This window comes from Streptomyces sp. NPDC003023 (assembly GCF_042888225.1).
GTDB lineage: Bacteria > Actinomycetota > Actinomycetes > Streptomycetales > Streptomycetaceae > Streptomyces.
The window spans coordinates 183,253-298,595 of sequence record NZ_JBIAPL010000001.1 but is presented as its reverse complement, the minus strand read 5'-3'; the positions used below and the strand labels follow the sequence as shown (position 1 = coordinate 298,595).

The window sequence follows — 115,343 nt, the reverse complement described above, 5'->3', positions numbered from 1 at the left end:
GGGCCTGATGTCCCATCTCGGCGCCCGTCTCGCTCACATCGGCCCTGGCCGGGTACACATCGTGCTCCCGGCCCGCCCCGAGGTGACGTCCGAGCCGACGGCGCCCGCAAGCTCGTCGCGAATGGCCAGCAGACCCTGATCCGTGTGAGCACGACCGCCGCATAGTCCTTGAACGGCTGCGGGCCCGCTGCCCCGGCCTCACCGTGACCACGACCGCCGCTGACGGGGCCTCGACCAACTCGGCGTCACCGAGCAGACGGGCGTCCATCAGACCGTAATCACCCGCACCCGCACCCACGGCTCCGCGGTGACGCGCATCGCGTCCCCCGGGCGTGGGCGCGCGAGGGGCGGCAGTCCTGCGGGTGGGCACGAGGGCGGAAGCAGCGAGGCCGGCCGTCGCAGGTCGGCTTTCGAGGTGCGGCGGTTGGATCGCGTCGCCGGTTCCCCGTGGTGCCGGATCCGACTACGTGCCCTCGAGCGTCACTGGGGGTCTGCTGTCGTCGACCGGGTGCGCGGACAGGTCATGAGACAGCCGTGGGGGACAGCATCACGCACGTGGTGGCGCTTGGGCGTCAGGGCTGCGTATGGGAGTGCGGCGCTCGCATAAGGAGGGCGTTTGGATGGCTATCGTCGTCCAGTGCGAATGATCGAACTGTGGTCCGGCGCCGGTATGGAGTTGCGGTGGTGAGTGGGCGCTGGCCGCGTCTGCGGCATCCGGCGCAGGTCGTGGTGGCCGGGTTTGCAGTGGCAGTCGTGGTCGGCACCGTGCTGCTGATGCTTCCGGTCGCCAGACGGGGGCCTGGCGGGGCGAGTTTGCTGGAAGCCCTGTTCACGTCGGTTTCCGCGGTGTGCGTGACCGGGCTGATCGTGGTCGACACCCCCGTCTACTGGACCGGGTTCGGACAGGTCGTGATTCTGTGCCTGATCCAGATCGGCGGCCTGGGAATCATGACGTTCGCCTCCCTGCTGGTGGTGCTCGTCTCTCGCCGGATCGGGCTGAGGGCCCGGCTGACCGCTGCGACCGAGACCAAGACTCTGAGACTGGGCGACGTTCGGTCGGTCGTCTTCGGCGTGGTCAAAGTCAGCCTGCTGCTGGAAGCGATCACTGCGCTGACGCTGATGCTGCGTTTCGCCATCGGCTACGACAACTCGTGGCCGCGCGCACTGTGGCTGGGTGTCTTCCACGCCGTTTCCGCGTTCAACAACGCCGGCTTCGCCCTCTACTCGGACAGTCTGATGGGCTTCGTCACCGATACCTGGATCTGCCTGCCGATCGCCTGCGCGGTCATCGCCGGCGGTTTGGGGTTCCCCGTCCTGTTCGAGCTACGGCGCCGCTGGCGCAAGCCGTGGTCGTGGTCGCTGCACACCAAGATCGTGGTGTGGGCGAGCGCAATCTTCCTGGTCGGCGGCAGCGCGTTCATCACCGCGATCGAATGGACCAACCCCGCGACACTCGGGCCGCTCGACACACCCGGCAAGCTCCTGGCCGGCTTCTTCCAGGGCGTGATGCCCCGTACCGCAGGTTTCAACAGCATCGATACCGCACAGATGAACCCGGCCAGCTGGCTGGGAATGGACGTCCTGATGTTCGTCGGGGGAGCGAGCGCCGGCACCGCCGGCGGCATCAAGATCACCACGTTCGCCGTGCTGTTCTTCGTCCTGTACGCCGAAGTGCGCGGCGAGAGCGCGGTCAACATCTTCCACCGCCGCCTGCACGGTGACACCCAGCGCCAGGCACTGACCGTCGTCCTGCTGTCGGTGGCCGCCGTCGTCGGCTCCACGGTGGTGTTCATGGTCTTCACCGACATCAACCTCGACCAGTCACTGTTCGAGGTCATTTCCGCCTTCGCCACCGTCGGCCTGTCCACCGGCATCACTGCGGACCTGCCCACTGCGCAGCAGGTCCTGCTGATCGCACTGATGTTCATCGGCCGCCTCGGACCCATCACCGTCGCCTCCGCGCTCGCCCTGCGCCAGCGCGTCCGCCTGTACGACCTGCCCGAGGAGCGACCCGTCATTGGCTAGGAACCGCAGCCACCGAACCCGCCGCATCGCCCGGAACGACTCCGTCGTGGTCATCGGACTGGGCCGCTTCGGACGCGCGCTGGCGCTCGAACTCGTCGACGAGGACACCGAGGTCCTCGGCATCGACGAGAACCCGGAACTCGTGCAGCAGTTGTCCGGCTCCCTCACTCACGTGGTCCGGGCCGACTCCACCAAGGAGGACGTGCTCCGTCAACTGGCCGTTCACGAGTTCAACCGTGCCGTCGTCGCCATCGGAACCGACCTCGAGGCCAGCATTCTGACAGCCTCCCTGCTGGTTTCCTTCGGTATTCGGGACGTGTGGGCCAAGGCGATCAGTGAGGCCCACGGGCGCATCCTCACCCAACTGGGCGTCCACCACGTCGTTTACCCGGAGCACGACATGGGCCAGCGTGTCGCGCACCTGGTGCGCGGCCGGATGCTCGACTACATCGAGTTCGAGGATGACTTCGCCATGGCCAAGACCAACCCGCCCGCCGATGTCGTCGGCAAACGCCTCGGCGACAGCGCGATCCGCACCCGCTACGGGCTGACCGTGGTCGCCATCAAACGCCCAGGCGAGGGTTTCACGTACGCGACCGCCGACACGCTGGTCCGTGCCGACGACACCATCATCGTTGCGGGCCGCACCCGCGAGACCGAACGCTTCAGCGAACTGCAGTAGGCCGCCCGGGCATGCCGCCCCGAAGGATCACGGATCGCGCGGGATGAGTCCCCCTTTCGGTCAGGGCCGTATCCCGTATCAGAAGGGCTTGGGCGTCGAGGTCGTCTTGGCTGTCCGGTCCTCGGAGCGTCCGGCCCGAGCGACCTGCCTCCACGACCGAGAAGAGCGGACGAACACACCCGAACGCGCCGTCTACCGCGCTGCTGAGCGCCGAACGGACCGTGCATCGCCGCCGTCACCAGCCACAAACGCAGTGGTGCACGCGGCGACCGCTCACCATCCGTCGCGCCGGCCGGTTCGGCGGGCTGCCGCATCGGAATCAGAAAGCGCTTGCACGAAGGGTTGACGTCCCGCCACGCTGAGTGTTGGATTCCGGATAGCTGATCGAGGGCTCACGGAAGAGCCCCCTCTGCGCGGGCGCGAAGAGAGCAACGAGGCACAAGCACTGCCGTGCCGAGGCGACTCGGGAGAGCAGTGGGACGTCCCTCCGGCTCAGCGAGTGGGAAGCCGGCAGTGGAGCCGGCGAAGATCTCAGGTTGACGGACAGAGCGGGGACGGGCGGCGCCCGAAGCGCCGGCTGGTCAGACGGGTCACCACAACGCCGCCGGTACACGGACTCGAAGGCATCGCTTCGGCAGCCGCCGATCACGCGGTCCTGCGCGGTTCCCTCGTCCCGCAGCGCGGCACGTAGTGGTCCTCTTGTCACTTCAGTGAGGGGAGTTGTCACGTGTGTGAGACCGACCACATAGAATCCTCCGGCTTCAGCCGCCGGGACATGATGGGGCTGCTCGCTGCCGCCGGCGCCGGACTGGCGGCCGGCCCAGGCCTGCTGGCGGATCCGGCGGCGGCAGCGGCGTCCGACCTGGCGCTCGATCCCAAGACCGTGCCGTCCAACACGGCGGACTACGAGGCGCCGACCCGCCTGGCCGCCGACTCGAAGGCCAAAGACGTGGCGCTGTCCTGGATCGACCGCCGCTCCGAGCAGATCCTCGGTCTGAACGACCGCATCTGGGAGTTCGCCGAGCCGTCGCTGGCGGAGTGGAACTCCTCGTGGGCCGAGGCGCAGTTCCTGGCGGCCAACGGCTTTACGATCGAGTGGGGTTCGGGCGGGATGCCCACGGCCTTCGTCGCGACGTTCAGCAACGGCAGCGGCTCCCCGGTCATCGGGTTCAGCGGCGAGTACGACGCGCTGCCCGGCCTCTCACAGGAGAAGGGAAAAGCGGAGCACTCGCCGCTGACGTACAACCACGACCCGTACTCCCCGACGTACGGCTACGGGCACGGTTGCGGCCACAACTCCCTCGGTGCCGCCGCTGCCGGGGCCGCGGCCGCGGTGGCCGACGCGATGAAGCGCCGGAACCTCGACGGCACCCTCAAGTTCTTCGGCTCCACCGCCGAGGAGCAGCTCGTCGGGAAATCCGTCGCGGTGCGGGCCGGTGTCTACAAGGGGCTGGACGCCTTCGTGGACTGGCACCCGGGCAGCAGCAACAGCACCGGCTGGGGTTCGAGCAACGCCCTGTACAGCACGGTCTTCCACTTCCTGGGCACCGACGGCCACGGCGGGTCCCCGCTGGGCGCCAGGTCCACGCAGGACGCGGTGGAGGCGATGGCCATGCTGACGGAATTCATCCGCGAGAGCGGCATGGCCCACACCGGCCGGCTGCACCACGCGGTCCGGCAGACGGGTCAGGCCCCGAACGTCTATCCGACCCTGTCGACCATCTGGTTCTTCGCGCGCGAAGGCAGCCCGGAGCGCGCGAGGATCCTGATGGACAGGGTCACCAAGTGCGCCGAGGCGGCTGCCCTCGCCACCGGCACCCGCATGGAGCGCCGCACCGTCGCGGGCGTGTGGAACAAGCTCGGCAACAAGCGCGGCGCGGAGCTGATGCACGCCAATATGACGCAGATCGGGGCACCGAAGTTCTCGGAGGCCGATCACCGGTTCGGCAAGGCGCTGCAGCGCGCGAACGGCGCGGAGGAGAAAGGATTCTCCGAGACGATCAGTGACCTGCGGCCCCCGGCCCCGGTCTTCATGGGCGGCGGATCCACCGACGTCGCGGACATCAGCTGGCAGGTGCCGACGATCTCGATGAGCACCGGGCACGAGCCGTCGGGGACGTTCAACCACTCGTGGCACCGCACGGCGTGCGGCGCCTTCAGCCCCGGGCACCTCGCGACCCTGGCCGCCGCCAGGTACCTGGCCGGCACCACGATCGACCTGCTCACTCAGCCGACCGTCGTGGCGGAGATGAAGGACGAGTTCGAACGCCGCACGAAGAAGGTCAAGTGGAACAGCATGCTGCCCAAGGACTACCAGCTGCCGCTGTACGAGCCGCCGCAGTGGTTCCTTGAGCGGACGGGCCAGGCGTGGCCGCCCAAGGGCGTCCAGTGGCCACCGCCCCGGGTGGTCTCCACGGAGCCGCGTGCCGACCTCGGACCGTCGCTCCCGCCGGAGAACCTGCCTCCGCTGGAATAGCGGCAACGGGCCCGGACCGCACGGTCAGCCGTCTTCCCGGAGCCCGGCCGCTGAGCCCGTGGCGTGTCCGTTCAGAGCCAGTGCCGCGGCCTCGCCCCGTGAACCGACCTCGAGCTTCCTCAGCACTCCGGTGACGTGGAACTTGACCGTGCTCTCGGTGACTTTGAGGGCCTCCGCGATGGCCTTGTTCCGCTTGCCCTGTGCGAGAAGCTGAAGGACCGCACGTTCCCGGGGGTTGAGGCTCGACAGTCTGTTCACACCGGTGCGCGAGGCCGGCGGGTCGAGCGGAAGGGAGATGCTCGCACGGCTCCCCCAGTCCGCCACGGCATCGAGGTCCACCGTTGCCCCGAGCGCGCGTGCCCGGCCCTCGAGCTGGCACGCGAGCGTGTGCGTGTCCACGTTCCCGGATTCGTGTTCCCGCACGTCGATCGTCAGCGACGTACCGTCACAGGTCCACGCGATGCGCAGGCGCGAGGGGCACGGTTGCGCGGTGAAGGCAAGCACCTGCCTGCCGACGTGGCCGGTCCAGAATGCTGCCGTGGCCGAGCAGAGCGGCATAAAACCGCGTTCATTCCTGACATGCGTGACAGAGCCGGCCCAGCTGCTGGGCATCGAAGACGTCGGTATGGAGCCGGAGGACCGGCATGCCCGCCACCTTGCCCATGCGGTGCGTAAGCCCCTGCTCGAACGTGCGAGTCTGCCCGACGAGTGGTTCGTCCCGCTGATGGCGGCAGCCGTATACGACCCGGACCCCAGCTTCTGCTTCACGAACTACTTGAAAGCACACTCGCATCCGCCCAGGTCCATCCCGACCCAACCCGGCAGGTCCGGGCCGGGATCCGCCCGTGAGTCCGCCAGCCTGCGGCCGGTGGGGGGCCGCCCTGTCCGGCTGTCCGTCTGGTCGGGTTAGGGTGCGGCAATGCTCCTCGCCGCCCCCGATCTCGCCGACTGCTCCGGCCTGCGCGACCTGCCGCTGCTGTCCCGCCAGGAGGGCGAAGGCACCTGGCCGATGCTGCTGTGGAGACCGGCCGAGGGCCGGCGGATGGTCTCCAGCGCCCTGCTGGGCGGCGGCATCGGTGAACGGGACTGGGTCCTCAACGCACAGGTCCCGCCCGGCTACCGGCGCCTCGACCCCGCCGCACACCTGGCCGAACTCGCGGCCTCTGCCGGGGTGTCGGGCCACGGCGTCGGCCTGATGACGGCCGCACACGTACGGGACAGGTGCCACGCCTCTGACGAGGGCGTGGAGGCCCTGGTGACGGCGGGCATCGGTGTACGCGGCTGGGCTGCCGTGCCCGCGCCCGGGCGGCCCGGCCCGCCCGCGGCCGGAACCGTCAACATCGTGGTGTCCGTGCCCGTCGCACTGTCCGACGCGGCCCTGGTCAACGCGGTGGCCACCGCGACGGAGGCCAAGGTCCAGGCCCTGCGCGACCTCGGCGTGGACGCGTCGGGCACGCCGACGGACGCGGTGTGCGTGGCGGCGCTGCGGCCGGGCGGTCCGGGGAGCGTCGAGTCCTTCGCGGGACCGCGGTCGGTGTGGGGCGCGCGGATCGCCCGCGCGGTGCACCGTGCGGCGTACGAGGCGTGCGGGCGGGCGGAGCAGGGCTGACGGGACCGCTGCGCGGGCCGGCCGTCCCGTCCGCCCTCGTCCAGCGCTCCGACGCACCGCCGCGCCCTTGTCATCCCCTCCGCAGCAGCGACGTCAGCGCCGTGAGCAGCGTCGTCTCCGGATCCGGGTCCAGTGCCGCCGCACGCCAGGCGACGAACCCGTCGGGGCGGACCAGGACCGCGCCCTCCGAGGTCGTGCCATGGGTCTCGGCCCAGTCCGCGCCCGCCTCCGGGACCAGGTCCGCCTCCGGGCCTTCGCCGACCCGGTACGCGTCCAGACCGACCGACAGCCTGCTCGCCACGATCTCCGCGGCGGTGACCCAGTCCTTGCCTCCCGGCCCGGTCAGCAGGACGAACGAGGTCTCGTAGAGGTCCAGCGTGGACAGCCTGCGGGCCGGGGTGCCGGGGCGGTGCAGCCACATGTGCGGGGCCCGGGTGCCCGGCGCGCCCGAGAGGTCCATCCGGTCCGGCACGGTGGGGAGTTCGGGATCGGTGCCGAGGACCGCGCCGCGTGTGTACCGGTAGCCCAGTACGACCGGCAGCAGCCCTCCGCGCGGACCCGCGGCCGCCGCGGCGGCGGGGGCCGGCTCGTATCCGGGGTGGCTGTGCTCGACGGAGCGCGCGGAGGCGCGGGCGCTGGTGGCCTGCGCCACGGGCCGGCGCTCCGCCTCGTACGTGTCGAGCAGCCCCGGCCCGGCCGCCCCGTCGAGTACGGCGGCGAGCTTCCAGGCGAGGTTGTGCGCGTCCTGGATCCCGGTGTTGGAGCCGAACGCCCCGGTCGGCGACATCTCGTGCGCGGAGTCGCCGGCGAGGAAGACCCTGCCCCGGCCGTAACGCTCGGCGACACGTTCCGCGGCGTGCCAGGGCGCCTTCCCGGTGATCTCGACGTCCAGATCGGGGGCGCCGACCGCGGCACGGATGATGTCGACGCAGCGCTCGTCCGTGAAGTCCTCGAGCGTCTCGCCCCGGTCGTACTGCCACGGTGCGTGGAAGACCCAGATCTCCTCGTTGTCCACCGGCAGCAGCGCGCCCTCCGCATCGGGGCCGGTCAGGTAGCAGACCACGAAGCGGCGGTCGCCGACCAGGCGGGCTAGGCCGCGGGAGTGGAAGGTGATGCTGACGTTGTGGAACAGGTCGCCGGGGCCGGTCTGCCCGATGCCGAGCCTCTCGCGCACCGGACTGCGCGGCCCGTCGGCCGCGATCAGGTAGTCGGCGCGCACGGTGCTGTCCCGGCCGGTCACACGGTCGCGGACGACGGCGGTGACGCCCTCGCCGTCCTGCTCGAAGGAGCGCAGTTCGGTGGAGAAGCGCAGATCACCGCCTTGTTCGACGGCGGCTTCCACCAGCACGGGCTCCAGGTCGTTCTGGCTGCACACGCACCACGCGGACGGACTGAGCGGGCGGCCCGGCCGGCCCCTGCCTCCCGGTGCCGCGCCGGCCCTCCCGCCGGCCGGGTCACCGGGCCCCGCTCCGGGCTTCGCTCCGGCCGTGCCACCGGGCCCCGCTCCGGGCTTCGCTCCGGCCGTGCCACCCGGTTTCCCGCCGGGCCCGTCGTCGGCCCTCTCATCGATCCGTGCGACCAGCCACTCACCGGCGTCGGCCACGGCGAGTGCCGGCGTCTGCAGGATGCCGTGGTTGTCCGCCAGGACGGAGGCCGCCTCGCGGATCCGTTCCTCCATCCCTGCCGAGCGGAACACCTCCATCGTGCGCAGGTTGTTGCCGCGGCCACGGGGGTGGACAGAGGTGCCCGCGTGCTTCTCGACGAGCACGTGTCCGATGCCGAGGCGCCCCAGGAACAGGGAAGCGGACAGGCCCACCAGGGAGCCGCCCACGATCAGGACCGGTACGCGATGTTGTTCGGCGTTCTCTTCCATGACTACTCCAGCTCCAGACGCCGGTAGGGATTTGGCGTTCTCCATGCCCGCGTTTCCTGCCCGCGCGACACGGCTTCGGCTCGCCGCTTCACCCGCGTGGTGCACACATCTCGCGCCACCCGTGTTACCGACACAGGATCGAAGCCGGACCACCACATCGCGTCAAAGGGTGGATTGCCGTCCGCATACGCCGGAACTTCTCGCTCGGATCTCCCGAGGGCCGACGTCGTGCCGCAGGCGGCCTCACTGACAAGGAGATGCGTGGAACATGACAATGCTGTCCGAACGTGTGTCTCAGTCCGCATTCGACGGCTCACGGCTCCGGGTCGTACTGCTGCTTGATCTCCAGGACGGCGCCCAGCAGCGCTTTCTCACGGCGTACGAGCACATGCGCAATCAGGTGGCCGCCGTCCCCGGTCACCTCAGCGACCAGCTGTGCCAGTCGATCGAGAATCCGTCGCAGTGGCTCATCACCAGCGAGTGGGAGAGCGCACCGCCCTTCCTGGCATGGGTGAACAGCGAGGAGCACGTCGACACCGTGCGGCCGCTGCACGACTGTGTGCGCGACACACGGTCGCTGCGCTTCAGCGTCCTGCGCGAGACGTCCGGCGTGAACGCCGCCCAGAGCGTCACGCACAGCGCCGGTGGCCTGCAGCCGTCGCCGAGGGTCGGTGACGGCGTCGTCCGTCACGCCCTCACCTTCACCGTCAAGCCCGGCAGCGAGCGGACGGTGGCCGAGATCCTCTCCGGCTACACCTCGCCCAGCGCCCAGGTCGACGACACCACGCGGCTGCGCCGCACCACGCTGTTCATGCACGGCAACCGTGTGGTGCGCACTGTCGAGGTGCAGGGCGACCTGCTGGCGGCGCTCCGGCACGTGGCCAGGCAGCCCGAGATCCGGGCGGTCGAAGAAGCCATCAACCCCTATCTGGAGCAGGACCGGAACCTCGACGACCCGCAGTCGGCACGGCTGTTCTTCACCCGCGCCGCCCTGCCCGCGGTCCACCACCTGGCTCCGCCCGGAGAACAGCACGCCGAGCGGGAGCGGCACGCGCTCCTCTACCCGGCAAAGCCCGGCTGCGGGATGGCTCTCGCCCGGCTGCTGGCCACGCAGGGCGAGGCCGCCGCGGACAGTCCCGGCTCCCACATCGACAGCAGCACCGTTTTCCAGCGCGACGACATCGTCGTACGCCTCGTCGACGTCCGGGGCCCCCTCGACGCCGACCCGTCGACCGTGATGGGCACCAACGGCCTGCGCAAGGCCGGTGTCCTGGCACGGCTGCTGGACACGGAAGCACTCGGCATCGACGACTCGTTCTCGGACGAGAAGGCGATGATCCGCCTGCTCGAGAGCTCCCGGATGCGTCTCATCACCGACCGCCGTGCCCGCTGAACCGCACAGCCGGCCACCCGCTGCCGTGCGACACCCCGAAGTCCGCGCGCCGCAAGGCCTGGAGGAACCAGTCATGACCACGACCCATCGCATCGTCGACCTGAGCGAGACACAGCCCAACCGCCGGCGCGGAGGCGACCTGCGCGCCATGCTCACCCCCACCGCCGTGGGCGCCACCAGCGGCTTCATGGGCCTGGCGCTCGTCGAGCCCGGCGACCGCATCGGCGAGCACTACCACCCGTACTCCGAGGAGTTCGTGTACGTCGTCGCCGGCGAGCTCGAAGTCGACCTGGACGGCGAACCGTTCGCCCTCCGCCCCGACCAGGGCCTGCTCATCCCCCCGTACGTGCGGCACCGTTTCCGCAACGTGGGCAGCACGCAGGCACGCATGGTCTTCCACCTGGGCCCGCTGGCGCCCCGGCCGGAACTCGGCCACGTCGACACGGAGGAGACCTCCGTGGAAGAGGGCGCCGGTGCGCACCTGCCGCCGGAACGAACGGGGTCGGTGTCGTGACCCGGCGTGTGGCGGTGACCGGCGTCGGCATCGTCGCACCAGGAGGTGTGGGCGCCCCGGCGTTCTGGGACCTGCTCTCGAGCGGCCGGACCGCGACCCGAGGGATCACGCTGTTCGATCCGACCGGGTTCCGCTCGCGCATAGCCGCGGAGGTCGACTTCGATCCGGCCGCTCACGGCCTCGGCGCCGCGGACGCCCAACGCGCCGACCGGTACGTGCAGTTCGCGCTCGTCGCCGTACGCGAGGCCATGGCCGACGCCGGGCTCGACGCGGCGACGCTCGATCCGTGGCGGACCGCCGTGTCGATGGGCACCGCGGTCGGCGGCACCACCCGCCTGGAGCGCGACTACGTGAAGGTCAGCAGTTCGGGCAGGCGCTGGGACGTGGACCACAGCGAGGCCGCTCCCCATCTGCACCGCGCCTTCTCCCCCAGCGCACTCGCCTCAGAAGTGGCCGAACTCGTGGGCGTGCAGGGCCCGGTGCAGACCGTCTCGACGGGCTGCACCTCCGGTCTCGACGCGATCGGCTACGCCTTCCACGCCATCGAGGAGGGCCGGGCCGACGTCTGCGTCGCCGGCGCGTCGGACTCCCCGATCTCACCGATCACGGTGGCCTGCTTCGACGCCATCAAGGCGACCTCGCCCAACAACGACGACCCCGCCCACGCGTCCCGGCCCTTCGACGCGAACCGGGACGGGTTCGTGATGGGCGAGGGCGGGGCGGTGCTCATCCTCGAGGAGCTGGAACACGCCCGGGCCCGCGGCGCGAACGTCTACTGCGAGATAGGCGGCTACGCCACCTTCGGCAACGCCCACCACATGACGGGGCTCACCCGTGAGGGCATGGAGATGGCGAGGGCGATCGACGACGCGATGGACCACGCCCGGCTCGACCGGACGGACATCGACTACGTCAACGCACACGGTTCCGGCACCCAGCAGAACGACCGCCACGAGACGGCCGCCGTCAAGAGGTCCCTCAAGGAGCACGCGTACGACGTGCCGATGAGTTCGATCAAATCCATGGTCGGTCATTCGCTGGGCGCGATCGGCGCGATAGAACTCGTCGCCTGCGTGCTGGCCCTGGCCAAGCAGGTCGTGCCTCCCACGGCCAACTACGAGACCCCCGACCCCGAGTGCGACCTGGACTACGTCCCGCGCACCGCACGCCCTCTGAGGCTGCGCAGCGTGCTGTCGGTCGGAAGCGGCTTCGGCGGCTTCCAGTCCGCGGTCGTCCTCACCCGACCGGGCGGGAGCGCACGATGAGCCCTGGCAACCACCGGCACGCACCGCGCACCCCCGTCGTCACCGGCATCGGTGTCGTCGCCCCCAACGGCGTGGGCGTCGAACCGTTCTGGAAGTCCACCGTCGAGGGCATCAGCGTCCTCGACCAGGTCAGCCGTGAGGGCTGCGGGCACCTGCCGTTGCGGGTCGCCGGCGAGGTGCGCGGCTTCGACCCCGAGTCGATGGTCGAGCAGCGTTTCCTCGTCCAGACCGACCGGTTCTCCCACTACGCCATGGCGGCGGCCGATCTCGCCCTCGCCGACGCAGGCATCGCCGAAGGCGCGTACGACGAATCGCCCTACTCCGTCGGGGTGGTCACGGCCGCCGGGTCCGGCGGCGGCGAGTTCGGCCAGCGCGAGCTGCAGCGACTGTGGGGACAGGGACCGAGCCATGTCGGTCCGTACCAGTCCATCGCCTGGTTCTACGCGGCGAGCACCGGGCAGATCTCCATCCGCGGCGGCTTCAAGGGCCCCTGCGGCGTCGTCGCCAGCGACGAGGCGGGCGGCCTCGACGCCGTCGCCCACGCCGCCGGCGCCGTCCGCCGCGGCACCGCGACCGTCGTCGTCGGCGCGGCGGAGGCCCCGCTGGCCCCGTACTCGATCGTCTGCCAGCTGGGCTACCGGGAACTGAGCACCTGCGACGACCCGGGCCGCGCCTACCGGCCCTTCACGCCCCAGGCATGCGGCTTCGTGCCCGGTGAGGGTGGCGCCATGCTCGTCGTGGAGGACGAGGAGGCGGCCCGCGGACGGGGCGTCAGGGTCCGCGCGACGGTCGCCGGCCACGCCTCGACCTTCACCGGGGCCTCCCAGTGGGAGAAGTCACGCGAAGGGCTGGCGCGGGCGATCGGCGGAGCCCTGGACGCCGCGGGCTGCTCGCCCGAGGAGGTCGACGTGATCTTCGCGGACGCGCTGGGACTGCCCGACGCCGACCGGGCCGAGGCGCTGGCGATCACCGACGCGCTCGGCGCGCACGGCTCACGGGTACCGGTGACCGCCCCCAAGACCGGAACCGGCCGGGCGTACTGCGGGGCACCGCTGCTCGACACCGCCGCCGCGGTGCTGGCCCTGGAGCACGGCCTCGTGCCACCCACCCCTCATGTCTTCGACGTGTGCCACGACCTGGCGCTGGTGACCGGCACGGCCCGCCCGGCGGAGCTGCGCACGGCACTGGTGCTGAGCCGAGGACTGATGGGTTCGAACTCGGCGCTCGTGCTGAGGCGCGGCGCCGACACGCCCTCGTGAGAAGGAGAACGTCACCATGACGGATCGACTGAACATCCCCGACCTGACCGCCCTGATGAAGAAGGGCGCCGGCATCACCGTCGACCCCGACGAGATGGAACAGCGGCCCGACACGCCGTTCGAGGTCTACGGCCTCGACTCGCTCGGCCTGCTCGGCATCGTGGGCGAGCTGGAGAACCGGTACGGCCGTCCCCTGCCGCCCGAGGCCGACCGCTGCAAGACGCCGCGAGAGTTCCTGGACCTCGTCAACAACTCACTCATGGCAGGAGCCTGACATGCCTGGACACACCGAGAACGAAGTCACCGTGGACGCCCCCCTCGACCTCGTGTGGGACATGACCAACGACCTCGACCACTGGCCGCAGCTGTTCAGCGAGTACGCGTCCGTCGAGGTCATGGAACGCGAGGGCAACCGCACCGTGTTCCGTCTGACGATGTACCCGGACGAGAACGGCCGGGTCTGGAGCTGGGTCTCCGAGCGCGTCGCGGACCGCTCGGCGCTCACCGTCACCGCCCGGCGCGTCGAGACGGGTCCCTTCCAGTACATGAACATCCGCTGGGAGTACGAGCAGACGCCGCGCGGCGTGCGGATGCGGTGGACGCAGGACTTCGCGATGAAGCCGGACGCGCCCGTCGACGACGAGTGGATGACGGCCAACATCAACCGCAACTCCCCCATCCAGATGGACCTCATCCGCAACAAGATCGAGCAGCGCGCCCGGATCAGCCAGGCGTCGAAGGACACCACCGCGCCCGCCGGCGCCGTGTGACGTCCCTCCCCGCCGACGGTACCCGAAGGGACCGCACCGATGCATCACGCCCTGATCGTCGCCCGGATGGCTCCGGGCTCCGCACCCGACATCGCCGAGGTGTTCGCGGCCTCCGACAGCGGTGAACTGCCGCACCTCGTCGGGGTGAAGCGGCGCAGCCTGTTCCAGTTCGGCGACGTCTATCTGCATCTGATCGAGTCGGACCGGCCGCCGGGTCCGGCGATCGCCGAGCTGACGGAGCACCCGGAGTTCCGGGGCGTCAGCGACCGGCTCGCCGCGTTCGTCAGTCCGTACGATCCGCAGACCTGGCGCAGCCCCAAGGACGCCATGGCGCAGCAGTTCTACACCTGGCAGCCCGACTGACCGGAACCGGAGCCGGAGCTCGTGCTCCGGACCGGCAGCGGACGGGCGGGGGGGGCCCCCCCCGCCCCCCCCCGCCCCCCCCCCCGGGCCGCCCCCCCCCGGGGGGGGCCCGGGGGGGGGGGGCCGGGGGGGGGCCGCGGGGGCCCCCCCGGCCCGTCCGTCGTGCGCCCTCAGCCGGGCACCACGCTCTCGAAGAGATGCAGATGCGCGTTGACGGGGCGGACGTCCCCGACGACCAGTCCGGCGTCCGTCATCCGGCTGATCATGCTCTTCTTCGTGTGCTTGGCGCCGCCCACGTTGAGGAGCAGCAGCAGGTCCATCGAGGTGGTGAACTTCATCGACGGGGTGTCGTCGACGAGGTTCTCGATGACGACCACCCTGGCCCCCGGCCGGGCCGCCGCCACGACGTTGCGCAGCGTCCGGCGGGTGCTGTCGTCGTCCCACTCCAGGATGTTCTTGATGATGTAGAGGTCGGCGGCGACCGGCATGGCCTGACGGCAGTCGCCGGGGACGATGTCGGCACGGGCGGCGAGTGAGCCGCCCTCGAGCAGCCGGGGGTCCGCGGCCGCGACGACGCGGGGCAGGTCCAGCAGGGTGCCGCGGATGTCCTCGTACTTCTCGAGCAGCCCGGCCAGTACGTGCCCCTGGCCGCCGCCGATGTCGGCGACGGTCTTCGCGCCGCCGAGGTCGAGGACCTCCGCGACGTCCCGCGCCGACTGCCTGCTCGAGGTGGTCATCGCCCGGTTGAACACATGGGCCGACTCCGGCGCGTCGGCGTGGAGGTAGTCGAAGAACTCCTTGCCGTACAGGCCGTCGAAGACGCTGGTGCCGGTCCTGACCGCCTCGTCGAGGAGAGGCCAGGCGTCCCAGGTCCACGGCTCCGTGCACCACAGCGAGATGTACCGCAGGCTGTGCGGGTCGTCCTCGCGCAGGAGCCTGGACATCTCCGTGTGGACGAACGCGCCGTCCGCGTTCTCCTCGAAGATGCCGTAGCAGGTCAGGGCGCGCAGCAGCCGCCGCAGTTGACTCGGCTGCGCCTTCACCTCCGCCGCGAGCTCCTCGGCGGTCGCGGGTGCCTCTCCGAGCGCGTCGGCGACGCCCAGCCTGGCCGCCGCACGCAGCGCCGCGGCGCAGGCCGCACCGAAGACGAGCTCTCTCATCCGCATGGCGGGCGAAGTGGTTGCGCTTTCAGTAATTGCGCTTCCAGTGGTTGCGCTTTCAATAGTTGCGCTTCCAGTGGTTGCGACGCTTTCAGTGGTCATGCCGCATCGGTCCTTCGTGAGTGGCCGGGGCCGGTCGGCACCGTCCGGGCGGTCAGCACAGGCCTGCGGGCTCGGACGACTGGCACATGTTCCCGGCGAGGAGGTTGCCGGTGCCCTTCGTGTCGCGGTTGGCCAGGTCGGCGGCCCCGTTGCCGAGAATCACGTTGTTCCTGATGACGTTGTCGCTTCCGGCGGCGCCCACGATGCTCTTGAAGAGCACGATCCCGCCGGACATGGGGGCGGTGCCCACGTTGCCGCGGACGACGTTCCACTCGACCAGGGTGTCCTCGGTGCCGGTGAGGACGATGCCGGTGCCCTGGATCTCGGGCAGCCGCGCGGTCTTGTCGCAGTGCTTGTTGTTCTCGTACACGCGGTTGAAACGGACCGTCAGCGCCCCGGCCCGTGGGGTGGTCTCGTCGCCGACGAGAAACGCGCCGGCGCAGTTCTGCGTGATGTCGTTGGACTGGAGTGTCAGGTTGCGCACACGCCGGACGGTGGTCCCGATGCGGTTGCCGACCATCCGGTTGTCGGCGACGACCGTCCCCCGGGTGTCGAGGGCACCGGCCTCCTGGCTGACGGTGTTGGCCACGAAGATGCCGGCGTCGCCGTTGCCCTGGACGAGGTTGCTCCGCAGGGCCGAGCGGGTGGAGCGCTGCTGGGCGATGCCCCAGGTCCCGTTGTTCTCCGACGTGACGGACCGGACGGTCAGCCGGTCGGTCCACTCGGCCCAGAGGCCGTTCCGGTCGAAGCCGCTGAGCCTCAGGGAGAGGACCTGTACGCCTTCGACGGGCTGCTTCTCGGTGCCGAGCACACAGATTCCGTTGCCTGCCGCGGCGCAGGAACCCGCTTCGGCGGCGGACGTGGACGGCTTGAGCACCGTCCGGCTGCCCTCGCCGCGCAGGGTCAGGCCGGACGTGGTGATCCGGACGCTCTCGGTGTAGGTGCCGGCGGCGATCTCGATCGTGTCGCCGGGCCGTGCGGCGTCCACGGCCGCCTGGATCGACTCGCCCGGCTGTACCTGGTGGGTGACGGCGGCGTGGGCGGGGGCCGCCGCGCCGAGGCCGGACACGACGAGCAGCGCCGCGCATCCGAGCATGGTCGTTTGTCGCTTTGTCATAAACCGAAGCTATGCGCAATAACGACCAAATCGGCATAAACCACGCCTGGGCGGGCTTGTGTCGCGCCCACCCAGGCGTGGTCCCTACGGCCGTCGGGAGGACCGTCAGCCCTCGTCGAAGTACGCGTCGAGCACCGCGTCCAGCTCAGCCGTCCACTCCTTCAACTGACTCCTGGCCGGAGCCTCGACGTCGGCGTTGAACCAGCGGTTGGCCGCCATGTGGACCGTGACGGTGAACCGGCGCCCGAAGCGGGCCGGCTTCACCTCGACCGCTCCGATCTCGTCCCAGCCGAACTCCGCCTCCTGGTCGTCCAGGGTGAAGCGGACACCGGAGGGGCCCGCGGCGATCGACCCGCGGCGGTCGCTCACCCGGAAGACGGGCCCGTCGGACCCGGCCGCGGCATCCGCCGCCGTGTCGTCGCCGGTAGCGCCATCGGTGTCGTCGTCGCTGTCGTCGCTGTCGTCGTCGGAGTTCTCCTCGGCGCTCTCGCCGGCCGGCTCCTCGGCGCCTTCCTCGGCGTCTTCGTCCGCGCCGTCTCCCGCACCGTCCTCCGCACCGTCGTTCGACGCCGCAGGCGTCTCGTCCGCCGGCTCGACCTCCGTCCCGTCCTCCTCCTTCCGGTCCTTCACGGCAGGTGAGGGCCCTGTGAGACCGGGGATGAACGCCGGATCCGTCCCCACGCCGATTTCGATCTTCGTCTTCGGATCTATCTGCTGCTCCACGGCGGGCAGTATGGAGGATGAACCTGTACGAGACCAATGCGGTCAGCCGATCGGTGTCCGGGTTTCCTCACGCACCTGCAGCACTTTCCGGGCCGTCGCCTCGAGATCGACCGAATCCGGGTCCTCCGCGGCGTCCGCGGGCGTCAGAAACGCGACGTAGGCAGCCGTGTTGCCGTCGCCCCAGGCGCAGACGGGGACCGTCGAGGTTCCGTCCGTGTCCTTCGACAGCATGACGGCGCACCGCAGATCGACGTCGGAGCCCGCGGGTCTGACGGTCTCAGGCGTACGCGCCTCGGACATGCCGTCCGCCTTGCCCATGCCGTCCAGCAGGCTGTCCCGCACCTGAGCCGGGTCCCTGAACCGCCCGTGCAGCCCGGTCAGGACCAGCCCGCGCCGCGCGTCCGTCGCCGTGCCGTTGTAGGACCCGAGGCTCGCCCTCGGATCACGCAGGTCCGGATCGCGGCTGTAGGCGGCGTCCTTCTGCAGATCGGCGTCGGCGTCCGCGGAGCCGTCCTTGATGAGCGCGTACTCGCCGTCCAGCAGTTCCTTCGGCACGGTGAGCCGGTACTCGGCGGGAGGGAAGACGGCATCCGGTGCACTGCCCCTGTCGCTGCCGAGGTTGCCGATGAACGACAGCAGCCCCACCGCGGCGACCGCCCCCAGGGTGAGGCCGACGATCAGCCACGGCCGATCCTTCTTGGGCGGCGGCCCGACGGGGGCCTGCCCCCATCCGTGCGGCCCGGGCCCGGGGAACTGCTGCTGCGGATAGGGCGGATAAGCCTGATGCGGCGTCTGGGGCGGGAAGCGGGGCTGCTGCTGGGGCTGTCCGTGGGCGTACGGACCCGGCTGCTGAGGAGGTCCGTACGGACCGGGGTACTGGTGGGGTGGCGTGGTCATGACTTGACCCTACGTGACCTTCGCGTCACGCTTCCCGCGCCCGGATGCCCCTCCGATCGGGCTCCGTCGGGCCCGTCCCACGCATGCGCGAGGGGGTCTCGCCCTACCGTTGGGCAACGCTCGGAAAGGAGCAGATCATGGGGAGCGCGGGCACGGTGGAAGTGGCCAGGGAGCAGGTGCTGGCGTATCGGGTGGCGGTGCAGGGGCTGGACCGGGTCGTGGCCGCGCCCGAGGTGCTCGCCCTGGGTGTGCAGGACACGCCCAGCGGTTCCGCTCGCGCCGCGCTCGCCGCGCGGGGCGCGTCCGGTGAGGGGCTGGAGCTCGTGTGGTCGTTCCGGGGAGCGCCGCATCTGCATCGGGCCGGAGACCTGGAGGGCCTCGCGGACGCGCTGTGGCCGGTCGACGACGCCGACGCGACGGCACGGATCAGCTCAGCCGTGATCAAGGAGGGGGCGAAGCTCGGCCTCGATGCCTTCCGGGTCACGGCGGCGGCGTTCCGGGACACGGTGACCGGGCCGATGGCCAAGGGCGAGGTCAGCTCCGCCGTGAGCGCGGCCGTACCGAAGTCGCTGACCTTCTGGTGCGAAACGTGCGGTGCGCGGCACGTTTCCGGGCTGCTGTTCCAGCAGGCCGGGCTGTTCGGATCGGTCCGGGTGGCGGTGGAAGGGGGCAGATCGGTGCTGTCGCCGCTCGAACGCCGGTTCCGGGTGCCCGAGGCGTCGTCGGGGGCAGAGCGGCTGGTCCGCAACTACCTGCGCTTCCTGGGGCCCGCCACGCCCGCCGAGGTCGCCAAGTACCTCGGCACCAAGCCGGCCGTCGTCAGGAAGGTGTGGCCGGGCGACCTGGTCGAAGTGGCCGTGGAGGGGAGCAAGGCGTGGATCCCGGCCGATGGCGTCGATGCGCTGATCGCCGCCGAAGACCAGGGTCTCGTACGGCTGTTGCCGCCGGGGGACCCGTTCCTGCAGGCGCGGGACCGGGGACTGGTCGTGCCCGACAAGAGCCGGGCGAGGGAGATCTGGCGGGCGATCGGAGGGCCGGGCGCCCTGCTGGTGGGCACGGAGATCGCCGGCACCTGGCGTGCGAGGACGGCCGGCCCGAAGGTCGACGTGACCGTCACGCCGTTCGACGGCCCGCTGCCGGCCGGCGTGCGCGGACGAGTGGAGGCCGAGGCCGCCGTCGTGGCCACGGCGCGGGGCGCGGCCGAGGCCAGGCTGCACTTCGCGTAGCCGTCGTCACCGTACGACGGAAGTGTGCCGCCCGGTCCGCACACGGACGGCGGCTCCTGCCGCGCGGCAGCGGCCCAGGGCGTTCCTGCCGCAGCCGCGCAAGTGGGCCCGGCTGACGCGGGCGCGGTGGCCGCCGCTGGTGATCATCGCGTTCACCGGTGTCATCGGGTCCGCGGCCGCCGCCTTGGCCAGCAGGACCCCGGCCACCAGCGGGAGCAGGGTCACGGCCAGGGCGGTTCCGGCGGTGGTGGCGGTGCGCACGCGGGGGTGGCGAAGGGCTTCGGGGAGCATGCTCCGATTCGACCAGCGCTGGGGGGCGCGGCGGATCCGGCCCCGTACTCAGGACGTACGTTCCCCGTACTCATTCCGCGGCGGGACGTGGGAGCGGGGCACTTCGGCGGCGGTGGGCAGGGTGCATTCGGCCCAGACGGTCTTGCCCGGGCCGAGGCGGTGGTCGACGCCCCAGCGGGTGGCGAGCGCGGCGACGAGGAGCAGGCCCCGGCCGTGGTCCGCGTCGGGCCCGGGGAGGGATCGGGCCGGCTGCGCGAGGTGCGTGTCGGACACCTCGATCCGGATGACGCCCCGGGCGATGTCGTCGGCCAGGCGAAGCGCGAAGTCCCGTCCGGGTACGCGGCCGTGGAGCACGGCGTTCGCGGCGAGTTCGGCGACGACGAGCGTCACCGTGTCGTGGAGGCCCGTGCCGTGCGGGTGCCCCCACGCCGCGAGCTGGTGCGCGGCGAGCAGGCGGGCGAGACGGGCGCCGCGACGGGTGGCGGAGAAGCGCTGCGCGAACGTCCGTACGGGGGTGGGTGCGTGGCCGGGTTCGGGCCTTGGGGTGGCAGTGGGGGCGGGGGCCGGGATGCGAGGAGCGGCTGGCATGGAACCAGCGTGCGGGGAGGCCAGGGGGTGTCGGCAGGTCCGCCGCCGATACAGATCCCGCTGTACTGGTTGACGCACTGGACCGGGTCGGTCGCCGTACGTGACCATTGATCAGTCGGGCGCGGGGCGCAGCGCGTTGTGACGCACGGTACGGCACGGGTACGGGCGAGCGGGAGCGGCCCGGCACAGCGGAAGGCGGCTGCGATGGCGACGGACAACGGCGGCGGGGCGGGCGGGGGCGGGGCCGGAGGGGGTGGCGGGGGCGTTTACGGCGGGGGCTGTGAACCGGAGCCGTCGGACAGCCTCAAGACCTTCGGCGCGGTGCTCAAGGCGCTGCGGGAGGAAGCGCGCTTCACGCAGGAGCAGTTCGCGCCGCTGGTGCGGTACTCGACGGCGTACATCGCCAAGATCGAGCAGGGCAAGCGGTTCCCGCCGAGGGAGCTGCTGGACCGGTGCGAGGAGGTACTGGGGGCAGCTGCGGCGAGGGTACTGGTGGCGGCGGCACGGAGCCTGACTCGGAAGGCGGGGCTGGCGTCGTGGTTCCGGCAGTGGGCGGGGATCGAGGAGGAAGCGATCTCGCTCTACGCGTACGAGTGCCGGGCGATTCCGGGGATGCTGCAGCCCGAGCTGTACATCCGGGGCCTCTTCGACCGCAGGTTGCCGCCGGTCACGGAAGAGCAGATCGAGCGCGAAGTTGCCGCACGGCTCGAACGGCAGCAACTCCTCATGCAGCGGCCGAACACAGCGTTCAGCTTCATCATCGAGCAAGCCGTTCTCGAGCGGAGCACGGGTGGTGACCACGTGACGAAGACCGTGATCGATCACCTGTTGACGATCGGCCGCCTGCGCAATGTCGAAATCCAGATCATGCCCCTGCGCCAAGAGGACCACTGTGGTGTCGACGGGCAAATGTATCTCGCTGAAACAGCTGACCACAGATGGATCGGTTACACCGAAGGTCAGCGGTCCAGCAACCTCATCACAGCGCCCAACGATGTGAGCGTGCTGCTCCAGCGCTATGGCAAGCTGCGTTCGCAGGCTCATGCTTGCAGGGCCACAGTGAGTTTGCTGGAGCAGATGCGAGGAGCGCTATGAGCACCATTGACCAGGCCTGGTTCAAGAGCAGCTACAGCGGCAGCGAAGGCGACAACTGTGTTGAGGTCGCCGTACGCATGGAAGCGGTTCTTGTCCGCGACTCGAAGGACACCGAGCTGCGCCCGCTGACCGCGTCGCCCGTTGCTTGGGCTGCGTTCATCACGCTTGCGGCCGACGCTCGCGCCTGAACTGCCGATGGGCGGCGGTTGACCGCTGCCCATCGACGTATGACGGGCAGCGGATCCGGGTTGAGGTCGATGCCCCGACCAGGGACACTCGCGCGATGAGTCACAGGACAGCGTCTGAACCGGTCGAGCGAGGGACCGACGATGCCCTCGGGAGTCGGTACTTCTGGGTCTCGGACGGCCTGCTCGCCCAGATCCACCCGTCACTGGAGCGAGTGCTGGGGCCGCGGTTGCAGCATCCGGCCGTCCTCACGCTGCTGGAACGGTTCGGATCACCAGCCCAGATCCGCAAGGCCGGACGGCGGCGCCTGGTCACTTTGATGCGGCCGAAGGCGCCGCGGATGGCCGAGCAGCTGGCCTCGCCCGACGCCGCCGCAGCCGGCGGCGCAGTCACCTGACCTGCGGGTCTGCGAGGAGAACGACTCGATCAGCCTCGACGTCGAAGCCGAGCACCGGATGGCCATAGTCGCCCTCTGTGTCCATCAGCACCGGCTTACCCAGCCGCCGCCCGATCTCCCGAAGGAAGTCGCAAAACACATCAAGTCGTTCCTGGCCCTGCAACTCCCGCACGTCGATGTCGAAGTCGACTTCATCGTCGGCATGGAATCGGAAGATCGCCAACACATCGACGGTCGGCCAGACCCGCAGGTCCGGGCACTCGGCATCCGCCGGGCGGGACAGCACGTCCTCCGCTCGTGGCACCGGAAGCACCGCCTCGCCTTCGGAGTACTGGTACTTCCAGCCCTCCTCCGCGACAAGATCGAGGACCGCCTGCCAGTCCTCCACCGAGGTGTTCGGGACACGCACGTCCGGCAGCGACCCCACCAAGTCTGGGTCGAAGAAACAGCTCACGTCATCCCACAGCAGATCGGCCACCGCGCCATGCTGCCCGGCTCCCTGGCCCAACGCACCCCGTTTCCCTTGACCAAAGACATAGGGGCCCCCGGCACAAGGCGGTTCAGGGTCACGAAGAGGCCGCCCGACACCCATCGGCGAGGTCGATCACGGCGTATCGACCACCATGTCCGCTCTCAACGATCCCTACGGAATGATCGTAGCTGGAAAATACTCACCCATAAGATACGCAAGATGTTCGCGCGCCGAAACGTCGAGCCGCTCGATCGACAAGCCGCGAAGCGGCGCGAGTTGAAGCGCTTCAACAAACCCGGTTTCCACTAGCTCAGCGATGGCATGGAGTTCACTTTCTAGGCAATCTACATCATCCTCCACGATCACCACGGAGGAGAGCAGTGAACTCACGAGAGCCACTTCCCGCCGGTCAAGGGAATGAAGCCAGTCACAAACTCTCTCGCAGGTCCCCTCCCTGACTCGCGAACTTTCGGAGACAAGCCCCCTGGTGATTTCGATCAGGTTCTCATTCCCTACCATGACACCCCTTCACCCGAGCTCAGAATGAATGCAAGTGAAGTTCGGCGGCTCACCCGGCCCGTAGAGGTTCCGATCCGGGGCGGACGGGCAACGGACGCCGGCAGCAACGGAGCAAGCCGACCTCAGAGTTCATCAGGAGCAGACGCTTCGATGGGGCAGCATCCACGACCGGCTTCATGCCGCACGAACATCAAGTCACATGTGACAACCTCGCTGCGCACTCGTCTGCCAGTGACGCCTGCGCTCACTCCGAAAGGCGCCGGGTGGCGGTGCATGCCGCTTCCTGGGCGGCCATGACCTCGTTGCCGTGCTCGAAGGCCCACGCTCCGACTGCGTCGATGGGCGCCAGCAAAGTCCTGCCCAGAGTGGTGAGTTGGTATTCAACACGCGGTGGCGCTCCAGGGTGCGCCCGCCGGTCGACCAGTCCGTTGGACTGCAGGCGCCGCAGCGTCTCGGTGAGGACCTTGGAGCTGATTCCCCCGATCTGCTCGCGTAGTTCGACCGGACGTCTGGGACCGTCGCGCAGCGCCCAGAGCACCACGGCGTTCCAGGTGTTGGACAGGAGGTCGAAGGCCAGGCGAGCACGGCAGTCGGCGAGGAAGGCGTTGGTCGTCACGTACCAAATGGTGCCCGACAGGTTCTCTAACGTCGTTGCGAACGGTCCAGACAGGGCCTGGGAGGGAATGCGTGATGAGAATCGGTGTACTGGGCACAGGCAACATGGCGGACGCGCTCGCCACCCACTGGGTCCGCGCCGGGCACGACGTGGCCGTCGGAGGGCGGGACATGCACAAGGCGGAGCGGCTCGCGGCGCGTCTCGGGGGCGGTGCGAAGGCCGGCGGTCTGCGTGCGGCGGCCGAGTTCGGTCAGGTGGTGCTGGTTGCTCTGCCCCTCGGTGCGGGGGAGAGCGTGGTGCGGACACTGCGGGTGGCCCTGGACGGCAAGGTGCTGATCGACTGTTCCAATCCGGTCGGTCCGGGCTTCCGGCTTCTGACACGGAGTGGCCTCCCGGCCGCACAGCAACTGGCCGCGGCCGCACTGGGAACCCACGTGGTCAAGGCGTTCAATCTCTGCCACGAGGACGTGTGGCGCATGTCGCCACCCGTTTTCGACGGGCGGCGGCTGGCCGTTCCGGTCTGCGGAGACGACGCAACGGCTCTCACACTTGTACACGAGTTGGTGCGGCATGTCGGCTGCGAGCCCGTTGCCGGCGGCTCTCTCGAACGAGCGGGACTCCTGGAGGCGACCGCGGCACTCTTCATCGGGCTATGGGTCGGCGAGGGCGCCGATGCCCAGGCCATCGCACCACCGCTGGCCTATGCAACCGGACCGCGAGACGAGGAACCGCAAACGGCCGAAGAAGCTGTTCGTCAGGGGCTCTGAGCCTGGCCGATCCGCCAGCATGCTTGATCTTCGCGCAGTGGGCTGCGCGGGTTCGGCCGTCGATCCTCCGACGGCCGCGGGCAGGCGATCCGGCCCGTCTCGTGGAAGTTCCCGGGGACGACTCGGGCCGGTGTCCGGGGCGCCGTCGGGGGCGACCCGGGCACCGGCCCGGTGAGTTGCGACGGCGAGGCCGTCGCGAGGTCCCGTCAGTAGGGACCGTTCACGTTGTCGATCGAGCCGTACCGGTCGGCGGCGTAGTTGCACGCGGCGGTGATGTTGGCGACCGGGTCGAACAGGTCGTAGGACGTGCCGGGGACGTGGTAGGCGTCGAAGGTCGGCTGGATGACCTGCAGCAGGCCCTTCGAAGGCGTGCCGTTGATGGCGTTGATGTCCCAGTTGTTCATGGCCAGCGGGTTGCCGGAGGACTCACGCATGATGTTGCGGTGGATTCCGTCGTAGGACCCCGGAATTCCGTGCTGAGCCATGATGTCCAGCGATTCCTTGATCCAGCCGTCGAGGTTGTTCGCGTACGCGGCCGGCTTCGCGGCGGGCGCGGCCTTCTTCGTGGTCGTCGCGGCGGTCTCGGCGGCCGGCGCGCTCTTGCGCTCGGAGCGGTCCGCGCGGTCGGTCTCGGCGGTCCGGTCGGCCTTCTTGGGCGCGTCCTTTTCCTTCGCCGCAGCCTTGGCTCCGACGGTGAGCTCGAGGCCCGGGTGGATCAGATCCGGGTCCTCGCCGACAGCCTTGCGGTTGTCCTTGTAGAGCTGCTTCCAGCCGCCGTCGAGGGAATGCTGATCGGCGATCTTGGAAAGGGAGTCGCCCACGACCACGGAATAGGTCACGGAGCCGGTCTTCTTCGCCGCGACCTGTGCGGCGGAGGCGACGGCGGCGGGAGCCACGGCCTTCTCCGCGGCGACGGGCTGCGCCGCGGGAGCCGCCTGGGCGGTCGCCGCGCCCATGATCGGGAGGGCGAGAGCCGCGCCACCCGTGCTCGCGGCGATGAACCCGCGGGTGAGTGAACGGGACTTGGGACGACGGTGCTTACCCTTTGCGGGCATGGCCAATTCCTCTCCGTCGCCTGCGAGGTGAGCTGTCGGGTTCGGGCTGGAGATGCCCGGCCGCACAGAATGCGGCTTCACCCCGAGCCGTACCGGATTCGGTTCGCAATCCGGTACGGCGGCTTACCTGGTTCCCCCGCTCCTGCCGTACGTGAGTGGGTGCGGTCTGGTTTCCGGACGGTGGCAGGATTCGGCGGTCCACCCGGATTGACGGTGACCGTAAGCGAGAGCATCCGGGCGAAACAAGTGGCGAATTGTCGATCACAATACGAAAGGCGGTTTCGCGCGGTTCATTTCAATTGTCATAACCGTGTCAAGAAACCCAAATTCCGCTCCGCCAAAGGGGAGTGGCGGGCGCGGTCACCTGTCCGTCGCAGACGGCCAGGTGACCGACATCACTGGCCCCGAGCGCAACCACGGTCACCGCCAAGGGCTCCACATCCTTGCCAACTCGCAGCAATCGCACTGAAATTTACCTTCCTTGGCAAAGGTGGCGATTCACTCGATATTGGACATTCTTGGGGTCAATGGGGCGTCTCGGACCGCGCACCTCGTCGACGCATGGCACCCCATTACACAGATAACGCACTGAAAGCGACATTTCCTCTTCGGGTGGTCGGCCGGCACCACGCCGAGGGACTGCCGTGCCTCGGCGCCGGGAGGACTGCCGTCAGGGGTGAAAGGTCGTCATCAGGGCGACGTACGGCCTGGCGCTCCCACGGCTCCTGCAGCATGCGGGGAGGGCGGGTGGGACGGCCCGCGAGAAGGTTCCGGTTCGGATGCGCGGATGCCGCGCCGGGCCTTGCCTTGTGGCTGCAGCCGGCCGGAACGCCCCTCGTTCAGTCGACGGGCCAGGTGTGGGCGGGAGCGTTCAGATGCATGTACTCGATGTACTGCCGGGTCATCAGCCGAAGCGCCTCGTGGTGGTCGACCCGGTTCCTCGCGTCGATGTGGTGGTACGTCTCGGCCTGCCACAGGGCTCCGTTGCGGCCGGTGACACATCGCTGCTCGATGATGCCGAGCAGCGGCTCCCGCCACGCCGAGTCCATGCCGGAGAGCTCGAGCCCGCGGTGGGCCATCGGCAGCAGACGTCTCAGTACGAGCTCGGCCACCGGGACCTCGCCCATGCCCGGCCAGTAGAGCCGGGCGTCGATGCCGTGCCGCGCCGCCGCGTGCAGGTTGTCCTCCGCCGCCTGGAACGACATCCGGGACCAGACCGGCCTCTCCTCGTCCACGAGGGCGCGGGTCACCCCGTAGTAGAAGGCGCCGTTGGCGAGGGTGTCGGCGACGGTGGGCCCTGCCGGGAGGACCCGGTTCTCGACGCGCAGGTGCGGCTTGCCGTAGGCGACGGCGTACACCGGGCGGTTCCAGCGGTAGATGGTGCCGTTGTGCAGCGTCAGCTCGGCCAGTTCGGGGATGTCGCCGCCGTCGAGCGTCTCGTGCGGGTCCTCGTCGTCGCACAGGGGCAGCAGGGCGGGGAAGTAGCGCACGTTCTCCTCGAAGAGGTCGAAGACACTGTTGATCCACCGCTCGCCGAACCACACCCTCGGCCGCACCCCCTGGATCTTGATCTCCTCCGGCCGGGTGTCGGTCGCCTGCTCGAAGAGCGGGATCCGGGTCTCGCGCCACAGCTCCTTGCCGAACAGGAAAGGGGAGTTCGCCGCCAGCGCGACCTGCACCCCTGCGATCGCCTGTGCCGCGTTCCAGTAACCGGCGAACTCCCCCGGCGAGACCTGCAGATGGAACTGCGTGCTGGTGCACGCGGCCTCCGGCGTGATGGTGTCCGCGTACGTACGGAGCCGGTCCACCCCGTCCACGGCGATCCGCAGATCCTCACCGCGTGCCGCGAACACCTGCTCGTTGAGCAGCCGGTAGCGCGGGTTCTCCGACAGCGCCGCCTCCCCGACGTCCCGCTGCCGCAGCGTCGGCAGGATGCCGATCATGGCCAGATGCGCCCCGACCCCGGAGGCCCGCTGTTCCGCGTGGTTGAGGGCGTCGCGGATCTCCTGCTCCCAGGCGTCCGGGCCGCCCGCCGTCAGGGTCCGCGGCGGAATGTTGATCTCCAGGTTGAACCGGCCGAGCTCGGTGTCCCAGGCCGGGTCCGCGATCGCCTCGAGCACGTCGGTGTTCCGCATCGCGGGCTCTCCGGCCCCGTCCACCAGATTCAGCTCGATCTCGAGCCCCACCTGCGGCCGCTCGGACTCGAAACGCGCCTCGCGCAGCATCTGGGCGAACGTGTCGAGGCAGGTCTGCATCTTCTCCCGGTAGCGGCGGCGGTCCTCACGGGTGAAGACGAGCGCCGGGACGTCTCGCCCCATGAACCCTCCCGAGTCTCGCGAGTCTCGTCGGGCAGACGGCTTCCCCTTCAGCGTCCCACTGCCGGGCGAGCCCGACCAGCGGTGGGACCCGCCGCCGCGGACCGCCGGCCCCCGGTGTGTCGCGGCCCGTGCCCGGCCTCCACGGGCGGGTACGGCTCGATCACCACTCCGCAGCAGCCGCCTCACTCCGACGGCCGAGCACAGGTCCCTCCCGCCTCACCCCCGCGCCCGGTGTGCCCGAAGACAAGTGCGTGACCAGTCGACGTACGACACGACGGAAGACGACCACGCACGACTCGACGAAAGGGAGCAGACCCATGCGCGGGAAGGGAAGAAGCGGCACCGGCGGCGGAGCGCGGTACCGTCCGGCGGCGGGCGCGGTGTCGCTGCTGGCACTGCTGGCGCTCACCGGGCCGGTTCTGGGCGCCGGAGCCGCATCGGCGGAGCCGCCCCCGGCAGCGGCAGCAGAAGAGGAGGCGGCGGTTGCGGGGGCGGCCGCCGCGCGCACCGTCGTCAGCTGGGACGTGGACCTGGCCGGCGTCGCGGACGACGACGCCAACGTCCGGCACACCGGCGACGCGCTGCGCATCCGGGACACCGGCCTCCCCGCCGCCTCCGCGGGCACCGGGCGCGCGGAGGGCTCCGCCGTGCTGCCGGTGCACCGACTGGCGCACGGCGTCAACCGGGTCGCCGCCGAGGTGGTGGCCGACGTGCCGCCGGGGACGCGGATGCACGTCGACGTCCGCGGCCGCGACCGTGACCGGCCCTGGACCGAATGGCGCGAGGCCTCCCCCGGCTCACCGGCGGAGCTGCCGCGCACGGTGACGGACGTCCAGGCACGGCTGACCCTCCAGGGCGGTCCCGGCGGTGACGGTCCCGTCGTCCGGCGCCTGCGGCTCACCGCGGACGACGCGGCCGTCACCACCCCCCGCCCGGCGGCGGCCGAGGCCTTCACCGCCCGGGTCTTCGCCACCCGCGAGGGCCTGGTCGGCGGCACCACGGCCAACGGCCATGTGATCCGGCCGAACGACCACTTCGTCGCGCTGCCCTCCCGGCGCGGCCTGTCCCCCAAGGGCAGCGGCGAGTACTCGGTACGCGTGTGCGGGCCCGCCCGCTGCGAGACGGCCCCGGTGTGGGACGTCGGTCCGTGGAACACACGCGACGACCACTGGAACCCGTCCTCGGTCCGCGAGACGTTCAAGGATCTGCCGCAGGGCCTGCCCGAGGCCCAGGCGGCGTACGAGAGCGGCTACAACGGCGGCCTCGACGGCTTCGGCCGCCGTGTCCTCAACCCGGCCGGCATCGACCTGGCCGACGGCACCTTCTACAACGTCGGGCTGAACGACAACGGCTGGGTGACCGTCACCTACCTGTGGACCGGCGACGGCAGCACCGCCAAATCGCTCCGGGCGTGGGACACCGGAGTGGACGTCCGCCGGTCGGCGGCCACCGCGTCCGACCGCCTCGCGTCACTGACCGGGCCGACGGCGGTGCCGGCCCGGTGCCGGGTGCGGGACCGGGCCGTGCAGGCGGACGGCTCCAGCAACGACGGCCGGTCGCTGCCGCCCGACCACGGCGCCCACGTCCCCGACATCCACATCGGCGTCGCCCGGTCCTGGCTGCCGGAGGTCCCCGCCTGCTGAGACGGCACGCGGGAGGGGCGGGCGGTGCCGCGCCCCGGCGGGCACCGTCCGCCCCGGGGCCCGGGCTCGGCCGGTACGTGGGCGTACGGCGCAGGACCGACGAGGCGGAGCGGGGCGGTGCCTGCCACTCCGTCGTGTCCGTCCTGGCCTGCGCGGATGCCGCGGAGGCGACGGTCGGGCTCCGTGACCCCGACCGGGCCGGCTGGACCTGTCGTGAGCCGCCCGATCAGGGCGGGGCGGAGCGGCGCGCTGAGGTCAGCACCCCATCGGTGTGCCGTCGAAACCGGACTCCGCGCTGACGAAGAACGAGCCGGGGGCCTCGAAGTGGATACGCACGAGCACCGGGCCGTCGCCCACCACCTTGGCGAAGCACAGGTCGGCCAGTGGGTCGTGGTGTCCGGGTGCGACGTCCTCGGGGTGTTCGAGGGTCCAGCCGTCGCGCCCGGCCACCGAGCGGTAGTGGTCGTGGACCGCCTGCCGGCCCTTCTCGGAGTCGTACCGCCGCGTGACGGCCAGCCATGCCTCGCCGCTGTCGTCCAGGCACTCGGGCTCCGCGTGCTCCCATCCCGGCGAGGGGCGGGCGTCCGGCGGAGGCAGATCCAGGAGGCGTGAGGAGGCGACCTGCTTCGACCTCGCCGCGCTGTCCTCACAGGGACTGGGCCCGAACGCCCACGCGGTCAGGGCGAACAGCCCCGCCAACGTCGACGTCACGATGGCCAGGGTCAGTCCGACGGCCGACCACACCGTACGAACTCTCGCCGACATCCGATCACCTCGAAGCACGCGGGGCCGGCCGGTTCCGGCGCTCGGCACATTCTGCGTCACCGTCACACCTGCTCGCGGCTCGGCTCATCACCGGCGACCGGTGATACCGAGAGGCAGTCAGACTCCTTTCGTGGCACAGGCGTTGGCGACGCGGGTGCGAGGAAGACGCCGGGGTCTTCCCCACACCCTCGAGTTCGGCTCAGACCGGGTCCGTCAGCTCGATCCGGCTGGGCCTCGGCCACTCCTCGCCGAGGGCGAAGTGGTCGTGCCACAGCCCGACTGCGCCGAACCGTCCGCCTTCGGAACGCGCCACGTAGACCCCGCCCTCGGTACCACGGCTGTACGCGATCACGTCGGCCCGCCCGTCGCCGTCGAAGTCGCCGACGCCCGCGATCTGCGTGCCGGCGAGGAAGTCGTCGTGCCACTTCCACGCCCGCTGCACGAAGCGCCGCCCGTCGGACAGCGACACGTGGACGTCGCGGGCGTCACCGCCGGTGAAGGCGACGATGTCGTCGCGTCCGTCGCCGTCGAAGTCGCCGACCGCCGGGATCTCGCCGCCGACCGCGAAGTCGTCGTGCCAGCGCCAGCCGTCCTGGCGGAAGACGCTGCCGCTGGACAGCGCCACGTACACCTCGGCCGACTCGCCGCGGGTGAAGGTGGCGATGTCGTCGCGACCGTCGCCGTCGAAGTCGCCGACCGCCGGGATCTCGCCGCCCTGCGCGAACCGGTCGTGCCACTTGCGGGACGCCGCGAAGCCCGACCCGGTCGACAGCGCCACGTACACGTCCGCGTCGGTGCCCCGGGTGAAGGTGGCGATGTCGTCACGCCCGTCGCCGTCGAAGTCGCCGACCGCCGGGATCTCGCCGCCGACCGCGAAGTGCTCGTGCCAGCGGGCGCCCGTCGTGGTGAAGGCGCCGCCGTCGGACAGGGCCACGTAGACGTCCGCCGCGTCGCCCCGGGTGAAGGTCACGGCGTCCTCCCTGTCGTCGCCGTCGAAGTCGCCGGTCAGCGGGAACTCCGTGCCGGTGGCGAAGTAGTCGTGCCAGCGCCAGCCGTTCTGCACGAAGCGGCCGCCGTCGGAAAGGGAGACGAAGACGTCCGCCGCGTCGCCCCGGGTGAAGGCCACCGCGTCGTCCCGGTCGTCGCCGTTCACGTCGCTGCGGGTCGGCCTGCCCGTACGGCCCGTCGCCTCGGGCGCCGTACCGGAGGTCCGTCCCGCCATGTCGACGGCCACGACGCGGTAGTTCCAGTCCTGCCCCGCCGGCAGCGGACCGTGGGTGAAGGCGGGGACCCGTGTCGTACCGAGGAGGTTCTCCGCGGCGACCGGCACCGGACGGGAGGTCGATCCGTACACCCGGTACTCGCGCACCCCGGTGTCGTCGGCCGGCTCCCGCCAGCTGAGGTGGTGGGCGTGGTCGTCGCCTCCGACAAGTGCCGCGCCGTGCTGCGCGGACGGTCCGGCCGTGTCCTGGTGGCCGCCGGGCACGATGCTGTCGGCGGTGTAACGGGCGGCGGTCCAGCGCGGTGTGCCGGCGAACGGTGTCAGTTCGACGCGCACCGCGGCCTTGCCCGCGGTGGTGGCGGCGGGCAGGGAGAAGGTGTCGGAGAGCCAGCGCTGGGTCTCGTTGGCGAGCGGTTGCCGCCAGACGCCGGCGTACACGCCGTCGACGGTCACCCGCGCCGCCTGACCGCCTTGGCGCTGGTCGGCGGTGCGGCGCAGCAGGACACCCGAGTTGCCGGGGTCGACGGGCACGCTGAAGGAGACCGGGCCCGAGGTGGCGCGTACGGTGCCGCGCACCAACTCCTCGTCCTGGTCGCCCTCGTAGTGCGCCAGCAGCTCGGACTGCTCGGCGGCGGCGCCCTCGCGGTAGTCGTGTGCGGCGCGGCTCTCCGCGTCGCCGGTGTCGAGGCCGGCGGTGCGGTGCAGGCCGAGGTCCGGCCTGGCGTAGAGGTACGCGGTCGAGCCGTAGCGTGCGGGAGCGTCGTTCTGGAAGCCGTGCTCGATGCCGAAGCGCAGGGCTGTCGAGTAGTCGACGGCGTCGGACAGCATCAGCCGGTACGCGGCGTCGCACTCGTCGGCGCAGCCGCCGCTCTCCAGCTCGTGAGCGGTGTTGCCGTTCATCGGGTTGCTGAACGTGCCGCGGTTGAAGTACCAGCCGGCCTCGTAGAAGTCCTCGGCGCCGCTGCCGTGGATGTCGGGGGTGGGGGCGCCGTCGACGTGGACCCGCTCGTCGCCCTCCAGGTACTGACGGCGGTTGCCGCCCGCGATGTGGCCCTCCATCGTGTGCGTGACTCCGGCGAACTTGCCGCGCCCGGTGCGGTCGGCGAACAGCCAGTCGTCGTCGGGCACGGTCTCGCCGCGGTGCGACTCGGTGGCGAACCAGGCCGCGGCGCCGCTGCCGAGCGCCTCGATCCACCGGGTGTCCGGTGCCGCGGTGATCTCGGCCTCCACGCCGGTCACCGCCCGTCCGGTGGCGTTGACGAGGCTCACGGTCGCCCCGTCCGCGTACGGCATGGGCCACCAGCTCGTGTACCAGCCGCCCGCCGCGGTGTCCATCGCGAACATCAGTGACCGTACGGGGCTCTCCCCGAGGCCCGAGCCGAAGAACTCGCCGACCGGCGCGTCGACGGTCTGCCGCCCGTCGAACGACATGCGCAGCCGCAGTCCGGCCAGATCGGCGTCGGTGTCGTACGCGTCCGGGAGCCGCAGGCGCACCGCGGATATGGCGCCCGGGCCGGTGAGCGCGGCGAGTTCGGCGCTCTGCCCGGCGGCCGGAGCGACCGTCTTGCGGACGGTGGTGGCGCCCGGCCGGGCGGGCTTGGGGTCGCGGGTGCCGGACGCCCTCAGCAGGTCGACGACGTCGGTGGCGCGGTCGGCGGGGTCGAAGGTGCGCACGCCCTCGGCGTCGGCGAAGTGGCGGTAGGTGACGTGGTGGAAGAACGGGTTGTGATCCACATGGATCCTCATGGACTCCCGGTAGGGCATGGGGACCTTGATGTACACGCCGCCGGAGGTCTGGTTCGCGTCGGCGACCAGCGGATACACGAAGGGGGCGCCCTTCGCGCCCTCCACCAGTCGCTGGAGCGGCATGTCGACGACGACCAGGCCGTCGAGCTCGATGCGGATGTTCCCGGTGGCGGAGACATCGCCCTCGTCGCGGGTGAACCAGATCGAGGCGACCTCGCCGGGCCCGGAGTCCTCGGCCAGCAGGCATCCGTGGGTGTCGGTGCGCAGGCAGGAGTAGCGGCCGGTGAAGCCGTCGTCGGTGTTGCCGCCCGCCCGGTCGAAGCTGGAGAACTGCCGGGTGCGGGTGCCGGGGTTCAGATAGGGCAGCCGGTCGAGCTGCCGGAAGGTGTCCCAGCCGACGGGCCCTTTGCCGGCGGATTCCGCGGTTTCCGCGGTTTCCGTGGTTTCCGTGGTTTCCGCGGTTTCCGCCGCCGGTGCCGCGGCGGCGTGTGGCGCGACGCCGGTGATGCCGCTGAGCAGACCCAGCAGCAGGACGGTGACCAGCGCGACGGTGAGCGCCGGGGCGGGGCGGGGTGGACTCATGGTTCTGCCTTTCGTGTGATGTGCGGGTGCCGGGTGGCGTGAAAGGGCCCGGCCGCCGCGGTCCGTCCGTAGGGGAACGGGGCCGCGGGCGACCGGGCCGGTCGGGGAGAAGGGGCGGGCGGCGCGAGTGGCTCTGCCGTCAGAGGCTGGTCTCGCCGGCCAGGCCGAAGTACTCGTGCCACTTGCGGCCGTCGACGAAGCCGGAGGTGCCGTCGGAGACCGCGACGTACACATCCGCCTCGGTGTTGTGGGTGAAGGTGACGATGTCCGCCTTGTCGTCGCCGTTGTAGTCGCCCACGTACGGGAACTCGCCGTCCGGAGCGAAGAAGTCGTTCCACTTCTGTCCGCCGCCGAAGACGGCGCCGTCGGACAGCGCCACGTAGACGTCCGACGCCTCACCACCGGTGAAGGTGACGATGTCGTCCTTTCGGTCGCCGTCCACGTCCCCGACGCGCGGGCGCTCGCCCTCGGGGGCGAAGTGGTCGTGCACCTTGCGCGGGGCGCCGAACCGGCCGCCCTCGTTGAAGGCCACGTACACATCGGCCTCGGTGCCCTGGGTGAAGGAGATCAGATCGTCCCTGCCGTCGCCGTCGACGTCGCCGACCGCCGGGAAGCTGCCCCAGGACGCGAAGTCGTCGTGCCACTTCTGCCCGGCGCCGAACGAGCCGCCGTCCGACAGCGCGACGTACACGTCCGCCGCGTCGTCGTGCGTGAAGGTCACGATGTCGTCCTTGTCGTCACCGTCGAAGTCGCCGACGGCGGGTACCTCGCGGCCCGGTGCGAAGTGGTCGTGCCATCGCCGCCCGGTGCCGAAGGTGTTGCCGTCGGACGGCGAGACGTACACGTCCGCCTGGGTTCCGTGGGTGAAGGTGACGATGTCGTCCCGGCCGTCGCCGGTGAAGTCGCCGGTCAGCGGGGTCTCCCCGGCGGGCGCGAAGTGGTCGTTCCACTTCACCGACCGGCCGGAGAAGCCGTCGCCGGTGGACTTGGCGGCGTAGACGTCGGCCGAGTCGTCCTGGGTGAACGTGACGATGTCGTCCCGGCCGTCGGCGTCGAAGTCGGCAGGGGAGCCGCCGAGGACGCCGCCGCCGGTGAGCCGGACCCGCATCAGATAGACGTTGTACGGATCCCACTGCGACATCGTGAAGTAGAGGTACGGGCTGTTGGAGTCGGCCGACCAGGGGTGGATGAACGCCCCGTACAGTTTGGGGAAGTCCGCTCCGGCGGCCACCACCTGCTTGCCGCTCCACGGACCTGTGGGCGTGGGCGATGTGCGCATCACGACGGACGCCATGGGCTCGTCCAGGTACATCATCACGAACTTGCCGAGGTACCTGCTGTACTGCACCGACACCTCGCTGACCGGTGCCCCGGCGACGACGGCCGCGGCGTTCTGGTCGGTGCCCCAGGAGGTGCCGTTCCAGTAGCGGTACTCACCGGGCTCCAGCAGCCGGCCCTCGGGTACGCGAGCGAGACGCACATCGCCGAACCGGCCGTTGGGCGTGCCGTACATGTACACATGGCCGCCGTGCCGGACCATGGCCGCCATCTGGAACTTGTTGTCCCAGGCGGGCGTGTTCTGCCAGCGGGCGTCGGCGTCCCTGACCCAGTTCTCTCCGTTGTCGTCGGACCAGGCGATCCCTGAGTAGTTGGTGAACCACTCGCCGGGCCGGCCCCAGTGGTTCACGGACATGTAGTGCATGTACTGCCGACCGCCCACGGATATCCCGGCCGTGGGGATCGTGGTCAGCTCGTCGAAGTTGACGCGCTTGCAGGGCAGCAGCTGCTTCGCGTGATTCGCGCGGTCGCTCGGCATGCTGGACAGGCTCATGCCGTCGGCGAGGTTGCGGTCGCCGCTGCGGCCGAGCACGTTGCAGCGCCAGTCGATGGTGGCCTGGTCGCCGACCGCGGCGCCCGGGCCGGTCCAGCCGTTGCCGTACGTGTCGCCGAACGCCGTCAGGATCTCGCCGGAGCCGTTGTCCCACATGATGCCGAGATCGGTGGCCTTGACCTGCCAGCGGGTGTCGGTGGCGCTGGTGGATCCGGGGCCGGTGACCTTGGCGACCCGCTCGGCACGCGACAGCACGCCGGCCGCCGCGGCAGCCTCGGCCGTCGCGGCGTTCGCCCCGGTGGCGGCCGCTGTGTGCGGCGTCTTGCCGTGAGCGGGGTCGTGGTCGGGGCGCGCCACGGCGGTGGCGGTGCCGGCGAACAGGGAGGCGACGACGAGCGAGACCAGGGACAGAGCGGCCGGGAGCAGCTTCCGGGAACTTCGTTTCACCGCGTACTCCTTTCCTCTTGCGTGATTCGATGGATTCCGGAGATGTCAGAGGGTGGTTTCGCCGGGCAGGCCGAAGAAGTCATGCCATTTGCCGCCCCGGGTGAAGCCGCTCATCCCGTCGGACAGCGCGACATAGACATCGGCTTCCGCGGTACGGGTGAAGGTCACGATGTCGTCGATGCCGTCGCCGTCGTAGTCACCCACGTACGGGAACTCACCCGCCGGCGAGAAGAACTCGTTCCACTTCTGACCCGTCCCGAACCGGGCACCGTCCGACAGCGCCACGAACACATCCGCCTCGGCACCCTGGGTGAACGCCACGATGTCGTCCTTCTCGTCACCGTTCACATCACCCACCCGCGGCTGCTCCCCACCCGGAGCGAAATGCTCGTGCACCAACTGCCCCGGGCCGAAACCATCCACCCGGTCCGAGAACGCCACATACACATCCGCACTCGAACCCTGCGTGAACGTGATCAGATCATCCGCCCCGTCACCGTCCACATCACCCAACGCCGGGAACTCCCCCGCCGGAGCGAAGAAATCGTGCCAGACCTCCGCCGCGCCGAAACCGTCCACACCATTCGACAGTGCGACATAGACGTCCGCCTCGGCATTCTGAGTGAACGTCACGATGTCGTCGAAACCGTCACCGTTCACATCCCCGACCGCCGGAGTCTCACCACCCGGCGCGAAATGCGAATGCCACACCGAAGCAGCACCGAAACCGTCCACACCGTTCGACAGCGCGACATATACGTCCGCCTCCGGATCACCGGTGAACGTCACGACATCGTCCTTGCCGTCACCGTTGAAATCACCACTGAGCGGCGTCTCACCACCCGGCGCGAAGAAGTCGTGCCACACACCCGCACCACCGAACCCGCCACCCGTCGAGGCGGCCACATACACATCCGCCTCAGAACCATGGGTGAACGCGACGACATCGTCCTTACCGTCACCCGTGAAGTCCGTCGGAGAACCACCCAGCTTCTTGGCACTGCCGCTGGTGACCAGCTGCATGTAGTAGTCCCAGTTCCAGTGGGGCCCCGGGTCGGTGTGGTCGTTTCCGGCCAGCTCGTTGTGGCCGAGGATGTTCGCCCGGGTCTTGGGGATGCCGTGCCGGTCGCAGAGGTGGCGGGTGAGTGCCGCGGACGAGCGGTACATGGCGTCGGTGAACCAGGACGGGTCGGTGACCCATCCCTCGTGCTCGATGCCGATCGACGAGGCGTTCGCGCTCCGTGCGTGGTAGGCGGTGTCGACGTCGCGCACCATCTGGGTGACGTCGCCGTCGGACGACCTGATCACATAGTGCGAACTGGCCTCGGACGTCCCGTTCTGGAACCAGCTGATGGCGCCCGCGTACGAGCCCTGCGTGACGTGGACGACGACCTTGTCGATCCGCGCCGCCCGGCCGGGCTCGTAGTTGTTCGGGTGCGCGGGAACCCAGTGCGCGGGCCCGTAGTCCGTGCTCTGGATGCCGGCCTCCGCGTCGGCCCCGTCACCGGTCGATGCCCCGAGCGGTCGTACGTCCTCGTACGCGCCGCGTTCCGGGTCGACCTGGCGCGGCTTCACGGTGATCCGTTCGCCGCCCGGGACCTGCCGGCCGATGCCCTGGGCGAGGAAGCCGTAGACGGTGTCGGTGTAGAGCCGGGCCGTGGGCGCCTGGCCGGAGCCGCCGTATTCGGCGACGGCCGGGTACCACTCGTCGATGTCGTCCCGCTCGGCGGCGTCGAGACCGAGACCGTCGGCGTAGGCGCGCAGGACGGCGGCACCGCCGCGGATGTTGGCCGCCGTGCCGCGTTTGAGCTCGGCGGCGGACAGACCGGTCAGTTCGGCCGCCTGCTCCAGCGTCCGGTGCTCGGGGTTGCTGACCAGGTGCATCACTCCGTAGCCGCCTGCGAAGCTGGGCTTGCCGGCATGGCCGTCGAGGTGGGTCTCGCCGTAGCCGACGGCGACGAGGAGATCGCGCGGGACGTCGAACTCCTCGGCAGCCGCGGCGAAGGCGGAATGCATGGCGGATCCGCCGTTCGGCGACTGCCGGCCGGCTTGTTCGGTGTCGGCGGCACGGGCCTGGCCGGTCAGCGCGAGCGCGGAGGCCACGAGTGCGGCCGCCAGTACGGCCGACCGTGCCCTGTGGCGTCTGCGTGTGTGTCCGTACGGAGACATGACTTCTCCCTGGATTCGAAACGGTGTGGGTGGTCGGCGGTTCAGAGAGTTACTTCGCCGGGCAGGCCGAAGTGGTCGTGCCATTTGCCGCCCCGGGTGAAGCCGCTCATCCCGTCGGACAGCGCGACATAGACATCGGCTTCCGCGGTGCGGGTGAAGGTCACGATGTCGTCGATGCCGTCACCGTCGTAGTCACCCACGTACGGGAACTCACCCGCCGGCGAGAAGAACTCGTTCCACTTCTGACCCGTCCCGAACCGGGCACCGTCCGACAGCGCCACGAACACATCCGCCTCGGCACCCTGGGTGAACGCCACGATGTCGTCCTTCTCGTCACCGTTCACATCACCCACCCGCGGCTGCTCCGCACCGGGAGCGAAGTGCTCGTGCACCAACTGCCCCGGGCCGAAACCATCCACCCGGTCCGAGAACGCCACATACACATCCGCGCTCGAACCCTGCGTGAACGTGATCAGGTCATCCGCCCCGTCACCGTCCACATCACCCAACGCCGGGAACTCCCCCGCCGGAGCGAAATGCTCATTCCACTTCTGACCGGCACCGAAGCCGTCCATACCATTCGACAAGGCGACATACACATCTGCCTCCGCGTCATGCGTGAACGTCACGATGTCGTCGAAACCGTCACCGTTCACATCCCCGACCGCCGGAGTCTCGTGGCGGGGTGAGAAGAAGTCGTGCCAGACGGTCGCGGGGCCGAAGCCGGAGCCGTTGGAGAGCGCGACGTACACGTCCGCCTCGGGGCCGTGGGCGAAGGTGACGATGTCGTCCTTGGTGTCACCGTTGAAATCACCGCTCAGCGGTGTCTCACCACCGGGAGCGAAGAAGTCGTGCCAGACTCCCGCCCCGCCGAAGCCGGCGCCCGTCGAGGGGGCGACATAGGTGTCGGCCTCACGGGTGCGGGTGAAGGTGACGATGTCGTCCTTGCTGTCCCCGGTGAAGTCGGTGGGGCCGCCGCCGGAGAGCACCGACATGCGCTCCGCCTCGGCGAGCAGCGCACGGGCCTTGGGCTCCTCGACGTCGTAGCGTTCGGGGTACCCGGACCGCTGGACGCTCTGGGCGAGTTGGCCCGCCGTGTAGCCGGGGTTCGCGCGATCGCTTTCGATGGCGCGGGTGACGAACTGCGTCGCCGCGTACCAGGGGTCCATGATCTGCTCGACGGTGCCCCAGCCGTAGCTGGGCCGCTGCTGGAAGACTCCGATGGAGTCCTTGTCACCGCAGGGAAGGTTGTTCATGTGGGACTCGACCCAGCCGGCCTCGAAGGCGGCGAGCATCACCTTGGCGTTGGCGTGATGGGCGCGCGCGACGCGGTGGACGACCACGGTGACGTTCGGGTCGTGGGTGGCCGGCACATCGCAGTCCGTGTTGAGTATTTCGGCGTTGGCCTGATGCTTCTGGGGCCGGGGCGGTGGATCGGCCGCGTGCGCGGGGGCCGCACCGGCGGCTGTGAGCAGCGCGGCTGCCGTCAGGCCGGTGAGGCGGCGGGCCAGAGCGGAACGGAGGCGTCTGGATCTGGACATGGCTGTGCCCTTTCAGTGTCGTTCTTGCCGTGAATCTCTGAGTGGGTGTCAGAGGGTGGTTTCGCCGGGCAGGCCGAAGAAGTCGTGCCATTTGCCGCCCCGGGTGAAGCCGCTCATCCCGTCGGACAGCGCGACATAGACATCGGCCTCCGCGGTACGGGTGAAGGTCACGATGTCGTCGATACCGTCACCGTCGTAGTCACCCACGTACGGGAACTCACCCGCCGGCGAGAAGAACTCGTTCCACTTCTGACCCGTCCCGAACCGGGCACCGTCCGACAGCGCCACGAACACATCCGCCTCGGCACCCTGCGTGAACGCCACGATGTCGTCCTTCTCGTCACCGTTCACATCACCCACCCGCGGCTGCTCCCCACCAGGAGCGAAATGCTCGTGCACCAACTGCCCCGGGCCGAAACCATCCACCCGGTCCGAGAACGCCACATACACATCCGCACTCGAACCCTGCGTGAACGTGATCAGATCATCCGCCCCGTCACCGTCCACATCACCCAACGCCGGGAACTCCCCCGCCGGAGCGAAGAAATCGTGCCAGACCTCCGCCGCACCGAAACCGTCCACACCATTCGACAGCGCGACATAGACGTCCGCCTCGGCATTCTGAGTGAACGTCACGATGTCGTCGAAACCGTCACCGTTCACATCCCCGACCGCCGGAGTCTCACCACCCGGCGCGAAATGCGAATGCCACACCGAAGCAGCACCGAAACCGTCCACACCATTCGACAGCGCGACATACACGTCCGCCTCCGGATCACCGGTGAACGTCACGACATCGTCCTTGCCGTCACCGTTGAAATCACCACTGAGCGGCGTCTCACCACCCGGCGCGAAGAAGTCGTGCCACACACCCGCACCACCGAACCCGCCACCCGTCGAGGCGGCCACATACACATCCGCCTCAGAACCATGGGTGAACGCGACGACATCGTCCTTCCCGTCACCCGTGAAATCCGTCGGAGAACCACCCAGCATCGGTGCGGCGCCTCCGCAGTTGCCGCTGGTGTGGCGGGCGGCCGTGGTGCTGTAGCGGAGGGCCACACCGTCGATGACGATCGGCTTGTTGGCCCCGTCCGCCTCCTGTTCGTAGTGGAGATGCGGTCCCGAGGACACGCCGGTGGATCCGACCTTGCCCAACTCGTCGCCCGCGCGCACGTACTGGCCCCTCGCGACGGTGATGCGGTCGAGGTGCGCCACGAGGCTGGTCCAGCCACCGCCGTGGTCGACGCGCACGTAGTTGCCGTATCCGGAGCTGTTGGGCATGGGGACCACGTCGACGACGGTGCCCGACGCCGAGGCGAGGGCCGGCGTGCCGAGGTCGCCGGAGCCCGGGATGTTGAAGTCCAGGGCGTTCGTGGCCTCGGTGGAGTGGTGGTAGTAGTCCCGGGTCTGTCCGCACGGCCAGGGTGCGCGGAAGTCGGGGCGGGGGCCCGCTGCCGAGGCCGCCGGCGCGGGGAGCAGTACGGCACCTGCTGTCACTACGGCACCGATTAAGCCCATGTACGTGCGGTACGTGTGTCGTCTTCGCATTTCTCGGTCTCCTCCTTGTGCGGACTTCTCGGAAACGGCGGGCGGGGAGGACTTTCAGGGCGCGGCGGTCCGGGGTGCGCACCTCGTCGCGGTGCGCACCCGGGATGCCGCTTCGGGGTCAGACGGTGGTCTCGCCGGGCAGGCCGAAGAAGTCGTTCCACTTCTGCCGGAGGCCGAAGGCCGTACCGGTGGAGAGCGCCACGTGCACATCGGCGCCCGGCGTGTGGGAGAAGGAGACGACGTCGTCCAGGCCGTCGCCGTCGTAGTCCCCGATGTACGGGTACTCGCCGGCGCCGGAGATCGCGCCGTGCCACACCCCCTTGTCGGCGAAGGTGGCTCCGTCGGAGAGGGCGACACGCACGTCACCGGCCGCGTCGGCGGTGAAACTCGCGATGTCGTCCAGGCCGTCGCCGTCGAAGTCGCCCACGCGCGGCAGTTGCGCGCCGGGCGCGAAGCCGCTGAGGACCTTGCGGCCCTCCGCGAAGCCGTCGCCGGTGGAGAGGGCTACGTAGACGGCGGCTTCGGCGCCCTTGGTGAAGGTGATGATGTCGTCCAGGCCGTCGCCGTCGAAGTCGCCGACGGCGGGGAACTCCCCGGCCGGCGCGAAGTGGTCGTGCCACTTCAGGCCCGGGCCGAAGCCGGTGCGCGAGGACAGTGCGACGTAGACGTCCGCCGTGGCGTCCTGGGTGAAGGTGACGATGTCGTCCAGGCCGTCACCGTCGAAGTCGCCGACGGCGGGCACCTCCTGGCCGGGTGCGAAGTTGTCGTGCCACTTCTGCCCGGCGCCGAAGGTGGTGCCGGTGGAGGGCGCGACGTAGACATCGGCGGCGGCGCCGTGGGTGAAGGTGACGGCGTCGGCCTTGTCGTCACCGTTGAAGTCGCCGGTCAGCGGGGTCTCACCGGTGAGCGCGAAGTTGTCGTGCCACTTGCCGCCGCCGGAGAAGGCGCCGCCGGTCGAGGAGGCCGCGTACACGTCGGCGGCGGCGCCGTGGGTGAAGGTGACGATGTCGTCCAGGCCGTCGCCGGTCACATCGGTCGGGGAACCGCCGAGCATCATGCCACCGGCGTCGCCGTAGTAGACCTCCAGCTCCGCGACGGAGGTGAACGTCTTGGCACCGCCGGGCCGGCCGATGAGGCGTACGCCGTCGCCGGCCGTGGGATCGAACGAGAAGGTGTACGTGCGGTGGGTGCCGGCGCTGCTGTCGTACGGATAGGCGGGGCCGGTCCGCTGACCGGAGACGTCGACCCACTGGTTGTCCCGCCGGACCTGCACCCGCAGGTCACCGGCGAACCAGCCACCGTCGGCGAACATCTCGCCGGTCGTGTAGACGACCTTGTTCACCATGTACTGGCGCGGCCAGGTGTATCCCCACCAGCTGGCGCTCTTGCGCTCGTCGTTCCAGTCGTCCTCGTTCTGAACCTTGTTCCCGTCGCTGTAGTACGCGTCCTTGCCGAAGTGCGTGGCCCGCTGGACGGGGACGGTTCCCGGCTCGCGGCCGAGGTTGCGTGCGGGGTCGGCGGTGTTGGCGGGCGTGGTGTCCTGACGCGGTTCGAGCCGCAGCTGACGGAGCGAGAAGGTGTACGCCCAGTGGTCGCCGTGCGGGTAACCGCCGCCGCAGGGGCAGACGTTGGACTGCATCCACATCGATTTGCCGTCGGCGCTGATGTACTTCGACGGGATGGTGGTCGCGTAGCCGCCGTGCTTGGTGTGCGTCCACGGGTAGCCGCCGAAGTCCTTGGTGGCGAAGTGCTTCCAGGGACCCCAGGGGCTGGGCGCCTCGTAGAACTCGAAGGTGTACTCGGTCCACGAGGTGTAGACGTAGCGGTTCAGTGGTTTGTTGTAGACGATGCCGCCCTGGCCGAGGACGGTGGTGTCGCGCACCCGGTTCGCGGTGAAGACGTCCTGGTAGACGCGGCGGTCGTCGTGGAGGACGGGCCGGCGCCTGCTGATGTCCGACGACCAGACCGGGTTCCCGGAGACGTCGAGGCCGGCGGCGTACTGCCAGGCGTTCTCGTCCATCACGGAGTTCTTGTGGACGCGCGCGAGATGGAGGTCGACGGGGTCGGGCACGGTGCCGTCGAAGGAGTCCCGCCAGTTGTGGTCGAGGCCGTACGCGTAGACGTAGTCGTCGGGGGCGTTGGCGTAGTCCTTGCCGTAGTCCAGGAACATCACCGTGGTGAAGACCCCGCCGCCGAACATCGGCCGGGTGCGGTCCCAGGTCCAGGTGCGGCCCTTGTCCGTGGACTTGGCGATGGTCGCGGCGGGCGCGTCGTTGAAATCGGTCGCCAGGTCCTGGACGGCGAGGTAGAGGGCCCCGTCGACACAGGCCATGCCGGTGGGCTTGCGGTTGTGGTCGGCGGTCCAGACCTGGCTGACGTCCGTGGCGAGCTGGGTGCCGCTGAGTCCGCCCGGCATACCGGAGATCTTCGCGACGCCGATGTCGCTGCCGTCGCTGCCGAATCCGACGCCGTCACCGTAGGCGGTGTAGACGTTGTCGTCGTCGGCCCAGCAGTTGGGCCAGAGGTCGCCGTGGTTCTTGTTGTCGCCGATCGCCGGGGCGCCCACGGAGGCGGCGGGTGCCACGTCGACCGTGGCGAAGAAGTCGCTCGGGGGCGGGGAGCCGGCGGCCGCGGCGGCGGCTGACGCGGCCGGCGCGGTGGCGGCCCCTGTGGCGGCCGTGCTCTGCGGCACGGCGGTCAGCGCGGTGCACATGACCAGGAACGCGGTGGCCATGGCACGGCCTGCGGTGCTCAGCGGTCTGGGTGGTCGGGCGGCTCTGTGCAAGGCGTCTCTGCGCATGGCGGCTCCCCGGTGGGTCGATCCAACGTCCGGAAATCGATTTCAGGCGGGACGCTACAAGTGCGGCAGGGTCACGTCAACCGTTACAGCAAAGCGGCCGAATCCAGCCTGGATCAGGCGCATATCACCACCAATTGAAGCCTGAAGCACCACCCAGCCAAGCCTTCGAAAAGATTCATGACGAGAAAACGATTGCGAACAGCCCAGGCCACACGCATGGACGCACACCCGAGCCGGCACGGCGGACCAGGGCCGGGGCACTGCAGTTTGATAATGGGATCCATTTTCATGTAACGTCCCGGCCATCCACCCCACGCACGGAAGAGACGCTCCATGGCCGTTCCCAAGCGGAAGATGTCCCGCAGCAACACCCGCCACCGCCGCGCCCAGTGGAAGGCGAGCACGCCCCAACTGGTGCCCGTCACCGTCGACGGTGTCGCGTATCTCGTGCCGCAGCGGCTGGCCAAGGCGTACGAGCGCGGGCTGCTGCGCCCCGAGGGCTGAGGGCCGAGGACTGAGTGCCATGACCGACACCCGGCTCCCGGTGACCGTTCTGTCCGGATTCCTCGGAGCAGGCAAGACCACTCTCCTCAACCATGTCCTCGGCAATCGCGAGGGCCTGCGAGTGGCCGTGATCGTCAACGACATGAGCGAGGTCAATATCGACGCGGCGCTCGTGCGTGGCGGCGAGGCGGCCCTGTCGCGGACCGAGGAACGGCTGGTCGAGATGACCAACGGGTGCATCTGCTGCACCCTGCGGGACGACCTGCTCGAGGAGGTCGACCGGCTGGCCCGCGAAGGCCGCTTCGACCACCTCCTGATCGAGTCCAGCGGGATCTCCGAACCCATGCCCGTCGCGGCGACGTTCGCGTTCCCCCGCGACGACGGCGCCACCCTCGGCGACCTGGCGCGGCTCGACACCATGGTCACGGTCGTCGACGCCGCGAACTTCCTGCCCGAGCTCACCGCCGGCGACGGTCTCGCGGATCGGGGGCTCGACCAGTACGAGGAGGACGAGCGCACGGTCAGCGATCTGCTGATGGACCAGATCGAGTTCGCGGACGTCATCGTGCTCAACAAGCTCGACCTGGTGGATCCGCCGTCCGCCGACCGCCTTCGCGCCGCTCTGGCCCGTCTCAACCCGGCCGCCCGAATCGTCCCGGCCACACTGGGACGCGTCGAACTCGGCGAGGTGCTCGGCACCGGGCTGTTCGACCTGGAGCGGGCCCAGCAGGCACCCGGCTGGGTGATGGAGCTGAACGGAGACCACGTACCGGAGACCGAGGAGTACGGAATCTCCAGCACGGTCTTCCGCTCCGAGCGTCCCTTCCATCCGGGTCGGTTGTGGGACTTCGTCACCCAGGACCTGGACAGCGGCCGCTTCGGGCAGGTACTCCGCTCCAAGGGCTTCTTCTGGCTCGCCACCCGACCGCTCGTGACCGGCCTGTGGTCACAGGCCGGCTCCGTCGCGCGGTTCGAACCCTCCGGTGCCCGCGGCAAGGACACCACCCAGGGGCAGGAACTGGTCTTCATCGGCACCGGACTGCGCGCCACCGCGCTCCAGGAGGCACTGGGGCGCTGCGTCATGACGGACGAGGAAGGCGTGCCCGCCGTCGATCCGTTCCCGGCGTGGGACACCTACGGCATCGACGACGCCTGCGAGCACGAAGTCGGACACGGACACGAACACGCGGAAGCAGTGGCGGCCGTGGCGCGGCACTGAGAACTCCGGGTCGGGCGGTGGTCGCAGCCACGGCACCTCCCGACCCGGTACGCCGTCCCGCGACGACCGCATCGCCTTCGCCGGGGAGCCGGTGCGCGGAACGAGCACGGAGACAGGTCCCGCTCCCCACACGGCCCTGTCCGGGCGGCCCGGGTACGCCGGCCTTCCGGTGCGGATCGGCGCATCGGCTGAGGACGCGGCCGGGAGACGGTGAGCAGAGCACGTTCCGGAGGTCCTGCCGGGAACTTCCCGGCAGGACCCCGTCGGGCCGGCGCCTACGACGACAGCACACCGCCGGTCACCGACGCCGGGGCCGTCGCGTACCCGGCGGGCCGGGTGGTGAAGGTGCCCCGGCCCTGGGTGCGGCTGCGCAGACGCGACGCGTAACCGAACAGTTCGGCCAGCGGTACGGTCGCCGTGACCAGCGCCGTACCGGTGCGCGCGGCCTGGTCGGTGACCCGGCCGCGCCGTGCCGCGAGGTCGCCGAGCACCACGCCCACGGCGTCGTCGGGCACGGTGACCGTCACCTCGACCACCGGTTCCAGCAACGCCATCGCCCCGGCGCGCAGTGCCTCACGCAGGCCGAGCCGGCCCGCCGTCCGGAACGCCATCTCCGAGGAGTCCTTGGAGTGCGTGGCCCCGTCGGTCAGCGTCACCCGCAGACCGGTCACCGCATGGCCACCGAGCGGGCCCTCGGCCAGGGCGTCCCGGCAGCCGGCCTCCACCGCACGGACGTACTCCTGCGGCACCCGCCCACCGGTCACGGTGGACGAGAACTCGAAGCCCTCCGTACGCCCCAGCGGCTCCACGTCGAGGACGACGTGCGCGAACTGGCCCGCGCCACCGTCCTGTTTGACGTGCCGGTACACGAATCCGGACACGCCGCGGGCGACGGTCTCGCGGTACGAGACCTGCGGGCGTCCGACGCCGACCTCCAGCCCGTGGGCGCGGCGGATCTTCTCCACCGCGACCTCCAGGTGCAGTTCGCCCATGCCGGACAGCACCGTCTGCCCGGTCTCGGGGTCCGTTCGGACCGCGAGCGACGGGTCCTCCTCGACCAGCCGTGCCAGCGCCGTCGCCAGCCGGTCGGTGTCGGGCCGGCTGCGCGCCTCGACCGCCACGGTGACGACCGGGGCGGCCGCGGTGGGTGGTTCGAGGAGCAGCGGCGCGGCCGGCGCCGACAGGGTGGCACCGGAACGGGCGGCCTTCAGCCCCACCACGGCGACGATGTCCCCGGCCACGGCCAGGTCCGTCTCCGCGTGGCGGTCGGCCTGTACGCGCAGGATCCGGCCGATGCGCTCCGTTCGCTGTGCGCCCACGTCGAGCACGGCGTCCCCCTTCCGGATCGTTCCCGAATACACACGCAGATACGTCAGCCGCCCGGTGGCGGTGGAGTTCACCTTGAACACCAGGCCGGCGAACGGTGCGGCCGGGTCGGCCGCCCTCTCCTGTTCGGCCCCGTCGCGGGTACCGCGTACCGGCGGCACGTCGAGCGGTGAGGGCAGGTACGCCACGGCGGCCTCGAGCAGCGGCTCGACACCGCAGTCGCGGTACGCGGAGCCGCACAGCACCACCACGCCCTCACCGCTGCGGGTGAGGTCCCGCAGCGCGTCGGACAGGGTCCGCGCGGAGAGCGCCGAGTGCTCGCAGAACTCCTCCAGCGCGGCCGGGTGGAGTTCGGCCACCGTCTCCTCGAGCAGGCGACGGCGTCGAGCGGCCTCCTCGCGCAGTCCGTCAGGAACCGGGCCCTCCTCGTACGTGTCGTGCCCGGCCCGCCAGACCAGGGACCGCATACGGATCAGGTCCACCACACCGGTGAACCCGTCCTCCTGCCCGATGGGCAGTTGGACGACCAGCGGCACCGTGCTCAGGCGTTCCCTGATCGAGTGGACCGCGGTGTCGAGATCCGCTCCGTCACGGTCCAGCTTGTTGACGAACGCGATCCGGGGCACAGCGTGCCGGTCGGCCTGCCGCCACACCGCCTCGCTCTGCGGTTCGACTCCCGCGACGGCGTCGAACACCGCGATCGCGCCGTCGAGCACGCGCAGCGAACGCTCCACCTCGTCGGAGAAGTCGACGTGGCCGGGTGTGTCGATCAGGTTGATCCGGTGGTCTTCCCAGACACAGCTCACCGCCGCGGCGAAGATGGTGATGCCACGATCGCGCTCCTGCGGGTCGAAGTCGGTGACGGTAGTGCCGTCATGGACCTCACCGCGCTTGTGGGTGGTACCGGTGAGGTACAGGAACCGCTCGGTGACGGTGGTCTTGCCGGCGTCTACGTGGGCGAGGATGCCCAGGTTGCGGACGCGGGTGAGCGGACTGGTGGAACGGAGTCGGACGTCGTTGGTGCGCACGGCCCGGAGCCTTTCAAGGGTGTGGTGAAGCGGGGCAGCGCAATTCCCGGAAGAACGGCCTGTGTTCGTGACCTGTCCGGCCCCCGACGCGGCATGGTCACGTCGGGACGGCACCGGCCGGCGACGCGTCGGTCACCCGGCAGGCGACTCGTCGGTCACCCGGCAGGCGGGCAGGCGAACAGGCAGGTGAGGATCAGGTGTTCGTCACGGGCTTCCGATGACGGCCGCGCAGCCGGCACCGGGTGGACGAAGACACCGGAATCACGTCGTAGCGTGACCGGGGAGCATCGACGACAGTGCGCAAACGCATGGCCGGGCTCCCCTCGCTGATCGGAACGTGCTGCGGTGCCGTTCGCACCGCGCGAGCCGAGTGTAGAAGGATGCGCCGCGCCTTTGACACCGGTTTTCCCGGCCGGAGCGCCTGGCGCCGTGCATGTGCCAGGCACGGGCACGGGCCGCGTCCCCGGCGGGTGGAGTGCCCGCCCGTACGGCGATCGCCGCCCGGTCGTACGGAGGGCAGGGCCGGGCGCGCACGTCCCGGAACGTGCGAAGCGCCCGTCCACCGCCCCGCGCCCTCGTAGGATCCGGTTGCGAGGAAGCCGGCGACGGCGGGAACGGGAAGGCGGGGGGCAGTTGGCCGGTGAGCATCTGATCGAGGCATTCTGCGCACGGCTCAAGGAGATGGTCGGCGGAAGCCCGCTCACGCAGGCGGAGCTGGCCGGCCGGTTGGGCCTGGCTCCGGCATCGCTGTCCGCACTGCTGAACGGGCATCGCAAGAGCCCGCCGGACTGGGACACCGTCCGAGCGGTCGTCACCGCCTGCCACGAGGCGGTGCCCCGGCCGGTCCGCGGACCGGCCGGGCGGCAGCAGCCGGCCGAGGACCTGGCGTACTGGCGGCGCAGGCACTCCGAGCTGGAGCAGGACTTCGACCGCGAGATCTCGCGCGCCCCCGCCGAACAGCGCGTGACCGCTGCCGACTTACCCGAGCCGGACCCGCCGGACCCGCCGAAACCGCCGGAACCGGCTCGTTGCCGGGTCTGCGGCGACGCCTACGCGAGCGAGTTCTTCTCGCACGGTGAAGCGGAGTACGGGAACGAACTCGGCTGGGAAGCCGCCACGGACATCCTCGCCGGAGCGCGCCGGCATCTGAGATCCGAGGCGCAGTCGCTCCTGGAGTGGACCGTCCGCTCCGAGGCCGAGCTGACGGCCCTCAGGGACGAGGCGGCGGAGGCCACCGGTGCCCTGCTCGAGGGGCTGGGCGACCAGGTGCGCCAGGCGTGCCACGGTCACCGGGTGCAGCTGCTGCGCGCCGCACATGTGGTCCTGCTGGCCCAGGGCATCCTGCTGAGCGAAGCCCTGGACACCATGCTGCGAATGAGTGCCGTGGACATGGGGCTCCTCATGCACGACCTGCTCGACGACGAACGCGTGGCGTCCGCCCCGATGCCGGTCGCCGATGTCCCGTACCAGGACCACCGTGACCGGGTCACCGCCCACTACTGCAAGGTGCTCGGGGGCGAGCCCCACCTCGGGAACACGACCAGCGCCGCCGCCGAGGCGGCCACGTCGCTGTACGAGGCCCGTCTCGCGGCACTGGCAGCCGCGTGCCCCGAGGTGTTCATCTGGGTGAGCATGCAGGACGGGCCGGACGCGGCGCGGCTGCTGGCAGCGGTTCCGGACGGCGCCGCCCGCGCACGGCTGGAGGAGTTCTACCGCGAACTGCGTGAGCAGCGGCACGGCCTGGACGGCCTGGAGACCCTGCTGCGGGCTCTCGCCCGCCCTTCGGCCCCGGGCTCGTGGCCCCGGCGTCTCTCCACGCTGTACCGGCGCGAACTCGCGCGGCCGATCTCCCCCATCGGCGACGACACGGGCCACGCCGGGCCCGGACCGTACCTGCCCCGGCTCTCCAAGGGGTACGTCAACCCTGCGTTCCGCACCGCCGTCCACGGGGCGGGCGCGAAGCCCCACATGGTGTCCTGGTGGCGGAGCAGGCCGCTGCGGGAAGACATCCAGAGCTTTCTGGCCGGCCACATCACCGGATCTCCGCTCGTCCACCGGCCGCTGCTCATCCTGGGCGACCCCGGTGGCGGCAAGTCCCTGCTGACGCGCCTGCTGGCGGCCCGTCTGCCGCCGTCGGACTACCTTCCGATCCGGATCGAGCTGCGCAACGTGCAGGCCGACGAGGACGTGCTCGGCCAGATCGACCAGGCCCTGCGGCTCACCACCCTCACCCAGACGAACTGGGCGACCGTGACGCAGTCGACGGACGTGCTGCCTGTCCTGATCTTCGACGGATTCGACGAACTGCTCCAGGCCGGCGGCCGCAACCACGGGAACTACCTGCACGACATCGCCGCGTTCCAGCGGATGTCGGCGGACAACGGCAGGCCGGTCGCCGCGATCGTCACCAGCCGGACCGTGGTCGCGGACCAGGCCCAGATCCCGGTCTCCAGTGTCGTCATCCGGTTGGAGCCCTTCGACTCCGAACGCATCGACCGGTGGACGGACGCCTGGAACGACACCAACAGCGGCCATTTCGCCGCTCAGGGAATCTCCCCTCTCGACAGGGACGTCACCGACGCGCACCCGGAGCTCACCGCTCAGCCCCTGCTGCTGCTGATGGTGGCGATGTACCACGCGGTCGACCTGGCGGGGCGGGGCAGCGGGGACGACGAGCCGGTGACAGGGCGGCGGACGCCCATGAGCCGGGCCGAACTGTACGAGCGGCTGCTGGGGTTGTTCGTCCGCCGCGAGGTCGAGAAGCAGGGTGCGGGGCAGCCTCCCGCCATCCTGGAGGAACGAGTCGAGAACGAGCTCGACCTGCTGTCGGTGGTCGCCTTCGCCATCTTCAACCGCGGCCGCCAAGGCGTCGCCGCCGAGGAGGCCGATCACGACCTCGCCCGTCTCCGGGCTCCGGGCGCCGACACCGAGACTCCGCAGGCGCGTCTGCTGTTCGGCCGGTTCTTCTTCATCCACGAGGCCAAGGCCACCTTCGGTGACTCGGACCGGAGGTGGTACGAGTTCCTGCACGCCACCTTCGGCGAGTATCTGATCGCCCGGAAGACGGCCCGGACGGTTGCCCACTGCCCGGACCACGGCCAGTGGGACGCACTGCTGTTCGCACTGCTGTCGTTCGCGCCGCTCAGCGACCGTGCGCAGATCCTGGACGATCTGCGCGAGCTGCTGCCGTCGTCAGCGGTCGTGGACCGGCTGTTCCGCGAGTCCCTGCGGGAACGCCTTCCGGAACACCGGCTCGACTGCACCGTCGGACTCGACCCGGTTCCCGTCACCCGCCGCCATGCGTACTACAGCGCCAATCTGCTGCTGCTCGCCCTGGCCATGGAGAAGGGCGAAAGCGTCCCCTTCTCCCGGCTGGTGGGCGAGTCCGCGGACCCCGTGGAGAGCTGGCGCACGCATGCGACGCTGTGGCAGTCGCAGTTCACGTCATCCGCGTGGGACGCCTTCACCCTGGCGGTCTCCGCCCGCCCCATGGAGGTCCCGGGCCCCGACCGGCGCGACATCGCCCTGCGGCTCGGGCAGCACGAGGGACCGGCGACGACACCCGCCCTGAACTGGACGCTGAACAGCCCGAAAATCGGTCCCGCCGCGGTGTACAAGGACGACCGGCCGGCGCTCGCGGCCCTGCGGCGCGCCAGGCTGATGCACGACACCGACACCGAACTGGCCCTGGAACCGGCGCTGCCCGTCTTCGCGGAGCTCGCCGCGCTGGTCGACGTCGTCCTCGTCACGGCCGACGGTGTCTCGGCCGCGCACGCCCTCGTGTCCCTGCTGATCGCCGAGCCACGGCCGCTCGCGGCCGCGGCCCCGGTGCTGCATGCCCGGTACGACAGCTGTCTCAACGTGCTCAGGGCAGTCCCCGCCGGGGTCCGTGAGCGTTTCGTCGCCCTGCTGGCGGGGCGGCTCTCGCAGGACAGCGAGCACCTTCCGGCCGAGATGGTGACCGGCGTTCTGGAGAAACTGAGGACCGCATGGGGCGGTGACGCCGACGAGTTCGAGGAAGCCACCCGGATCACGCTCGCCGCCTGTGCCCTGCGCCTGGTCGATCGCGCGGGCGCGGATGTGGCCCGCGCCGCGGTCGATTCGGCCATGTTCTTCGCGGGGGTGGGGTTGCACTACTCCCATGACGTGGCGCCGCAGAGGGCTGGGGGGCCGGCCGGGGTCTCCCCGGAGGCGGGTCCGCCGCGTCCGGCGGAGGAGACGTGGTTCCGGATGCTCGACCTCTTCCTGACCGGCTCCTGGACCGACCCGCCGCAACCCGGGCCGCGGGCGACGGCCCTGCGGGCCCTGCGTGTCGCGCTGGCGGCCGGGCTGCGTGACTGGTGCACCCGGTACGCCGGCGGGATACTCGACGCCGTGTCCGGCGAGGATCTGGCCGTGCTGACGCCGGGAGAGCGTGACCATCTGTACAGCCTGGTACCGCGCCCCGAGCTCGAGGCGCGTCTCGGGCAGGTCCCCGCCGGGCGGCGCGCTGTCGCGCCGCCCGGCGAAGCGGACGCCGACGTCAGCTCTGCTCCTGATCGTCGGCGATGACCCGGTCCAACTTCTCGGCGCACCACAGGACGGCGGCCCCGGTGACGAGCGGCCCGATACCGGGCAGCGGCTGACCGATGAGCTCGGCGCCCGCTTCGGCGACGGGGCCCGCGACCGATCCGGCTGCGGTGGACACCGCCATGATGACCGCGGCGCGCAGTGTGATCTTCCTGGCCAAGGCGTACCTCCCTGATGTGTGGGTGGTCTCAGCCTGTCGGCGTGCTCCGGCGGCCCGGCGCGCCACCGAAGGTCACCGAACCGGCTTGTGGATCCGCAGGTCACAGCGGTGGCGCGGCATGTTTCGCCGAATCTCGCCGAACGCTTCCGTGACGCCGTGCGCCGTGCGCCGTGCGCCGTGGAAGCGGTGCGGGCTCGAACACAGCTCCCACCACCGGGTGTCCCCGACCTCCGACGACTGCGACCGCTGGGCATCGTGACCGCACAGCCGCTCCGCTGAGCGGGCGTCACTTCCTCCTGACCCACCGGACGGCGACCGACCGGTGGCCCTTCCCTGCCCGTGACGTGGGCCACATGGATCGCGGCCACCTGGACACGCCACCCCAAGAAAGTAAGGTTAGCCTTACCTCAATTCGAAGCCAGTGACTGGAGTCCCGTTGAGCACCGATGCCGACCGCACCCTGCGCGAGCCGACCCCGGCGGAGCGCGTCCGCTCCGCACTGGCCCGCGCCGTCTCGATGTCCCTCACGACCGACGGACAGGGCTACGACCTGATCGGGCTGCACTCGGTCGGCCGGCGGGGCGAGATCACGCTCCACCCGGACACCGACAGTCCGCTCGCGGCACAGATGGCCTGCGCGCCGCACGCAAGCCTCGCCGCCCTGCTGGAGTTCACGGACATCGCGCCGACCGCCGTCCGCGATCGCGTACGCGCCCGCGTGACGGTCTCCGGCCGGCTGACCCCGACCGCCGAGGGCGACTCCCTGCGGCTCGACACCGGGCGCGTGACGCTGACGACGGCGGCAGGCACGGAGGACCTCGACCTCGACGACGTCGCCCTGGCCGAACCCGACCCGCTCGCCGTCGAGGAGGCGGCCATGCTGACCCATCTCGCGGACGCCCATGGGGACTTGGTCACGGACCTGGTCGGGCTCGCGGGCCGCCGACTGCCCCGGGGCGTGATCCGGGTCCTCCCGGTCGCCCTGGACCAGCACGGCATCACCCTTCGCTGCGAGTACCGGAGGGGCCACTGCGACCTCCGGCTGCTGTTCCCGGCGGCGGCACGGAACGCCACCGAAGCGGGCGAGAGCGTGCGACACCTCCTCACCGCGAGCGCCTACAGCTCATGAGCGGAGGGGGAACGAGGACGGGGAATCCCGTCGAGGAGCCTCCCGTGGCCGCCGCCGACCTGACCGCCGGAGGCCTGCCCGCCGGGGACCTGACCGCCGGGGACCTGACCGCCGGGGACCTGCCATGGCTGGAGGAGCTCCAGGGCCGTACGGTCGTCGTCAAGTTCGGCGGCAACGCCATGGTGGACGACGCGCTGCTGCGGACGTTCGCGCAGGACGTCGTGGAACTGTGGCACGCCGGTCTGCACCCGGTCGTCGTACACGGCGGCGGCCCCCAGATCAGCGCGATGCTCGACCGCCTCGCCCTGGAGGTCCGCTTCGAGGCGGGCATGCGCGTCACCACGCCGGAGACCATGGACGTGGTCCGCATGGTGCTGACGGGACAGGTCCAGCGCGAACTGGTCGGCGCCATCAACGCCCACGGCCCCTTCGCCGTGGGGATGTCGGGCGAGGACGCGCACACCATGACCGCCGTACGGCGCCCGGCCTGGGCGGACGGACGGCCCGTGGACATCGGTCTGGTCGGCGACATCGTCGCCGTGGACCCGGGGACGGTACGGGGGCTGCTGGACCAGGGCCGGATCCCCGTGGTCTCGCCTGTCGCACGCGGCACGGACGGAGAGGTCTACAACGTCAACGCCGACCTCGCGGCGTCGGCGCTGGCGGTCGCCCTCGGCGCCGACCGGCTGGTGGTGCTGACCGACGTCGAGGGGCTGTACGCGGACTGGCCGCACAGCACAGAGGTCGTTTCGCGTCTGACGGCCAGTGAGCTGGGCGCCCTGCTGCCGGGTCTCGCGAGCGGGATGCTGCCCAAGATGGAGGGCTGTCTGCGGGCCGTACGGTCAGGAGTCGGCCGCGCCCATGTCCTCGACGGGCGGGTGCCCCACGCGGTGCTCCGCGGCGTCCTCACCGACCGGAGCCCCGGCACCACGGTCCTCCCCGACCACGCACGGGACGACGCACCGGAAGACCGGGTGGCCGGCGTATGACGATCTACGGATCCACGTCGCTCACCGACCGCTGAGGAGCGGTGGTGACGGACACGTACGGCACTCCCCCGCACGGTCCGGGACGAATCAGGGCGCGCCTGCACGGACTTCACCGGCGGGATCGCGGTCAGCGCCCTCGGGCACGCCCGTCTCGCCGTGCTGGGTGCCGTCACGGCCCAGCTGTCCAGCCTCGGCCACGTCTCGAACGGCCGCTGACCGGCGCGCGAACGGACGCGGAAGGGCGGGTCCCCAAGCCGTCGAGGCTCCGGGACCCGCCCTTCCTTCTGCCGGCAGGCCGCGCGCGCCCTGGTCACGGAACGCGGGCGAGGACGCGGGCGTTGCGTGACGGGTCCAGGGACCGCGCCCAGGCCCTGGGAGCCGTGGTGGCGGAGACCGGCGCGAAGCCGTGGCGGAGGAACAGCCGGCCGCTGCCGGTCGTCGCGGTGAAGAGCGCGCCGATCGACTGCGCCCGCGCCCTGGCCAGCGCGGCGTCGAGGAGCCGCGACCCGGTGCCGGTGCCCTGCCTGTCCAGGGCGACGCAGAAGTTGTAGAGGACGCCGGCCGTGGGACCGCCGGGCGACGTCGCGGGGTGCACACCGAGTGCGAGGCAGCCGTCGAGCGCGCCGTCGGGCGACTGGGCCACGAGGAAGTCGGCCCAGCGGGAGGTGTAGACGTGAACAGGCCGGTCGCGCAGCGCGCCCGAGCGGACGAACGGCTCGGAGAGGGCGGCGAGAGCGGCGGCGTCCCCGGGCCGGGCCGCCCGCACGGTGAACGGTGCCGACCGCCGGGGCGGGCAGAGTGACCGGGCTGCGCATGGCAGCGGGGAGGCAGGGCGCGGCAGGGCCGTGGTCAAGGCTTTCCTTCCTCGGTTCGACCGTCGCGGAGGACGACTCGGGCGTCGCGTGACCCGGCGAACCAACAAAGCTAAGGTTAGCCTTACCTAAGTGAATGACCAAGTCACTGCCGCGTCCGCACGGCGCAGGCCGCCATGTGGCCGGGGAAGACGGGAACATCGGTGAGGGACCATCCGGGGACGGCGGCGGGTTCGGGCCCGGCCCCCACGCGGGTGACCGACGGGTCCTCGCCGAGGCCGATGCCGACACCCTTGAGGTACGCCTCCTTCCGCGCCCAGCAGCGTCCGACGGCCGCCGGACGCTCCGACGCCGGCAGGGCCGCGATCTCCGCCTCCTCGGTCGGGTGAAGCATCCGCGCCACCTCGGCCGCCGCGTCGGGAGCGGGCTCGGGCTCGATGTCGACACCCACCGGGGTGTCCGCGAAACCCAGAAGGACCGCGTCACCGGCGTGCGCGAGGGAGAAGTGGATCGGGGCGCCCGCCACGGCGGGACGGCCGTGCGTCTCACCGCACCCGGGACACGGCTCACGTATCAGGTGCACGGCCGCGGGATCCTGGTCCAGGTACGCGCCGAGCAGTCGCCGCAGCGCCACATGCGCGACGCGGTACCGGTCTCGGTCGCCGCTTCGTACGAAGGTCCGGCAGCGGGCCAGTTCGTCGGCGTCCAGCACCGACTCCCAGGCCGCGGCCCGCTCCGCGTACGCGCTCACCCGCACCGCCCACAGCCTGGGCCGGGAGGCCGGCTCCCACGGCGCGGGCATCGGATCCGCACCCAGCCGCGCGGCAGCCTGCGGTGTCCGCACGCTCACGGCGGTGTCAACCGGCCGCGGGAGGGCGGCGCACCGCAGAGCGACGCCTTCCCCTCGCGCTCGCGCACCGGAGGGGGAGAGTTCCGGGCTCACAGCTTCCCGTCCTGCGTCGCGCGGCCGTCCACGAACGTCTCCACGACCTCGATGTCACCGATCCGCGGGACGTCGACGCGCCGCGGGTCGTCGCCCAGCACCACGAGGTCGGCACGCTTTCCGGGAGCGAGGCTGCCGACGCTGTCGTCCAGGCGGCAGGCGTACGCACCGGCGACGGTGTAGGCGTGCAGGGCCTCTTCCACGGTGACGGCCTCGTCGGGCCCGATCAGCTGCCCGGAGGTCGAGGCACGCTCGACCATGAACTGGACCGCCCGCAGCGGCGAGCCGTCCGTGACGGGCCGGTCGGAGCTGCCGACGAGCGTGACACCATGGTCGAGGAATCCCCGGCCCCGGTACATCCACGGCGCCCGCAGCTCCCCCATGACGTCCGCGTAGTCGTCGCCGAAGTACCGCAGGAAGTTGGGCTGGATCACGGCACTGACGCCGAGCCGGGCGAAGCGCGGGAGCTGGTCCGGACGTATCAGCCCGGCGTGCTCGACACGGTGCCTGGCGTCCGGGCGGGGCCGCAGTTCCTGCGCCCGTTCGAGGGCGTCCAGGGCGAGGTCGGCGGCGCGGTCGCCGATGGCGTGGACGGCGAGCTGCCACCCGGCGAGGTGGCCGTCCACGATGAGGTCCGTGAGCCGCTCCGGGTCGTCCTGGAACTGCCCGGTGTGGGACATGCCCTCGTACGGGGAGGTGAGCGCGGCGGTACGCGCCATCATGCCGCCGTCGGTGTAGATCTTGAGCGCGCCCAGGGACAGCCAGTCGTCGCCGAACCCGGTGCGCAGACCGAGGTCGAGGGCGCGCGGGATGCCGTCGTCCGTGTGCGCCCCGATCGGCCGCAGCGTGTCGCCCGAGGCCATGAGCTGGACACGCAGGGGCAGTCGGCCCTGGTCCCGCAGCAGTTGGTAGGCGCCGAGTTCGACCGGGGTGTGTCCCAGGAGGCCGCCACCGATCCCGGCCTCCGCGCACGCCGTGATCCCCTCGGCGAGGCAGGTGCGGGCGGCGTGCTCGACGGCGTCGGCGACTTCGTCCTGCGAGTACGGCAGGTGCAGCCGGCGGGCCGCCGTCATCGCGCTCTCCGCGAGGAATCCGTCCTGGTGCGGGACGTCGGCCGGCAGCAGGTCCAGGACGGCGCTGTTGACGACGCAGGCATGGCCGGAGTCGTGCATCAAGAACACCTTGCGGCCCTGGCTGACCCGGTCCAGTTCGGCCGCGGTCAGATGGCGCCCCAGGGCCCGTTGGTCGTAACCGGCGACGTCGACCCAGGCACCCGGCACGCTCTTGCGGGAGGCGGCCTCCGCCACGACCGCGAGGACGTCCTCGACGCGCTCGCACGGTGCGACGCTCGGGGTGTTCGCCTTGAGCCCGGCCCATGCGAGGTGGACATGGCTGTCGATGAACCCGGGCAGCACGGTGGCGCCCTGGAGGTCGACGACCTCGCGTGCGGGCAGCCCGGTCACCGCCGCGTCCAGGCCCACGATCCGTCCGCGCCAGATCCCGAGGTCGTGGGCGACGGGGTGCGCCGGGTCCATGGTGAGGATGTGGGCGTTCGTCAGCCTCGTGCAGAGCATGGGCAGTCCGTTCCTGGTCGCTACCTGGTCGCTGTCGTCAGGAGGTCTCGGCCGTCACGTGCTCCGCGCCGGCCGGGGTGACGGCTGCCGCGTCCTCGGCGGGCTCCGTGGCGGACGGAGTGACGCTGACCGCCGGGGCGTACCGCTTGGGCGCGGCCGGCACCATCAGCGGCGTCCCCGTCTCGGGATCGTCGATGATCCGGCAGGACAGCCCGAACACGTCCTCGACCAGTTCCGCCGTCATGACGGTCGCCGGGTCGCCCTCGGCCGCGATCGTACCCCCGGGCCGCATCACGATGAGGTGTGTGGCGTAGCGGCAGGCCTGGTTGAGGTCGTGCAGGACCGCCACGACCGTGTGGCCTCGGGAGGCGTGCAGTTCGGCGCACAGGTCCAGCACCTCGACCTGGTGCGCGATGTCCAGGAATGTGGTCGGCTCGTCGAGCAGCAGGATCGACGTCTGCTGCGCCAGCACCATGGACAGCCACACCCGCTGGCGCTGGCCGCCGGAGAGGTCGTCGACGGGCCGTTCGGCGAGTTCGAGGACGCCGGTCTGCCGCATCGCCTCCACGACGGCGGCCTCGTCGTCGGCGGACCACTGCCTGAGCAGGCCCTGGTGCGGGTAACGGCCGCGGGCCACCAGGTCTCCGACCGTGATGCCGCCGGGCGCGGCCGAGGACTGCGGGAGCAGACCGAGCCGGCGGGCGACCTCACGGGAGCGGTAGGAGGCGATGGCGGCGCCGTCGAGATACACCTGCCCGGCGCGCGGTTTGAGCATCCGCGCCAGTGCCGTGAGCAGGGTGGACTTGCCGCAGGCGTTGGGGCCGATGATGACGGTGAACGAGCGGTCGGGGATCTCGACACCGAGGTCGGTCGCCACGATCCGCTGGTCGTAGGAGAGGGTCAGTCCCTCTGCGCGCAGGCGGGACGTCGGAGGGTTCTTCGCAGTCATGCGCGGCTCTTTCGCGACTCGGTGACCAACAGCCAGATGAGGTAGAGCCCGCCGACGCAGCCGGTCGCCGTGCCGACGGGCAGGAGCGCGGGCGCGAAGGCACGCTGCACGGCGAGGTCGCTCACGGCGAGCATGACCGCACCCATGAGGGCGGACGACAGCAGCGCGGGGCCGGACGACCGGGTGAGCTTGCGGGCGACCTGGGGCGCGGCCAGGGCGACGAACCAGATGGGTCCGGTCACGGCGGTGGCGAACGCCGCGAGGGCGACGCTGATGACGAGCAGGGCCGTACGGGTGCGTGACACGTTGACGCCCAGTGCCACGGCGGTGGTGTCGCCCATCTCGACCATGGACAGGCGGCGGGAGAGGAAGAAGGCGAGCGGCAGCAGGACGGCGACGGCGAGGCCGATGGCGTTCGCGTGCATCCAGAGCCGGTTCCCGAGGCTGCCGATCAGCCAGGCCTGCGCCTCCAGGGCCTCCTGGAAGGTCGCCCGGGTGATCAGGTAGGAGTTGACGGCGAGCAGCAGAGCGCTCACGCCGATGCCGATGACGACCAGCCGGAAGCCCTGAAGTCCCCTGCCGAGCATGAGGAGATGGACGGCGAGAGCGGTGGCGAGGCCGCCGATCAGTGCCCCGACGGCGATCTCGGCCATGCTGCCGTGCAGCACGATGATGACGACGAGCGCGCCCACGGCCGAGCCGTTGGTGAAGCCGATGATGTCGGGGCTTCCCAGGGGGTTGCCGGTGAGGCTCTGCAGGATGGCCCCGCTCACGGCGAGGGCCGCGCCGACGCACATCGCGGTCACGAGCCGTGGCATGCGCAGGGTGTTGACGACGAAGTCGGCCGCGCCCGACCCGCTGCCGCCGAGTGCCTGGAGGACCTCTCCGACGGTCAGTTCGAAGTCGCCGGTGGTCAGGGTGACCCCCATGACGGCGATGAGCACGGCGAACAGGGCCGCCGTGACGGCGACGGCCCGGCCCCGTACGAGCAGGGAGATGCCGCCCGCAGGGGTACGGATGACCCGGCCGCTGACGACGCGCGGTGTCTTCGAGGTGTGGTCGGGTCCGGGCGAGGGGGCGTTCTCCCGCTGTACGGAAGTCACAGCATGACCAGCTTTCGGCGGCGGCACAGCGCGATGAACAGGGGGGCGCCGATGAAGGCGGTGACGATGCCGACCTGCACCTCGCCCGGTGCGCCGAGCACCCGGCCGAGGACGTCCGAGCCGATGAGGAGCACCGGGGCGATCAGCATCGAGTAGGCGAACACCCAGCGCTGGTCGGGGCCGACGACGAACCGGGCGACGTGCGGCACGGCGAGTCCCACGAAGCTGATCGGTCCCGCGGCGGCGGTGGCCGCGCCGCACAGCAGCATCACGGCGACGGCGCCCAGGACGCGGGTCCGGCCGACGTTGACCCCGAGGGCCCGTCCCATCTGGTCGCCCATCGCCAGGGCGTTGAGCGACGGGGCGAGGACGAGGGCGATGAGCAGGCCCACGACGATGAACGGCAGGGCCATCAGGACGATGTCGTGGTAACGGCCCGCGAGGGAGCCCACCGTCCAGAAGCGGAACTGGTCGAAGGCCTCCGGATCGAGCAGCAGGATCGCCCAGTTGAACGCGTACAGCACCGCTGTCACCGCGGCGCCCGCGACGACGAGCCGCTCGGGCGTGGCGATTTTCCGCCCGGACGCGCCCAGCACATAGACCCCGACGGACGCGACGACGGTACCGACGAGGGCGAACCAGACGTAGCCGAGGGGGGCCGCGACGCCGAAGAACGCGATGGCCACCACCACACCGGCGGAGGCGCCCAGGTTGACGCCGAGCATGCCGGGGTCGGCGAGCGGGTTGCGGGTCAGTGCCTGCATCAGGGCGCCGGACAGGCCGAGGGCCGCGCCGACGAGAAGACCGAGGAGGGTCCGGGGGATGCGGTACTCATGGATGATGACCGAGGTCTGCGACCCGTTCGGGTTCCACAGGACGTGCCAGGTGGAGCTGAAGGGGATGCCCCTGGTACCCACCCACACGCTGAGGAGTCCGACCAGTACCAGGGCCATGAGGCCGACGAGCAGCCCGAGCCCCCGGAGCGCGCCCCCGGTGCGGCCCACTCGGGGCACGGCCGGAGCACCGATCTGCTTCCCGGCCTGTTCTCCCGACCCCACCCGGGCTTCGACGGACAACGACAACTCCCCCTGGAGGCGGTTCGGACGTACGGCGAAACCCGGTGTCGGACTGACGGATCGATACTTAGGTGAGGCTAACCGAACAATATGGGCCGGTCAACGCGCCGGCCCCACCCGGGGGCGCACCATCCGCGAGCACGCCCCCACCCCTGCCGAGCAGCCATTTAATTAGAGTAGGCTTACCTAACCACTCGATCATCTCCGTGGAGGAGCCACATGCCAACGGGAGGACCTACGGGGGGACTTGTCCTCCGCGAGGCGATCAGAGGCCAACGCCGCCGTGTCGTCATGGCGTCCCTGCTCGGTATGACCCACCAGGGCTGCGAGGCCCTGGTACCGGTGGTCATCGGCGTGACCATCGACACGGCGGTGGCGACCGGTTCCTCCGAGGCCCTGTTCCGCCGGCTCCTCGTACTCGCGGCGCTGTTCCTCGTCCTTTCCACCTGCTACCGCGTCAGCGCCCGGATCACCGAGGGAACGGGCGAGCACGCCGCGCACCGGCTCCGGCTGGAACTGGCGACGCGTGTGCTCGACCCCCGCGGCGGCGCGGACGCGGATCGGCTGCCGGGTGCCCTGACCAGCATCGCCACCAACGACGCCCGGCGCGTGGGCTCGGTCACGACCGTCATCTCGTACGGGGTGTCGGCGGTCGCCGCCCTCGTCATCAGCGCCGTCGCGCTCCTGCGGATCTCCGTCCCGCTCGGACTCCTCGTCCTGCTCGGCATCCCGCCGCTGCTGTGGCTCGGACACCGCATCAGCCGGCCTCTGGAACAGCGCAGCGAGACCGAGCAGGAGCGGGCCGCCCACGCCTCCGGTGTCGCCGCCGACCTGGTCGCGGGACTGCGCGTCCTCAAGGGCATGGGCGCGGAGTCGGCGGCCGTGTCCCGCTACCGCACCACCAGCCAGGACTCGCTGGCCGCCGCTCTGCGGGCGGCCGGCAGCCGGGCCGGACACGAGGGCGCCGTCCTCGCGCTGACCGGCGTGTTCATCGCGGTCATCGGCCTGGTGGGCGCCTACCTCGCCATGGGCGGCAGCATCAGCGTCGGTGAACTCGTCGCGGCCGTGGGCCTCGCGCAGTTCCTCCTCGGACCGTTCCAGCTGCTCACCTACGTCAACGCCGAGCTCGCCCAGGGGCGCGCGTCGGCGCGGCGGATCGCGGAGGTGCTGGCCGCGCCCGTCACCGTCGAGGGCGGGGAAACCGCACCGGGCGACCGGGCCGCCGGACACCTCACCCTGCGCGGGGTGTCCCTCGGCGCGCTGCGAGGAGTGGACCTCGACCTTCCCGCCGGCAGCCTGACCGGCGTCGTCACCCGCGATCCGGCCGCGGCCGACGACCTGTTGCTGTGCCTGGCACGGGAGAGGGACCCGGCGGAAGGAGTGATCGAGCTCGACGGCACGCCCCTGACCCGGCTCGACCCCGACGCGCTGCGCCGGGCGGTCCTGGTCGCCCACCACGACGCGGAACTGTTCGAGAGCACCCTGCTCGACAACGTACGGGCCGGAGCCGACGGCGACACGACGAAGGCCGACCAGGCGGCGGTCGACCAGGCGCTCAGTGCCTCCGCGGCCGACGAGGTGTCCCGACTGCTGCCCGACGGCGGGGACACGCTGCTCGCCGAACGCGGCCGCTCCCTCTCCGGCGGCCAGCGCCAGCGGGTGGCACTCGCCCGGGCGCTCGCCGCCGACCGGCCCGTGCTGGTGCTGCACGACCCGACCACCGCCGTGGACACCGTCACCGAATCCCGGATCGCGGCCCGTCTGCGCGATGTCCGCCGGGGACGCACCACGATCCTGGTCACCAGCAGTCCCGCGCTCCTCGCGGTGACCGACCGGGTGGTGGTCCTCGACGACGGCGCCGTACAGGCCGACGGCCACCACACCGAACTCCTCGCCGCCGACGAGACCTACCGCGCGGCGGTGCTGGCATGACGACAGAGACGGGAAAGACCATGAGCGCAACCAGCCCGGACCGCGCGCTGCTGCCCACCGCCACCGGCGCCCGGTCGCTGGCGGCGCTGCGCGCCATGCTGCGCGGCCACCGGGTCCTGGCCGTGGTCGCGCTCACCGTCCTGGTCACCGGAACCGGCATCGGACTGCTGACCGCGCCCCTGCTCGGACACATCGTCGACCTTGTGGTGGAGCAGCGGGGCTCCGGTGCCCTGACGCTGCCGCTCGTCCTGCTCATCGTCGTCGCGATCGCCCGCGGCGCCGCCACCGCCGTCGGCAGCGCCCTCGTCGCCCGGCTCGGCGAGAGCGTACTGGCCGCCCTGCGTGAACAGTTCATCGAACGCGCGCTGCGACTTCCGCTCGAACGCGTCGAGGCGGCCGGCTCGGGTGACCTGGTCTCCCGGGTCACGAGCGACGTGACCATGATCGCGAAGTCGGTGCGGCAGGCGCTGCCCGAGTTCAGCCGTTCCGCACTCACCATCGTGCTCACCCTCGTCGGGCTCTCGGTGCTCGACTGGCGGTTCCTGCTGGCCGCGCTGCTCGCCATGCCGGTACAGGTGTTCTCCGTGCGCTGGTACCTGCGCCGCGCCGCCCCCGTGTACCGCGAACACCGCATCGCCACCGGCGCGTTGCAGCACCAGCTGCTCGACAGCATCGGCGGGGTGCGGACCGTCCGCGCCTTCCGGCTGAACGGGACGCACACGGAGCTCATGGACCGGCGGTCCGAGGCCGCGCGCGACATCGCCCTGCGGGGACTGCACATCGTCACCGGGTTCTTCTCCCGGCTGAACCTCGGCGAGTTCATCGGTCTCGCCGCGATGCTCGGCACCGGCTTCGTCCTGGTCGACAGGGGCTCGGTGAGCATCGGTACCGCCACGGCGGCCGCCCTGTACTTCCACAGCCTCTTCAACCCGATCAACGCCGCGCTGTTCCTGCTGGACGACGCGCAGTCGGCGGGCGCGAGCTTCGCCCGTCTGGTCGGTGTGTCCGAGCTCCCGGCCGAACGCGCGCCGCAGGGCGGCCACGCGCCCGTGGACGGTTCGGTCAAGGTGTCCGCGCTCACCCACGCGTACGGCACCGGAGCCCCGGTGCTGCACGAGGTCGAGCTGGAGGTGCACAGCGGGGAACGGGTGGCGCTGGTGGGCGCGAGCGGCGCCGGCAAGACCACACTGGCCAAACTCGTCGCCGGGGTCCACGAACCGGCCGGCGGATCGATCACGATCGGCGGTGTCGACGTCAGGGAGCTGGGACCGGCCGGCGTGCGCCGGGCGGTGGCCCTCATCAGTCAGGAAGTGCATGTGTTCGCCGGGCCGCTCTCCGAGGACCTGCGGCTGGCCCGGCCCGACGCCACCGACGAGGAACTGCACGAGGCCCTGACCCGGGTCGGGGCCCTGGAGTGGGCGCTGGCACTGCCGGACGGCCTGGCCACGGTCGTCGGAGAGGGCGGCCACCGGTTGACGGTGGCTCAGGCCCAGCATCTCGCCCTGACCCGCCTGGTGCTGGCCGACCCGCCCATCGCGATCCTCGACGAGGCCACGGCCGACGCGGGCAGCGCGGGCGCACGCGTCCTCGAGGACGCCGCGGCGCGCGCCCTCGAGGGGCGCACGGGCATCGTGGTGGCCCACCGCCTGCCGCAGGCCGCCACCGCCGACCGCGTGGTCGTCCTCGACCAGGGCCGCGTCGTCGAGACCGGCACCCACGAGGAACTGGTGGCCGCGGGCGGGCGGTACGCGACCCTGTGGGCGGCGTGGTCCGACAGCCGCCGGGAGCCGGCCCGCGAGACGGGGCTCGCAGCCGTGGGGCACCCCGGCCAGGGCGGACGCGCGACCGCACCATAGACCTTCATGTAGTACCACAATGCCGTACCAGCCTGGTACAGCCTTTGGGTACACACGGAAAGGGTGCCGCCATGACCATAAGCGCCAGCGAGGCCCGCAAGGACCTCTTCCCTCTCATCAAGCGCGTCAATGACGACCACACCCCTGTGCGCATCAGTTCCAAGAGCGGCGACGCGGTACTGATGGCCGCCGAGGACTACGACTCCTGGCAGGAGACCATCTACCTGCTGCGATCTCCCGCCAACGCCCACCGCCTCATGGAAGCCGTCGCCCGGGACAGGGCGGGCGAGACCACGATCGCCAGGACCATGGAGGAGCTGGAAACCATGGCGGGTGATGTGTGAGAAGCGTCCACTTCGACCCGGCCGGGTGGGAGGACTTCCTGTTCTGGCTGAGCTCGGACCGCAAGATGGCCCGGAGGATCACCCGACTGTTCGGCGAGATCCAGCGCAGCCCCTTCGCCGGCGTCGGCAAGCCCGAGCCGCTGAAGGGCGATCTGTCCGGCTACTGGTCACGCCGGATCGACGACGAGCACCGGCTCGTCTACCGGGTGGACGACAAGGAAGTCAAGATCCTCAAGGCCCGCTACCACTACTGATACGAAGCCGCCCCAGGGAGCCCCTGGGGCGGCTTCGTGTCGTGGTGTCAGCCCTGCTGGGCGATGAGGCTCGCCGGACGCAGGTCGGTCCAGTGGGACTCCACGTACGCGAGGCACGCCTCGCGGGTGTCCGCGCCGAAGACGGTCCGCCACCCGGCGGGAACCTCGGCGAAGGAGGGCCACATCGAGTGCTGGTTCTCCTCGTTGACCAGCACAAGGAAGCTGCCCTGCGGGTCCTCGAAGGGGTTGGTCGTCATGCGTTCTCACTCCTCATGGATGTTACGTTGAACAGCTCGGACAGCGGCTGCTCGGAGTCGGCCGTCACGGTGCGCAGCAGGGTCTGGAGTTCGTCGGCGAGCCGACGTGTCTTGGCGGTGCCGAGCCGCCCGGTCGCGTGGATCAGCCCGCAGTGCACGGGGCCCTCGCCACGCGGCTCGTAGAAGCTGAGCGTCAGCTCGGCCCGTGCCGAGCCGGTCGGTACGGCCAGCAGGTCGCCCACGCCGCCCTCCAACTGCTCGAGGTCCGCCTGCTCGTGGTGGATCACCATGACCTGGGGACCCTCCGGTCGCAGTCCGGCGGCCGCGACGACCTCGTCGAACGGGACTTCCTGCCGGTCGAGGGCGCTGAGCGTGGTCTCCCGGACCCGGGTCAGGAGCTCCGCGAAGGTCGGGTCGCCCGCCGTGTCGGTGCGCAGGACGACCGTGTTGAAGAAGCAGCCCACGAGATCGGCCAGCTGGTCGTCGGTGCGACCGGCGACCATCGTACCGATGGGCAGGTCGGTGCCCGCACCGTGGGCGGTGAGCAGTGCCGCGAGGGCCGAGTGCAGCACCATGAACATGCTGGTGCCGGTGGCCCGTGCGAGCCGGTCGACGTCCGCGTGCAGCCGTTCGTCGAGGACGAAGCCCACGTGCCCCGCGTCCCGGTGCGCTCCGTCGCCGCCGGCGGCAAAGTCCGGCGCCTGAGCGGGCAGGTCCAGCTCCCGCGGCATGTCCTTCAGTGTCTGCCGCCAGTAGGCGAGCTGCTGCCCGCCCCGGCTCTCCGGGTCGGTGAGGTCGCCGAGGACCTCGCGCGCCCAGTGGCCGTAGTCGGCGTAGGTCACCGGCAGCGGCTCCCAGTCGGGTGCCCGGCCGGCCGTACGCGCGCCGTAGGCGGCGGTGAGGTCGCGGAACAGCGGGACCACCGACCATTCGTCCACCGCGAGGTAGTGCATGGTCAGCAGGACCGCCTGAGCGCCGTCGCCGCCGGTCAGCAGCCTGACCCGCAGCGGGGCCTCCTGCTCCAGGTCCGGTGCCTGGGCGGCCAGTTCGGCCGACCGGGCGTCCAGGTCGGCGCACCGCTCCACGGTCAGCTGTGGTGCCTCGACCGCGTGGCGGAGGACCGTGCCGTCCCGTTCCGTGAACGCGGTGCGCAGCGGTTCGTGGCGTGCGGTCACATCGGCGAGTGCCGCGGCCAGCGCCTCGGTGTCGAGCCCGCCGGGCGAGCGCAGCACCAGCGCGTGGTCGAAACCGGGGTCGCGCCGGTACGCCTGCCACTGCCACTGCTGGACGGGCGCCACCGGCAGACCGGCGCCGTCGGCGGTCACGTCCTGCGCGGGGCGCAGGGCCGGCCGGGCGGCGGCGGCGCCGTCCAGCTTGCCGGCGATACCGGCGACGGTCAGCGCGTCGAAGACGTCCCGGATGCTCAGCTCGACGCCGAACTCGGCGCGGATGCGGCCGAGCAGCCGCATCGAGGCCATGGAGTGGCCGCCGAGGGCGAAGAAGCTGTCGTGCACGCCGACGCCGTCCAGCTTGAGGATCTCGCAGAACAGTTCGGCGATCCGGGCCTGCGTCCGGGTCGCGGGGCGGGCGTCGCCGGTCATCCCGGACCAGTCGGGCGCGGGCAGCACCTTGCGGTCCAGCTTGCCGTTGGGCGTCAGCGGCAGCGGGCCGTCCAGCGGTACGACGAGGGCGGGAACCATGTACTCGGGCAACTGCCCGGCGACATGGGCGCGCAGCTCCTGCGGGTCGAGGGCCCGCGGCGAGCCCTCCGCCGTCTCGGGTACCGCGTAGCCGACGAGGCGGACGATGTCGCCGTCGCGGTCGGGCACCACGGCGGCCTGGGCGACCGCCGGGTGCCCGGCGAGCGCCGCCTCGATCTCGCCCAGCTCGATGCGGAAGCCGCGGATCTTCACCTGGGTGTCGACCCGGCCGAGGAAGTCGAGGTTCCCGTCGGCGCGCCAGCGGGCGCGGTCACCGGTGCGGTACATCCGGCTGCCGGGCGCTCCGTACGGGTCGGCGACGAACCGCTCAGAGGTGAGCCCCGCCTGGCCGAGGTATCCGCGGGCGAGGCCGCGTCCGGCGACGTACAGCTCGCCCACCACACCGGGCGGCACCGGGCGCAGGTGCTCGTCCAGCACGTAGGCGCGGGTGTTGGGGTCGGGGCGGCCGATCGGTACGCGGCCCGAGGCGCGGCCTCCGTGCTCGCGGGCCGGCCACAGGGTCGAGTTGACCGTCGCCTCCGTGAGCCCGTACGCGCAGATCAGGTTCGCCGTGGCGCCGAACCGCTCGAACAGGTCCGGCGGCACGGTCTCGGTGCCGACCAGGACGGTCGACCCCTCGGGCAGCCGGCAGCCCGGGGGAAGTGCCGACACCAGGGACGGCGGCAGGATCATGTGGGTGATGCGCTGGTCCGCGAGGAAGTCGGTGAGCGCCGGTCCGGCGACCCTGGCCTCGTCGGTGATCAGTACGAGCCGTCCGCCGTGGCACAGCGCCATCGCCAGTTCGAAGACGAAGACGTCGAAGCCGATCGACGCGAACTGGAGCACCCGGCTGTCGTGTTCGAGGCCCATCCGGTCCACCGCGGTGGCGACCAGGCTGGAGACGCCCTCGTGCGGAACGACCACGCCCTTGGGGCGGCCGGTCGAACCGGAGGTGTAGATGACGTACGCGGCCTGGTCCAGGCCGGCCGGTCCGCCCTCAACGGGCGTCTCGGGCAGCGTGTCCAGTTCGGCGACGGTGTCCGGGGCGTCGAGGAGTACGACGGGGACGCCCGCGACGTCCGGGATCTTGCCGGCCACCGGTTCGGTGCCGACCACGACGGCCGCGCCCGAGTTCTCGATCATGTAGGTGAGCCGGTCGCCGGGGTGGACCAGGTCGAGCGGCAGGAACGCGGCGCCCAGCTTCAGCGCGGCGACGACGGTGGCGATCATGTCCACCGAGCGCGGCACGGCCACACCGACCACGCTCTCGGCGCCGACGCCGCGTGCGGCGAGGAGCCGGGCCACTCGGCCTGCGCGGGCGTCGAGCTGGGCGTACGTCACCGAGCGGGAGCGCTCGACGACGGCGACGGCGCCCGGTCGCTCTGCGACCCACCGGTCGAACAGCGCGGGCAGGGTCGCCTCTTCGACCTCGCGGGGCGATCCGTTGAAGCCCTCCAGGACCAGTCGCCGCTCGTCGGCGGAGAGGATCTCGGCCTGTGACAGCGGCTGGTCGGGAGCCGCGACAAGGATCTCGACCAGCCTGCGCAGCCGGTCGCCGATCCGCTCGGCGGTCTCCTGGTCGAACAGCTCGGTGGCGAACTCCAGCCGGCAGCCGAGGGCCCCGTCGGCGCCGTCGGCGCCGTCGGTGCCGATGCGCTCGGTGAAGCTGAACACGAGGTCGAACTTGGCGGAGCCGACCCGGAACGGCACGTACCGCGCCTCGAGTCCGGGCAGCTCCAGCTCGTCGCCGGTGCGGGCGTGGTAGCCGACCATCACCTGGAACAGCGGGTTCCGGGAGAGGGACCGGGTCGGGTTGAGCCGCTCCACGACCGATTCGAACGGCACGTCCGCTTGGGAGAACGCGGCCAGGTCGGTCTTCCGCACCCGGGCGAGGAGTTCGTTGAAGCTGGGGTCGCCGCCCAGATCGGTGCGCAGCACCAGTGTGTTGACGAAGAAGCCGACCAGTTCGTCCAGTGCCTCGTCGCCGCGTCCTGCGATGGGCGCGCCGAGGGGGATGTCCGTGCCGGCGCCGAGCCGGTTGAGCAGGGCGGCCACGGCCGCGTGCACCACCATGAACATGCTGGCGCCACTCTCGCGGGCGAGCCGCTTCAGGCCCTCGTGGACCGTCCTGTCGAAGTCGATGTCGAGTTCGGCCCCGGAGAACGCCGGACGGGCGGGCCGCGGCCGGTCGGTGGGCAGTTCCAGTTCCTCGGGCGCGCCGGCCAGGGTCGTCTGCCAGTGGTCCAGCTGCCGGGCGGCCAGGCTTCCGTCGTCCGCCGGGTCGCCGAGGAGGCGCTGCTGCCACAGGGCGTAGTCGGCGTACTGGACGGGCAGCGGCTCCCAGTCGGGGGCCGTGCCGTCGAGGCGGGCCGCGTAGGCGGTGGCCAGGTCGCGCAGGAACGGCCGGTCGGACCACTCGTCGGTGGTGATGTGGTGCAGCAGCAGCACGACGACGTGCTCCGCGGGCGCCACCTCGACGACCGTGGCCCTGATCAGCAGTTCGGTGGAGAGGTCGAACGGCCGCTGCACGGCGGCGTCCACGATGCCGGGCACCTCGTCCTCTCCGGCACGCAGGTGCTCCACCACCGGGGCGGCCCGCTCCGCGGGCAGCACCCGCTGGAACGCCTGGCCGTCCCGCTCGACGAAGACCGTGCGCAGCGCCTCGTGGCGGGCCGCCACATCGGCGAGGGCGGTGCGCCACGCGTCGAGGTCGAGATCGCCGTGCAGCCGCATCACCAGCGGGAAGTTGTACGCGGCGGAGGTGCACTCGATCTGCTGGATGACCCACAGGCGCTGCTGGGCGTGCGACAGCGGCAGTTCGTCCGGCCGCTCGGCCGCCGTCAGGGCCGGGCGGGCGGCGCTGTGCGAGGCGGCGGCGCGTTCCACCAGCTCGGCGACGGTGGGCGCCTCGAACAGGTCGCGGATCGCCAGCTCGGTGTCGAGGGCGGTGCGGGCGCGGCTGACGAGCCGGGTGGCGAGGAGGGAGTGGCCGCCCAGTTCGAAGAAGTTGCTGTCGATGCCGACGCTGCCCTCCGCCAGGCCGAGCACCTCGGCGAACAGCGCGCAGAGCGTCTCCTCCTGCGGGCCGCGGGGGGCGCGGCTGGTGCCCGTGCCGGCGCCCCCTGCGTTCGTGAAAAGGGCCGGTGCGGGCAGGGCCTTGACGTCCAGCTTGCCGTTGACGGTCAGCGGCAGGGTCGCCACCGGGACCAGCGCGGAGGGGACCATGTAGTCGGGCAGGCCGGCCTTCAGGTGGTCGCGCAGCCGCTGCGCGAGCTCCTCGTCCGGTTCCGCGCCGTTCTCGGGTACGACGTACCCGACCAAGCGCTTGGTGCCGGTGCCCTCGTGCACGACGACGGCGGCGTGCGCGACCTCGGGGTGCGCCGACAGGGCCGTGGAGACCTCGCCGAGCTCGATGCGGTAGCCGCGGATCTTGACCTGGTCGTCGGTGCGGCCGAGGAAGTCGAGCAGCCCGTCGGGGCGCTGCCGTACGAGGTCGCCGGTGCGGTACATCCGCTCGCCGGGCTCACCGAACGGGTCGGCGAGGAACCGCTCGGCGGTCAGGCCGGGACGGTCGTGGTAGCCGCGGGCCAGTCCGGTGCCCGCGATGTACAGCTCGCCGGGGCAGCCCGGGGGGACGGGGCGCAGCATCCCGTCGAGCACGTAGGCGCGGGTGTTGCGGATGGGCATGCCGACCGTCGGCGTCGCGCTTTCGGTGGTGGAACCGCCGAGGGTGTTGATCGTGTACTCGGTCGGGCCGTACAGGTTGTAGCCGTAGGTGCCCTCGGTGCGGCGCAGTCGCGTCCAGACCGTGTCGGACACCGCCTCGCCGCCGAGGAGGACGAGGGCGGGCCGGTGCCTGCCGGCGGCGCCGCCTCGGCCGTCGGCCCGGTCGAGCAGGCCCTCCTCGATGAGCAACTGGGCGTAGGTGGGCGTCACGTTGACCACGTCGACCCGGTGCTCGTCGCAGTACGCCACCAGTGCCTCGGCGTCGCGGCGCAGCTCCTCGTCGCAGACGTGGACCTCATGGCCCTCGACGAGCCAGAGCAGTTCCTCCCAGGACATGTCGAAGGCGAAGGACACGGTGTGCGCGATGCGCAGACGCCGTCCGCCGGCCGACGCGATGGCCGGGTCGAAGATCTCCTTCTGGTGGTTGAGCTGCATGTTCGTCAGCCCCCGGTAGGGGGTGACAACGCCCTTGGGCCGACCGGTGGAACCGGAGGTGTAGATGACGTACGCGGGGTGCTCCAGGCGGTCCGGCACTCCGTGCGCGAACGCGGGCCGCTCGGCGTCGGTGATCCCGTCGCCGGAGAGTGCGGCGAGTTCGCCGAGCACCGCCTCGTCGTCGAGGAGGAGTTCGGGGGCGACCGGTCCGTCGTCGCTGCGCAGGGTCGGGGCGACGGCGGTCGTGGACACCAGGCACAGGGGGCCGGTGTCCTCGGCCATCAGCCGCAGCCGGTCGGCGGGGTGGTCGAGGTCGAGCGGCAGGTACGCGGCGCCGGTGCGCAGCACGGCGAACAGCGCGGCCACCATCTCGATGGACCGGGGCAGCGCGAGCGCCACGACCGTCTCGGGTCCCGCGCCCCGGGCGAGCAGCAGCCGGGCGAGCCGGTTGATCCGCGCGTCCAGTTCCGCGTAGGTGAGGGCGTGCTCGCCGAAGACCAGCGCCACCGCGTGCGGGGTGCGGGCCACCTGGGCGGTGAGCATGTCGGCGACGGTCTCGTTCGGCACCGGCTCCCGGCTGGTCTCCCAGCCGGCGGTGAGCGCGGCGCGCTCCTCGGGCAGCAGCAGGTCGACGCCGACGGTCCGGGCGGCCTCGGCTGCCCGGCCGCCGAGGGCTTCGGCCAGCCGGTCGAGGACGGCCGTGAACCGGGCGAGGATCGTGGCCGCGTCGTCCGCGCCGAACAGGTCGGGCCTGGCCGCCAGTGTCACCCGCAGCCGGGCACCGGGAGTGACGATCAGCGTGAGCGGGAAGTGGGTGCCGTCCACGTTCGACACGTCGGTGATGCCGTGGCGCTGCCTCAGGGCCGCGGCCCGGTCCTCGCCGTCGGCCGAGCGGAGCACGAACAGGGTGTCGAACAGGCGGCGGTGCCCCGTCTCCTGCTGGAGGGTGCCGAGGCCCACGTACTCGTAGGGCATGACCGCGGCGCGCTCGGCCTGCATCCGCCGCAGCAGGTCGAGCAGGGGCTCGTCGGGTGCGAAGGCGACCCGGGCGGGGACGGTGTTGAGGAACATGCCGATGATGCCGGCCACGTTCGGTACGTCCGCCGGGCGTCCGGCCACGGCCGTGCCGAAGGCGACGTCGCCGCGGCCCGTCATGGCCGAGAGCACCAGTCCCCAGGCGGCGTTCAGCACGGTGTTCAGGGTGAGTCCGTGCCGGCGTGCGAGGGTGCGCAGCCGGTCGCTGGTCTCCTGTGTGAGCAGGGTGTCGAAGTCCTCGGGGATGACCGGGCCGGTGTCGCGCCCGGACGGGGCGAGAAGGGTCGGCTCGTCGAACCCGGCGAGCGCCTCGCGCCACGCGCCCAGGGCGGCCGTGGTGTCCTGCTCGTCCAGCCAGGCCAGGTAGTCGCGGTACGAGCCGGGCTGCGGCAGGCCGGTGGCGTCGCCGGCCCGCTCGTACAGCGTGAACAGCTCCTCGAGGAACAGCCACGCGGACCAGCCGTCCCAGAGGATGAGGTGGTGGGTGACGACGAGCCTGTCCCTGCCGTCGCCGAGACGGATCAGCAGCAGGCGGCACAGCGGAGCCGCGGACAGGTCGAAGCGCTGCCTGCGGTCGGCGGCCAGCAGCGCCTCCACCCGGGTCCGCTGCTCGTCGGCGGGCAGGTGGGACAGGTCCTCCTCCACCAGCGGGATCTCGGCGCCGTCCGCGATGAACTGCACCGGTCGGGGCAATCCGTCGCTGGTGAATCCGGCGCGAAGGCTCGCGTTGCGCTCCAGCAGGGCCCGGCAGGCGGCACGCAGCCGGTCGGCGTCGACCCGGCGGTCGAAGTCCAGGGACTCCTGGGACTGGTAGACGTCGAGGGCGTCGCCCGCGTCGTAGGTGGCGTGGAAGTACATGCCCTCCTGGAGCGGGGAGAGCGGCCAGATGTCCGCGACCGGAAGCCCGGCGGCGGCGTGGACGCGCTCGGTCTCCTCGTCGGTGAGCTCGAGTCCGCCCAGCGGGGCGGGGGCCTCCGGTTCCTGGGGGACGGCCTGGGGTGCGGCGGCGGTCAGCTGGTCGAGCAGGGCCTTCAGGGCGGGGTCGACCGCGGCGCCGGACTGCTGCTGGAGGGCGAGTACGGCCTGGAGGGCCGCGGCGGCCTGTCCGGCGTCGGAGGAGGAGACGGTCACGCCGTCGGAGTGCACGGGTACCTCGGGTGTCTGTGATGCGGTCGGGTCTTCCGGGGCCGCGTTCGCGGCCGCTGTGGCCAGCGCGGCGGGGGTGCGGCACTGGAACACGTCGCGCGGGCTGAGCGTCAGGCCCTTGTCGCGGGCGCGGGTGGCGACGGCGATCGAGGTCAGGCTGTCGCCGCCCAGCACGAAGAAGTCGTCGTCCGCGCCGATCCCGGGTATGCCGAGGACATCCGCGAAGATGTCGCACAGGGCGCGCTCACGGTCGTCGCGGGGTGCCCGACCGCCGGCCCGGGGCGCCACCTCGGGCGCCGGAAGGGCGTTCTGGTCCAGCTTTCCGCTGGGCGTCAGGGGCAGTTCGCCGACGACCACGACGGCGCCGGGCACCATCGTGGCGGGCAGCGCGTCGGCGAGCGCCGCGTGCAGGGTCTCGGGCTCCAGGGCGGCGTCGGAGGCGGGGACGGCGTAGCCGACGAGGGCGCCGTCGCGGACGATCACGGCCGCGCGGGCGACGCCGGGCAGCGCGGCGAGGGCGCTCTCGATCTCCCCCGGTTCGATGCGGTTGCCGCGGATCTTGACCTGCCGGTCGGTGCGGCCGAGGTACTCGACGGCACCGTCGGCACGACGCCGCACCAGGTCGCCGGTGCGGTACATGCGCTCCCCCGGCGCCCCGAACGGGTCGGCGACGAACCGCTCGGCGGTCAGAGCGGACCGGCCGTGGTAGGCCCGTGCCAACTGCACTCCCGCGAGGTAGAGCTCTCCCGGCACCCCGTCCGGCACCGGGCGCAGGAACGAATCCAGTACGTGCAGCCGGGTGTTCCACACGGGCCGGCCGATGGGAACGGCCTGCTCGGTGGCGCCCTCGTACGGGAAGTGGGTCACGTCCACGGCCGCCTCCGTGGGGCCGTAGAGGTTGTGCAGCGGCACGGGGCCGCGGCCGGAGCGGGAGGTCAGCTCCCACCAGCGCCGGGCGTCGGCGCCGGTGAGCGCCTCGCCGCTGCAGAACACCCGGCGCAGGCTCGCCGACCAGTCGGGCGCGCCTGCGGTGTCCGTGCCGGCTGCGGTGTCCGTGCTGCCCGCGGCGCCCGCGATGTCCGTCGTGGACTCCATGACCTGGACGAACGCGGCCAGCATCGACGGCACGAAGTGCATCGTGGTGACGCCCCGGTCGCGGATCAGGCCCGCCAGGTAGGCCGGGTCGCGGTGGCCGTCGGGACGGGCGAGGACGACGGTCGCGCCCTCGGTCAGCGCCCAGAAGAACTCCCACACCGACACGTCGAAGCTGGACGGGGTCTTCTGGAGCACCCGGTCGTCGGCGGTGAGCCCGTACTCGCTCTGCATCCAGGCGAGCCGGTTGACGATCGCCCGGTGGGTGACGGCGACACCCTTGGGGCGGCCGGTGGAGCCGGAGGTGTAGATCAGGTAGGCGGGGTGGTCGGGGCCCGCGACCGGGACCGGTGCGTCGTCGCGAACGTCCTCGTCCTGGTCGACGACGAGGAGTTCGAGACCGGGTGCGGCGGGCAGCCGGCCGGCCGCCTCCGCGGTGGTCACGACGGTCCGCGTGCCCGAGTCGGCGAGCATGAACGCCACCCGGTCGGCGGGGTAGTCGAGGTCGACGGGCAGGTAGGCGGCGCCCGCCTTGTGGACACCGAGCAGCGCGACCATCAGTTCCGCCGAGCGCGGCACCGCGACGGCCACGTACTGCTCAGGGCCCGCGCCGCGGGCCCGCAGTCGCCGGGCCAGGGCCTCCGCCCGCCGGTCGAGCTCCGCGTACGTGAGGGTGGTGTCCTCGAAGACGACGGCCGTGGCGTGCGGGGTGCGGGCCGCCTGTTGCGCGAAGAGCGAGGCGAGGGTGCCTTCGGCGACGGGGTGCGCGGTGGCGTTGAGCTCCGTGAGGTGCTCCTGCTCGCGGCCGGACAGCAGGCCGGTACGGGCGACGAGGCGGCCGGGTTCGGCGACCAGGGTCCGCAGCAGGGTCACGAACCGGTTGGCGAGCACCGCCACGGCGACCGGGTCGAGGCGGGCGGCGTCGTGCTTGAACCGGAGCAGCAGCCCGCCGTCGGCCGGCTCCACGACGAGTGCGAGGGGGTAGTGCACGGCGTCGAACACCTCGGCGCCGGTGATGCGCAGCTCTCCGGGTTCGCGGTCGGCAGACAGGTCGCCGGTCGGGTAGTTCTCGAACACCACGAGTGTGTCGAAGAGTTCGCCTCCGCCCGCGATCCGCTGGATGTCGGCGAGGCCGAGGTGCTGGTGGTCGAGGAGGGCGGTGTGCTCGTCCTGGACGCGCCGCAGCAGGTCGGTGAGCGACTCGTCGGCGCGCAGGGTCACCCGGGCGGGGACGGTGTTGATGAACAGGCCCACGGCGGAGTCCAGGCCCTGGACCTCGGTGGTCCGCCCGGAGACGGTGGTGCCGAAGACGACGTCCCGGCTGCCGGTCAGCGCGCCCACCAGGAGGCCCCACACACCGTGCACGACGGTGCTGAGGGTCAGGCCGTGGGTCCTGGCGTAGGCGGTCAGACCGCCGGTGAGGTCCTGCGGAAGCCGGGTGTCGACGTGCTCGGGCTCGGCGGGTGCGGCGGGTGCCGCGGGCACGACCGGTGCCCCCGGTCCGGCGGGCGCCGCCGGTGCGGCAGGCGCCGCCGGTGCGGCAGGCGCCGCCAGTGCGGCCGTTGCGGCTCCTGCCCCTGGGGCCGCCTGTACGGCCGACGTGGCGGGCGCGGGAAGCCGGGTGGGGCCGTCCAGCCCGTGCAGCGCCCGGCCCCATGCCTCGCGCGCGGCGTCCCGGTCGCGTCCGGCCAGCCAGGCGAGATACGGCCGGGTGTCCGCGGGTTCCGGCAGCTCGAGCCCCCGGTAGGCGTCGGTCAGTTCGCGCAGGAGGACGGAGACCGACCAGCCGTCGGCGACGATGTGGTGCAGGGTGAGCAGGAGCCGGTGACGCTGCCCGTCCCTGATCAGCGTGGCGCGCAGCAGCGGTGGCGCGGCCAGGTCGAACTGCTCGGCGCGGTCGGCGCGCAGCAGTTCGTCGAGGCCGGTCACGGACGTGTCGGCCTCCTGCCACGGCAGTGTCACCCGGTCCGCGAGCCGTTGGACGACCTCGCCGCCGGGCAGCTGGCGGAAGGCGGCGCGCAGCAGCGGGTGCCGGTCGAGGAGCAGCTGGAGCGAGCGGCGAAGCCGGTCGGCGTCGACGGGTCCCTCGAGGTCGAGGAGTTCCTGCACGAGATAGAGGTCGGCGGCCCCGCTGTCGAACTCCGCGTGGAAGAAGAAGCCTTCCTGGAGCGGGGACACGGGCAGGGCGTCCTGGTCGAGGTCCGCGGGGCGTGCCGGGGCGGGCGCGGCGCCGGTCCGGCCGGCGGTCCGGGCGAGCGCCGCGACGGTACGGTGCCGGAACACGTCGCGCGGGGTGATCGCGAGACCGGCCTCGCGGGCGCGGTTCACGAGCTGGATGGCGACGATGCTGTCGCCGCCCAGTTCGAAGAAGCTGTCGTGCACGCCGACCGCGGGCAGGCCGAGGAGGTCCGCGAACAGCGCGGCGAGCGCGGTCTCCTCCGGGGTGCCGGGGGTGTCGGCACCGGCCACGGCCGTCCACCGGGGGTCGGGCAGTGCCTTGGTGTCGAGTTTGCCGTTGGGGGTCAGCGGGAGCGGGCCGTCGAGGACGACGACCGCGGAGGGCGCCATGTGGTCCGGCAGCGCGTCTGCCACCCGGGCGCGCGCCGCCGTCACCGCCGCCGTCACCGCCGCCTCGCTGTCCTCGGCGGCGTCGGCGACGAGATAGGCCACGAGACGCTTGACGGACCGGTGGTCCTCGCGGGCGAGGACGGCGGCCTGGGCGATGCCCGGGCAGGCCATGAAGGCGCTCTCGATCTCGCCGGGCTCGATCCGGTGACCGCGGATCTTGATCTGGCCGTCAGCGCGGCCGAGGAACTCCAGGTTGCCGTCGGCGCCCCAGCGGACCCGGTCACCGGTGCGGTACATCCGGGTGCCGGGCGGACCGTACGGGTCGGCGACGAACCGCTCCGAGGTCAGTGCCTGGCGGCCCAGGTAGCCGCGGGCGAGGCCGCGCCCGGCGACGTACAGCTCGCCCTCGGCGCCGACGGGCACCGGGCGGAGCGCCGGGTCGAGCACGTAGGCCCGGGTGTTGGGGTCGGGGCGGCCGATGGGCGCGGGGCCCGGCCGGTCGGGCCGGGCGAGCCACAGGGTGGAGTTGACGCTCGCCTCCGTGAGGCCGTACGCGACGACGACCTGGAGGCGTCCGTCCCATCGGGCGATCAGTTCGCTGGGGACCGCTTCGGTGCCGACGACGAGTACGGCGCCCTCGGGCAGTTCGCACTCCTGCGGCAGCGCGGAGACGAGGGACGGCGGGAGGATCATGTGGGTGGCGCGGTGGCGCGCGATGTAGTCGGTGAGCGCGGGGCCCGCGACGCGGCGTTCGGCGGGGACGACGATGATCCGGCCGCCGACGCACAGCGACATGATCAGGTCCCACACCGTCACGTCGAAGCCGACGGAGGCGAACTGCACGACGCGGCTGTCGGCGGTGATGCCGATCCGGTCGGTGGCGGTCGCGATGAGGCTGCCGACACCGTCGTGGGGGACGACGACGCCCTTGGGGCGGCCGGTGGAACCGGAGGTGTAGATGACGTACGCGGCACGGTCGAGTGCGATCGGCAGACCGGGGTCGGTGTCGTCCAGGGCGGCGCGGGCGGCCGCGGTGGCCGGGTCGTCGAGGAGGACGTGCGAGACGCCTTCCGCCTGCGGGAGTTCACCGGCGAGTTCGTGCACGGTGACGACGGTGCGCGCACCGGCGTCGGAGAGCATGTAGGCGATCCGGTCCCGCGGGTGGTCCGCGTCCAGCGGCAGGTAGGCGGCGCCGGCCTTCATCACGGCGAGCAGCGCGACCACCAGCTCGGGCGAGCGGGGCAGGGCCACGCCCACCACGTCCTCCGCGCCCACGCCCCGGCCGGTGAGAAGGCGGGAGAGGCGGTTGGCGGCGGCGTTGAGCTCGGTGTACGTCAGCTCCCGGTCCTCGCAGACGAGCGCGACGGCGTCGGGCGTACGGCGGACCTGCCGCTCGAACGCGGCGGGCCAGGACAGCTCCGGCACCTCGCGCGGCGAGATGCCGAACTCGTCGAGCAGCCGGGCGCGTTCCGTGCCGGAGGTGAGCTCGATGCGGCCGACGGGGCGGTCGGGGTTCTCGGTGAAGTCGTTCAGCAGGGCCAGGAAGCGGCGCTCGTGGTCGCGCAGCGTGGCCTCGTCGCAGACCTCGGCGTCCGCGTCGAGGTGGACGGTGATGCCGCGACCGCCCCTGTTCTCGGCGAAGCTGAGTGCCAGGTCGCTGACCGGGCCGAGCCATTCCGGGCGCAGTTCGGCCTCGTGGTCCGCGAAGTTCAGGCCCTCGGGGCGCGGAAGGACGTTGACGGTCGGGCCGACGAGCTCCGGTACGCCGTCGACGAGGCCGAGCTCCCGGGCCAGGTCCTCCGCGCGGTACCGGCCGTGGGCGACGGCGTCGGCGACCGCGTCGCGTACGCCGCTCACCAGAGCGGTGCCGGTGGTGCCGGGGCGGACGGTCAGGCGCAGCGGGACGATGTTGGACACCATGCCCGGTACGCCGGCGCAGACCTGGTCCTGGCGGGCGGCGACCGGCAGGCCGAGGACGAGGTCCTGCTCGCCGCTGACGCGGTGCAGGTAGGCGGCGACGGCCGCGATCAGGATGCGGGAGGGCCGGACACCCGCGTCGCGGGCGGCGTCGTTCAGCAGCCCGAGGGTCCGCGGGGACAGTTCGGTGGTACGCCGCAGGCGCCGCGTCATCGGGGCCGGGGCGCGTTCGACGAGACGTACCGGTGCGGTCCGGCCGGCCATCCGGTCCAGCCACCAGGCGCGGTCCTCCTCGCGCTGCCTGGAGACGCGGTATTCGCGGTCGGCCGCGACCAGGCGGGCGAGGGACCAGTCGCGCGGTGCCGGCGCCCGGTCGCCCGCGGTGTAGAGCTCACCGGCGCGGCGGGAGATGAACGCGACGCCCATGCCGTCGACAAGGATGTGGTGGTAGCGCTGGCACCACAGGACCCGGTCGTCCGCGAGCCGCAGCAGGGCGTGGGCGTGGAGCGGTCCATGGGCGAGGTCGGCGGGCCGGTCGCGGTCGGCGGCCATCCACGCGGTGGCGGCCTCCTCGGGGTCCGGGGCGTCGCGCAGGTCGACGACGCGCACGTCGACGGGGAGGGCCATGGGTGTCTGACGCGGCCCGTCGTCCCCCGGGGTCACGCGCACATGCAGACACTCGGCCTCTTCGACGGCCTGCCGGACAGCGGCGGCGAGGCGGTCGAGGTCGACGTCGCCGCACAGGTCGAGCGCGAACACGATGTTGTAGGCGGAGCTGTCCGGCTCGATCTGCTGGGCCAGCCAGATCCCGGACTGCCCGCCGGTGACGGGGATGCCGGAAGCGGACGTCCGGTCCGACGCGTCGTCAAACATCGTACGAAGGGGCCTTTCCCTGGTGGTGCGTCAGTGATGGGGGTCCCCGCCGGGGCGGGGTGCCGCACTGTTCGACGGCTTCGGGTTCCGCCACGCCCTCGTCGACGGCGCGCGGAACGCTCAACGCGGTGAGCGGGGGGGTGCGGGGGGGTGCGGGGGCGAGGGCCGGCACATGCCGTCGACGGCGTGGCGGGGACCGCCACGCCGTCGATCGGTCGACGCCGCCGTGGTGGCGCGTCAGCGGTGCGTCGTCTACTTGATGGCCGTCAGCAGCGGCTCGATCTCGTCGATGGCGTACGGGATCGAGAGCACGGTGTTGAAGGAGAACGCGGCGCCGATGTCCGGGTCCTGGTAGGGCACGAACAGGTCGCGCTTCTCCTGGTGGACCTTCAGCTTCGCGTAGAGCGGCTCGGCCTTGATGCGTTCGTTGGCCTCGGTGCTGGAGGTGACCCAGACGAGACGGTCGACGTCCAGGATGTTCAGCTTCTCGGCGCTGAGCTCGGCGACGTTCCAGCCCGGCTTGGCCAGGGTGTCGATCTCCGGCTTCAGCTTGAAGCCGAGCTCGGAGAAGAAGATCGACTTGGGGTCGGTCCTGGTGAACGCCGAGTACTTGCCGGCCTCGAAGCTGTCGGCGACGGCCAGGGTCTTCTGGGCGAACTCGGGGTGCTTCTCGCGGACGGCCTCGAACCGGGCGTCGATGTCGGTGATCAGCTTGTCGGCCTCGGTGCTCTTGCCGAGCGCCTTGCCGATCTGCCGCGTCATGACCTGCCAGGGCGCACCGTAGTCGGGGTGCTCCTTGGGCTGGGCGACGACCTTGGTGAACTTGGAGAGCGTGTCGTACTGCTCCTTCTTCATCCCCGAGTACTGGGCGATGACCAGGTCCGGCTTGAGCGCCGCGATCTTCTCGATGTTGTACTCGTCGCGCTCACCGACGATCTGCGGCTTCGTGGAACCCCACTTGTCCTTGGCCCACGGCCACTTGCCGTACGGGTCCTCCTTGAACCAGTCGACCGCGCCGGCCGGCTTGACGCCGAGCGCGAGCACCGCGTCCTGGTCGGACAGGCCGAGCGTGACGACCGTCTTCGGCTCCTTGTCGATCGTCGTGCTGCCGTACTTGTGCTCGACGGTGACCGGGAAGGCGGCGGACTTGTCCGAGCCGGCGGAGGCCGCGGGCTTGGACTCGGTCTTCTCGGTCCCTCCACCACAAGCGGCGAGAGTGAGCGCCGCCACCGCGGCGACAGCCACACGGGGGACGGATCTGGCGAACCTGGCCAGAACGGGACGTGCACCAGTGGACACGGACTTTCCTTTCACGGGGGTTTCACAGTGCGTGCCATGCCGGCCGGGAACGACGGCGCTGCCCGGCGGACGGTGGCGGTGTTGTGGGGGTACCAGGGGAGGAGCAGGGAGGAGCAGGGTCTTTCGCCCGGCTCACGCCGGGCTCGCGTGCCCGGAGCCGGACCAAGCGCCTAGCGGGTCGTCGCCACTCCGTCGGCGACCGGCCGCACCTCGTCGGGGGCGGACGCGCGACCGCGCTCGAGGACCGAGTCGAGGATCTCGCCGACCCTGATCGCGGTGTTGGAGAGCAGGGACGACGTGATGCCGTGCGTGTGCTCGGTGCCGCCCTGGAGGTAGATGCCGCAGCGGACGTCGGGGTCGGTGGCGACGCGGTAGTCGCGTTCGACGCGGACGCGGCCGAGGTCGTCGCGGTGACAGCGGTCCGCCACCTCGCCGAGGAGGGCGAGCGGCTCTGCGGGGCTGTAGCCGGTGGCGTAGACGACGACGTCGGCCTCCAGCGTGCTCTCCTCGCCGGTGATCAGGGACTTGACGGTGGCACGGACCTTGTCCGGACCGTCCTCGACGCCGGTGAGGCGGGAGATGTTGATGAAGCGCAGCCGCTCGTTGCCGAGGACCTTCTCCTGGTACGCCTGGCGGTAGAGGTCGTCGATGAGGTCGATGTCCACCACGGAGTAGTTGGTGTTGCCGTGGTAGTCCATCAGCTTGCGCTTGACGCCCTCGGGAGCGGTGAAGTACTCGTCGACCGCCTCGGGGTCGAAGATGCGGTTGGCGAAGCTGCTGTCGTCGGCGGGGCTGTAGCCGTAGCGTGAGAAGACGGCGCAGATCTCGGCCGCCGGGAAGCGGCGGTGCAGATAGGCCACGTTCTCGGCGGCGCTCTGGCCGGCGCCCACGACGACGATCCGCCGAGGGTCGGTGCCCTCCAGGGATTCCACCTTCGCGAGCAGGTCGGAGTTGTGCCAGACCCGCTCGCTGCGCTCGACGCCCTCCGGCATGCGCGGGCGGAGCCCGGTGCCGAGCACGAGGTTGCGGGCCCGGTGGACGACGAGCTCCGACCCGGAACGGGCGGTCACCTCGAGGTACTCGACCACACCGTCCCGCTCGACCGGCTCGACCGAGATGATCTCGTGGCCGTAGGAGACCATGTCGTCGACCTTCGCCGCCGCCCACTCGAAGTAGTCGTGGAACTCGACGCGCAGCGGGAAGAGGTTCTTGTGGTTGACGAAGTCGATCAGCCGGCCCTTGCTCTGCAGGTAGCAGAGGAAGCTGTACTCGCTGACCGGGTTCCGCAGCGTCACCAGGTCCTTCAGGAAGGACACCTGCATGGTCGCGTCGTCGATCAGCATGCCGCGGTGCCAGCCGAAGCGGGGCTGCCGCTCGAAGAAGTGGGCAGTGACCGCCTCCTGCCTGCCGACGCGTGCGTTGTGCTCGCTGAGCGCTATCGCCATGGCCACGTTGGAGGGGCCGAAGCCGATACCAATGAGGTCGTGGACCAGAGGTGCGTCACCAGGAAGAACCTGAGACATGTCACTCCCATCGTGCGGGAAAGCCGCCTGTGAGGCGCGGGTGGGGACAGGGCGCCGGGCACACCGGTGACGGCAGCCGAGCGGAACTTAGGTAAAGCTAACCTGATCTAACCCGGACTGTCGACGGGACGAATCGGACATGCGGTAGCTCGCGGCATCAACCACCCCCCGAAATCGCCCAGTTGCACTGTTAGGTAAGCCTTGCTTTACTTGGCGCCGATCAATCGCTCTTCTGAGGAGGAACCCCATGCGGGTCGTCATGTTCGGATATCAGACCTGGGGCCACCGCACCCTCCAAGCGCTCCTGGAATCCGAACACGACGTGGTCATGGTCGTGACGCACCCCAAGAGCGAGCACGCCTACGAGAAGATCTGGAGCGACTCGGTCGCCGATCTCGCCGAGGAGCACGGCGTCGAGGTCGTCATCCGCAACCGCCCCGACGACGAGGAGCTGTTCGAGCGGCTCAAGGCCGCGGACCCGGACATCATCGTGGCCAACAACTGGCGGACGTGGATCCCGCCGCGGATCTACACACTCCCCCGCCACGGCACGCTCAACGTCCACGACTCGCTGCTGCCCAAGTACGCCGGCTTCTCGCCGCTGATCTGGGCCCTCGTCAACGGCGAGCCCGAGGTCGGCGTGACGGCCCACATGATGGACGAGGTGCTCGACGCCGGCGACATCGTGGACCAGCGCGCGGTGAAGGTCGGACCCACCGACACCACCACCGACCTCTTCCACAAGACGGTCGACCTCATCGCCCCCGTCACCATCGGCGCACTGGCCCGGATCGCCGCCGGTGAGACCGAGTTCACCAAGCAGGACCGCTCCCGGGCCAGCTTCTTCCACAAGCGGGCCGAAGAGGACATCAGGATCAACTGGGACTGGCCGGCCGACGCCCTGGAGCGCCTGGTCCGGGCCCAGTCCGCCCCGTACCCTGCCGCCTTCGCCTTCCACAAGGGCAAGCGCCTCGAAGTCCTCTCCGCCGTCGTGTCCGAGGGCCGCTACGGCGGCACCCCCGGGCGCATCTTCTACCGCGAGGGCGAAGGCGTCGTGATCGTCGCCGGGGCCGACGCCCGCACCGGCCGCAACCACGGCCTCGCCATCACTCGCGTACGGACCGAGGACGGCCGCGAAATGCCCGCGGCCGAGTACTTCACCTCCATGGGCGGCTACCTCACCAGCCGCCCCTGACGATCGGGACTCACAGCATGCGCATCGCACGGCCTCGGCACTACCTCATGTGCCGGCCCACGCACTTCGACGTGGTCTACTCCATAAACCCCTGGATGGACCCGGCGAAGCCCGTCGACACCCAACTGGCCATCGCCCAGTGGGAGAAGCTGCGCGAGGTCTACCTGAACCTCGGGCACACCGTCGACACCATCGAGCCTCTGCCCGGCCTCCCCGACATGGTCTTCGCCGCCAACGGCGCCACGGTCGTCGACGGGCGCGCCCTCGTCGCCAGGTTCCGCGACGCCGAGCGCATCGCCGAGGGCCCCGCCTACCACGACTGGCTGCGCGACAACGGCTTCCCCGACCTGCGCACCGCCGACTTCGTCAACGAGGGCGAGGGCGACTACCTGCTGACGGGCGAATGGCTGCTCGCCGGCACCGGCTTCCGCAGCGACCCCCGCTCGCACGACGAGGCACAGGAGTTCTTCGGGCGCCCGGTCGTCGGACTGACGCTGGTGGACCCGGACTACTACCACCTGGACACCGCGCTCACGGTGCTCGACGAGACGACCATCGCCTACTACCCGGCCGCCTTCTCCCCCGGCAGCCTGGCCGTGCTGCGGCGGCTGTTCCCCGACGCCGTCATCGCGACGAAGGAGGACGCGGCGGTCTTCGGGCTGAACGCCGCGTCCGACGGCCACAACGTGGTGCTGCCCCACAACGCCACGGCGCTGGCCGAGCAGTTGCGCGACCGGGGATTCAACCCGATCGGCGTGGACCTCTCGGAACTCCTCAAGGCCGGCGGCAGTGTCAAGTGCTGCACCCTGGAGCTGCGCAGGGCCGCCTGAGCCCCTGCCGTGCCCGGACGGTCCCGGAGCACGGCGGCGGGGTGCCTCCGCGTGGCCCGATGACCCACGCGGCGGCACCCCGGAGTCCGGCGGGGATCCGGAGTCGTCGACGGCCCGGCGTGTTCGTTACATGCCGTGCCACGCATGCCCGCCGCAGCGGCGGGTACGACCCCTCCCGTACGGAGCGTCGCGGAAGCGGCCGACGAGCGAGGGGCAGTCGGAAGTGATTCGAAAGCTGCAGGCGGTCGCGCTGGACTGTGCCGATCCGGTACGGCTCGCGGAGTTCTACGCGGAACTGCTCGGCGGCCGGGTGGTCGTGGACTCCGAAGATCCCGACTGGGTCGAGGTGCACGGATTCGAGGGGACACCGTTGGCCTGCCAGCGGGTGGACGGCTATCAACCGCCCCGATGGCCCGGTCAGGAGCACCCGCAGCAACTCCACCTGGACTTCGACGTGGACGACCTCGACGGAGAGGAGCAGCGGGCTCTCGCCCTCGGCGCGACCGTGCTGGAGCGGACGGACCAGCTCCGCCCGAAGGCCAACTGGCGGATCTACGCGGACCCGGCAGGGCATCCGTTCTGCCTCTGCCTCCACTGAGTCCATCGGGCCACTGCCCTGCCGCCGCACCGGCCGGGCCGGACTCCTGACGGTTTTCCGCAGGTCGGCCCCGTCGGACAGGAAGCCCGCATGCTCAAGGGAAGCGAAGTCGGGCTGAGGGCCCGGTACGAGGACGGCATACCGGTCCTGCGGACCGAACTCCACGACGACGTGGCCGGTGCGTCACGGGCCGACGGCGGGCCATGGCGGCCGATCACACCGGTCGAAGGACCCACGGCTCGTGGTGGACGACGAGGAGCAGGGGCATGTCCCTTTCTCCGTGGTGGAGTTGGACACCGGAGCACCGGCGGGCACCGCGACGCTGTGGAGCATCGACAATCACGCGGCCCGCACCGGCTGCAGTTCGGGACGCTGTCGGACAACACCCCCGTTGCTGCGCGCCGCCGAGCGCAACGGTTTCGCCCGCGAAAGCGTGCCGCGCTCCTCGGCCCGGGTGATGGGTGAGTTCATGGACGATGTGCTGCTCGGGCTGCCGGCCCAGGACTGGAAGCCCGCTCCGCGGGGCTGATCCGGCGCCCGACGGTCTCGGACGCCATCACGTCCGGGACGCACACGGCGAGCGCGGTCTCCCCGTCACTGACGGGGGGACGGCGCCGGGGCCGTCCCGAGCACTTGCCCGAGCCCCTGGCGGGAACGCGCTCCGCTCTTCTGAATGGCCCGGGCGACGTGCTGCTCGACGGTGCGCGGAGAGAGGTGGAGCGTCGAGGCGATCTCGCGGTTGGTCATGCCCGCGACGGCCAGTTGCGCGACCTCCGACTCACGCGGCGAGAGCAGGTCGCCGTACCGGGGGCGGCCGGGGACCCGGGGCTCCTGCGCGGGCTGGTGGCGTCGCAGATCCGTACGGACGCGGGCGGCGTCCCAGGTGGCTCCGAGCGTGTCGAAGACAGCGGCACAGTCGGCGAGCGCGGCGATGGCGGTGCCGCTGTCGCCGTCGCCGTCGCCGTCGAGGGCGAGTGTGCAGTCGGCGGAGGCCGCCGAGGTGAGGGCCGCGTGATAGGAGCGGGCCATCGCGGTGTACGCGGCGGCGGCGTTCCCGTAGCGGGTGGCGGCCTCGGCGGTCCGCCCGGTGTGTTCGGCGAGGACGCCGAAGGTCCACTCCAGGGCCGCGGAGGCCGACGGCGCGTCCTGGCCCTCCAGGCCGGCGGCGAATTCGGCGGTCATCTCCCGGGCCCTGTCCACGGCCTGTGCCCGCACCGTCGCCTCGACCGCCCAGGGCGCGAGTTCGGCGCCCCAGGCCCAGATCCCCTTGGCACGCAGCCGCTTCCACGCGACCGCTGCCTCCGCGACGGCACCGTCGATGTCGTCGTGGGCGAGGGCGAGCCGGATCAGGGCACCGGACGCCGTGGCGGAGATCGGTACGGGCCCGCTGTCGAGGTCGGCCGCGCCCGGACCTGTGAGGTGGTCGACGGCATCGGCCCATTCACCGCGCCCGAGGGCGAGCAGTCCGAGGACCATCCGGGCGTCGGAGGCGAGGTAGGGCATGTCGCCGGACTCGTCGACGAAGGCGCGGGCCCGGGCGGCGAGCCCCGACCAGCGGCCGGTCGCCCAGTCCAGGACGAGGGCGCAGCCGCGGCCGGTCTGCTCCGCGTAGGCGGCACCGCTGCGCGCGGCGAGTTCGACGCCCTCGGCGAGCAGGGCGTGCGACTTCTCGTACTGGCCGAGCCAGACCATCGCGTCGGCCGCGTTGCACAGACCGCGGGCCGTCTGCTGCCGGCACCCGATGAGGTCGCTGTCCCGGGGAAGGCTCTCGATGAGCGGCCAGGCGGCCGGGTCGGAGCTGTTGAGCAGCACGCTCACCTGGTTGGCCGCGACGGCGGCCTGGACCACCGGGTCGCCCGACGCGTCCGCGACCTCCACGGCCCGCTCGATCCAGACGATGTTCTCGTCGAACGACGCGTCCGGCCCGTACGGCATCGCGAGCGCCGACATCGCCCTCGCCAGGGGCACCGGCCGGCCGGCCAGTTCGTCCACCGCCCTGGCGAGCTCGGCGCGGCCTTCTACGACCTGGCCCATCTGGTTGCACTGCAGGAGGCCGAGGTCCAGTCGGATCTCGCCGCGGACGCCCGGGGGAAGACCGGCGTCGGCCACGATGTACCGCAGGACGTCCAGCGTCTGGTCCGAGCGCAGGCCCACCACGGCGCAGCGGGCGAGCAGCATGGCGAGCCGGTTGCGGGTGTGCCGGGGGACCGAGCCCTTCGCGAGGGCCGTCTCCAGCATGCGCGCGGCGCGCTGCGGCTCCCCCGCGTCCTCCAGCTGCCGGACGGCGCGCTCGACGGCGTGCAGCCAGCCCTGTTCGTCGCCGCAGGCGCGGCGATGGACGGCCACGCGCTCCCAGGGGACCGGCTGGCGCCTGCTGAGCGTACGTGCGGTCCGTCGATGCAACTCCTCGCGGACGGGGCCGGGCATCCAGCCTCGGACGGCCGCGGCGGCGGCCGGGGAGAGGAGGCCGTACCGGCCGTCGCCGCGTTCTTCGAGCGCGGCGTGGCGCAGGGCCGCGAGCAGCGCATCGTGGCCCTCGGGCCGGGTGAGCGCGGCGACGGCGGCGAGTTCCCCGGCACTCGCGGGCTCGGCGATGACGGCCGCCGCGAGAACGATCCGCCGGTACTCCCCGGGCACGGCCGCCGTGCGGCGCACCATGAGGGCCGTGAGCCGGGGCGGTGGGCCGAGCCGGTCGACGTCGGCGGGACGCGGCTGCCAAGTGGCCGAGGCCCGGGTGGCCTCAAGGCCGAGCAGGTCGAGCAGATCCACGACGGTCTGGGCGACGCCACCGGAGACGCGGTGCAGGGCTTCTGCCAGGTCGCGCGTACTGCGGTCCTCGCCGAGCGCGTCGGCGGCCATCCGGCGGACCGCGGCGACGTCGAGCGGTCCGACGACGTGGCGCACCACCGCGAGACCGGCCGGGAACTCCGTGTCCGGCCCGAGGACCAGCCCGGGTGCGACGAGTTCCTCCGGGCGGTAGCTGAGGACGCACACGAGGCGTGCGGGCGGGTCGGACAGCACGGCACGCAGAGCGGCGCTGTCGTCACCGGCCGCCTGGTGCACGTCCTCGACGACCAGCAGGACCGGCCCGTCGCCGGGCAGCGGATCGCCGGGGGCCACCCGGCGGGTGGTCTCGGGCACGGCCCTCCGCAGCCGCTCGACCAGGCGGCTCTTGCCCGTACCGGCGGCACCTTCCACCAGGAGCAGCAGGGGCCGGCCGGGCCCTTCCTGGTCGAGCGCGGCGGTGAGCCGATGACGCAGCGCGGCCTCGGCCGAATGCGCCGTCTGAGCGGTTTGGGACATGACGTGCACCATGATCTCGGACATTTCCGTGGTTATTCACGTATCCGTACTCAGTCTGCCCTGATTGTCGTGGGCGCGGAGCGACGGGCAGCGTGGATCGGGCAAGACCACCGGTGGCCCGTCGGGCCGCCGGAGCCCGGCGCCGACGCGATCGGCTGCGCAGGCAGGAGACCGGCGTGCGAAACATGATCTGTCCGAGCCCCGTCGAGGCGTCCGTCAGTGCTGGTCAGGACCCGATGGACGGCAATCCGCGGGAGACCGTGCCGCCGCGCCCGAAGCGGCTGAAGGCCGTGATCGAACTGCCGGCGACCCCGCGGTCCGTACCCCTCGCACGCCGTCTGGCGCGGGCGGTGACCCGTGCCCGGCAGGTTTCCGAAGCCGCCGAGGAGGCGCTCACCGTGGTCGTCACGGAGCTGGCGACCAACGCGGTCCTGCACAGTGGCAGCCCCAACGTCACGGTGATGTTCGAGGCCGACGACTCCTCGCTGACCGTGGTGGTTCGCGATCGGGGGCACTGGCGGGCTCGCCCGGCGCCGCGCTGCGAGGGGGCGGACATGGACGCGGCGTTCGGCCGCGGCCTCGCCCTGGTCGACGCGTACTCCGTGGACATGTCCGTGCGACGTTCGCCCCAGGGCACGCTGGTCCGCGCCGTCATCGCCCTGTGAGGCCGCGCCTTGAACGCCCCTGGGACTCGGCTTCGTCGGCGAGCCGGTTGAGCCGGTTGAGCCGGTTGAGCCGGTTGAGCCGGTTGAGCCGGTTGAGCCGGTTGAGCCGAGCCTCCTCGGCGTCCTCGGCAATCCGGCGCAGCCGCTGGTACGCATGAATGTCGATCACGACGCCGGACCCTACTGCCGGGTCCCTCAGAGCGGAGGCGCAGGTCCCAGCGGCGACGGCTCCGGTGGCAATACCCTGAAGTGGCCGGCGAGTGCCGGTCGTCCGCTGCCCGGGCCCGTACGGCGGCCCATGAAGCGCTTCACCGCCCTCTTGCCTGCCCATGGGAGACACGTCGTGACCTTCGACGGCACAGCGGCATCCTCCGCCCGCGACAACGAACCCGGACCCGTACCCGGACCCGTACCCGTACCCGTACCCGTACCCGCCACCGAAGACGCTCTGGCCCGCACACAGCGCCTGCGCCGTCGCATCGAGCGGCTGATCGGCGTGGCCGCCACGGAGGGCAACGAGCTGGTCCGGCTGCGCAACGGGGACGAGATCTTCCCCGCGATGCTCGACGCGATCCGCTCGGCCCGCCACACGATCGACATGATGACGTTCGTCTACTGGCGCGGCCGGATCGCCCACGACTTCGCCGTCGCCCTCGCCGACCGTGCCCGCGCGGGCGTCCGGGTGCGGCTGCTGCTGGACGGCTTCGGCGCGAAGCAGATCGAGCAGGAACTGCTGGACCGCATGGACGCCGCCGGTGTGCAGGTGGCCTGGTTCCGCAAGCCCGCCTGGCTCTCGCCGTTCAAACAGAACCACCGGTGCCACCGCAAGGCCCTCGTCGTCGACGAGCACACCGCCTTCACCGGCGGCGTCGGCATCGCCCAGGAGTGGTGCGGCGACGCCCGCGACCCGGGCGAGTGGCGGGACACCCACGTCCGGGTGCGCGGTCCGGCCGTGGACGGCATCGCCGCCGCGTTCGCGCAGAACTGGGCCGAGTGCCACGACGAACTCTTCGACGACCGCGACCGCTTCACCGAGCACCGCCCGGCCGGCTCGTCGGTCGTCCAGGTGGTGCGCGGCTCCGCCAGCTTCGGCTGGCAGGACATGCAGACTCTCATCCGGCTCATGCTCACCTCCGCCGAGGAGCGCTTCCGGCTCGCGACCGCCTACTTCGCCCCCGACCCCTACTTCGTCGACCTGCTGTGCCGAACGGCCCGCCGCGGCGTACGCGTGGAGATCCTCCTCCCCGGACCCCACACCGACCAGCGCGTCTGCCAACTCGCCGGCCAGCAGCACTACGCCCGCCTACTCGAAGCGGGGGTGCGCATCCGGCAGTACCAGCCGACGATGATGCACGCGAAGATCATGACGGTGGACTCGGTCGCCTCCCTCATCGGATCCACCAACTTCAACCGCCGGTCCATGGACCACGACGAGGAGATCATGCTCACCGTCCTGGACGAGGCGTTCACCGCCGCACTCGACCGCGACTACGACGCGGACCTGGAGCAGAGCGTCGGCATCGACCTCCACCGGTGGAGACGGCGCTCCGCACTCCAGCGCGCGAAGGAAGCCGCCATGACCCCGATCCGGCGTTTCCTGTGACCCGTCCGGGGCCGGGAGCACCGGCGGGCGCGCCCGGCGCCGCACCGCGAGGAAGCGTCCAGGGACACCGCGGTCGGCCGCGGCCCCGCCCTGGACGACACGTACTCCGTGGACATGTCCGCGCCACGTCCAGGGGCACGCCGGTCCACGCCGTCATCGCTCTGTGAGGTCACGGGGCCACCGACCCCCTGGCGGCACCCACGGACGCCCGGGGGGCAAGCACCGTGCGAGTCACGCGCGCCGCATCGCGATCCCCGCCGCTCCGAGCACACAGGCGCCCGCGGCCGCGAGGTAGGCGAGGTGGTAGCCGGAGAGCCGGTCGTCGCCGGTCGTCGCGACCAGGACCATGACCGCTATTCCGACGCCGGCGCCGACCTGCTGCGCCACGACGTTGAGCGCCCCGGCGACCGCGTGCCGGTCGGCCTGAACGCCCTCGAGAGCGGCGGACGTCATCGAGGGAAAGTTCAGCCCCTGCCCGATGCCGCTGATGACCAGGCCGGGCAGCACATGCACCAGGTAGCTGCCGTCATGCGGCGTGCCCATCCACAGTGCCGCTCCCGCGCCGATCAGAAAGAGCCCGACGGCCATCAGCAGGCGAGGAGGGTGCCTGGCGAGCAGGCGTCCGGTGGCGAAGCTGGCGGTCAGTGAAACGGCCAGCGACATCGGCACCAGCGCGAGACCGGACTGGAACGGGGAGTAGCCGAGCATCCCCTGCAAATACAGCGGTGCGAAGAACAGCAGACCTATCGAGCCCATGTACTGGAGGAAGGCAGCCAGACTCGCGGCCCGTACCGATGCGATCCGGAAGAGACCGAGAGGCAACGCGGGGTCGGCAACGCGGTGTTCACGTACGACGAAGAGCACCAGACAGGCCGCCGCGGCGCAGAGCGCACTCCACGCGAGGGCGCCGTCGCTGCTCACCCCGACGATCAGCAGAGTGAGGCCGAGCGTGCCCAATACGGCACCCGGCAGGTCCAGCCGGCCGCCGCGCCCGACACCGCGGGGCAGCCCGGCACGCGTCGCGGCCAGCACAGCCGTTCCGAGGAGCACCGAGAGCCACAGCACCGACCGCCAGCCGAGGAACTCGGTCAGCACGCCACCCAGCAGCACCCCGACGCTGAAGCTGCTGGCGCCGACAGCCGTGTACACACCGAGTGCCCGGTTGCGCGCCGGCCCGGCCGGAAACACCTCGGTCAACAGGGCCAGTGTGGCCGGACCCGACAGAGCCGCGCCGATGCCCTGGACCGCCCGCGCGCAGAGCAGCACCGCGGTGTCCGGCGCCAGAGCCCCTGCCAGGGCTGCCACCGTGAACAGGGCGACCCCGAGTTCGAACACCGTACGCCGGCCGAAGACATCCGCCAGGCGGCCGCCCAGCAGCAGGAACCCGGCGAACGCAACGGCGTAGGCAGTCATGACCCACTGGAGCGTGGCGTCGTCCAGCCCGAAGCGTTCCCCGACGGACGGCAGTGCGGCGTTGAGGACCCCGAGACCACTCACGTCCAGGGCGAGCGCACCGGCCAGCACGCCGAGCGCCAGACCGGGCCTGCGCCGCGTCACCGCCTCGGTGCTGGTCACGCACACCCCGGTAACTCGGCCCCGGCAACGGGGCAACGTCCGGAACGTCCGCGTGGGTTCACCACGGGAGTCGGCGAAAACGCCGCCCTTGCCGTGGCGCGCTCCACCAGCCGGGTGCCCGCCACGAGAAAACGAGTGTCCGACGACACGCATTTGCGGTTCGCGCATTTCATGTCGTGCAGCCTGCAAGGCCGCTCGGCCGCTGTCCAGCCCTCCGCAACTTCCCTGCGCAGAAGGCATATCCCTCGCACCGGGAAACGCACCGGGCATCACGCAGGCATTAACGGCCCCCAATAGCCGCAGAAGCAATGCACATTGAACAAAAGCACCTGGTCACATCCTACGGTGACCGAATCACCTCTCCGCCTCTCGGGACAGCGTAAGAACTGACCGGAACTTCCCGGGACGAATCTCGCCAGCATCTTTTCGGCCCCAGGAAATCTCACTTTTCACCGCCCCGAGGACGCGGGAGGATTTCTCGCCAAGGGAAGCGGCGATGCGGAGTTCTTTGCGTACGGGCGCTCCGCCCACCGGCACTTGCACGAGCAGGGCGTGGCGGCGGCGGAGGGCAGCAGCGCGGCCCCTGCGGCCTCACCGGCCGGGTGCGCACTTCGGTTGCCGATCCGTCCTCGAGCGCGGTCAACCGGCCCTCCGTCGAACCACCCCCGGCCCCGAGCGCCCGCCCCACAGCCGCCGGCCTCGCGGCTCCCGCACGACAAGTCACGACGACCATGTGCACCGGCCCGGACCACTGCCCGCCCGCTTCGCGTACGCCGTCGCTCCACGTGGCCGGCGTCCCCAGGGCGCGTCGGCGGCCTCGCGAAAGGCGACAGCCGCAGCGGCAGCCCGCCCCAGGAGACCGCCCGGTGCCGCCCATTCGTCATGATGCCCTCATGACCGGTGCGATGGATGTACGGGCTGCGGCAGCCGAGTTCGACCGGAGCGCGACGACCGAGAACGGAAGAGTTGCCGAGGACGAACGCGCAGAGACAGCTCATGCGCCGGCTCGCCTATTTCCTCGGCGCGCCCGAGCCGCTGCCGGCGCCGGCACGGCGCTGGGCCACCGACCCGGAAGGCTAGGCCGACCTCGAGGCCGCGGCCCTGCTGGAGCAGCGCTGTGATCATCCATCCCCGTCCCGGCGGCCACGCGACTCGCACCCTCCAGATCGACGGCCCCCTGGGCAGCATTGGCACTATCCGTGTCCTCGGCATCGACACCGACGCACCGCCCGAGCAAGCAGTCAGGTGGTTGGTACCAGCTCTGCTCTGACCCGGCGAGGCCGCCTTCCGCGACGCTCCATCGTCGTCTCAACGGCCGGGACCAGGGCCTCGCGTGCGCAACCTCGGGCCGGTCAGCCAAGCCAGCCGTGGACACCGCGCGGCAGCACCGCCGCCCTGCATGCAATCCCCGCCAGGACCCCACAGCTCACACGCAGCAGCGTGCGTTGACCACGTAAACAGGAAGACGCAACCCGCGTTGAGCGGCGAAGGTGTACGCTCCCTGCGAGATGCACCCATCTTGCACGTGACGGGCGAAACGGGGAGGGGCGAGTGGGCCTGGAAACGGTGGACGGACGGTTCCGGATCATGGGGATCGTCGGGCGCGGAAACATGGGCGAGGTGCGCCGGGCCGAGGACCTCCAGGCCGCCCCCGACTCCCCGCACCGCACGGTGGCGGTCAAGACCGTGCTGCGCGGCCGGACCGGGATCGCCGTCGGCACCTCGGGGGCCGGCAAGGAGGTCGACCGCTTCCGCCGCGAGGTGCGGATCATGCGGATGCTCTCCCAGGGCCACCCGAACCTCACCCTGCTGATCGACGGCGGTGTCGACGAGGCGCCGGGCGGCAGTGGTCTGCCCTACCTGGCGATGGAGCTGCTGGACGGTCATCCGCTGGCGGACCTCATCGACGAGGAGCCGCAGCTCCCGGTCTCCTGGGCCGCCGCGATCGGGGCGCAGATCGCCGCCGGCCTCGCCGCCGCGCACACCGCCGGGGTCGTCCACCGCGACCTGAAGCCGGCCAACGTGATGCTCACCGGTGACGGCACGGCCAAGGTCCTCGACTTCGGCATGGGCTCGATCGTCGACGATCCCGACCAGACGCGGCTGACCAGCACGGGCGTCGGCGTCGGCACGGCCCGCTACATGGCGCCCGAGCAGTTCCGCGCCGAGCGGGTCTCCGCCCCCGCCGACCTCTACGCGCTCGGCTGCATCCTGTACGAGCTGCTGATCGGGCGACCGCCGTTCTCCGCCAGGACCGCCTTCGAGCTCTCCGAACAGCATCTGCGTCAGCAGCCGCCGCAGCTGACCCTGGTGCGCCCCGACCTGCCGGCCGAGCTGGTCCGGCTGGTGGAGCGCCTTCTGGAGAAGGACGCCGAACTGCGGCCGGAGAACGCGGCCCTGGTCCGCGAGGCGCTGGTCCCCCTCGCCCTCGCGCCGGACGACACGGCCGCCCTGCTCGCACCGCACTGGCAGGTGATGGACCCGGTGGCGCGGCTGCGCGCCCAGCTGCCCGAGCGTGCCCCCGCCACCCCGGTTCCCGTGCCGCGCAGGGAGCCGCGCATGCCCGAGGCGATGGACGTCTTCGGCGTCCACGCCGACCTGATCGGCGAGTACGAGAGCTTCACCAGGAGTGCGACGGTGATCCGGGACGCGAGGATCACCGGGTTCGTCGAGGACGACCTGGCGGCGAAGTCGCAGTGGCCCGACCCGTGGCTGTCGCTGAACCCGTTCTTCGCCGACGGCGGCCAGGTCACCGACCTCGTGCGGGACGGCGTCCTGCACCCGAAGTGCGCGGAGATCTTCCAGGCGGGCAAGAAGGAGACTTCGGCGCGTCCGGACGGCCGGCCACTGACGTTCCATCTCCACCAGCGGCAGGCCGTCGAGGCCGCGCAGGCGGGCGACTCCTACGTGCTCACCACGGGCACCGGTTCCGGCAAGTCCCTGGCGTACATCGTCCCCATCGTGGATCGCGTGCTGAAGGAGCGTCAGGCGGCGGGGCCGGGCGCGGGGGGCCGGGTGCGCGCGATCGTCGTCTACCCGATGAACGCGCTCGCCAACTCGCAGCTCGGGGAGCTGGAGAAGTACCTGCGCCACGGTTTCGGGAAGGGGCGCGAGCCGGTCACCTTCGCCCGCTACACCGGCCAGGAGTCCCCGGACGAGCGCGCCGAACTGCGCAAGAACCCTCCGGACATCCTGCTGACCAACTACGTGATGCTGGAACTGATGCTGACCCGGCCGGACGACCGGACCAGCCTGATCCGCATGGCCGAGGGGCTTCAGTTCCTCGTCTTCGACGAGCTGCACACCTACCGGGGCCGGCAGGGCGCGGACGTGGCATTCCTGATCCGCCGGGTCCGTGAGGCCTGTCGGGCCTCCGCCTCCCTGCAGTGCATCGGCACGTCCGCGACCATGTCCACCGAGGGGTCGTGGGAGGACCAGCGGCGCGAGGTGGCCAAGGTCGCGGGCCGGCTGTTCGGGACGAAGGTGCTGCCGAAGCGGGTCATCGGCGAGACCCTCGTCCGGGCGACCGAGGAGGCCCCCGGGGCCGTGCCCGCCGAGCGGCTGCGGGTACCGGCGGCGCCCCGCGCGTACGAGGCGCTGACGAAGGATCCGCTGGCCCGCTGGGTGGAGTCCCGGTTCGGTCTGGAGCACGAGGAGGGCACCGGCCGGCTGCGGCGCTGCCCACCGACGACGGTGGAGACGGCCGCGGCCGAGCTGGCCACCGAATCCGGAGTCGCCGAGGAGAGCGTGCGCGAGGCGATCCGGACCACCCTCGAGGCGGGTGCGCAGGCCAAGCATCCGCTGACGGAACGCCCGCTGTTCGCGTTCCGGCTGCACCAGTTCCTCTCCAAGGGCGACACCGTCTACACGACGCTGGAGGATCCGCTCACCCGGCCGCTGACCCGCACCTACCAGCTGGAGCAGCCGGACAGTGACGGCATGCCACTGTTCCCGCTGGCGTTCTGCCGCGAGTGCGGCCAGGAGTACCTGACCGTCTGGCGCACCGAGGAGCACGGCGCGTTCCGGTACGAGCCGCGCCGCGACACCTTCGCCTCCGGAGGCCGCGACGGCGAGGGCTATCTGTATCTGGGCATGCCCGGTCAGGACTACGAGTGGCCGGCCGACCCGCAGAAGGCCGTCGACGACCGGCGGCTGCCGGAGTCGTGGCTCGAGCCCGACCCGCAGGGCGTGATGGTCGTCAAGAAGTCCTACCGGCCCCGGCTGCCCAAGCGGGTCGTCGTCGACGCCCACGGCAACGAGTCGGGCGAGGGCCTGGTGGCGGCGTTCGTCCCGGCGCCGTTCCTGTTCTGCGTGCACTGCCAGGTCTCCTACGAGCAGACCCGCGGCCGGGACTTCGCCAAGCTGGCCACCCTGGACCAGGAGGGCCGCTCCTCCGCCACCTCGCTGATCTCCGCGTCGATCGTCAAGTCGCTGCGGGCGGTGCCCGAGGAGAGCCTCGGCAAGGAGGCGCGCAAGCTCCTCACCTTCGTCGACAACCGGCAGGACGCCTCGCTGCAGGCCGGACACTTCAACGACTTCGCCCAGGTGACCCAGTTGCGCGGCGCCCTGTACCAGGCAGCGGTGCGGGCGGGCGAGGAGGGACTGCGCCACGACGACCTCGCCGAGGCCGTCACCGAGGTGATGGGCCTCGCGCCGCGCGAGTACGCGTCCGGCACGGACCTGCCCCCGTCCATGGAGCGCCGGGCGGCGAAGGCGTTCCGCGACGTCGTCGGCTACCGCCTCTACCGCGACCTGGAGCGCGGCTGGCGCATCACGATGCCCAACCTGGAGCAGACGGGCCTGCTGCGGATCGACTACGAGGACCTGGACTGGATCGCCGCCAGACCGGAGCGCTGGCAGTCCGCGCACGCCGTGCTGCGCGACGCCGACCCGGCGCTGCGCGAGGAGACGGCGCGGACGCTGCTCGACTTCATGCGCCGCGCCCTGGCCGTGGACGTGCAGTACTTCCGTGACGACTTCGACACCCTGCTGAGGGCGAGCGAGGAGCGGCTGAGCGGGCCGTGGGTGCTGGGCGAGAGCGACCGGCCGGCCGTCGGCACCGCCTATCCGTACGGCTCGAAGCCGGGCATGGAGCGCTCGGCGCTGTTCCTGTCGGCGCGCGGCAAGTTCGGCAAGTACCTGCGGCGGAACATGCCCGAACTGCGCGACCTCCCCCTGGACGACGTGCAGTTGGTTATCGAGGACCTGCTGAAGGTGCTGAAGGACGCGGAACTCGTGCGCGAGGTGGAGGCGGCGCCCGAGCAGTCCGGCCCCGCCTTCCGCCGCCGCGCGGCGCAGAAGCGCACCGGCTTCCGCGTGTCGGCCGCCGCCCTGGTCTGGCGGGCCGGCGACGGCGAGCGGGGCGCGGTCGATCCGCTGGCGCGCACCTACAGCAGCGGCGAGGGCCCCCGCGTCAACCCGTTCTTCCGCGACCTGTACCGGACGGCGGCGGCCGAACTCGCCGGCCTGTACGCGCGGGAGCACACCGCGCAGGTCACCCCGGAGGACCGGCTGGAGCGCGAGCGGCAGTTCCGTGACGCCGAACTGCCCCTGCTGTACTGCTCGCCGACGATGGAGCTGGGCGTGGACATCTCCTCGCTCAACGCGGTGATGATGCGCAACGTGCCGCCGACACCGGCGAACTACGCGCAGCGCTCGGGCCGGGCGGGCCGCAGCGGCCAGCCCGCGCTGGTGACCACGTACTGCGCGACGGGCAACAGCCACGACCAGTACTACTTCCGCCGCTCCCAGGACATGGTGTCGGGGCAGGTGGCCCCGCCGCGTCTGGACCTGGCCAACGAGGACCTGGTCCGCTCCCATCTGCAGGGCATCTGGCTGGCGGAGACCGGCATGAGGCTCGGCACGTCGATCCCGGACGTCGTCGACGTCGCCTACGATCCCGACGCCGGCGACCGCCCCGATCCGCGGATGGAGCTGCCGCTGCTGGCCCACATCGGGGCCGAGTCCTTCGACGAGGACGCCCGCAGGCGCGCGGCCGCCGCGGCCCGTATCGTCCTCGCACCGCTGATCCCGGACTTCGAGTCGACCACCTGGTGGTACGACGAGTGGATCGAGGACCGGATCGAGCGGGCCCCCGAGAAGTTCAACGAGTCCTTCGACCGGTGGCGCGATCTCTTCCGGGCCGCCGTCATCGACCAGTACGAGCAGAACAAGCGCGTCGTCGACCACACCCTCTCCCCGGGTGAGCAGAGCCGGGCGCGCACCCGCCGCCGGGAGGCGGAGACGCAGACGAACCTGCTGCTGAACCGCTCCACCGACAGCAAGTCGGTGATGAGCGACTTCAATCCGTACCGCTATCTGGCGTCCGAGGGGTTCCTGCCCGGCTACAGCTTCCCGCGCCTGCCGCTGGCCGCGTACATCCCGCGCTCCGGCAACCGCCGCAACGCCGACGGGGACTATCTGCAGCGCCCCCGGTTCCTCGCGATCCGCGAGTTCGGCCCCGGCGCGCTCATCTACCACGAGGGCGCCCGCTACCAGGTCACCCGGGTGCAGCTGCCGCCGGACGCCTCGGGCGACCTGGCGACCGCCGAGGCCCGGCGCTGCGACGGCTGCGGCTACCACTACGACGTCAGGGCCGGCGCGGACGTGTGCTCGATGTGCGGCGAGCAGTTGAGGAGCAAGCGCGTCGGCCTGCTCCACCTGCACACCGTGTACACCACGCCGCGCGAGCGGATCTCCTCCGACGAGGAGGAGCGCCGCCGGGCCGGTTTCCGCCTGGAGGTCTCGTACGCCTTTCAGGACCACGGCGCCCGCAGGGGTCGCCTCACCTCGCATGTCACAGACGCCGACGGCGCGCCGGTGCTCGACCTGGACTACGGCGACTCGGCGACGGTCCGCATCACCAACCTCGGCCGCGTCCGCGACAAGGAGGGCGAACCGGACGGCTACTGGCTGGACCTGGGCGACGGCCGCTGGCTCAACGACCGGGCCGCCGCGGACGCCATCGAGGGCACCGGCATGGCGGTGGTCGACGAGGACGGCAACGAGAAGCGCCGCAAAAGGCGGGTCCTGCCCTATGTGCAGGACCGCCGCAACATCCTCGTGGTCACGCTGGACGAGCCGCAGCCCGAGCCGGTGGCGCTGTCGTTCCTGTACGCCCTGGAGCGGGGCATCGAGGCGGCGTTCGAGCTGGAGGACTCCGAGCTGACCGCGGAGCTGCTGCCGCCGGACGACGGCCCGCGGCGCCGCATGCTGTTCACGGAGGCCGCCGAGGGCGGCGCCGGTGTGCTGCGCCGCATCCAGCACGACGAGGACGCGTTGGCGAAGGCCGCCCGGACCGCCCTGGACATCTGCCACTTCCACCCGCAGACGGGCGAGGACCAGGGCATGCCGGCGGACGGGGAGAAGTGTTCCCGCGGCTGCTACGTCTGCCTGCTCACCTACGCCAACCAGACCCACCACCGGCAGCTCAGCCGGCACGCCGCCCGCCCGCTGCTGCTGCGGCTGGCCGGCGCCCGCACCGAGCGGGAGGAGCGCGGCGAGTCCCGCAGCGAGGTGTTCCGCAGGCTCGCCCCGGCGGCCGGCGGCGCGCAGACGACGCCGGGCGGCGGCCCCTCGGCCGGTGCCGCACCGGCGGTCGGCGCACACGCCGCTCCCGCCGCTTCCACCGGCGTCCCGGCGTCCGCGCCGACCCCGGTGGAGACGGACCTCGCGGCCCTGGTCGCACAGGGTGACCTGCTCGGCTGGCTGCGAGCGAAGGGCTACCGGCTGCCGGACGAGGCAGGCGTCTTCGTCGACGGGGCGGCGGCCCGCCCTGACCTGGTCTTCCGCCTGGACGACGCCACTCTCGCCGTGTTCGTCGACGTCCCAGGCCGTCCGGCCGACTCCACCCGCGACATCGAGGCCGGTTACCGGCTGGAGGAGGCGGGCTGGGACGTCGCGCGATTCCCGGTGGGTGCGGACTGGGATGCCGTCGTCGACCACAACGCGGGCTTCTTCCGCGACCGCTGACCGCCCCCGCCCCTCCCGACTCACCGCCCCTCGACTTCCCGCCCGCCCGCCTTCCTGCCGACTTCTCGCCGCCCTTCTCGACCGCATAGGAACCGATACATCTCATGAGCCCCACGTACACAGCCGGCTCGCTGGTCGCCGCCCGTGGCCGGGAATGGGTGGTGCTGCCCGAGAGCGCCCCCGACATGCTGGTGCTGCGCCCGCTGGGCGGCAGTGAGGACGACATCGCGGCCGTCTTCCCCACGTTCGAGGAGGTGCGTCCCGCCGAGTTCGCGGCGCCGAGCCCGGACGACGTGGGCGACCAGCGCGCCGCCGGCCTGCTGCGCACGGCGCTGCGCATCGGGTTCAGGTCGGGCGCGGGCCCGTTCCGCTCCCTCGCGTCGATCGCCGTCGAGCCGCGCGCCTACCAGCTGGTGCCGCTGCTGATGGCGCTGCGGCAGCGCACGGTGCGGCTGCTGATCTCGGACGATGTCGGCATCGGCAAGACGGTCGAGGCGGGGCTGATCGCCAAGGAGCTGCTCGCGCAGGGCGAGACGACCCGGCTGGCGGTGCTGTGCTCCCCGGCGCTGGCCGAGCAGTGGCAGGGCGAACTGCGGGAGAAGTTCGGCATCGACGCCGAACTGGTCCTGGCGTCCACGGTGTCGCGTCTGGAGCGCGGCCTGGAGCTGGGCCAGTCCTTGTTCGACAAGCACCCGTTCACGATCATCTCGACGGACTTCATCAAGTCGACCCGCCACCGCGAGGACTTCGTACGGCACTGCCCCGACCTGGTGATCGTCGACGAGGCGCACTCCTGCGTCGCCGCCGACGACCCCGCGCAGGGCGCCGCGTCGTCCGCGTCGAGCCAGCTCCGGTACGAGCTGCTGCGCAAGGTCTCCGCCGACGCCGACCGGCACCTGCTGCTGCTGACGGCGACCCCGCACTCCGGCAAGGAGTCCGCCTTCCGTAATCTTCTCGGCCTGGTGCGGCCCGAGTTGGCGACGCTGGACCTGGAGACGGCGGCGGGGCGGGCGAAGCTCGCCGAGCACTTCGTGGCCCGCAAGCGCGCCGACGTCCGCGACTACCTCACCAAGGAGGACGGCCTCGCCGACGACTCGCTGGCCGAGCGGACCGCGTTCCCGTCCGACCGCTGGACGAGGGACGAGCCGTACAAGCTGACCCCCGCCTACCGTGCGCTGTTGGACGACGCCATCGCCTACGCGCGCGACCGCGTCGCGGCGGCCGACGAGCAGGGGCCGCGGGAGACCCGTATCGCCTGGTGGTCGGTGATCGCGCTGCTGCGCTCGATGGTCTCCTCGCCGGCTGCCGCCGCGCAGACCCTGAAGACCCGCTCCGAGTCCGCCACCGCCCGCACCGCGCACGAGGCGGACGTGCTGGGCGCCCCGGTGGCCGCCGACTCCGCCGACAACGACCGGCTGGAGGGCATGGACGTCGCCCCGGGCGCGGCCGAGTCGGAGGACGCGGGCGCACGGCTGCTCGATCTCGCGCAGCGGGCCGAGCAGTTGGTGGGTCCGGCGGAGGACGCGAAGCTGAAGGCGCTGACCCGGCACCTGAAGGCCCTGATCGCCGACGGCTACCACCCGATCGTCTTCTGCCGCTACATCCCGACCGCCGACTACCTCGCCGCGCAGCTGGACGGCAAGCTCGGCAAGAAGACGAAGATCGCCGCCGTGACCGGCACCCTCTCTCCGCAGCAGCGCCTGGAGCGGATCGAGCAGCTCGCCGCCGAGGCCGCGGAGGCGGGCGACGACCCGGCCGTGCGCCGCGTGCTGATCGCCACCGACTGCCTGTCCGAGGGCGTGAACCTCCAGCACCACTTCGACGCCGTCGTCCACTACGACCTCGCGTGGAACCCGACCCGCCACGACCAGCGCGAGGGCCGTGTCGACCGCTACGGACAGAAGCGCGACCAGGTCCGCGTCATCACCATGTTCGGCGAAGACAACGGCATCGACGGCAAGGTCCTGGACGTGCTGTTCAGGAAGCACCGCCAGATCAAGAAGGACCTGGGCATCTCCGTCTCCGTCCCCGACGAGACCGCTTCGGGCGTCACGGACGCCATCGTGGACTGGCTGCTGGTGCACGGACGGCAGGGCAGCCAGGAGAGCCTGTTCGAACTGCCCGGCCGCCAGGAGTCGTTCGACCGTATCGACCGCGAGTGGTCCTCGGCGGCCGAGCGGGAGAAGACGTCCCGCTCCAAGTACGCCCAGCGTGCCATCCACCCGGAGGAGGTGGCCCGCGAGGTCGCCGCCGTGCGGGCGGCGCTCGGCGGCGCTGAGGAGGTTCGCGAGTTCGCCCTGGAGGCGCTGCGCGACCTGGACGCCCTGGTCCGCGACCCGCGAGACGATTCCGGCGACTTCACCGCCCAGGTCGGCGGCACCCCGGCCGGGCTGCGCGACGCGCTCGCCGCCACCCTCGGCAACCGGCTCGTCGAGGAGGACCGGCAGATCCCGTTCCGCACCACTGCGGCGATCGGCCGCGGCGAGGCCGCCCTGGTCCGCACCGACCCGGTGATCGGGGCCGTCGCCTCGTACGTCCTGGACTCGGCGCTGGACACCAAGGCGCCCGGCCCGCGCCCGGCCCGCCGCTGCGGCGTGGTCACCACGGACGCGGTCACCACGCTCACCACACTGCTGCTGGTCCGCTACCGCTTCCACCTCACCCTGCCGTCCCGTACCGGCGAACGGCAGGTGGTGGCCGAGGACGCCCGCCTGCTCGCCTACGAGGGCCTGCCGCAGCGTGCGCGCTGGCTGGACGACGACGCGGCCGCCGCGCTGCTCGCGGCCCGCGCCACGGCCAACACCCATGAGCAGACCGTCCGCAAGCGCGTCACCGGCGCGCTGAACGGCCTGCCGGAACTCTCCGCGCACCTCACCGAGTACGGCACCCTCCTGGCCGCCGAACTCGACGCCTCGCACCGCCGGGTGCGCAGGGCCAACGAGGAGATCGTCCGTGGCCTGAAGGTCGTCCCGCAGGAACCCGCCGACGTCCTCGGCGTGTACGTGTACGTGCCGCCCGCCGCCCCCGCCGCCTCTACCGTGTCCGGAGCCGAAGCCTGATGTCCGCCGCCGCCACCCGCACCGCCCTCGCCTTCACCGCCGTCACCACGGTCGGCGGTCTGCTCCCCGCCGACATGCTGCTGCGCATCGCCGAGGCGCGGAACCTGCCGGGCACCAGGTCCGCCGACTACGGCCTGCCCGCGTCCGTGCCCGTGCGCGACGAGGCCGAGCGCGCCTGGGAATACCTCAAGCCGCTCTGGCGTGACCTGCGCACCGCCCTGCCCTCCGACCCGGTGACGGGCGCGCCCGCCGCCGACCCGACCGGCCGGGCCGGCACCGACTGGCTCGCCCAGCTCTTCCGCAAGCTGGACTTCGGCGCGCTGACGGAGGTCGGCGCGGCGGGCATCGGGGCCGACTCGGACGCGGAGAAGCGCTTCCCGGTCTCCCACCGGCACGGCCCGGCCCTGGTCCACCTCATCCCCTGGAACCAGGAACTCGACAAGCGCCCGGCGGCCGGCCAGGTCCCGGCCCAGTCGATGCTCCAGGACTGCCTCAACCGCACGGAGGCCCACCTCTGGGCGGTCCTCACCAACGGCCGCCACGTGCGGCTGCTGCGCGACTCGTCGTCCTTCGCGACGGCCGCGTACGTCGACTTCGACCTCGAGGCCATCTTCGACGGCGAGCTGTTCAGCGAGTTCGTGCTCCTGTACTGCGTGCTGCACGCTTCGCGGTTCGCGGTGGCGGAGGGGTCTGCTCCTTCGGGCTGCTGGCTGGAGAAGTGGCGGGCGGAGGCCGTCACGTCGGGGGCACGGGCGCTGGACCAACTGCGGCTGGGCGTGCAGAACGCGCTGACCGTGCTCGGCACCGGGTTCCTGCGGCATCCGGACAACGGCCGCCTGCGGGAGGACGTCGACCCGAAGGCACTTCGGGACGCGCTGCTGCGGCTCGTCTACCGGCTGCTGTTCGTCTTCGTCGCCGAGGACCGCGACGCCCTGCTCGACCCGGCGGCCGGCGAACGGCAGCGGGAGGCGTACGGGCGGTACTTCTCCTCGGCCCGGTTGCGTGAACGGGCCCGTCGGCGTCAGGGCACGGCCCACGGCGACCAGTACGAGGCGCTGCGCATCGTCCTCGACGCGCTGGGAACGGAGGGGGGCCGACCGGAGCTGGGCCTGCCGGGTCTCGGCGGTCTGTTCTCCCACACGGACACCGACGCGCCGCTGGGCGGCATGAAGCTGTCCAACGAGTCGCTGCTCGCCGCCGTACGGCATCTCGCGCAGGTGCGTGATCCGGGCGCCCGGCGCTGGCGCTCCGTCGACTACCGCCACCTGGACGCGGAGGAACTGGGCTCGGTCTACGAGTCGCTGCTGGAGCTGGAGCCCAAGCACTCGGCGACGGACCGTTCCTTCGAGCTGATCGAGGTGGCGGGCAACAGCCGTAAGACGACGGGTAGTTACTACACCCCGTCCTCGCTCATCGAGTGCCTGCTGGACACGACGCTCGACCCGGTCATAGACGACGCCGTCAAGCGAGGCGAGCAGCGCGCCACCGAGGCCAGCCGGCCGGACCCGGCCGACGACATCATCGACGAGCTGCTCTCCCTGACGGTCTGCGACCCCGCCTGCGGCTCCGGGCACTTCCTGGTCGCCTCGGCCCGTCGCATCGCCAAGCGGGTGGCGTCGGTGCGCGAGCGCAACCCGGAGCCGACGGTCGACGCGGTGCGCCACGCTCTGCACGAGGTGGTCGCGCGCTGCATCTACGGCGTCGACCTCAACCTCATGGCCGTGGAGCTGGCGAAGGTCTCGCTGTGGCTGGAGGCCCTGAAGCCGGGCAAGCCGCTCGGCTTCCTCGACGCCCACGTCAAGCACGGCAACGGCCTGATCGGCGCGACACCGAAGCTGCTGGCGGAGGGCGTCCCGGACGACGCGTTCAAGCCGATCGAGGGCGACGACAAGAAGTACGCGGCCGGGCTCGTCAAGCGGAACAAGACCCAGCGCGGCGGCCAGGACGAGCTCCTGTTCGACACGGACGTCCTGCCCGGCAACGACGCGTACGCCGCCGAGATCGCCCGCATCACCGCCGCCCAGGCCGACTCCCTGGAGCAGGTGCGGGCGCAGGAGTCCGCGTACCGCGCACATCGGGAGTCGGCGTCGTACGTCCACGACCTCCACGCCGCCGACGCCTGGTGCGCCGCGTTCGTCTGGCCCAAGCGGGAGGGCGCGCCCGAGGCCCCGACCGACCAGGTGTTCCGCGCGCTGCGCGGTCGCGACCAGTCCGCCGTTCCAGATGCCACGCACGCCGAGATCCTGCGACTGCGTGACCAATACCGGTTCTTCCACTGGCATTTGGAATTCCCAGAGGTATTCTCTGTCCCAGCGATGAACGCTGGCATCACAGGCGCACTGCCGAACACAGGCTGGGTTGACGGATTTGACGCGGTGGTGGGAAACCCACCATGGGAACGAATCGACTTCGACGACCAGGAGTTTTTTTCAGCAATTGACCCGTCCACCCTCGGCGGGACAACCGCAGCCCGAAAGAAGAGAATTCGAGAACGCATCTCGAGCGGTGCACCATGGTCACAGAAATATAATTTCGAGGTTCGCACAAAGGCTGAACTCAGCGCCTACTTCACTCGTTGCCACCAGTTTCCGCTAACCGCCCGAGGACGCCTGAAAACCCAGGCGCTCTTCACTTCCCGGTCAATTCAAATCACCAAAATTGGGGGAAAATCTGGCCTTATCGTCACCACCAGCGTACTCACAGACGTACCCTTGAAAGATTTCTGGGAGTGGCTTCGCGATACCGGAACAATCCGACTGGCACTCGACTGCGAAAATTCTGGCAACCTATTCCCAGCAGTCCATCCCTCCACCAAATTTACCCTACTCTCATTGACTCACACCGAGAAGGCGAGCGCCTCGAACTCACTGACTATGGCGGTCTATTTGACGTCACAGGAAGAACTTCAAGACCCAAGCCGACGCTACTCACTCCCACTGTCCGCACTCGAGGAGCTAAATCCTCTAACTCGCCAACTACCGATTTGTCGGTCAAGGCGAGACTTTGACCTTCTACTGTCACTCACAAGACGCGCACGCCCAGGGATTCCCGTGACCCCCTGGGTAGGATTCACCTCGGAGGGGTACTCCGATCTCTACAGAGAAACCTTCGAAGACTCCCACCTCCCTCTACACGAGGGAAAAATGATTCATCAATTCGACGCGCGGTTCGCCGACTACTCCACCGGGGAAGTTTCAGAGGTACTGACGACTCAAAAAAACACCCCAACCATTCCCCGGTATTGGATGCATTTGGAGACGGTGCGGGACTTCCTGAAACGAAAGGGAATCAGCAATCACTGGATTCTTTCTGTACGTGATTACGTTCGAGCAGTCGATTCTCGCACGGCCATCGCTGCAGTGGTCCCAGAATCGGGGCTAATCCAGCCACTTAACGGCTTCTCCGTCCCAGGTGGCGCTATCGAACATGCATGGGCACTGGCAGTCGTCAATTCCTTCACCTATGACTTCATGGCGAAACAAAAAACACCAGGACAACACTTCAACGTAACGATCATGAAGCAGATTCCGGTTATTTGGAAGCCAGAGCATGTCAGGTTTGTAATCCCCCGCGTACTCGAACTCTCCTACACCACTCCAGACCTGAGGCAGTTCGCCCGAGACCTCGACGACCGAGGCGCCCCATTCCTCTGGAATTCATCAAGGAGAAATACAATCCGCGCAGAGCTGGATGCCTATTTCTTCCATCTGCACGAAGTAGGCCTCGGGGATATTGAATACATTCTCGATTCTTTCAGAGTTGTCCGCGACAACGACGTGAAGGCACACGGTGAGTACCGCACCAAGAACCTGATCCTCGCCGAGTACGACCGGATGGCCGCCGCCGGCCTCACCCTTGAGAATCCGCTCACCGAGGGCGAGTCCGGCACCTACCGCTCCACCCTCACCCCGCCCCCCGGCCAGGGCCCCCGCCACGACTGATCCGGCCCAGGGGTGACCGCATCTGCGGCCACCCCTGGGTTGCCCATCAACCTCCAAGGAACAACGCGCGTGGTACGTCGAAGCCAGAGCAGCAACCCCCGTTCGGCCGTCGTCCTGACCTCGGGTACGGACTGGCGTGAACGCACCGCCAGTCAGCAGCGTTCGAGTGGTGGCGACTTCCCCTTGCCCAAGAAGCAGGAAGGGAAGGCTCAGGCCCTCCAGCGCACAATCAAGGTCCTGCGGTTGGCCATCGAGACCAAGCACCGGCCCGAGGCGCGTTACCTCTTCAGTCGGGCTCGGGCCCTCGTCGAAGCTCTTCCGGCTTCACAGACCGTGCAGGAGCGTCAGCAGCTCTCCGAACTCCGGAAGAAGTTCGGCAAGGCACTTCCCCAGAGCGCCAAGAAGCCCAAGCCGCAGCCCGTCTCGAAGTCGAAGGTGGCTCCGAAGCCCAAGCCTCAGCCTGTACCGAAGCCTGCCCCTGCCCCAGAGCCCAAGCGAGGGTCCCGCAAGTCCCGGCGGAGGGCGAAACGCAGTCCGTTCTACGACTTCAGGAAGCGCCACATCGACCGCGAGGCCCTCGGCTACGCCCCCGTCGGCAAGGCGTAAATCAAACGGCCAGGCCGCCCGCCCCGAAGGGGCCTGCGGGCCGCGGCCCGACACTGCTCCACCAAGGGGCGTGCAGGCGCGCGGCATCGCGCTGAACGCTTCCGAATCTCAATGACTGGCACTGTCCCCGACGCCCGGCCGCTCATAACACTGGGCCGCAAGAACCGCGCGTCCTCGCATCCTGGCAAGGAGAACTCATGGAGCCACGTGGCTACCGCATGGTCGTCTCGACTGAGCTCAATTACGTCGACACGTGCGCTGTCGCAGAGCGACAGTTGATGACATGGCTCCGTGACAAGGGATACGACCCTTCCGGGCTGGACGAGGGGCGGACCGAAGTCGCCTCCCACGCCACCCTCGACCGTGACTCCGAATCCGGACGGAAGGGCGCGTACAGCCGGTGGCGCATGCGCGAGACACCTTCCGCCGCCTCCGGGACTTGGCAGTCGACGCTCGTTGTTCGCTCCGGTCTGCCTCAGGACGAGGGCCGCACCTGGGTACAGATCGACATCGAGCACCAGCCCGCGCGTGAGGATGAGTTCCCCACCCCGGCCAACACCCCGAAGATCGTCCGCCTCCTCCTCGACTCGCTGGAGGCTCGGGACGGCGAGGCCGACGTCGCCGCCGTGCCAACCTTCATCGAGACCGAGGATGTCGACGACCTGATCGAAGAACTGTGCGATACCAAACGCCGATTGCCCGTCGTCATCGCCACGGTGCCGTACGGAAAGAACCCCGACGAATGGTCGCGTTCGGTCGTGGAACCGCTCTTCCGCAATCTGCACGGCCTGGCCGTGCTGTACGTCCTCACCCCCGAGGCGCAGGCCACGTTCAACACCGCGATGGAATACCACCCCGTGTTCGGCGGCGGCGTCCGCACCTACGTGCCCGGACTCGACCCGGCCTGGAAGCCCGACGCGCAGCGGCATCCCGTGATGTCACGCCGGACCATCGAAGGCAACGTGCGTCGTGCCGCGTCCATACTGGCCGCGCTTCCGCAACGGATATCCTCGCGTCACACACTGCCCGCCGCGCTGCTCAGCGTCCCGCGTCACCGAGCGCGCCCTCGGCCGACCTCGGACGGAACGGACGTCCTCCAACTCCGTACGGACAACTCCGCCCTCACCGCGCTTCTGGACGAGGCAGAGCAGGCGGAGGTGCTGCGGGTCAACGAGATCAACGATCTGTACGCGGAGCTCGCGAAGGCCGAGCGGGGAAGCGACGAGCTTCGAGGCGAGAACGAGGAGTTGTACGACAAGGTCCAGGAGTCCCAGCGCCGGATACGTTTCCTGCGCGAACGACTCGAAGCCTTCGGCGACTTCACCTCTGCCCACGCTCCGACCGACGCCTCGGCGATCTCCTATCCGACGGCCTTCGCGGACCTCCTGGAGCGGCTGCACGAGCTGCCCTGCATCTCATTCACCGGGAACCGCAAGATCACACGGACTCTCGACAGCCAGTCTGTGGACAACTGGCTGAACGTAGCCTGGGACGGCCTGCTCGCTCTCAATCACTTCGCCGAAGCCTCGGCCAACGGCAGGGCCGGCGGTGACTTCCTGAACTGGTGCAAGTCCGACGAGTCCAGTGCGTTTCCCTTTCCGACGGCCAAGGTGGCCATGCGAGAGTCCGATACCGTCGCCAAAAACGGCAAACTGCGCAGCGAGCGCATGCTCCCCGTGCCGAGGACGCTCGACCCGAGCGGCCGGGCGTTCATGCAGGCGCACCTGAAGATCGGCGGAGGCAACACCATCGCCCCGCGGCTCCACTTCTACGAGGACGGCCCCCGGTCAGGCAAGGTCTACATCGGCTACCTGGGTCCGCATCTAAGGAACACTCTTACCTGAGCACGCGAGTCGCAACGGCACACCCACGGGCAGAGACGTACACACGTGTGCCGCCCGCTCTCCGGCTACCGGAAGCGAGCGGCACACCGGCGGCTCAACGCTACGACACGAACCGCACCAAGCGACTGGTCCTCGCCAAGTACGACCACATGGCCGCCGCCGGCCTCACCCTGGAGAACCCGCTCACCGAGGGCGAGTCCGGCACCTCCCGCTCCACCCTCACCCCGCCCCCGGCCAGGGCCCCGCCACGACTGACCCTGCTCTCGGCGTGGCCCCACCTGGTGGCCACCCTGAGGGCATCACCCACCGCTCAACCAAGGAACGAACGCCAGTGGTACGTGTAAACCAGAGCAGCAATCCCCGTTCGGTCGTCGTCCTGACCTCCGGTACGGACTGGGGCACCCGCGCCGCCGGGCAGCGGCGGAGCAGCGGGGCCGAATCCGAGATACCCCGGCGGCAGCCCGCGAAGATCAGGGCCTTGCAGCAAGCCATTAGGCTGGCGAATCTGTCCGTCGACAAGAAGAACTGGAGCTCAGCACGCTGGGCGCTCAGTCGGGCCCGCGCTCTCACCGACGCCCTTCCCGCGAACGTGGCCGCTCGAGAACGCGAAAGACTCTCAGCGGTCCGCAAGAGGTACGCGGCCCGCAACACACCGACCGCGAAAAACGCCAAGCAGGCGAAGGCGGCACCGGCCAAGCAGGCGGGCGGCAAGAAGCCCGCACCGAAGAAATCCACAGCAAAGAAGGCCACCCAGCAGCCGAAGCCCGCGCCTGTGCGTGACCTCGGTGACCGTTTCATCAACCGCGCGGCCCTCGGCTACAGCTCCACGGACGAAACCAAGCGCCCCCGAACACGCTGAGGGCGTGCCGCCCACTGCTCCAGCGAACGGCACGCCCTCACCTCGCTCAGCACTCCGATGCGAACCGCACGAACGACGCCCACTCGGCACGCGCGACCGCGAAGGCCGGGCGGGTCACGTCCTTGGAGTCACGCACGTGGATGCCCTCTTCGGCGATCGCGACCTCCACACAGCTGTCGCCCTCGCTGCCGCTGTAGCTGGACTTGAACCAGGCGAGTTCCGACGTTCCGCTGCTCATAGCTCTCCTCGCAGTCGCTCCAGCAGGTCCCGGGATTCTGTCGGGTTCAGGGCCTGCGACCGCAGTGTGTCATAGCGTTGGCAGAGCACAATCACCTCTTTCGCGTCGGAGATCAGCCGCCCGTTCTTCTGCCCCTCCGAGTACCCGAGCCGTCGCCCCTCCGAGGTCTCCAGGATCTGCAGGGGCCCATCCAGACACGCGTGCAACCGGGCCGCCACCGGCACCAGCTGAAACGTCACGTTCCGCGGGGCGGTGAGCTCAAGGACATGGTCCACCAGAGCGCGCATCGCCTCGGCGTCCCCGAACTCCCGGCGGAACACATGCTCCTCGACGATGAAGCTGAACGGCACCGTCGGCCGCTCCCTCATCGTCACCTGTCGTTCCATCCGCGCGGCGAGCTGCGCCTCCAGCTCCTCGTCCGTCCGCAGCGGGATCGTGCCGTCGAACACGGCTCGCGCGTACGCCTCCGACTGCAACAGCCCCGGCACCAGCCGGCATTCGTACGTGCACAGGCTCACCGCCTCCCGTTCCAGCCGCGCCCATCGCCGGAACCATGCCGCGAGCCCCGCCTCGCCCCGCGTCAGATGCCGTGCGGCCTTCCGTAGCGCGCCGGTGTTGCCGAGCGCTTCCTCCGCGCGTTCCACGAACGCCTCGTCCGGCATCCGGCGGCCCAACTCCACGGACTCCACGGTGTGTTTGGAGTACCGGACCCGGTCGCCGAAGTCGACCCGGCTGAGCCCCGCGTGTTCGCGCAGCGCCTGGACGAACGCGCCGAACGTGCGCAAGCTGTCGGACGGATGGGGCTCCCGCTCCCACTCCCCCGCCGGAGCCGCCCGAGTGCCGACGCCACCGGCCGCGTCCCCTTCGACGATGCCCATCCGCCGCCCCTTTCCACACCGCACCGCGGCAGCTCCGTACACCGTCCGCCTCACCTTTCAGCCTGACGGAGCATCACACGTACTGTCCACTCTGCGTGCCCGTACGCTGACTCCGCGTACGGGGCTGCGCATGCACACCCCCTCTCGCCCGACACCCGCTGCGGGGTCACGGAGAGCGAGGAAAACCACCAACGCCGACAGGCAGTCGCACATCCGTCGGGCCGCCGGCCAGGCGCCGACCACCCGGCTCCCCGGACGCCGCGGGCATCGAGTCGATGAACATTGCGCGACGCACGAGCAGCGCGGGTCGGTCGCGCCAACCGCGCCCCACTCGCCGGAACCACCCTGGCCAGGGGCGACCGGTCAACTTCGGCCCGCAGAACGGCGCGACAGGCCGAAGTCGCCGCGACCGAACGAACGCGCACCCTGGTTGACACGCGTAGACAGGCAACCCACAGTTGAACAGGTGCACGTCAAAACCGGGGGGTGAGATAGGCCGATGCGCACACGCGCCTTACGCTCCGTCATCTTCCGTTAGGGCACGCCGCCTTGCCCCTTACGGCGTTCCCGGAGAAGGCAAGGCAGGCAAGGGGTCACGACTGCCCACTGTCCGCCGGTGACTTCGCCGCACCCGGCGCCGACCCCCTGGCCGGTCCGCACCGCCTCCACCGGTCGCACCGAGGGCGTCCGCACCGACCCCCTCCCCCACGCAGACCGACACGGCGACCACGCACACGTCGCCCTGGAACCCTCTCCGGTTCTGCCACCGGCCCCGGACCAGTGGCGGCACCACCGCCGACGCCACCACCAGAAAGCCTCCGGCCGCGGGCCGACGCACCGTCGCACTCCTGGCTCCGCCGTCCGCCCGCCGGGCAGGTCACTCTCCTCCACGAAAGGAAAGTCGCCCATGTTCTCCAGGCTGTCCATAAGAATCGGCCTCACGGCCGTCGCTCTCACCGGCCTGTTCGCCGCCGTGCCGTCGGCGTCGGCGACCGGCCGTGCGCCGGCCGCGGCCGCTGCCGCCTCCGCCGAATCACCCTCCGCCGGCGTCACCACCAAGATGCCGAAGGGCGTCGCCGACCGTCTCGGCACCGGCCGCAAGGCCCTGGTGGACGCCCTCTCCACGGACGTCCTCTCCCGTTCCCACGACGCCAAGGGACTCGCACCGAAGGCCGCCGTCGCCAAGCTCGCCGCCGAGGGCCGCAAGGTCGTCATCGACGTACGCAGCGTCTCGGGCGACTGGGCCCGGGGGGTCGCCTACGTCGAGGCGTCGCGCGAGCAGCACGGCGAGCCGGAGGGCTGGCTCTACCTCGCCCACCGCGAGGACGGGCGGTGGGTGACCGGCCTCGAGGGCGACAACGAGTTCGCCGACCACGTGGCCCGGTCCCCGCTGGTCGGCACGGCGGAGCGGCGGAACATCACCGACTACGCCAAGCGCAAGGTGACGTCCCAGGAGCAGCCGTCGACGTACGGCACCACCGCGACCAACCTCAACGGGCTGCTGCTGCCGTGGATGCCGAACTACGTCATGACCCTCACCGGCGGCCCGCACTCCCACACCGGCGGGACCGGCTACTGGAGCTCGCTCGACTTCGCCGGCGGCAACGCCAGCGGACGCGTCCGTTCGTCGCGCGAGGGCACGGCGACCTCGATGTGCGGTTACGGCGGAGGCTGGACCCGGGTGATCCACCCCGGCGGCTTCTCCACGGACTACTACCACATGCACAACACGACCTACTACAACGGCACGTCGGTCGGCAGCAGCACCCTGCTCGGCACCATCGGCACCGACACCTGCGCCGGCGGGTCCGCGACCGGCGCCCACGTCCACTGGAGCCTGCGCACCTACGACGCCAACTACTCCGGCAGCTACACCTGGCTGAACGGCCGCACCATCGGCGGCTGGACGTGGTGGAACGGCTCCAGCCAGTACTCCGGCTGCGGCACTCGCCTCGGCTACACCGCCTGCCCCGGCACGGCGATCTACAACCGCACCAGCTGAGTCCTCCCCAACCCCGCACGAGCGGCCCGGCCGGGCACCACCCCGGCCGGGCCGCAACCCGCCCGGCTCGACCCGCCGGGGAAGATCTCGACCACGACGAGGGTGTGCCGCCCGCTGCTCCAGCAGGCGGCAGAGCCCGGGGACTCCCACGACCGGGTGATCACATCGTAAGAACCAGCGAAAGCTCTTGCCCCGCGCATATTTTCACAGCATTCCCAATGTCAGTCACGACACCCTGCACGGGTTCCTGCCGGGACGTCCGAAGCGCTGAACCGTGCGCTGGACCTCCTGGACCTCGGAATCCCGCCCGGTGTCACCACCGAGACCCCCCCGACGGACGCGTCCAGCGCTCCGAAGATGTTCACCCGGCAGATGGACTCCGTGCTGCGAGTGGTCCGCCCCGACGGACGCGATCCGTTCATCCTGCTGGTCGAGGCGCAGACCCGCATCGAGACGAAGAAGGAGACCTCATGGCCGTACTACGTCGCCTACTTGCGTGACCGGTACAGACTCGAGGTCGTCCTGCTGGTCCTGTGCGTGGACACGGCGACGGCGGCATGGGCGGCCCGGCCTCTGCGTACCGGCCTGGGACGTGCCACCCAGGTGACTGTGCCTCATGTGCTGGGTCCGTCCAACGTGCCGCGTATGAGCCGGATCCAGGATGCCTCGGCCGACCTGGACTTCGCCGCGTTCTGCCTGTGGATCCACAGCAACGACCCGGACATCGAAGGCATACTGACGGTGGTGGGCGAGGCACTGGCCCAGGACACGGACCGCGAAGCG

76 protein-coding genes, 3 pseudogenes and 1 riboswitch (2 of these 80 only partly in view) are annotated in these 115,343 nt (G+C 71.0%); of the genes and pseudogenes, 42 read left to right on the top strand and 37 right to left on the bottom strand.

The window, feature by feature from the left end; translation table 11 throughout:
• The 4 genes and pseudogenes from ACFYV1_RS01105 to ACFYV1_RS01090 form a co-directional block, all read left to right on the top strand.
• A pseudogene (locus tag ACFYV1_RS01105) lies at positions 1-94 on the top strand (DUF4442 domain-containing protein); its annotated part reaches 62 nt to the left of the window's first position; the annotation flags it as partial.
• 590 nt (positions 95-684) lie between these two features.
• Positions 685-2,025, top strand: coding sequence for a TrkH family potassium uptake protein (locus ACFYV1_RS01100; RefSeq protein WP_389394538.1), 1,341 nt, complete (start codon positions 685-687; stop codon positions 2,023-2,025).
• On the top strand, positions 2,018-2,707 hold the full coding sequence (locus ACFYV1_RS01095) for a potassium channel family protein (protein ID WP_389393224.1): 690 nt from the start codon (positions 2,018-2,020) through the stop codon (positions 2,705-2,707). The genes ACFYV1_RS01100 and ACFYV1_RS01095 overlap by 8 nt, the downstream gene beginning before the upstream one ends.
• A gap of 727 nt (positions 2,708-3,434) precedes the next feature.
• Complete coding sequence (locus ACFYV1_RS01090; protein WP_389393223.1) at positions 3,435-5,183, top strand: amidohydrolase; 1,749 nt, start codon at positions 3,435-3,437, stop codon at positions 5,181-5,183.
• Positions 5,184-5,207: 24 nt separating this feature from the next.
• On the opposite strand, the gene ACFYV1_RS01085 is transcribed toward ACFYV1_RS01090, so the two are convergent.
• Positions 5,208-5,741, bottom strand: coding sequence for a helix-turn-helix transcriptional regulator (locus ACFYV1_RS01085; protein WP_389393222.1), 534 nt, complete (start codon positions 5,739-5,741; stop codon positions 5,208-5,210).
• A gap of 361 nt (positions 5,742-6,102) precedes the next feature.
• Here ACFYV1_RS01085 and ACFYV1_RS01080 point away from each other — a divergent pair, with 361 nt between their 5' ends.
• Positions 6,103-6,792 carry an adenosylcobinamide amidohydrolase gene (locus ACFYV1_RS01080; RefSeq protein ID WP_389393221.1) on the top strand — a complete coding sequence of 230 codons (690 nt, stop codon included), beginning with the start codon at positions 6,103-6,105 and terminating at the stop codon, positions 6,790-6,792.
• Between the two features lie 70 nt (positions 6,793-6,862).
• Here the strand turns inward: ACFYV1_RS01080 and ACFYV1_RS01075 are convergent, their stop codons facing one another.
• Complete coding sequence (locus ACFYV1_RS01075) at positions 6,863-8,665, bottom strand: FAD-dependent oxidoreductase (protein WP_389393220.1); 1,803 nt, start codon at positions 8,663-8,665, stop codon at positions 6,863-6,865.
• Between the two features lie 268 nt (positions 8,666-8,933).
• Here ACFYV1_RS01075 and ACFYV1_RS01070 point away from each other — a divergent pair, with 268 nt between their 5' ends.
• The 7 genes from ACFYV1_RS01070 (at position 8,934) to ACFYV1_RS01040 (ending at position 14,229) form a co-directional block, all read left to right on the top strand.
• Complete coding sequence (locus tag ACFYV1_RS01070) at positions 8,934-10,058, top strand: SchA/CurD-like domain-containing protein (protein ID WP_389393219.1); 1,125 nt, start codon at positions 8,934-8,936, stop codon at positions 10,056-10,058.
• A 73-nt stretch (positions 10,059-10,131) separates the two neighbouring features.
• A complete protein-coding gene (locus ACFYV1_RS01065) occupies positions 10,132-10,572 on the top strand; it encodes a cupin domain-containing protein (protein WP_389393218.1) in 441 nt (146 codons plus the stop codon).
• Entirely contained in the window at positions 10,569-11,837 is a 1,269-nt protein-coding gene (locus tag ACFYV1_RS01060) for a beta-ketoacyl-[acyl-carrier-protein] synthase family protein (RefSeq protein WP_389393217.1), read from the top strand. The genes ACFYV1_RS01065 and ACFYV1_RS01060 overlap by 4 nt, the downstream gene beginning before the upstream one ends.
• Positions 11,834-13,096: a ketosynthase chain-length factor gene (locus ACFYV1_RS01055; protein ID WP_389393216.1), complete on the top strand. Its 1,263-nt coding sequence runs from the start codon at positions 11,834-11,836 to the stop codon at positions 13,094-13,096. The genes ACFYV1_RS01060 and ACFYV1_RS01055 overlap by 4 nt, the downstream gene beginning before the upstream one ends.
• Before the next feature lie 16 nt (positions 13,097-13,112).
• Positions 13,113-13,370: an acyl carrier protein gene (locus ACFYV1_RS01050; RefSeq protein WP_389393215.1), complete on the top strand. Its 258-nt coding sequence runs from the start codon at positions 13,113-13,115 to the stop codon at positions 13,368-13,370.
• Position 13,371: 1 nt separating this feature from the next.
• Positions 13,372-13,866 carry an SRPBCC family protein gene (locus ACFYV1_RS01045; protein ID WP_389393214.1) on the top strand — a complete coding sequence of 165 codons (495 nt, stop codon included), beginning with the start codon at positions 13,372-13,374 and terminating at the stop codon, positions 13,864-13,866.
• A gap of 39 nt (positions 13,867-13,905) precedes the next feature.
• Complete coding sequence (locus ACFYV1_RS01040; RefSeq protein WP_389393213.1) at positions 13,906-14,229, top strand: TcmI family type II polyketide cyclase; 324 nt, start codon at positions 13,906-13,908, stop codon at positions 14,227-14,229.
• A gap of 170 nt (positions 14,230-14,399) precedes the next feature.
• Here ACFYV1_RS01040 and ACFYV1_RS01035 read toward each other — a convergent pair whose 3' ends face one another.
• The 4 genes from ACFYV1_RS01035 to ACFYV1_RS01020 all read right to left on the bottom strand — a co-directional run bounded on the left by ACFYV1_RS01035 (position 14,400) and on the right by ACFYV1_RS01020 (position 18,228).
• Positions 14,400-15,395, bottom strand: a complete 996-nt coding sequence (locus ACFYV1_RS01035; RefSeq protein ID WP_389393212.1) for a methyltransferase — start codon at positions 15,393-15,395, stop codon at positions 14,400-14,402.
• A gap of 148 nt (positions 15,396-15,543) precedes the next feature.
• Positions 15,544-16,608 (bottom strand): nitrous oxide reductase family maturation protein NosD, encoded by a 1,065-nt coding sequence (locus ACFYV1_RS01030; RefSeq protein WP_389393211.1) that lies wholly within the window; start codon positions 16,606-16,608, stop codon positions 15,544-15,546.
• 105 nt (positions 16,609-16,713) lie between these two features.
• Positions 16,714-17,331, bottom strand: coding sequence for a hypothetical protein (locus ACFYV1_RS01025; protein ID WP_389393210.1), 618 nt, complete (start codon positions 17,329-17,331; stop codon positions 16,714-16,716).
• A 42-nt stretch (positions 17,332-17,373) separates the two neighbouring features.
• Entirely contained in the window at positions 17,374-18,228 is an 855-nt protein-coding gene (locus tag ACFYV1_RS01020) for a hypothetical protein (RefSeq protein WP_389393209.1), read from the bottom strand.
• A gap of 137 nt (positions 18,229-18,365) precedes the next feature.
• Between ACFYV1_RS01020 and ACFYV1_RS01015 the strand changes: the two genes are divergently transcribed.
• A complete protein-coding gene (locus ACFYV1_RS01015; protein WP_389393208.1) occupies positions 18,366-19,454 on the top strand; it encodes a DNA glycosylase AlkZ-like family protein in 1,089 nt (362 codons plus the stop codon).
• Between the two features lie 6 nt (positions 19,455-19,460).
• On the opposite strand, the gene ACFYV1_RS01010 is transcribed toward ACFYV1_RS01015, so the two are convergent.
• On the bottom strand, positions 19,461-19,745 hold the full coding sequence (locus ACFYV1_RS01010; protein WP_389393207.1) for a hypothetical protein: 285 nt from the start codon (positions 19,743-19,745) through the stop codon (positions 19,461-19,463).
• A 48-nt stretch (positions 19,746-19,793) separates the two neighbouring features.
• Complete coding sequence (locus ACFYV1_RS01005; protein ID WP_389393206.1) at positions 19,794-20,333, bottom strand: ATP-binding protein; 540 nt, start codon at positions 20,331-20,333, stop codon at positions 19,794-19,796.
• Between the two features lie 204 nt (positions 20,334-20,537).
• On the opposite strand from ACFYV1_RS01005, the gene ACFYV1_RS01000 reads away from it, so the two are divergent.
• From ACFYV1_RS01000 to ACFYV1_RS00990, 3 genes and pseudogenes are all read left to right on the top strand, one after another.
• Entirely contained in the window at positions 20,538-21,428 is an 891-nt protein-coding gene (locus ACFYV1_RS01000) for a helix-turn-helix domain-containing protein (protein WP_389393205.1), read from the top strand.
• On the top strand, positions 21,425-21,616 hold the full coding sequence (locus ACFYV1_RS00995; RefSeq protein WP_389393204.1) for a DUF397 domain-containing protein: 192 nt from the start codon (positions 21,425-21,427) through the stop codon (positions 21,614-21,616). The genes ACFYV1_RS01000 and ACFYV1_RS00995 overlap by 4 nt, the downstream gene beginning before the upstream one ends.
• Before the next feature lie 176 nt (positions 21,617-21,792).
• Positions 21,793-21,969, top strand: a pseudogene (locus ACFYV1_RS00990) (IS110 family transposase); the annotation flags it as partial.
• 34 nt (positions 21,970-22,003) lie between these two features.
• Here the strand turns inward: ACFYV1_RS00990 and ACFYV1_RS00985 are convergent.
• The 3 genes from ACFYV1_RS00985 to ACFYV1_RS00975 form a co-directional block, all read right to left on the bottom strand.
• Positions 22,004-22,489: a hypothetical protein gene (locus ACFYV1_RS00985; RefSeq protein WP_389393203.1), complete on the bottom strand. Its 486-nt coding sequence runs from the start codon at positions 22,487-22,489 to the stop codon at positions 22,004-22,006.
• Positions 22,490-22,654: 165 nt separating this feature from the next.
• Positions 22,655-22,873, bottom strand: a complete 219-nt coding sequence (locus ACFYV1_RS00980) for a hypothetical protein (RefSeq protein WP_389393202.1) — start codon at positions 22,871-22,873, stop codon at positions 22,655-22,657.
• 373 nt (positions 22,874-23,246) lie between these two features.
• Positions 23,247-23,618 carry a winged helix-turn-helix transcriptional regulator gene (locus ACFYV1_RS00975; RefSeq protein WP_389393201.1) on the bottom strand — a complete coding sequence of 124 codons (372 nt, stop codon included), beginning with the start codon at positions 23,616-23,618 and terminating at the stop codon, positions 23,247-23,249.
• A gap of 74 nt (positions 23,619-23,692) precedes the next feature.
• Here ACFYV1_RS00975 and ACFYV1_RS00970 point away from each other — a divergent pair, with 74 nt between their 5' ends.
• The gene (locus ACFYV1_RS00970) at positions 23,693-24,385 is read left to right on the top strand and encodes an NADPH-dependent F420 reductase (RefSeq protein WP_389393200.1); all 693 of its coding nucleotides are present in this window, start codon (positions 23,693-23,695) and stop codon (positions 24,383-24,385) included.
• A gap of 206 nt (positions 24,386-24,591) precedes the next feature.
• Here the strand turns inward: ACFYV1_RS00970 and ACFYV1_RS00965 are convergent, their stop codons facing one another.
• Together ACFYV1_RS00965 and ACFYV1_RS00960 are read right to left on the bottom strand one after the other, a co-directional pair.
• Positions 24,592-25,440 carry a transglycosylase SLT domain-containing protein gene (locus ACFYV1_RS00965; protein ID WP_389393199.1) on the bottom strand — a complete coding sequence of 283 codons (849 nt, stop codon included), beginning with the start codon at positions 25,438-25,440 and terminating at the stop codon, positions 24,592-24,594.
• 4 nt (positions 25,441-25,444) lie between these two features.
• Positions 25,445-25,612: riboswitch (cyclic di-AMP (ydaO/yuaA leader) on the bottom strand.
• A 667-nt stretch (positions 25,613-26,279) separates the two neighbouring features.
• Complete coding sequence (locus tag ACFYV1_RS00960) at positions 26,280-27,758, bottom strand: glutamate--cysteine ligase (RefSeq protein WP_389393198.1); 1,479 nt, start codon at positions 27,756-27,758, stop codon at positions 26,280-26,282.
• Positions 27,759-28,075: 317 nt separating this feature from the next.
• On the opposite strand from ACFYV1_RS00960, the gene ACFYV1_RS00955 reads away from it, so the two are divergent.
• Complete coding sequence (locus ACFYV1_RS00955; RefSeq protein WP_389393197.1) at positions 28,076-29,401, top strand: hypothetical protein; 1,326 nt, start codon at positions 28,076-28,078, stop codon at positions 29,399-29,401.
• 255 nt (positions 29,402-29,656) lie between these two features.
• Here the strand turns inward: ACFYV1_RS00955 and ACFYV1_RS00950 are convergent, their stop codons facing one another.
• The 7 genes from ACFYV1_RS00950 to ACFYV1_RS00920 form a co-directional block, all read right to left on the bottom strand.
• Entirely contained in the window at positions 29,657-30,166 is a 510-nt protein-coding gene (locus tag ACFYV1_RS00950; protein ID WP_389393196.1) for a hypothetical protein, read from the bottom strand.
• Between the two features lie 199 nt (positions 30,167-30,365).
• A complete protein-coding gene (locus tag ACFYV1_RS00945) occupies positions 30,366-33,716 on the bottom strand; it encodes a DUF2961 domain-containing protein (protein ID WP_389393195.1) in 3,351 nt (1,116 codons plus the stop codon).
• 139 nt (positions 33,717-33,855) lie between these two features.
• The gene (locus ACFYV1_RS00940; protein WP_389393194.1) at positions 33,856-35,994 is read right to left on the bottom strand and encodes a DUF4185 domain-containing protein; all 2,139 of its coding nucleotides are present in this window, start codon (positions 35,992-35,994) and stop codon (positions 33,856-33,858) included.
• 45 nt (positions 35,995-36,039) lie between these two features.
• A complete protein-coding gene (locus ACFYV1_RS00935) occupies positions 36,040-38,163 on the bottom strand; it encodes an N-acetylmuramoyl-L-alanine amidase (protein ID WP_389393193.1) in 2,124 nt (707 codons plus the stop codon).
• Between the two features lie 41 nt (positions 38,164-38,204).
• Positions 38,205-39,704 carry an FG-GAP repeat domain-containing protein gene (locus tag ACFYV1_RS00930; protein WP_389393192.1) on the bottom strand — a complete coding sequence of 500 codons (1,500 nt, stop codon included), beginning with the start codon at positions 39,702-39,704 and terminating at the stop codon, positions 38,205-38,207.
• Positions 39,705-39,752: 48 nt separating this feature from the next.
• Positions 39,753-41,225, bottom strand: a complete 1,473-nt coding sequence (locus ACFYV1_RS00925) for a peptidoglycan DD-metalloendopeptidase family protein (protein WP_389394537.1) — start codon at positions 41,223-41,225, stop codon at positions 39,753-39,755.
• Positions 41,226-41,373: 148 nt separating this feature from the next.
• Positions 41,374-43,989, bottom strand: coding sequence for an FG-GAP-like repeat-containing protein (locus ACFYV1_RS00920; RefSeq protein ID WP_389393191.1), 2,616 nt, complete (start codon positions 43,987-43,989; stop codon positions 41,374-41,376).
• 399 nt (positions 43,990-44,388) lie between these two features.
• Here ACFYV1_RS00920 and rpmF point away from each other — a divergent pair, with 399 nt between their 5' ends.
• Complete coding sequence (rpmF, locus tag ACFYV1_RS00915) at positions 44,389-44,559, top strand: 50S ribosomal protein L32 (RefSeq protein WP_389393190.1); 171 nt, start codon at positions 44,389-44,391, stop codon at positions 44,557-44,559.
• A 19-nt stretch (positions 44,560-44,578) separates the two neighbouring features.
• Positions 44,579-45,778: a GTP-binding protein gene (locus tag ACFYV1_RS00910; RefSeq protein WP_389393189.1), complete on the top strand. Its 1,200-nt coding sequence runs from the start codon at positions 44,579-44,581 to the stop codon at positions 45,776-45,778.
• A 275-nt stretch (positions 45,779-46,053) separates the two neighbouring features.
• Here ACFYV1_RS00910 and fusA read toward each other — a convergent pair whose 3' ends face one another.
• Positions 46,054-48,132, bottom strand: a complete 2,079-nt coding sequence (fusA, locus tag ACFYV1_RS00905; RefSeq protein WP_389393188.1) for an elongation factor G — start codon at positions 48,130-48,132, stop codon at positions 46,054-46,056.
• 633 nt (positions 48,133-48,765) lie between these two features.
• Here fusA and ACFYV1_RS00900 point away from each other — a divergent pair.
• Entirely contained in the window at positions 48,766-52,683 is a 3,918-nt protein-coding gene (locus tag ACFYV1_RS00900; RefSeq protein ID WP_389393187.1) for a hypothetical protein, read from the top strand.
• On the opposite strand, the gene ACFYV1_RS00895 is transcribed toward ACFYV1_RS00900, so the two are convergent.
• Positions 52,655-52,861 (bottom strand): hypothetical protein, encoded by a 207-nt coding sequence (locus ACFYV1_RS00895; RefSeq protein WP_389393186.1) that lies wholly within the window; start codon positions 52,859-52,861, stop codon positions 52,655-52,657. The two genes, ACFYV1_RS00900 and ACFYV1_RS00895, sit on opposite strands and share 29 nt — an antisense overlap.
• A 436-nt stretch (positions 52,862-53,297) precedes the next feature.
• On the opposite strand from ACFYV1_RS00895, the gene ACFYV1_RS00890 reads away from it, so the two are divergent.
• Positions 53,298-53,990, top strand: coding sequence for a DUF2470 domain-containing protein (locus tag ACFYV1_RS00890; RefSeq protein ID WP_389393185.1), 693 nt, complete (start codon positions 53,298-53,300; stop codon positions 53,988-53,990).
• A gap of 179 nt (positions 53,991-54,169) precedes the next feature.
• Positions 54,170-54,979: an acetylglutamate kinase gene (gene argB / locus ACFYV1_RS00885; RefSeq protein WP_389394536.1), complete on the top strand. Its 810-nt coding sequence runs from the start codon at positions 54,170-54,172 to the stop codon at positions 54,977-54,979.
• Positions 54,980-55,289: 310 nt separating this feature from the next.
• Here argB and ACFYV1_RS00880 read toward each other — a convergent pair whose 3' ends face one another.
• The 6 genes from ACFYV1_RS00880 to ACFYV1_RS00855 form a co-directional block, all read right to left on the bottom strand.
• Positions 55,290-55,745 carry a GNAT family N-acetyltransferase gene (locus ACFYV1_RS00880; RefSeq protein WP_389393184.1) on the bottom strand — a complete coding sequence of 152 codons (456 nt, stop codon included), beginning with the start codon at positions 55,743-55,745 and terminating at the stop codon, positions 55,290-55,292.
• A gap of 191 nt (positions 55,746-55,936) precedes the next feature.
• Entirely contained in the window at positions 55,937-56,641 is a 705-nt protein-coding gene (locus tag ACFYV1_RS00875; protein ID WP_389393183.1) for a 4'-phosphopantetheinyl transferase family protein, read from the bottom strand.
• Between the two features lie 89 nt (positions 56,642-56,730).
• On the bottom strand, positions 56,731-58,308 hold the full coding sequence (locus ACFYV1_RS00870; RefSeq protein ID WP_389393182.1) for an amidohydrolase: 1,578 nt from the start codon (positions 58,306-58,308) through the stop codon (positions 56,731-56,733).
• 37 nt (positions 58,309-58,345) lie between these two features.
• Positions 58,346-59,257 carry an ABC transporter ATP-binding protein gene (locus tag ACFYV1_RS00865; RefSeq protein WP_389393181.1) on the bottom strand — a complete coding sequence of 304 codons (912 nt, stop codon included), beginning with the start codon at positions 59,255-59,257 and terminating at the stop codon, positions 58,346-58,348.
• A complete protein-coding gene (locus tag ACFYV1_RS00860; RefSeq protein ID WP_389393180.1) occupies positions 59,254-60,360 on the bottom strand; it encodes a FecCD family ABC transporter permease in 1,107 nt (368 codons plus the stop codon). The genes ACFYV1_RS00865 and ACFYV1_RS00860 overlap by 4 nt, the downstream gene beginning before the upstream one ends.
• The gene (locus ACFYV1_RS00855) at positions 60,357-61,436 is read right to left on the bottom strand and encodes a FecCD family ABC transporter permease (RefSeq protein WP_389393179.1); all 1,080 of its coding nucleotides are present in this window, start codon (positions 61,434-61,436) and stop codon (positions 60,357-60,359) included. The genes ACFYV1_RS00860 and ACFYV1_RS00855 overlap by 4 nt, the downstream gene beginning before the upstream one ends.
• A 219-nt stretch (positions 61,437-61,655) precedes the next feature.
• Between ACFYV1_RS00855 and ACFYV1_RS00850 the strand changes: the two genes are divergently transcribed.
• The 4 genes from ACFYV1_RS00850 to ACFYV1_RS00835 all read left to right on the top strand — a co-directional run bounded on the left by ACFYV1_RS00850 (position 61,656) and on the right by ACFYV1_RS00835 (position 65,822).
• The gene (locus ACFYV1_RS00850) at positions 61,656-63,368 is read left to right on the top strand and encodes an ABC transporter ATP-binding protein (protein ID WP_389393178.1); all 1,713 of its coding nucleotides are present in this window, start codon (positions 61,656-61,658) and stop codon (positions 63,366-63,368) included.
• Positions 63,365-65,224 (top strand): ABC transporter ATP-binding protein, encoded by a 1,860-nt coding sequence (locus ACFYV1_RS00845; protein WP_389393177.1) that lies wholly within the window; start codon positions 63,365-63,367, stop codon positions 65,222-65,224. Before ACFYV1_RS00850 ends, ACFYV1_RS00845 begins: the two co-directional genes overlap by 4 nt.
• Positions 65,225-65,295: 71 nt before the next feature.
• Positions 65,296-65,568 carry a type II toxin-antitoxin system Phd/YefM family antitoxin gene (locus ACFYV1_RS00840; RefSeq protein ID WP_389393176.1) on the top strand — a complete coding sequence of 91 codons (273 nt, stop codon included), beginning with the start codon at positions 65,296-65,298 and terminating at the stop codon, positions 65,566-65,568.
• Complete coding sequence (locus tag ACFYV1_RS00835) at positions 65,565-65,822, top strand: Txe/YoeB family addiction module toxin (protein WP_389393175.1); 258 nt, start codon at positions 65,565-65,567, stop codon at positions 65,820-65,822. The genes ACFYV1_RS00840 and ACFYV1_RS00835 overlap by 4 nt, the downstream gene beginning before the upstream one ends.
• Positions 65,823-65,869: 47 nt before the next feature.
• Here ACFYV1_RS00835 and ACFYV1_RS00830 read toward each other — a convergent pair whose 3' ends face one another.
• From ACFYV1_RS00830 to ACFYV1_RS00815, 4 genes are all read right to left on the bottom strand, one after another.
• Positions 65,870-66,079, bottom strand: coding sequence for an MbtH family protein (locus ACFYV1_RS00830; RefSeq protein WP_389393174.1), 210 nt, complete (start codon positions 66,077-66,079; stop codon positions 65,870-65,872).
• Positions 66,076-80,571, bottom strand: coding sequence for an amino acid adenylation domain-containing protein (locus tag ACFYV1_RS00825; protein ID WP_389393173.1), 14,496 nt, complete (start codon positions 80,569-80,571; stop codon positions 66,076-66,078). The genes ACFYV1_RS00830 and ACFYV1_RS00825 overlap by 4 nt, the downstream gene beginning before the upstream one ends.
• 252 nt (positions 80,572-80,823) lie before the next feature.
• Positions 80,824-81,870 (bottom strand): iron-siderophore ABC transporter substrate-binding protein, encoded by a 1,047-nt coding sequence (locus ACFYV1_RS00820; RefSeq protein ID WP_389393172.1) that lies wholly within the window; start codon positions 81,868-81,870, stop codon positions 80,824-80,826.
• Between the two features lie 170 nt (positions 81,871-82,040).
• Complete coding sequence (locus ACFYV1_RS00815) at positions 82,041-83,393, bottom strand: lysine N(6)-hydroxylase/L-ornithine N(5)-oxygenase family protein (protein WP_389393171.1); 1,353 nt, start codon at positions 83,391-83,393, stop codon at positions 82,041-82,043.
• 247 nt (positions 83,394-83,640) lie between these two features.
• Between ACFYV1_RS00815 and ACFYV1_RS00810 the strand changes: the two genes are divergently transcribed.
• From ACFYV1_RS00810 to ACFYV1_RS00795, 4 genes and pseudogenes are all read left to right on the top strand, one after another.
• The gene (locus ACFYV1_RS00810; protein ID WP_389393170.1) at positions 83,641-84,588 is read left to right on the top strand and encodes a methionyl-tRNA formyltransferase; all 948 of its coding nucleotides are present in this window, start codon (positions 83,641-83,643) and stop codon (positions 84,586-84,588) included.
• 17 nt (positions 84,589-84,605) lie between these two features.
• Complete coding sequence (gene ddaH / locus ACFYV1_RS00805) at positions 84,606-85,418, top strand: dimethylargininase (protein ID WP_389393169.1); 813 nt, start codon at positions 84,606-84,608, stop codon at positions 85,416-85,418.
• A 223-nt stretch (positions 85,419-85,641) separates the two neighbouring features.
• Entirely contained in the window at positions 85,642-86,016 is a 375-nt protein-coding gene (locus ACFYV1_RS00800) for a VOC family protein (protein WP_389393168.1), read from the top strand.
• A gap of 90 nt (positions 86,017-86,106) precedes the next feature.
• A pseudogene (locus ACFYV1_RS00795) lies at positions 86,107-86,545 on the top strand (GNAT family N-acetyltransferase).
• A gap of 65 nt (positions 86,546-86,610) precedes the next feature.
• On the opposite strand, the gene ACFYV1_RS00790 reads toward ACFYV1_RS00795, so the two are convergent.
• The gene (locus ACFYV1_RS00790) at positions 86,611-89,319 is read right to left on the bottom strand and encodes a LuxR C-terminal-related transcriptional regulator (RefSeq protein WP_389393167.1); all 2,709 of its coding nucleotides are present in this window, start codon (positions 89,317-89,319) and stop codon (positions 86,611-86,613) included.
• 185 nt (positions 89,320-89,504) lie between these two features.
• On the opposite strand from ACFYV1_RS00790, the gene ACFYV1_RS00785 reads away from it, so the two are divergent.
• Positions 89,505-89,984 carry an ATP-binding protein gene (locus ACFYV1_RS00785; RefSeq protein ID WP_389394535.1) on the top strand — a complete coding sequence of 160 codons (480 nt, stop codon included), beginning with the start codon at positions 89,505-89,507 and terminating at the stop codon, positions 89,982-89,984.
• Here the strand turns inward: ACFYV1_RS00785 and ACFYV1_RS00780 are convergent.
• A complete protein-coding gene (locus ACFYV1_RS00780; protein WP_389393166.1) occupies positions 89,971-90,153 on the bottom strand; it encodes a hypothetical protein in 183 nt (60 codons plus the stop codon). The genes ACFYV1_RS00785 and ACFYV1_RS00780 overlap by 14 nt on opposite strands.
• Positions 90,154-90,432: 279 nt before the next feature.
• On the opposite strand from ACFYV1_RS00780, the gene ACFYV1_RS00775 reads away from it, so the two are divergent.
• Entirely contained in the window at positions 90,433-91,587 is a 1,155-nt protein-coding gene (locus ACFYV1_RS00775; protein WP_389394534.1) for a phosphatidylserine/phosphatidylglycerophosphate/cardiolipin synthase family protein, read from the top strand.
• A 231-nt stretch (positions 91,588-91,818) separates the two neighbouring features.
• On the opposite strand, the gene ACFYV1_RS00770 is transcribed toward ACFYV1_RS00775, so the two are convergent.
• Positions 91,819-93,162, bottom strand: coding sequence for an MFS transporter (locus tag ACFYV1_RS00770; protein WP_389393165.1), 1,344 nt, complete (start codon positions 93,160-93,162; stop codon positions 91,819-91,821).
• 1,551 nt (positions 93,163-94,713) lie between these two features.
• Here ACFYV1_RS00770 and ACFYV1_RS00765 point away from each other — a divergent pair.
• From ACFYV1_RS00765 to ACFYV1_RS00735, 7 genes are all read left to right on the top strand, one after another.
• Positions 94,714-101,133: a protein kinase gene (locus ACFYV1_RS00765; RefSeq protein WP_389393164.1), complete on the top strand. Its 6,420-nt coding sequence runs from the start codon at positions 94,714-94,716 to the stop codon at positions 101,131-101,133.
• A 104-nt stretch (positions 101,134-101,237) separates the two neighbouring features.
• Positions 101,238-104,192, top strand: a complete 2,955-nt coding sequence (locus ACFYV1_RS00760; RefSeq protein ID WP_389393163.1) for a DEAD/DEAH box helicase — start codon at positions 101,238-101,240, stop codon at positions 104,190-104,192.
• The gene (locus ACFYV1_RS00755; RefSeq protein ID WP_389393162.1) at positions 104,192-108,133 is read left to right on the top strand and encodes an Eco57I restriction-modification methylase domain-containing protein; all 3,942 of its coding nucleotides are present in this window, start codon (positions 104,192-104,194) and stop codon (positions 108,131-108,133) included. The genes ACFYV1_RS00760 and ACFYV1_RS00755 overlap by 1 nt, the downstream gene beginning before the upstream one ends.
• Positions 108,134-108,202: 69 nt before the next feature.
• Entirely contained in the window at positions 108,203-108,739 is a 537-nt protein-coding gene (locus tag ACFYV1_RS00750; RefSeq protein WP_389393161.1) for a hypothetical protein, read from the top strand.
• A 197-nt stretch (positions 108,740-108,936) separates the two neighbouring features.
• Positions 108,937-110,583, top strand: a complete 1,647-nt coding sequence (locus ACFYV1_RS00745; protein WP_389393160.1) for a hypothetical protein — start codon at positions 108,937-108,939, stop codon at positions 110,581-110,583.
• Between the two features lie 47 nt (positions 110,584-110,630).
• Entirely contained in the window at positions 110,631-110,927 is a 297-nt protein-coding gene (locus ACFYV1_RS00740; RefSeq protein WP_389393159.1) for a hypothetical protein, read from the top strand.
• Between the two features lie 134 nt (positions 110,928-111,061).
• Positions 111,062-111,442 (top strand): hypothetical protein, encoded by a 381-nt coding sequence (locus ACFYV1_RS00735; RefSeq protein ID WP_389393158.1) that lies wholly within the window; start codon positions 111,062-111,064, stop codon positions 111,440-111,442.
• A 46-nt stretch (positions 111,443-111,488) separates the two neighbouring features.
• Here the strand turns inward: ACFYV1_RS00735 and ACFYV1_RS00730 are convergent, their stop codons facing one another.
• Together ACFYV1_RS00730 and ACFYV1_RS00725 are read right to left on the bottom strand one after the other, a co-directional pair.
• On the bottom strand, positions 111,489-111,680 hold the full coding sequence (locus ACFYV1_RS00730) for a DUF397 domain-containing protein (RefSeq protein WP_389393157.1): 192 nt from the start codon (positions 111,678-111,680) through the stop codon (positions 111,489-111,491).
• Positions 111,677-112,558 carry a helix-turn-helix domain-containing protein gene (locus ACFYV1_RS00725; RefSeq protein ID WP_389393156.1) on the bottom strand — a complete coding sequence of 294 codons (882 nt, stop codon included), beginning with the start codon at positions 112,556-112,558 and terminating at the stop codon, positions 111,677-111,679. Before ACFYV1_RS00725 ends, ACFYV1_RS00730 begins: the two co-directional genes overlap by 4 nt.
• A gap of 907 nt (positions 112,559-113,465) precedes the next feature.
• Here ACFYV1_RS00725 and ACFYV1_RS00720 point away from each other — a divergent pair.
• Both ACFYV1_RS00720 and ACFYV1_RS00715 read left to right on the top strand, forming a co-directional pair.
• Entirely contained in the window at positions 113,466-114,560 is a 1,095-nt protein-coding gene (locus ACFYV1_RS00720; protein ID WP_389393155.1) for a M23 family metallopeptidase, read from the top strand.
• A gap of 357 nt (positions 114,561-114,917) precedes the next feature.
• Positions 114,918-115,343: the start of a hypothetical protein gene (locus tag ACFYV1_RS00715; protein WP_389393154.1), read on the top strand. 435 nt of this gene lie beyond the right edge of the window; the window shows 426 of its 861 coding nt (coding positions 1-426); its start codon is at positions 114,918-114,920; its stop codon lies off the right edge, out of view.

What these genes read in the sequence shown, in the direction of transcription:
- ACFYV1_RS00960 (WP_389393198.1), bottom strand. Translation starts at nt 27,758, where the DNA reads ATGGGGCGAGACGTCCCGGCGCTCGTCTTCACCCGTGAGGACCGCCGC.
- ACFYV1_RS00950 (WP_389393196.1), bottom strand. Translation starts at nt 30,166, where the DNA reads ATGTCGGCGAGAGTTCGTACGGTGTGGTCGGCCGTCGGACTGACCCTG.
- ACFYV1_RS01080 (WP_389393221.1), top strand. Translation starts at nt 6,103, where the DNA reads ATGCTCCTCGCCGCCCCCGATCTCGCCGACTGCTCCGGCCTGCGCGAC.
- rpmF (WP_389393190.1), top strand. Translation starts at nt 44,389, where the DNA reads ATGGCCGTTCCCAAGCGGAAGATGTCCCGCAGCAACACCCGCCACCGC.
- ACFYV1_RS00945 (WP_389393195.1), bottom strand. Translation starts at nt 33,716, where the DNA reads ATGAGTCCACCCCGCCCCGCCCCGGCGCTCACCGTCGCGCTGGTCACC.
- ACFYV1_RS01055 (WP_389393216.1), top strand. Translation starts at nt 11,834, where the DNA reads ATGAGCCCTGGCAACCACCGGCACGCACCGCGCACCCCCGTCGTCACC.
- ACFYV1_RS01070 (WP_389393219.1), top strand. Translation starts at nt 8,934, where the DNA reads ATGACAATGCTGTCCGAACGTGTGTCTCAGTCCGCATTCGACGGCTCA.
- ACFYV1_RS01035 (WP_389393212.1), bottom strand. Translation starts at nt 15,395, where the DNA reads ATGCGGATGAGAGAGCTCGTCTTCGGTGCGGCCTGCGCCGCGGCGCTG.
- ACFYV1_RS00845 (WP_389393177.1), top strand. Translation starts at nt 63,365, where the DNA reads ATGACGACAGAGACGGGAAAGACCATGAGCGCAACCAGCCCGGACCGC.
- ACFYV1_RS01015 (WP_389393208.1), top strand. Translation starts at nt 18,366, where the DNA reads ATGGGGAGCGCGGGCACGGTGGAAGTGGCCAGGGAGCAGGTGCTGGCG.
- ACFYV1_RS00825 (WP_389393173.1), bottom strand. Translation starts at nt 80,571, where the DNA reads ATGTTTGACGACGCGTCGGACCGGACGTCCGCTTCCGGCATCCCCGTC.
- ACFYV1_RS01005 (WP_389393206.1), bottom strand. Translation starts at nt 20,333, where the DNA reads ATGCCAGCCGCTCCTCGCATCCCGGCCCCCGCCCCCACTGCCACCCCA.
- ACFYV1_RS01020 (WP_389393209.1), bottom strand. Translation starts at nt 18,228, where the DNA reads ATGACCACGCCACCCCACCAGTACCCCGGTCCGTACGGACCTCCTCAG.
- ACFYV1_RS00720 (WP_389393155.1), top strand. Translation starts at nt 113,466, where the DNA reads ATGTTCTCCAGGCTGTCCATAAGAATCGGCCTCACGGCCGTCGCTCTC.
- ACFYV1_RS01000 (WP_389393205.1), top strand. Translation starts at nt 20,538, where the DNA reads ATGGCGACGGACAACGGCGGCGGGGCGGGCGGGGGCGGGGCCGGAGGG.
- argB (WP_389394536.1), top strand. Translation starts at nt 54,170, where the DNA reads ATGGTGGACGACGCGCTGCTGCGGACGTTCGCGCAGGACGTCGTGGAA.
- ACFYV1_RS00785 (WP_389394535.1), top strand. Translation starts at nt 89,505, where the DNA reads ATGATCTGTCCGAGCCCCGTCGAGGCGTCCGTCAGTGCTGGTCAGGAC.
- ACFYV1_RS00970 (WP_389393200.1), top strand. Translation starts at nt 23,693, where the DNA reads ATGAGAATCGGTGTACTGGGCACAGGCAACATGGCGGACGCGCTCGCC.
- ACFYV1_RS00830 (WP_389393174.1), bottom strand. Translation starts at nt 66,079, where the DNA reads ATGACGACCAACCCCTTCGAGGACCCGCAGGGCAGCTTCCTTGTGCTG.
- ACFYV1_RS00745 (WP_389393160.1), top strand. Translation starts at nt 108,937, where the DNA reads ATGGAGCCACGTGGCTACCGCATGGTCGTCTCGACTGAGCTCAATTAC.
- ACFYV1_RS00965 (WP_389393199.1), bottom strand. Translation starts at nt 25,440, where the DNA reads ATGCCCGCAAAGGGTAAGCACCGTCGTCCCAAGTCCCGTTCACTCACC.
- ACFYV1_RS01045 (WP_389393214.1), top strand. Translation starts at nt 13,372, where the DNA reads ATGCCTGGACACACCGAGAACGAAGTCACCGTGGACGCCCCCCTCGAC.
- ddaH (WP_389393169.1), top strand. Translation starts at nt 84,606, where the DNA reads ATGCGCATCGCACGGCCTCGGCACTACCTCATGTGCCGGCCCACGCAC.
- ACFYV1_RS00725 (WP_389393156.1), bottom strand. Translation starts at nt 112,558, where the DNA reads ATGGGCATCGTCGAAGGGGACGCGGCCGGTGGCGTCGGCACTCGGGCG.
- ACFYV1_RS00840 (WP_389393176.1), top strand. Translation starts at nt 65,296, where the DNA reads ATGACCATAAGCGCCAGCGAGGCCCGCAAGGACCTCTTCCCTCTCATC.
- ACFYV1_RS00865 (WP_389393181.1), bottom strand. Translation starts at nt 59,257, where the DNA reads ATGACTGCGAAGAACCCTCCGACGTCCCGCCTGCGCGCAGAGGGACTG.
- ACFYV1_RS00790 (WP_389393167.1), bottom strand. Translation starts at nt 89,319, where the DNA reads ATGTCCCAAACCGCTCAGACGGCGCATTCGGCCGAGGCCGCGCTGCGT.
- ACFYV1_RS00910 (WP_389393189.1), top strand. Translation starts at nt 44,579, where the DNA reads ATGACCGACACCCGGCTCCCGGTGACCGTTCTGTCCGGATTCCTCGGA.
- ACFYV1_RS01075 (WP_389393220.1), bottom strand. Translation starts at nt 8,665, where the DNA reads ATGGAAGAGAACGCCGAACAACATCGCGTACCGGTCCTGATCGTGGGC.
- ACFYV1_RS00755 (WP_389393162.1), top strand. Translation starts at nt 104,192, where the DNA reads ATGTCCGCCGCCGCCACCCGCACCGCCCTCGCCTTCACCGCCGTCACC.
- ACFYV1_RS00850 (WP_389393178.1), top strand. Translation starts at nt 61,656, where the DNA reads ATGCCAACGGGAGGACCTACGGGGGGACTTGTCCTCCGCGAGGCGATC.
- ACFYV1_RS00925 (WP_389394537.1), bottom strand. Translation starts at nt 41,225, where the DNA reads ATGGGCTTAATCGGTGCCGTAGTGACAGCAGGTGCCGTACTGCTCCCC.
- ACFYV1_RS00815 (WP_389393171.1), bottom strand. Translation starts at nt 83,393, where the DNA reads ATGTCTCAGGTTCTTCCTGGTGACGCACCTCTGGTCCACGACCTCATT.
- ACFYV1_RS00810 (WP_389393170.1), top strand. Translation starts at nt 83,641, where the DNA reads ATGCGGGTCGTCATGTTCGGATATCAGACCTGGGGCCACCGCACCCTC.
- ACFYV1_RS01085 (WP_389393222.1), bottom strand. Translation starts at nt 5,741, where the DNA reads ATGCCGCTCTGCTCGGCCACGGCAGCATTCTGGACCGGCCACGTCGGC.
- ACFYV1_RS00760 (WP_389393163.1), top strand. Translation starts at nt 101,238, where the DNA reads ATGAGCCCCACGTACACAGCCGGCTCGCTGGTCGCCGCCCGTGGCCGG.
- ACFYV1_RS01010 (WP_389393207.1), bottom strand. Translation starts at nt 19,745, where the DNA reads ATGCTCCCCGAAGCCCTTCGCCACCCCCGCGTGCGCACCGCCACCACC.
- ACFYV1_RS00935 (WP_389393193.1), bottom strand. Translation starts at nt 38,163, where the DNA reads ATGTCTCCGTACGGACACACACGCAGACGCCACAGGGCACGGTCGGCC.
- ACFYV1_RS00955 (WP_389393197.1), top strand. Translation starts at nt 28,076, where the DNA reads ATGCGCGGGAAGGGAAGAAGCGGCACCGGCGGCGGAGCGCGGTACCGT.
- ACFYV1_RS00870 (WP_389393182.1), bottom strand. Translation starts at nt 58,308, where the DNA reads ATGCTCTGCACGAGGCTGACGAACGCCCACATCCTCACCATGGACCCG.
- ACFYV1_RS00995 (WP_389393204.1), top strand. Translation starts at nt 21,425, where the DNA reads ATGAGCACCATTGACCAGGCCTGGTTCAAGAGCAGCTACAGCGGCAGC.
- ACFYV1_RS00920 (WP_389393191.1), bottom strand. Translation starts at nt 43,989, where the DNA reads ATGGCCACCGCGTTCCTGGTCATGTGCACCGCGCTGACCGCCGTGCCG.
- ACFYV1_RS00930 (WP_389393192.1), bottom strand. Translation starts at nt 39,704, where the DNA reads ATGTCCAGATCCAGACGCCTCCGTTCCGCTCTGGCCCGCCGCCTCACC.
- ACFYV1_RS01050 (WP_389393215.1), top strand. Translation starts at nt 13,113, where the DNA reads ATGACGGATCGACTGAACATCCCCGACCTGACCGCCCTGATGAAGAAG.
- ACFYV1_RS01040 (WP_389393213.1), top strand. Translation starts at nt 13,906, where the DNA reads ATGCATCACGCCCTGATCGTCGCCCGGATGGCTCCGGGCTCCGCACCC.
- ACFYV1_RS00730 (WP_389393157.1), bottom strand. Translation starts at nt 111,680, where the DNA reads ATGAGCAGCGGAACGTCGGAACTCGCCTGGTTCAAGTCCAGCTACAGC.
- ACFYV1_RS01030 (WP_389393211.1), bottom strand. Translation starts at nt 16,608, where the DNA reads ATGACAAAGCGACAAACGACCATGCTCGGATGCGCGGCGCTGCTCGTC.
- ACFYV1_RS01065 (WP_389393218.1), top strand. Translation starts at nt 10,132, where the DNA reads ATGACCACGACCCATCGCATCGTCGACCTGAGCGAGACACAGCCCAAC.